The sequence below is a fragment of the Methylobacterium sp. AC315 genome, assembly GCF_979253755.1.
The window spans coordinates 1-114,035 of the sequence record NZ_CEEDEA010000013.1 but is presented as its reverse complement, the minus strand read 5'-3'; the positions used below and the strand labels follow the sequence as shown (position 1 = coordinate 114,035).

Sequence of the window (114,035 nt, the reverse complement as noted above, 5' to 3'; positions counted from 1 at the left end):
CCAAACGGACATCAGTCCCGTCGGCTTCGACTGCTGCGAAATCGATGCGTGGTGCAGTGGCGGTGCGGCCACCCTCGAATGTGTGCTTGCCCGGGAAGGCAATTTCAACATCAAGTACGCTCGAGTTTCGTACTGCGATCTCGTGGCAGCCCCGCTTTTCTTCGCCTGCGAACAGACCGGCGGCGGTTTTAAGTTTAGAGAGGGTGGCGGGGCCTTCATAGCGGCTGACTAAGGCATGCTGCAGCAGGGCGGCAGTGTCGAAGGTCCCATCGGCCGTCAAAGGTACCTGTCCAGCTAGTGCGGGATCAAGCAGGTACTTCTCATGCGTTGTGACGCGCAGCTCGCCGTGCGGGCATGTTACGGTGAACAGGGCCTGTCCCCGCCAGTAGACATTGAGCGAACGACCTCTGGGCGCGATCACGAGGGATGCGTCGTTCATGACATCGCGCCACCAAGAGTTTCGCTCTGCCTCACGGCGGAGCGCATCTACGAAGGCTTTCTGCAACGCATGATCGAAAGTGGTCATGATGGCTCTCGCTGTGGTGGTGCCTATCCTTATTCCCGTGAGAGCCTGAAAAATTTACACCTGCCGCGCAGAAAGTGGGGGTGATGCATCGGCGCAACATTTTGTTTGGGTGCAGTCCACTGCCCATGTAGGAGAGTTATCAGCGTAGATGGCGATTGCCTTTGATGTCGGACACAATCGGCGTCCTGCTCATGGCCCAGACCTGCCGCAAGCCGCCCGGGGTCGTTCATCGCGTCGGTCTGGCCACCATACTCTCACGGCTCGCCCTGGTTGGCGCATCGCTACGATAAAGCGCATAGCGCCACTTCCCTCGCGCAATTCCATGCCCTAGGCCACGATACGGGGGCTGCGATGGCGCGCGAACTCAAGACCGGCAAAGCGCAGAGCGTCACGCCCGAGGACTTCAACGCGAGGGTAAAGCGCCTGCTCGTGGACAAGCCGGAGCCGCGCAAGGCCGAGCCACAAGACAGAAGTTTCAGGCTGGGCAGTTCATCTGCGAACAACTGACGGCTGATTTCAGGCACGATTGAACCAGCTGGATGGCCATATCATCACCGCTGGCCCAGCCCCGTGCAAACACGACCTTATATCTGTGTTCGAGCGAAAGAGCGCCCCATGATGGTTTTCGGTCCGAGACAGACAGCTCCCAGCGAGCCGTGGCAGGCGAGCGTCAAAGGCATCGCCCGCACCTTCCCGACCTTCGAGGAGGCTGAGGCCTGGATCGCAGCTTGCCGGGAGGCCGGGCATGTCGTCGAGGGCCTCGGCGCTCCGATTGCGCGGACAGTGGCTTCTACCTCGCGATGATCACTGGGCCGTCGCACCCGGTCGCTCGTTTTGGAGGACCACCATGGATGTTGTCGTGACGCCGACTGCGACCAGCGGCACCTCGTGGAGCCTGAAAGACCGGCTCGGCCGGTCACTCGGCGCGATCAAGCAGGATATCGGAGGTATCTTCCAGATAGCGCCTGATCCCGACAGCGCCCTGAAGAGCGTCCCGCGCACGCACCCTACGCTCGACGCCGCGATGACGGCGATCGCCAGCCGCATGCAGGGCGGGTGCGCACTCGATAGCCAGCACTGGGACTGAATAGATGTCGGGGCTCCCAGCGGTTATCGAGCCTGTCGAGGTCCTGCTACCTGCGCAGGCCGAAGACGACGCACAGATGGTGCGGCTGTGGCTGGCTCGGTCGTCGAGCCCGAACACCCGCCGAAACTACGAACGCGAGGCGCGGCGCTTCCTTGTGCATGTCGGCAAGCCGCTCGGTTCGGTGCGGATGGGCGAGCTACAGGACTACTTCGCCAGCCTGCCCGGGTCGTCCGCCACGGTGGCGCTCGCGGCCTCGGCGCCGAAGTCGCTGTTCACGTTCGCCTATGAGGTCGGGTTCCTACGGTTCAACATCGGCGCCGCCGTGAAGGTGCCGCCGATCAAGAACACCCTGGCCGAGCGGATCATGTCGGAAGCCGATGCCCTACTGGTGATCCGGCAGGAGCCGGTCCTGCGAAACCGGGTTCTGCTGACCGTGCTCTACGGCGGCCTACGCATCTCCGAGGTCTGCGGCCTGCGCTGGCGCGATCTCATGGTCCGGGATGAGGCCGGGCAGGCGACGGTGTTCGGCAAGGGCGGCAAGACCCGGGTGGTGGTGCTATCAGCGGCGACGTGGAAGGTGCTTGCGGCTCTACGCGGCGAGGCGCCGGCGGACGCGCCAGTATTCCTGTCGCGGAAGGGCGGGGCGCTCGACCCAATTGCAGTCCACCGAGTGGTGAAGGCCGCCGCAGCGCGCGCTGGCCTGCAGGCCGAGGTCTCGGCCCACTGGCTCAGGCACGCCCGCGCCTGGCACAGCCTCGATCGCGGAGCGCCGATCCACCTCGTGCAGGCCACTCTTGGACATGCCTCGGTGGCAACCACGGGGCGCTATCTGCATGCGCGGCCATCAGAAAGTTCGGCGCGGTTTCTGGGGGTGTAGGTTGTGAAGCGATCCTGCTTAGGCTTTAGCATCGCCGTCGCTCTCTCCCTTTGCAGCGGAGCGTCGGCGGCAGAGCCTGCACTGACGATCGAGCACCTTCTAGCCGATGGATGGGAGATCGCGGGGTACGTCGGAAACTACGACGTCCGGACGTCGCTGATCTTGTTTCGGCGGAAAGATGTGAACCACCTCGTTCAGTGCTCGACGCTGTTTGACGTCACCCGCAGCCAGCGGGTCGTCGTGAACTGCTACGAACTTCGCTGATCGACCGAACGGGGGCCGATCTCGCCTGGATCATGGGCCAGCCAACTGCCCCAGTTTAAGCGGTATACAAATAATATTTTTACTATCTAACTCATTGATTTTGCGAAGATATAATGACTTTTCTTGTCGCGGACGGAATGTAGCAAAATCTATTGCGCCGATGAAGCGTTGTCATACCAGAGACGATACATAATCCCGATTGGTAGGATACGATGAAGCGGATAATTCTGACGACAGCTGCCGTACTCGGCGCACTGGCGATACTTCCTGCAACGGCCGATGCGCGCGGTGGCTTCGGTGGTGGCGGTTTTCGCGGTGGCGGCTTCGGTGGAGGTGGCGGCTTCCGCGGCGCTGGGATTGGCGGCGGCGGCTTTCGAGGCGGTCTAGCCGGTCGCGGCATGGGAGGCGGCTTCGGCCTAGGGGGCAACCGCTTCGGCGGGGGCGGCCTTGCAGGCCGTGGCTTTGGTGGGCGCGGCGGCTTCGGCGGCGGCGAGTTTCGCGGCGCAGGCTTCGCCGGCAACCGTGGGTTCGGTGGCCGGGGATATGGCAGGGGCTACGGTTACGGCCGAGGCTACGGCTATGGTGGTTTGGGCTTAGGCGTTGGTCTCGGTCTGGCCGGAGCAGGGCTCGGCTATGGCTACGGCGGGTATGGTGACGGGTACTACGGCACCGACTATGGACCCGCCGGATACGGTGGCGGTTATGCACCTGCTGGCTATGGCCAGGGATACGGCGCAGTGGAGACCGAGGTGGAACCTGCAGGCAACTCGGTCAGCTACTGTGTTCAGCGCTTTAGGTCTTACGATCGTCGGAGCGGTACCTACCTGGGCAACGATGGCCAGCGTCATTCCTGCCCGTAACGATCCCCACGGTTTATGACGCTAGCCGTACAACGACGGCCCCTCGGCTATGAAGCTGAGGGGCTTTTTGCTGTCTTACGCCTCAGCAGCTTCTTTGGCCTTCCGCGGCCGACCGACAGCGCGCTTCGGCTTGTCGGAGACGGTCTCAGCAAGCTCAGCAGCTTTCAGAGCCGCCTTCTTCCGTTGGTTGCCTAGGCCAAGAGCCAGGGCGAGCTTGGAGCGCTGCTCGGAGTAGCTGACCGCGGTCATCGGGTAGTCGCGCGGTAGGCCCCACTTCTCGCGGTAATCCTCAGGGGTTAGCCCTCTGATCGTCAGGTGGCGGCGCAGGGTTTTGTACGGCTTGCCGTCCTCGAAGCTGATCAAGGCGTCGGGGGTGATCGACTTCCGGATCTGCGCAGGAGTGGTCTTGTCAGCCACGGGAGCGGCAGGAGTGCTACCTTGGCTTAACCCTGAGAGCGCAGCGTGCGTCGCCGCGATCAGCGTCGCAAGCTCCGCGCTTTGCACATGATTGTTCGACACATAGGCAGAGACAATGCCGGTCGTCAGATCGATAAGATCGACGCTTTCAACCTCAGATGCTTCAGTCATATCGCTCATGCTTCACCTATTCGAAGAGGTTCGATCACCCGTTTCGAATGCGGCCGAATTTAGCTGACTGCATCAAGATTATGCACGGGTTTGAGATTTTTTACGGCGGCAGTCTAAGATGTCGATACAATTTATCGCACGACCCGAGATGGATAGCCGATACTGAAGAATTTGTTAACCAAGATCTTAGCAGCCTGTTGTTTAGTAGGTGACAGGTGCCGCCGTGAACCGAGCTTTCCCCGTCAGTCCCGAGGACCCCGCCGGCGATTGCCCGGTCCCGATCGATACGCTCAGTCGGCTCTACCGCGCAGAACCAGAGGCATTGTCGGATCAGCTTAGGGGCATCCCGGAAGCCACGCGAGCTCGGCTGGCAGTCTACCTCTACGGCCGCAGTCACACACGCCAACTCGGTGTGCAGATCGCCGCCACCTGCGAGGGTGCCAGCCTTCGGCGCGTCGCTGGTTTTGTTGGGAACGCGCTACACGATCTCTGGCGACAAAACCCAAGCACATGGGTGGATGCCATCCCTTCGACCGGCGGTAAGCGAGTGGTCAGTCTTGCAGGGCCGCGAGTTGCAGCGTCGCGCTAACGCAAGAGTTGGGCACCCGAGGCTCGCCTGGTACTCAGCCACCTGCCGCAATTGCCAACCAGTATCGAGATACTGGTTGCGTCAACCCCGATCATGATGGGAGCAGTAGACGCTCCTTTCACCCGAACCCTGCCATGCCGATCCGACGTGAGCATCGCTTCTTCTATCCTATCGACTGGCGCCAGCTGTCAATCATCATTCGCTTCGGTCGCGCGCAAGGGCGTTGTGAGGGCTGCGGTCGGCCGCATAAGCGCTTGGTCTACCACCTCGGGGACGGGCGCTGGTGGGACGCCGAGATAGCATCGTGGCGTGATGGCCGTGGTCGGCGGATCCGGATTAAGGTCGGCGCGGTGGATATGATCCGAGACGTGCGCACCACCCGAGTTGTGCTCGCGACCGCTCTCCGAAATCACGACACAGCTAATAACGCCGGCACCAATCTCGCCGCGTTCTGCCAGCGCTGCCACATGATCCACGATCGACCTGAGCATCAGCGCCGACGGTGGATGACGCTGTTTCAGAGGAAAGCTCTAGGCGACCTATTTCGAGGACCATACACGTGAAATCGTCGTAGACTGAGCACCTTCACAGTATCGCCTTGATCAAGGCGCCTCCTCGTTGCAATGGCGGTGGCGGATCGCTGAATTCACTTCGTCCTGGAGTGCGTTGCGTTGCTCAACACGATCTTGGCCCTTCTCGCTGTGGTCGCCGTTATGGCTGCCCACGCCGCGTATAAATTGGTGCGGCTGCCCTTCCGGCTCGTACTCGGCCTATTTCGACACAGATCTAAGCCGGTCCAGCTGACAGCGCGCTAACCCTCATCTGGCATCCTGCTGCTGGGTCACGTTGCGTATCGACCCACCGCTGGTGAGATCGGATGCTCCCCCGCCCCGTGAACAGATCGGGGTGGGGCCGAGCGCCTGGCGCACAGTGAGGAGATGCGCCATGCTTATCGATCCAATGCTCGTGCTGCCTGGCGATGCACTGGACCAGCTTGCTCGCAGGCTGCTCGCCGAAGTTCGATTGCAGAACCCTAAGACGCTACTGGGCAAACCTATTGACGGCTCTGGCGACGATGTTGGGACCAACGTTCTCGCTTGGCTGTTCGACGCCTATGATGACGCTCTTGGCAATGATGATGGTCACTGAGCCAGCGTCACCCGATCGCCTGCGGATGCCGTGATCGTGTGCCAGAGAACGCGGCAGGCGTCAGCGGGCAGCCCGGGTAGTTGCGCCGGTGCTGCAGCTTGTACCCCCGCCGGGGGTGTAGTTTCCAGCGATGTTTACCTGGCCATGGCAGGCCGGGCACCGCTTGGACATCGTCCCGTATGCGGTACGCGCTTCCACCAAGCTGACGGCGCTCCACACGCCATCAACCTCCACCTCGCACGTCTGCTGGTCGGCCACCGGCATGGTGCCTAAAGGCGTCAGACCCGGATTTCTTCCGCATGCAGGCCACCGGCCCGCAGGTGATCCGGGATGTCGGCGTGATCATAGTACCCGGCCTCGTGGGCCATGGCGTCCAGCGCGGCGATCGGGTCGGCAGCCGATCCGGACCAGAGGATCGTGCCGGTCGCGCCCTGACGGATCTGGAACACCTTCATCACCACACCCTCCCACGTTCGTTGGGCGGTCAAGCATAGCGGCGACGGTGACGTTCCGGCGCTACCTCAATCGGTCAGCATGCCGCATGAACGGTGCGACCTTGATGGAGATGCAGCCTGGGGGTTCAGGCGAAGTGCATCGGCAGAGCGAGGCTGATGAGGGCGACGTACGCGCCTACCAGGAAAGCACCAGCCGGGACAACGACACCGCTGAGCAGAACAAGGCGGGATGAGAGGGGCATGACGATCTCCATCAGGTGGGCGGCGGTTGCCGTCGTTGAAGAAGATCTATGCTCAAGCTCTGCGGATTGACGTGCTGTGGAACACCCGCTTGGTGCCTTTGAGAGCGGCTACATAATCACAGCATGCGGGCAGCTTCTCAGCCAAACGGCGGCTTCCGACCGAGGATGTGTGAAAACGACAAAGGGGTAGAAGGATCTTCCCGAGAACAACCTGGGCAGCGCCGAAATTTAGGCCTAAATCGCGTCAGAACCGCCCTGCAGCGGGGCCGCTTGTCTGCAGCGTAGAGGATTGTTCTACAATTTCGGCAAGCGCTTTCGTTTTCACACAGGCTCGACCCGTTGCAGACCCTCACGATGTCGGCTTCGCGGCCTTCCGGCTTGCTGGTCTGATATGGATGATTTCATTGATAAAGTCCGTTTTGGATGGTCTCAGCCGATACCCAAAACGGACCGATAGTTATGGTTCGCATAGGCAATACCCATAGCGAACCGGAGGTGCCGGTCTTGGTACAGATGCCCAAAATGCACTGATGCGGCGCATAGAACGGCGAGCCGCGTCGCCAGTCAGCCTTGATAGCTGTCACGATCGAAAACGGGCCTTCCTGGTATTGCAAGCCGTAAGCTTGGTCGCTAACTTATGGTTGTAATGTGCGTTGGGCAATCAGTCGCTGAGAGTTATTATGAGTAATCCAGGTTATGTTTATGCCTTAATCAATGTCTCAATGCCTGGGCTAATTAAAGTTGGCATGACATCAAGAAGCCCCGAAGAAAGAGCCTTGGAATTATCATCTGTTACAGGTGTGGCTACTCCATTCTTATTAGTATACAAGGAGTATTTTTCGGATTGTTCGGAGGCAGAGAAATATGTCCATACCATGCTAGAGAGACAGGGTGTTAGACTGTCAAGCAACAGAGAGTTTTTTCAGGGAGAAATTTCTGATGTCATTAAATCCATAGCTTCCACTCCCGGAAAGTGCGCTCCAGGAGCGAGCGCGCCAGCCGACGATGATGACGATCTATTAGTACCCTCACGCGGCGACGAGCTAGACGAATTCGTATTGGATAATTATAAGCCGAAGACCCCGGCTCAGCAAGTCTACGAGGAAGCATCAGAGTATTACTATGGATTTGGTGATACTATAGAAGATTACGACGAAGCACTTAAGCTATTTAAGCAAGCGGCAAGGCTCGGTTCTGCTGATGCATACCACATGATCGGTCAAATGTACCATCAGGGTGAAGGCGTAAAAGAGGATTATGGGAAAGCGATCGAATATTTTAAGGAAGCTGCTAGACGGGGAATATATTGTGGCTACGCCAGAATGGCTATGATATTCAGGGAAACTTCGCATACCGATAATGAAAATAAGTCTTGGAAAAAATACTTCGAGGAATTTAGTAAAAATCCGCAAGATAAGATCGAAAGCGATTACAATAGCATACTTATATGTAATTTTCTGATGCTTAAAACCACAAATCCAACATTTTTTAGTCAATCAAAAGTAAAATTAAACTCACTAGAAGAAACGTATATTATTGCTATGAAAAAGATCAAGGAACAATTATGCGAGAATGCTGAGCACTCTTATGGAAGATCTGTGGAAGAATTCGGAGAAAATTATCTGTTAACTAAGCAACGGAAAGCCGTCCTGTCCTGGCTACAGGCTCTATGACATCGTCCTAAGGCTTTTCCCTATAAAATAGTGCCGGGCCATTTTGAGCATACCCAAAACGTACTAACTGAGCCGGCTGCTATGGGTGGAAACTTGCAGCTCCACGTCTCGGAGGCCCGTGGCTTCCGGACCTACGACTATGAGCCAGAGCTGATCTAGCTCTAGTACTAGGATAGGTAATGCGCCTAGAAGTTGAGGCTTGGCCTTAGATAGTTCATGCGGAGACCTTATGCGCGTTGCCTTCCTCGCCCTGCTGATGATCGCCACCCCAGCCATTGCCTGAGACGGCCTGCCTAAGATCAAGGGCATGCCCTGGCCACAGGCCAAGCAGGCTCTAATCCGCGCTGGATGGTCAGCCGGTCCAACCCCGGTCGACCTGAAGCACTGCGACGCGGGCTGGGAGGCGTATTGCCGACAGACTGAGACCCTGCAGTGCAACGGCACGACCTGCACGTTCATCTTCTCGCGCAGCCGCGACGTCATCGCCCGGATCGACACCATGGGTGACGCGATGACCGGCCAACGCGTCGAGGGCGCCACCGTGATGACCGACGTCGAACTCAGAAAGCTAGGCATTTAGTGGTCGAAATCTTATGTACCACCCGCCAGGTCCGCTATGGGTCCGTGAGCGCTGGTCTACTAAAGGCGCACCCATAGCGAACCGGTGGCAGCGGTCCTCATCCGGATACCCAAAAAAAGACCCCATAGAAGTTCATTTTATACACCTGTTACTCGTAACAGGTGTTGCTTTCTGCTGCGACATGTGTCATATGATACACGTGTTCACAAGGAGCTACCTAATGACCGACTGGGACCTGCCCGATCTCTCTAGCCTCGCTTATGATCCGCAGAATTTCCGCGATCTGTCCGATACCGACCTCGGCCAGGCGATCTGGCTGTTTATGGTTCGGCCCGACAATGTGGTGCGCATGCTCACCGCCACCTATCTCGACCGTGCTGCCGTTGAGCCACTCGCCCCGGGACTACTACGGGAATTCGGACCCGACATCGCGCAGGACCGGCTCAAGCAGCTTGTTGGGCATATGGGCCGCCAAATCATGGAAGCGGCAGGCCTTCAGCTGGATAAGCAAGGCATGCGGATCACCCGCGAAAGCATCTTCACAACGGCTACGCGGTACACAGATCCAAACGCGCCTCGCGAGCGATCCATGTCGATCACGGCTGAGCAGCGCCAAGCATGGATGGAAAAAACGGCTGCTAGCCCGTTCAACGCATGGCTTAACGACAAAGTGAGAAACGCGGATGGAAGCCTGAACCTCGACCGCCTTTATGAAGTCGCTCGAGATTACGGGATCGAAACCGAGTACCGCCATCTCAACCCTGGCCAGCAGCGGATGAGCATCGGAATTCAGCTTCGCAAGAAGGTGCCAGCTTCCGAGTATGAAGCTGCATAGGCGTCCAGCCCGTAATACGCGGGCATACGAAAATAAACCTGCATCGGATGCATACTTCGGCTTAAACGAAAAAGGCCAGCCCAAAGGCTGGCCTTAGCTGTCCGATCGGATCGGAGACTTACTCGGCTGCGGTCATCTCGGCGGTGTAGTGGCCGCACCAGTCACCGTTCCCGACCACCGGCCACAGGCCCTTCGAGTTCGCCTCGGGCTGGCTCACCGGCGGATTGAAGCGGCACAGACCAGCGTCGTTCTGCGCGACGGCGCCATTGCCCTTGTGTTCATCGAAGAAGCGGCAGGTCTCGCACTTGGCGTTCATGGTCGGCTCCGGGGCTTGCGATCAGCGATCGCTCTCTCTTGCAAATTAGAACAAATCCAATGTGATGGCAACAAGCGGAGCTACGGACGGTTTGACTTATTCGGGTGACACCACGGCCAAGGATGCGCTCGAAGGGTCCCTCGGCGGCGTCCTGTGTAACGAGAGCCGGGGTCGGAAGCGGACATTCTGCCTACGACCCAGCCCGGTCGCCCCAACCGCCGTCGGCGCTTCTCCAAAGCGGCCGCTCGTCAGTCCTCCGGCAACTTAGGCTCGGGTCGAGAGGGGGCTTTAGCGCTGCACCCAAGACCGGACATCCACACCGACAGCGTTTGGTCTGTTTTGGGTGCGCCTTTAGCAGACCGCCATTTGAGGCTGCTCTCGACCCTTCTCGGACGACAAGTCAGACGCATTCTAAGGTCTGCAATCTGTTGGGAGCAGACATTCGCAGGATCTCAGTACCGTCACACTGAGTTCCCGAATGGGTATAAACTGTCTCGATCAGCTGCCCCGGAACCTGGATGCTGGCCCTCATGAGGCGTAGAACCGTCTCGTGGCGGGTTCTTGGCAGGGCATACCCTTCTAAAATGAATACCGAACTTCCGAGATGGGTTAGGACCGATGCCTGCAACTGCAGATGGCATCACGCGATCCGCATCTACGTTCTTTTCCCGGTTGCATGTATTGATTTTACGCAACCATAAATAGCAACGGCTGGCGCTCTTGCTCCTGCCTTGCCCGACCATGGGTCCAGCGGTCCAGATGTCGATCGGCCCTGGTTTTTCCCGCTGATCTCGATCGTACGGCACGGTCGGAGGGAGCCCTATGCTATGCTGAGATCACCCATCACGACGCTCGACGGCTACCATGGTCTCCTGCCACGCGCCTGGACGCGGGATGAGACCTGCGACGAAGCCTACGTCGACGCGCAGAACGACTTCCAGGCGACCAAGGCCCGGGCCTTCGTCCTACCGATCGTGCGAGAGGCTCCGGTCCGGACCATCCTAGACGTTGGCTGCGGCATGGGCGGCATGGCGGTTGCCCTGGAAAAGGAGGGCTACGAGAGCTACGGCATCGACCTGCCCGGGCTGACGCGCCGCTGGTCGTCGGCCGGTCGGAGTGCCGATCGGTTCTATCTGGTCGATCCGGACGCGTTCGAGCTCCCCTTCCTCGACGGCAGCATCGACTTCGCTTTCACCTTCGGCGCCATCGAGCACGTCGGCACAACCAACGGCCACGCTGACCGCCGTCCCGACTGGCACGCGGTTCGCCAGCAGTGGCTGCGGGAGATCTTCCGCGTCCTTTCCCCAGGCGGGCGGATGCTGATCGGCGGCCCCAACCGCGCCTTTCCGATCGACGTGGCCCACGGCCCCGACAACCAGGCGGCGTCCTGGGAGCGCTGGCTCGCGCGCCGGCTCGGCGCCACCGTCCACCGGACCTGGGGCGACAACTTTCTGTGGGCCTACCCGGACGTGCACCGCTACCTTGAAGGGCTGCCCTACACGATGGAGGCCCGCAGCATCGGCGGGTTTCTCGACTTCTCGCGCGTTCCGGCCTTCGCGCGCACAGCAGCGCGCGCCTACGTCAATCGCATGCCCCGCGCGCTGCTGGACACGGGGTTCAACCCATGGGTGATGGCGCTGGTCACGCGCTCTGCTGACAGCTGAGCAGGCCCCGGGCATGCGCCGGCGGCCCTTAGAGGGACGCTCGACCGACCTTGGAGATTGCACGTGACGGCGGCTTGCGAAGCGGACGGCGGGCAGGGGGCCGCCTGGCGGCGCCCCCGGTTCTCGGAAGTGCGCGGGGCCCTGCGGGCGGACCACGAGCATTGGCGGCGGCACGGGCACGGCTCCGTGCGCCTGCGGGCCGGCTACCAAGCGTCCTGCCTGTACCGGCTCTCCCGCTACGCCTTTGAGCGCGAATGGCGGGCAGCGGCCTGGTTCCTGTGGATCGCTAATATCTGGTGGACCGGCGCTGACATCACGCCGTCGAGCCAGATCGGGGGCGGCCTGTACATGCCACAGCCCAATGGGGTCGTGATCGCGGGAGCGGTCGGCCGCTGTGCGGCCTTGGGCAGGCAAGTCGTGATTGGAGGCCTAACTAGGGCCCCCACAGCGGACATCGGGGCCGGCCCTGGTCTGCCAGTCCTGGGCGACAGCGTCACCGTGGAGAGCCGAGCGTCGGTACTTGGCCCCATCCGCATCGGCGACGGTGCGCGGATCGGGCCGGGCTGCGTTGTTCGGACGAGCGTTTATCCTGGGGAGGGGGTCGACCTGATTGCCTGACGCCATGGCCACCTCTCAGCAGACGGTCTGCTATGAGGCGCTTGCTGACGTTCGCGAGCTTAGGTGCCAGTGTCGGCTCCCCACCCAAAGCAGCCGGCCGAGCCGGTGCGGTTTGGGTATGGCCATCGGAGCGACCGGCGGCAGTTCGCTATGGGTGCACCTTTAGCAGACCGCCATTCGCGACTGCTCTTGACCCATGCCAGCTGTAGAGACAGCCATCGACGCTTCACGAAAGCGGCCGTTCGCCGGATGTCTGACAACTTGAGCTCAGGGTAGATCGCGGACATTCGTTGGGTGTGATGCGAGCGTCGGTTTCGCATCCTCAGCAGAATTTGGCTGCGCGCTCGGCAGCGGACGTTCCACTATCAAAGCGATGCGGCGATGCACGAGGTCGAGGATCACGATGACGACGAACACGACGAGCCCATGCCGCGCGAACCAGAGGAGATCGAGACGCGGGAACTCGACGAAGCCCTACGCGGACTGACGCTACTCGGCGATGATCCTTACCTTGGCATGCAGGCCACGAACGTCGCGCTCGTAGACGGCTTCCTTATGCCGTTGGAAAGCGAAGCCCGCGCCTACCGCTCCGCTGATGAGGGCATCGACATCGGCCACGCGATGCTACTGAACGCGCTTAGCCAGCAATGGCTTTTCGCCGTATACGAGCTCCTGCGGACGTGGCGCGAGCGCGCTAAGAACGTCTTGAAGTGGAAGGCCAATGGCGGCCTCGAACTTAAGGCGGCCGCGCTGGAGAAGGGTAAGCCAAGCGACCTGAACCTCGGACGCGACGCCTTCGCCCGCGCGCTCCGGCGCATCATCGGGGACCCGGGGATCACGAAGGAAATCGAGAACGACCTAGCGCGCACACACGTGCTCTTCCGACAGCTTGAATTGCTGCGCGTGGCGCTCGCCAAGCATGAAGTCTCGGGCCGCCCGAAGCTGTTCGCCCGGGCGCCCGGCTACGCACGTATCGACATGTGGACGGGCTCCATGTCCTACGAACTCTCGAACGACTTCGCGATCTTGGACGAGGTCACCCGCCGATCGTTTGGCGACGGCATCCGGGCACTCGCGACGGATCGGACCGTTCCGACTGAGGAGAGCCTAGCTAGCTACGACGCGTTTATGGCCATGAAGCCGGGTGACGTGCCGGACTTCACGGCCCCGCCATGTCCACCAGTTCCAGACGAATGACGCTGTTGTCCTAAAGTGGCGCGTCGAGAACACCCTATCGGATGCCGTCGACGGGCGCGGCAGCGACGTCCGCTCTTTCGCGTTCCCACCCGAAGCGGACGGTACCAAATGTCAGTCCTTGCTCATCCGCTTGGAGACCATTGGCTCAACCGCCCTGCAGGCTCTCAGCGAAATCCTCCGGCACCTCGCCCCACTGCCCGAGGATCGCGACACCTTCCAACTCGCCGGTCTCGTCGTCAGCCACCACCTTCAACGCCGCGGCACCCAGCATGCGTGCGGCAAAGGCTTCGGCCTTCTTTAGCGCTCCGCTTTCGGTCTGCGCGGCCTCCTGGCGCGCCGGGCGCAGGCGCTTTCGGTGGAGCTCGAAGGGCTGCACCAAGTAGCTGGTCTTCATCACCATCGTGCCCTTCCTGCGCGTCAAGCTACCTTCACCGAGGTGAACGCACGCATCAGGACAGACCGGCCTGCGGCATCACGCACGTCAACGGACCACATCGTCCAGTCCTGGCAGCTGGTGCCGGTCATTAGGTCCAGCGCCACCCGATCTGCTTGCTGCCGGACCTCGCTTATGCTCGACAGCCAGCGCCCATGCAGATCGAACACGGCGTCACCGCAGCCCAGGCAATGGAAGCGGTAAAGCCTCCGGAGCATTGACGTTTTTCCAACTCTTCCACACTCGCCCACCGCGATCTCGGCGGGATCCGACACAGCCATTGAACTACGCTCCCGCGTCGTGTTTGTTCCTGATGCGTTCTATTCGAAGTGAGGTTGCGATGTATGCCCAGCGGCACGAACCGGCTGTGGAAGACGGGTCCTGGTGACCGCCGTGCTGACCCAGCGCGTCGATGAGATGCTGGTGGGCAGCGCCGACGCGGTGCGTGTGCCGCTGATCGGACAAGCCCTGTGCGCGGGCTTCCCATCGCCCGCGGACGACTTCATGGAGGGCGCGCTGGAGTTGCCTCGGTGGCTGGTGCCGAACCCGCCGGCGACCTTCTTGTGGCGCATAGCCGGTTCGTCGATGGAAGCAGCCGGGATCTACGACCGCGACTTGGCGTGTGTGGACCGTAGCCTCAAGGCCAGCCACGGTAGCGTCGTAGTGGCGGCAATCGACGGCCAGATGTCGTGCAAGCGCCTGGTGATCGAAGGCAACGTGGCCCGGCTGGCCTTCTGCAACCCGGAGCTGCCAGCCTTCGCCGTCGAGGAGATGGGCGAGGGCGTGATCTGGGGCGTGGTGCGCTTCTCGATCCGCTGGCACATCGCCCGGGGGCGGCTGTCGTGAGCGACCGGGCGGTGGCGCTGATCGACGGCAATAGCTTCTACTGTAGCTGCGAGCGGGTGTTCGACCCGAAGCTCAACGCGATCCCAGTGATCGTGCTGTCGAACAACGATGGCTGCGCGATCGCCCGCACCGCCGAGGCCAAGGCGCTCGGCATCAAAATGGGCGACCCGTACTTCAAGATCCGCGACATGTGCCGGGTCCAGGGCGTGCGGGTGTTCTCCTCGAACTACACGCTCTACGGCGACATATCGGGGCGCACCAACGCTGTGTACCGGCAGTTCAGTCCGCAGGTGGAGATCTACTCCATCGACGAGAGCTTCCTCAACCTGTCGGACATAGCGCCCGGCCTACGGGTGGAACTCGCACGGGATCTCCGCGCCACAGTGCGAGCCTGGACGGGCATCCCGACCTGTGTCGGGATCGGTCCTACCAAAACGCTGGCGAAACTGGCCAACCACGTCGCCAAGACCGTGCACGAGCTACAGGGCGTATGCGATCTGACCGACCCAGCCGCCTACGCGCATTGGCTTTGTCGGATCGACGTAGCTGAGGTCTGGGGCATCGGCCGGGCCTCGTTAGCGAAGTTGGAGGCCATGGGCGTGGAGAGCGTGGCGGACCTGCGCGACCTTGATCCACGGCCGGTGCGTAAGGGGCTCACTGTCGTAGGCGAGCGCATCATCCACGAGCTGCGCGGCCTGGCCTGCCTGCCGCTGGAGATGGTTCCGGCCCGGCGGAAGGGCTGCGCGGTCACCCGCTCGTTCTCCGGACGGATCGAGGACCAGGCCACGCTGGAGGAGGCGGTCTCGGCGCACGCTACGCGCCTGGGCGAGAAGCTTCGGCGGGAAGGCTTGGCCACCAATCACGTCACGATCTTCTACCATACCAGCGAGCACGATCGGGACGCGCCGATGCGCTCGGTCTCGACTACCGTCACCTTGCCTGAGCACACCTCGGACACCCTGGCCCTGATCAAGGCGGCACGCCACGGGGTGGCCAAGACTTGGCGTGAGCCCGGGCAGCGCCCGTGGCGCTACTCGAAGGCCGGCATCGTTACCAACGATTTGGTCCCGCTGTCGCACAGCCCGAGGGCGCTGATCGGTGCGATGGACCGCGAGCGGTCAGAGCCGCTGATGGCAGCCATGGACGCCTGCAACGCACGCTGGGGCCGTGGCTCAGTCGTGCCGGCCCGTGCGGGGCTAGTGGCCAAGCGGGAGTGGAACACGAAATTCGAAATGCGCACCCCGCGCTACACCACCCAGGTAAGCGAGCTGCCGGTGGCCCACGCCTAAGGGCAGCGGGCAACCGAGCTATGGTGTGGAAGCGCACTCGCAAGGAAAAACCGTGCCATCTATGCGCGGACCACAACCCATAGGTGGTTGTTCGCAGCATCGCGGGCGCATAGGTCGGTGTTGTGGGAAAGCGATGGCGTCGCGGTCCTGCAGCCCTCCCAAGGGCGTTTCCTCCCAAGACTTTGGGCCACTCCTTCGGGAATGGCCTTTTTTTGTGGCTGCTTTGGCAGTCATGATAGCCAGCGCAACCAGCTAAGCATTGCGCGGGCGACAGCTGCGACCACACCCGACAAAGCCACGCTTGCGCTTGCCCGATACGTTCTGCCAGCCCTCAATCTTAGTGATGAGTATTATCACCCGTCGATCTCAAAGCAGGCGAAGCGCGAAGTTGACATGGTCGGCACGAGTAGGCTGCGATCGAGAAATAGGTTGCGGCCCTCGCAGCTCGTCTCAGCAATAAGCAGGCAGCCATGACAGGCGGCCCCATGGGTTGCCCGGTCGCCAGTCTGATGCTCGGGGTCGTGATCGCAGCAAACGGGGTCGTTTGAGCAAATCGCGATCCGCTCGAGCGCCGCCCTTAAGATCTGAGCGAAGCGCGGCGCTGTGCCTACGAGCCCGCCGAGCGTTCCCTGCGCGCCCGCACTCGCGGTGTATATCAAGATGCCGCAGCGCTCCGCCCCGTTCGGCCCGAGAGCGTAGATGCGCTCCTTCAACGAGCTTGCCGGGTAGCCGCAGTCCAGCGCAATTTCGGTCATCAGCGCGTGGGCGAGGCTGTGCAGCAACACGTAAGGCGTAGTCGGGTATTTAGGGGCAGCGGACCCGAAGCGGACCTTCCACCGATTGTAGCCGCCGACTAGCTGCTGGTGGCGAGCACCCACCTGTTTGAGCCAAGTCGCCATCGCGTCGCTATCGACGTGAATGAACAAACCTTCGCCGAATTGCTCGCAAGCCGGCAACCAGTCGGTTGCCCTTGCAATCGGGGCGCCATGGACAGCGAGGCTGATATCCTCGATGTCGCCATCAGCCTCCGTTGGAGCTGCTTCAAAGCGTGTGAAGCCATATAAACATGACACCTCGCGCAGACGGTGCACAACCACCAGTGCGCGAACAAAGCTCAGACTGGCCCAGCTTCCATCGTTCCAGTCGCCGCGCTCTAAAGTCTGTGCATAGAGCTTGGCAGCGGCGTGGTTAGTCCCGATCTCGGGCCGCCCGCTTGCGAACAGATCGAACTCAGCGACCTTAGGCGAGCGTGTTGCGTCAGCCGTTGCACCCTCGCGCAAGCGTACAAGGCGTTCGAAGATGTCGGGATCGGAGTAGGCCCCAAGTGCAGCACGGACCTGCTGATTAAATTTTTTCGCTGACTTGATATCCTCTACGACTTCGACCTCGGTCAGCTCACCCACAAGCTCCTCAACGAGCTTTGTCAGCGCATCCTCTTCGCTAGGCAGCGAGATCACAGTCAGCACTTGCGGAAAGTAAGTGTTAGTCGCGGTGCGCGTCAGCAGCTTGAGTGGAGTGGTTCCGTCACCGCACCCGTCAGGATCGCGGTCGAGCAGCCAGGGTCGCTCGCCCCTGCAAAATCCGAGGCGACGGGGCTGGAAGGCCTCCTGCAGCGAAAGCCGCTTGCCACAGCCGCAGACTACCGAGGTGTCAGCCGGGTCGGCGCTCGTCCCACGGTCTTCGATCCACATCGGTTCATGGCAGGGAGTGGCGCCGTGGACGACCCAGCGCCACTCGATGTCCTGCAAATGACCCTTGTCGCAAGCGCACACGAAGCGGATCGGAGTTACCTCCGTCCGCTTGCCGCCCTCTGGCGTGAAGCGGCGACGGCCTTTGGGGTCAAGGTCGCGCCACTGCACCAGCCGCCGCCGGCGTGTCGGTGCGCCCTCAGCGTTTGCCTCGACCTGGTCGCAAACGAACCAGTTCGGGAAGATGGGCGCAGCTACGCCTTTCGGCTCGCCGTTGCCGTCGCTCACGGGCGGGGTGCGCAAGGTAAGGCGCTGCCCGGGGTCCAGTTGACCACGTTCGTGGAGCAGTACCTCAAGGCGCTGGGCCAGGCGCGGCTCGCTTACCGGCTGAAACGTTCCGGGGCGCATATCCCATTGTTCCAAGCCGCCGACGACAACCGAGCGCGTCGGCAGGTCGACCATGCTACCAGGTCCGAAAGTCGAGACCAGTTGCGAGAGGCGTTGGGCGTTCTTGCTCATCTTTAAACGTCATCCGCATTCGCGATCGTATTACCATGGCGGTCGCGCACTTTCAGGAGCACGGCCGGCTCGACATCACGCATTGAGCGGCCTGCGAGGAAGCGTCTGTGGGGCGGATCAAGATTAGAAAGGCCCACCTCTAACGGCATGTGCAGAAGGCGTCCTGGGCTTTTATTTTTCGCGTAGGCAAAGGGCACGCCGCTCGCCGTCTGTGCATCTGCGGTGACAATCCAGGCTTCAATCAAGCTTTCGACTTGCGCCCGCAGCGCCGCTCGGCCACCGGGGATTGCAGCTTCCGGCGCTCTGGCGACGATAGTTTCGCACACTGCGGCCCTGGTTGCGGCCTGATCCTTTAGCATCACGACCGCCTCATTGGGCGAAAGCGTCGGATCTAGGTGCCGGGCGACCGCCACGACCACGGCCGCGAGCGCTCGGTCCAGTGCCCGAGCAGCCCACGGGGTTACGCTGGTGGCCTCTACCGCCCGGTAAAAGGTGCGGTGGAAGTGGCCGAACTGCTCGAAGTGCATTCGATCGCGCGGCTTATGCAGGTTGAGGATCGCCACTACGAGCCCAGGCCGGTCGTGGTCGCGCCCAACTCGGCTCGTGGCTTGAATGTATTCGGCCGCCGTTTTGGGCTGCCCCTGCACCAGCATAAGCCCGAGCCGAGTAATGTCGAGGCCGACCGAGATCATGTTGGTGGCGAGCGCCACGTCAACGGTCGCTTCCTCACCCCCGAACGCCGCCTCAAGTCGCTGCTTGGCCGCTGCAACCTCGTCGGTTGAAACGCGCGAGGTCAGCTCCATCGGTTCGCGCAGCGCTCGGTCTGCGAACGGCTGGACCGGCGGATCCTTTCGGCGGCGGTCTCGTCCGTAGACGGTCGCGTATTTGCGCACTTCATCTTCGACAATGCGCCGTGCTCCGCCAAGCTCGCGAAGCGCGTTGAAATAGCATAGTGCCGTCATGTACGGGTCGGCTGGGTTAGGCTTACCCTCCGGCACGCCCGACGCGGCTGCCTCGTAAGAAGCCTGTGCAGCTGCGAGGAGAGTGTTCAGAGCGCGGCGGTACACAAGCTTCGGACCTCGACCCTGTGCGGCCAGACCGAGGTATAGGCGTGCTGGGTTGACGTCCGATGGGACGGTACGAGCAAAGAAGCTGTCTGTGCGGCTCACCCCTGGTGGGGGGAAGATTTGCGTCTCATCCCGGTCGAAAAGCGCTTTGATTTGCGCGCCCGCCCGACGGACAGTCGCGGTCGAGGCGACGATCTTGGGGCGCACGCGGATCTCGCCCTTCACGCGCGTCGCAAGCGTGTCGATCGCCGTCTCGTAGAGGCCGGCGACAGTTCCAAGCGGACCGCTGATCAGGTGAAGCTCGTCCTGAATTATCAGATCCGGAGGATCGAGCGACCAGCTGTTGTCGAGGCGCTTGCCGACCCGCGGCTCAGCCGCGCCGTAGAAGCCATTTGGGTCGAAGCGATCGACGTGGCCAAAGAATGCGCCGGTGCGCCCCTCCCAAGGCAAGCTCGCGAACTTGTCGACGGTGGCGATGAGGAAAGCTGGCAAACGCCTGTAGATCGCCTCATCGACGGTGAGTACCGGAAGCGCCCGCGAACCATTGAAATCGCAGGCGAGGTTGTCGCAGCGGAGCTCGAGGTTCGTCGGTGCGGTGTCATTGGGTACGCATTTGAAGGAATTCTTTGTAAATGACGTTCCGCACCACGGGCAGGCCTTCAGCGGAGCCGGTGCCTTACCCTTACCTTTGACGAAGTCTGCTACGCGCCCAACCGCGGTGTCGTCGCCCTTGTCACCTTTTCCGCCAAGGCGATTGGGTGAGGCATCAGAGCCTACCCATAACCCGATCTCGATCGGCCAGTCGCCGAGCAGCGGGCTGCCCTTTTCGTCGAGGTGCTGGCCATCTGTTCGCATCAGCTCCAGAGCGCAGACGACGCCGGCCGCACGGGCGAGCTGATCGAGGGTCAGAAGGCGCAGAGTATAGCGCATGATGACCGCCACGCCCGCTCCGAGCAGACCAGACCCAGTTACACGGCGGTGGGCAATCATATAGGCGGCGAGACCCAGATAAGCCTCTGTTTTGCCACCGCCCGTCGGGAAAAACAGCAGGTCTGCGACTGCGCGGTCGGGGTGGTCCTTCTCGGTGAGCCCTGAGAGGTTGAGTAAGATGAAAGCGAGCTGGAACGGCCTCCAAGCCGGCTTCGAGTAAGCTGGATTGCGCCGGCGCGCGGCCTCCGCAACTGCTGCGTTCATCAGCTGGAATGCCGAGCGGGCGTGCCGGTTCTCCGGCCTATCGCCAGTCAGCAGCTCGATGCCATTTGCGATACGGTTTCGAGCGCGCTCTTGTTCGGCAACAAGTGTTTCGGCAGTCGTCCGCCGCCGGTTAGGAAGATTGGGTAGTTCGGTGCGCTGTGTTGCTGCGATCCAAGCATCATAGAGCCCCGGCAGCGCGCCGAGTGCCTGAGCCAAGGTCGGACCCCCAGCTTGCGTAGCGGCAGCGAGGTCGTCCATGCCGAAGGCGACAGCCTGCTTCAGCGCATCGTCCTCGTTCGGGGCAACGCGCTCGACCTCCGCACAAGGTAATGGGTCGGTCTCGGCCCAGGTGACTAAGCCCGCGGCGGGATCTTCCCAGCGTGCGGCAGTGTTGCGACCGACTGCCCACTCGCAAACATCACGGTAGTGTAGATCAGCAAGCCGCAGATCTGGATCAGCGGCTTTAAGGCCAGAGAGGTCGCGCCGCGGGCGCAAACCCTGCGGACAAACTAGACGCAAGCGCGCCTGGAAGGCGAAGGCCACGTCGGCGTAGACGCGCCCGGCGGGGCGGCGGCGATTGACCAGAACGACGGTAAGGGCGCGGACCTCTTCGCGGCTCCCATCCGGGGTCTCGTAGGAGAACAGACGAGCGTGTGCATCGAGCTCGAGGCCACCGACTGCCGCCTGCTCCGCCGAACTTTCGGGAACAATCAGGGCATGTGGTGCGCGGCCAGCCTCAGGTACAGTAAGGTTCAGTCGACGCTCTTTAGGTATGCGAACCCACTCGATGCTGTCTTTATCTTCCGGCCGGCGTCGCTTGGGCTTGCCGTCTTCGTCGATCTCCGGCTCACCAAGCAGAACGCTGTCAGGTAGCGGCGGCATCGTAGCGTAGTCGCCCCACGTGATGACTGCCTCAACCTCCCGCACGTCGGGCGGCAGCAACACGGTGAGCCCAATCGTTGAGGGTAGGAAGCGGCGCCGCGTATTAGCGGGTTCGGGCTCCTGCCGATCGGTCGCCGCACCACCGGCTTCGACCGGGTCAGTCGTTTCACCCTCGTTATCGCCATCTTCGACAAGGCTAGGCTCATTGTCGTCTGCCTCGCCGCCGAGCGTCGCTGTGTCGTCGGATGGCGCCAGAAAGCCGGTAAGGTACCAGCGAGAAGGCAACTCCCCTAGCCGCTCGCGGGCTATGTCGGCGTCCTCCGATGAGGGGCCAACGAGGTCTCGGCGGAAGGTCTCAACGAGATGGCCGCGGACGGCCTTCGCATCGCGGGACACTGGATCAGGAGACGGCATCAAGTCGCTCACCAATTTTTTCTCCGTCGCTTTGTGATGACCACAGCTCGAGGCTCTTCCATCCAACGGGAAAACCACTGGCGCGCACATCGAGCAGGGAAGTAGTCGGGAAGGTCAGCCAATGCCGGTGGAGGCGCTCAGGCCAGGTCGAGGTTGGGTTCACGGCCTGCATGAACCACTGCAGGGCTGCCGCTGTACCGTACAAGCGTCCACGCGCCCGCGGGTCTGTCACAAGGTGATCGAATGCAGCGATTTCGCTCGCGCGCGTCGCCTTGGGTTCATCGACCATCGCACGGTTCCAAAGCCGGGCATGATGCGCGCAGATGTTGCGAGCGTGACCGATCGAGCGGATCCAACTCACCAAGAGATCGGGGCGTGGGAGCCCGAAGCGGGCTGCCATTGCACTCTGATCGATGTGGCGCATCCCGCCGATGAAACGGGAAGTTAGCCCAAAGTCCCAAAGCTCGATAGCGATCCAAATCGGCAACGGTGATGCATAGCGCGCTTCGAAGTGCTTCACGAACTCCTCTGCAGAGCGGCGTGCGGCAATGTCCAGGCGGTCGAGCCAGTCCTTGTGCGGGATAATGCCAACGCGATTGGGCCGCCGTGTAAAGTTGGGATGCAGAAGCTCAGAATTCCGATGCGCAAGTTGATCGTGCGCCCCGAGGTGGAGGGCAACGTCGACCCGCAACGCGACTTCTATGCGCTCGATGGCGTCGAGGAGGAGGAGCCGCAGCTTCTTATCGAAGACATAGAGATCAAGCACGTCCGCGAAGCGGGCTCCAGGCTTGAAGTCGTCGAGCACGACATAGGTCAGGCCGCCACCCGGCTTCTGCCCCTGCACGACCTGTCGCAAAGGGTACCAGTACCCGCTCAGGCGGTAGTACCCAATGCGCCTCAGAGCGTCTTCGGCGCGTGCGACATCGGTTATTTCTAACCCGCGCTTCTGAAGCAGGGCGATTTGGTCAGCGAGTGGGAGGTGCGGCTTGGTATAGGGGATCAGCGCCACCAGCTGCCCCAATCCCCGCGCAAACGAAAACCGGCCCGTACGCCCCGAAGGGCGCAGAGGGACCGGCCGTAATGACAGATACATGGCGCCGCTTTGCCCAGAAGGCAAATCACATTTTTCTTCGAACCGCGAAACGAATGGAGTGTGACGCTCAAGCTGCTTCCTCCTCGTCCTCGGTCGGAACAGCGACAAGCCCCGCGGCGCGTTCGGCCGCTGCACGCTCGGCATTCAGCGCAAGCAAGCGGCCTAACACCTCGTCGCGGAATACGGAGGGCCAGAACAGGCGCCCCTGGTAGGCGTGCTCTGGCTCATTCTCCTCGTCGAGCCAGTCGGGTTCAGCGCGAGCAGCGAGGTCCTCCCAGCCATAGGCTACGAGCACGGCACGATCCATGTTGGCGTGTAGGTCGCGCAGATGCCGGATGTCATCGGACTGCTCCGCGCGATCGTGGAACCGATTGTAAATTTTAGTCATGCCCTCGCCTCGCGCAACCATCAGGGCGGCACGCTGGTCGTGATAGACTTGTCCGGCAGCTTCGAGGGCGGGTAAGGCCTCGAAGCCTCGTGGAAACGGAAAGGTTTCGAAACAATCTGAAGGAGTGTATCGAAGTCGATCCTCCAACGTGGAGGCAAAGAAACGTGTCCAAACTTCGTGAATGCGAGTTTGCACACAAATAAATACAGAATATTTGTCTGAACATAATATATTTGATGAATTACTTATGATAACTTTACTCGAAATCATCATGAAAGCATGGTGCTTAGCTACACGCGGGCGAACAATAACAGATGGTACTTGTTGCATTTTTTGCCACAGCTCAGGCCTCGGCCACAGAAACTGCCACCACGGCATTGCAGCAACCCTCGCTGATTTCTTCAATCTTTCATATTTTACTGTTCTTTCTACGTGACTATAGGCCAGCGGAAATTGTCTCTCGAAATCTTTCTCTGTCATTTTTCCAATATAGACAACCTTACGGCGCGAGGCACCCAATGGATCACTAAGAATATCATCACCCCCGATATAATTGTATATAATATCAGGCGATTGACGCTCTAAATCATTTAATATTACGTCGTCATAACTGAAAATAAAGCCATCGCCGTAAGGACCAAATCCCTCGTAGGCCATACCTTTATTGCAGGATATTTGGATAGGATTTTCATTAAGGCCGCTATCTCTCATATAAACAGACACATACTCCGACTTTATCCCATCAATATACTTTTCCGGAATATCAATATTTTTTGCTAGGTGTAAAATTGACACGACAACTGTTGCGTCTCCTGGCCAAGCGAGCCTCCGCCGCGCTCTATAAATCAGCAAGCCGCGTTTTCTGAGCAGATTAAGTGTTGCCCTACTATCTCCCTGCGCAACTGTATTCGTGGCGATCAGCCCAGCTGTTCCGCCCCTCCTCAAGACGCGGCATGCGAGTGAGAAGAAATACAGCACTAAATCTGTCTTATCGCCCTCAGTAAATTTAAACTCCAGCAGATAGGCCGCATACCGTTCGCCTAATTCGGAGGAAATCCGAGATCCCCCTATAAATGGGGGATTGCCTACGATCGCATCGAAGCCTGGGTTCTCGCGCGAAAAGATCTCTGGGAACTCGACTGGCCAATGAAATGGCCGCAGCGAGTGCGCCCCGTTAACGAGTTCAGCCGAAAATGGAGCCACTGCCTGCTGCCACGTCGGTGAGCCGAGATGGCTCTGCACCGCCTTTTGTAGGGCAACGAGCGCCGCAAGGCGGGTCTTCGGTTTGTCGGCGGATAGATGCGCCGCGATTACACCATCACCGATCAGGCGTGCGACGCTAAGCTTAGCCTCCACACGCCGCAGCAGGGGGCTGAGGTCCGCCTCGCTGGCGGTCTCGGCCCAGGCGCGGATCGCAGCACGCTCCGCCTCCGCCTCCCGCAGTTGATCAGCGACAAGATGGCCAACGAGCGTCGGTGGCTTGCTCTCATCCCAATGAAGAGCGGCGATCTGAGCACGAGTTAGGCCAACCAGGCTGTCGCCCTCGCGAAGGGCGTGGTCGAGGAAGGTGAACTCATGGTCGGAGGCAAGCGTCGCGAGCCAGAGGGACAGTTTGGCGAGGTCGACGGCGCGGGGGTTTTTGTCGACGCCGTATAGGCAATTTTGCGCCACAAGGCGGCGGGCGTGGAGGTCAGCGTCTTCATCCGCCGGCAGCACCGGCGTCGCCCGGTGATGCGCCCAAGCTTGTACAAGGCGGCCACCCAGCTGGCGGCAAGTCTCAACCAAAAATGCGCCCGACCCCATAGCCGGATCGCAGACCTTAAGATCGAGGATTTCGTCCGGTGTCGCCGCTTCGCCAAGGCGATCGAAGGCCGGCGCCAGAGCGTAGCGGACGATAGGTTCAGTGAGGCTGCGGGGGGTGTAGTGTGAGCCGGTGCGGCGGCGCTCGTCGGTTGGCTGGAGTACTGGGGTTCCAGCAGCCTGAATTGTGCGCCCAGGAGAGGCGCGCTCGTCGATGATCCCGTCCAGTGCCGCAGCGAGATCGGCGACAGAGCTTGCCGCCTTCACGGATTTAACCTGTGCCGCAGTGAGGCTGGCGCGGCCTGCCTCCTTAATATTCTTCAGTCGCTCCTCACCCTTCAGCCCCGCAATCTCGGCCAAGTCGAGATAAATCGGCGTACGGTTGTTTTTGCCACCCTTCACCGCGAGTGCCGGGCCGCTCGCAGGCAGCACTGTGAAGCCCATCACCGTCTCGTAGACCGATCCGATCTGCTCGACGTCGAGGGTCCGGTAGGACAGCCGCTCACGGGCACCACCACGACTTTTTAGGGTCATTAACCCTTCGAGCACGCGCAGCACGCAGCCGTCCGATACTGGCAGCACGCGGGCAGGCGCATCTGCGTCCGCGCGCCCCTCAAGGAAGGGGTAGGTAGCGGGGTCGAACAGTTTGCCGCCGCGGCGACGCACGAAGCTCGGGTAGCCACCGTGGACGAGGCGGAACAAGGCTACAAGCTGCCCCCAACCGCTGCGGCGCTCGTCCATCGTGTCGGGGTGCAACCCAGCATCCCCGGCGAGCCGGCCGTAGAGGCCACGGAGCGAATAATTGCGCTCATAGATCTCCCGCGCCCGAGCTTCGCCCGAGGAAGGCAGCAAGCCGCGGTCCTCGGCGTAGAGGATGAAGACGAGCCGCATCAGGACCGCGAGCAACCCCTCGTAGAGATGGCCCTGGCCGGCGGGCTCAGAGGCAAGCTCGCGGACCAACTGCGCGTCGGCCGCGTCCAGCCCTCGTAGCAGCTCGTGCAGCGCGCCGAGCACCTGGCCAGCGAGCTCATTCGAGACGTTCGACTGCTCATCACGCGAGCGACGCAGGATCGCTGGCAGGCGATGCGTGTCGCCGTCCGTGAAGAGGGCAGCGCGACCAAGTACGCGCTTGAGACCGCCAAGCATCGGCCGGCCGGCAACCGTAGCGAGGGCACGCAGAGGGAAGCCGAGCCACCCCGACGTTTCACCCTTCGGCGCGTACACCAGACGCAACGCGCCATCCGTAACAAGCAGACCAGCCGGCACGCCGGTCTCGCGCAACAGGCGCTCCAAGCGCTGCTGTGGCGTAGCTTCCCAGCCATCAAGCGCGCCCCGGGTATCGGGCCCAACGCCCAGGAGCTCTACACGAACAAGGAGCTGCCACGCTTCGGTGTCGCGTACCGCGCGATCGCGCACGGCGAATGTCGGCGCTAGCGTGGTGTCGTGCTCCGGCAAGCGGACGTGCAGTGCCTCGGGGATCGGTGGGCCGTCTGGGCTGCCAGCGACGACACTTGGATCCCAACCCAGGATCCCTCGTAAGAAAGCCCACGGGTCTGGAAGTGCAGGCCCCTCTTCCTCAAGCGGGACGATTACGGCCGCAGCGGTGGCCGTGTCATGCGCGCCCTGCGGCTCCGGTGTGAGGCCAAGATCCACCAGCACGGAGGCTGCTACGACGAGGCCTGAGCTGAACGGCTCGAGATACTTCAACCAATCGGTGGTCGGGTTAACGGGAATGTCGGGCATGCGGGTCCGCGGCGCGATGAGGAACGGTAGCGGGACAGGATGGCCTCGGCCTTAGCCGGTTGCTGGCCAGAGATAGACGAGGCCAACGGGCTCGAGCCGGTGAGCGTTGACCCGATATCCGGCACGCACTCGCTCGGGCTCGGTCTCGACCTGACGCTCCAGTGCGGTGAGCTTTTCGCCCCAATGCCGGCGGTCACGGTCGCGCTCGCGGCGCTCTTCGGCGAGAAACCCAAGCTCGAACTGGGTGGCTTCCCGCTCGGCTGCACCGAGCTCCCGCATAATACGTGTGCGCTGGCTGGATAGCAGGGCGGCGAGACCGTTCGCTTCCTCTTCTGCGCGTTGGGCGAGCAGCGCTTCAGCGCGAGCAAGCCGCTCTGTTGCGATCCGCTCCAGTTCGGGGCGCAACTCGGCGATGTCCTGCGCCACGAGGCGGGTCACGCGGGCGACGGCACCCTCGGGCGCTGGCACAGCTCCGCGCAGGGCATCCTCGAGTTGGCGCAGTGTTGTCGCTCCACCACTCTCACCAAGCGGTCGCAACGGCTTCACGCCTCTGTCGGCCTCGGTCCAGATCGCAGTGACCGGGATAATTTCCTCGTGCAGCCGAGCCGCGGCTGGCCCGTACACACAGAGCCGACCGATCAGCACGACGCGCGGCTGCGCCCCGGGTCCACGGATAACTGAGACACGAGAGAGACCAGCCTGAAAACCTTGGCTGATGAAGCGCGACAGCAGGCGGCGCACGAGGCGGTGCTCGAGATGCACTTGCACGACACCCGTCGCAAGGCGCCCGTCAGCGAGCTCCGCCGTCTCGAAGCTCACCGCCCGGGGAGGTGCAGACCTACGCCACTCGTTGAGCCGTTCGCCGCGGCGACGCGGACGGACCCGTAGATCGTCAAAAGCGTCCGACCAGCCACCCTCAGACGCGAAGGCCGGGTGCTCGCTATCAAAACGGAAGGTCTCGACCCGGTCGACAGGCTCGGAAATCGCCTCGTCGAGCTTGTAATCGACCCGGGCGAGCGCGGCTCGCACAACCCGGCGCAGGTCTTCCGGGTCAACGCCGACACGCTCGCGCGATGTCTCCAGGGCACGGCGCAACACATCCTGCTCCCGCAACAGTCGCTCGTGACGAGCATGCTCGGCATCATCCATCTCGTCGCGTGCACGGGCGAGGAGCACGGCGTCGTCCTCAGCTACGATGGCGCGCGCCAGGTCGGGCTCGCCGCGCGACCGGATACCTTCTTCCGCCAAGCGCTTGGTGATGCGCCCCTCAATCACCTGCCCAACTGAGCCGAGCTGCTCGCGAATTGTCTCGGTCTTTCGCACCAGGGCGTCGAGGACGACGTCGGCGGCACGCTGCTCATAACGGAAGTAGCGACAGCGGATTTCTGGCGCCGGCTGGAGTTTGCGGTCTATCCGCCCATTGCGTTGCTCCAGCCGTGCCGGGTTCCAGGGCAGGTCGAAGTGCAGAAGGTCGGCGCAGTAGCTTTGCAGGTTCAGACCCTCGCGCGCGGCGTCCGTGCACAGCAGGATACGCACGGGTTCCTGGCGAGGATCGGCGTTAAAGGCGCGTTTGACGTCCTCGCGCCGATCGGCTGGGGTCGCGCCGGAGAACACGAGGATACGTGCTTCCGCGTCCTCGGTATCGCCAATCATCTCCATCAGACGCCGTTCCAACCAGCGGCGAGTGTCTTCGTACTCCGTGAAAATGATGAGCCGGCGCTCACGCCAGCGCGGGCCATCGAGTAGCTCGGCACGGATCCAGTCGGCCAACCAGCGCGTTCGCGCGTCACTCCTTCCCTTTTCGGCGTCGGCGAGAGCGAGCATCTCGTCCACAGCCGCAAGCTCGGCCTGTAGGGCGGCGCGCGGGGCCTCAACTACACCGGCTCGGGCCTCGTTCTCGGCCACCGCATCAGCGTCAGCTTGGGCTGCCTGATCTGCCTCGTCTCCGTCGAGCCCAAGATCGAACCGTGCCCCGAGATCGTCGTTCGCTTCGCTGACGGTCACCTCGACCGTCGGGCCGTCCTCGATTGCGGCCAGCAGCGAGCGGCGATGAACCGCGAGCGTCCGTGCGAAAGCGGCGATTGAGGACAGCAGCCGCTGCTGGAGACCGACGAAGGCAAGCTTAGCCATCGCCGCTTTCGCCGATGGCAGCCCGGCGATGCGTTGCAGGCGCAACTCACCATAGGCTGCGAGCTGGTCGGCCAGGACAAGTTCGGGCGCCTCTGCCGGGAGACCGCTAATCGGGATCGCTTCAACCACCCGGTTCGGGAAGCCACCGCTGATCCGACGCAGGTCACTCTTCAACCGCCGGACCATGACCGGCTCAACGTCCTTCGGGCTTACGGGAAAGCCGCGAGTGAACCGCTGGGGATCGAGCATCTCGAGAAGGGCCGAGAAGCTGTTCGAGTGCCCGTTATGGGGTGTGGCCGAGAGAAAAAGGCGATGCTCGAAGCGGTCGCCCAAGTCGCGCACCGCCTTCGTAAACTGGCTAGAGACAGCATAACGTGCGCTGGCGGCCGGTGCCGCGTGATGCGCCTCGTCGAGAATTAAGAGCGCGCGTGCGCGGAAGGTGCCCAGTGCGTCGCGCAGGTCGGCGGCGTAGGCCTCGTCCGTGAGAAGGCGGTGCGAAATGATAAAGCGCGATCCCGTGCGCCAGGGGTTCGACCCGAAGCCTCGCGTGCGGCGCAACTCGTTCAGATGCTCACGGTCGATGATCTGGAACGATAGGCCGAACTTCGCCGCGAGCTCATCCCGCCACTGCTCGGTCATAGCCGGCGGCGCGGCCACCACGACGTAGTCGATCCGCCGCCGCAGGAGCAGCTCACGGACGATTAGGCCGGCCTCGATGGTCTTGCCCAGGCCGACGTCGTCGGCAATCAGGAGGTTTACCCGCGGCAGCCGCAACGCCTTACGAAGCGGCAGGAGCTGGTAGGCGTCAAGTTTGATCCCGGCGCGGAACGGCGCCTGCAGCAAATCTCGCTCGGCAGCTGTCGCCGAGTTCCACTGCATCACCCGCAGGTACGCAGCCAGGACCTCGGCGCTATCGGGCCCTCCTCGGCCAACGCGCGCCCAGTCATCGCGATTGAGCACGCGCGCGTCGATCTCGGCGTCCCAAAGCACCTCAAGCGGTTCACCTTGAGCGTCGTCAGCGATGCAGGAAAGGCGCACTGGCTTTAGGGGCGTCTCGGTATCGACGGCCTCCACGAGCCAAGGACGCCCGCGCAGCTCGACGAAATCGCCCGGCGTTAGATCCATCCCTTGCACCCAGTGCTCACCTCCCCTTTCAGGGGGGGCCGTTTGACGCCGGGTGTATCAACCAGCCCCGAAATGTCGAGACTGGCTGACAGCTTTAAGTTGTTTGATGAGCCGGTGTTGCAGCCCCGCAATAAGCTCGCTCGTCGGCCATCGGCTACGACGTTAGCAAGACACCAAAATTCAAACAGATAACATAATGATCTGAGGTTAGCCAACTTATAGATATATAAATCAATTTTTTTATAAAACAAAAAATTTTGTCAAAATATCAATTTTCATAGACCGTATCTACTCATTTGTACACAAAAAGACAATTGAGTGTTAGTGTTATGGAGTAGTGGGGGTATTTTTCATCACTTAAATCCCATTAGTGAAACACTATCAGCTGTCTGCGCTTCCAAAAAATTTACATTTTACTAAGTTGATAACAGAGAGGCTAGGTAGGCCTGGAGCCCGGCCGGGGTGAACCGGACATCACCAACGACGAGGCCGGCGCAACGTGCGTAGAGGCGGGCCTGCTTCCGCACCTCCTCCGGGTCCGACACGTCGGTGTCGAGGTCACGCAGGAGGCTGAGCCTCCAGGTGGTGGGGGTGTCGAGCTGTTCCCCACGCCGGGCCGCGAGCCATACGAGGACGTGATCGACGCGGTAGTTCAGCGGCGCTCCCGCTGCGCGGCGGAACCAGGCCTCGGGCATCGGGCTCGGTGTGAGGCGGCGGGAGCGCCAAGTCGCCCACAAGCCCCGGTCCAGGTTCAGGGCGGCAGTCAGGGCGGAGGTGGAGACCGGCGACCACGCGAACAGGCCCGGAAACACAGCCTCAGAGGCCGGCGGGAGCCGGTTCAAGGCGGCGGGGGGCTTGATGATAGTAGCACCCTCCGAAATCGCAGATCGCAGATCGCAGTACATTTTAGTATCTCCTGATAATTTACGATGCTCAAACTCGGGCCAGGAAGCCGTCTAGGCTTCCTGGCCCGTCCGCCTGGTGAAGGGCCGCAAACGCCAGAAACTTTTCTGACGGTACTGCGATCTGCGATCTGCGATTGGCTCTAGGCCATCGCCGCCTCCTTCGCGGCCTCCTCCGCCGCCCGCCGGATCGACGCCTCCCGGATGTCCGCGATGTTGTCGCCGGAGAGGATGCGTGGGCGCTGGAACTCGGCCTTCAGCTCCTCACGGGTCGCGGTGCGCCAGCGGGCGGTGTCGCGGATCGCCCACGGCCGGGTCTTCTTGCCGCCGCCGAGCGCCAGCTCCAGGTGGTCGTTACCGTCCATGTTCACCTGACGGGCGCCCACGTCCCGCATCGCCTTCGCGATCTTGCGGGGGCTCAGACGCTCCAGGCTGGAGGCCCACACCGAGCCCGGCGCCGAGAGGGCCTGCTTCACCTCCGCCACGTCCACAACGTCCTTGTGGAACGGGGCCAGGCCCTCCGTGACCAGCTCGGTCAGCACGTCAGCCGTGGGCGTGAGGCTGGCCTTCGTGGCCGCCTCCTTCGCGGCAGTCGTGGGCGCAGCACCCTTGGCGTCGAAGCCCTCCAGGGAGAGGGTCCGCAGGTACTCCGCGAACGCTGCCACGGCGCTGTCGTCCCGGTTCAGGGCGTCGTGGAAGTGCTTGAAGAACGCCCGGTTGGCCTTCTTGTCTTCGTCCGTCGTGGGGGTGTCGCGGGTCGTGAACATGGTCCAACGGCGGTCACCCCTGGGGAGGACCAGCGGGGCCACGTCATTCGAGGCCAGGAATAGGCCGCGCGGGGTCCGGCCCCGGAAGCGGCGCACGTGCTTGTCGTGGGCGTAGTAGAACTCCGCCGTCAGAAGCTCCTTCGTCTTCTCGAACACCTCCAGGCGCTCACCATGGTGGGCCTCCTCGATCATGAGCACCTGCGCGTCCACTAGGCGCGCGGTGTAGTCGCTGGCCAGCTCCACGCCCTCCACCTTGCGCGCATTCTTGTCACCGAAGATCGCGGTGATGATGCGATGAAGCGTGCCCTTGCCGGTGCCGTAGCCGCCCGTGAGGATGATGCCGTGCTCGATCTTGACCGCCGGGTGCTGGACCAGGTGGGCCAGGTATCGGAGGAGGTGATCGCGCTCGCGCGGGTCCAGGATCAGCCAGTCGAAGAAGTCCAAGAGCAGCTTCACGTCGCCGGCCGCCGGGATCACCCCGCCGCGCTGCCAGAGGTTCACCGAGAAAGTGCCGTCCGGCTCGGGCAGGATGAGCTGCGCCACTCCGGCCCGGTAGTCCCGGTGCATCACCTTCGGCATGGTCGGGGACAGCATCAGGGCGCTGTGCGGGGCGTTCCCGATCTTGGACTTCACGCTGTCGCCGAACTCCTCCGGGTCCAGCTTCTCGCCACTGGCGAGGTGCAGGTAGCTACGGCCCTTCACCACGAACACCACGCCCTGCTGGATGGCGACCATGGTGCGGCCCTGGTTGGACAGCGCCAGCGGGGTGCGGATGGCGGCCCGGAAGGGGCAGCTCGCGCAGCCCTCGAATGGGGGCGAGGTGGCGTCGCCATCCGCCACGGTGCTGCACCAAGTCGGCCCGGTCGCGGCCTCCAGTGCCTGGTCGATCTTCGTTTCCGTCTCCTCGAAGGTGTAGTCCGGGTGACGCTTGGACATCTCGTGGACCCAGCGGCGACCGTTCACGGTGCGGGCCACGACACCGACCATCTTGTACCACCAGGGCTCGATCAGCTTCTCCTGCACCGCATCGCAGTGCTGGATGAAGGCACAGCCGGCCAGGACGGGGGCGAACTCGTCGGGCTTGGCCTTGCCAGAGGCCAGGAGCGCCTTCGTCGCCTCCGCACGGATCAACTCCGCGACGGTGCCCTTGCCGGCTCCGGGGACGCCACGTGACGCCATGGCGAGGTCCGGGGCCAGCATCTCGGCCAGCTCGGCTCGGTCGTACCGCTCACCCTGGTGGATGAGGGTCACCGGTTTGGGGTGCTGAGCCGTCTTGTGGTTCAGCGAGCCCGGCGCCTTGCAGACACGGGTCAGATCAGCGGTGCCGTCCAGGACGTAGCCGTTGGCCTTGAACGTGTCGCGCAGGCGCTTCTGGATGGCCTTGGACAGCATCTTCTCCGCCGCCCGTTCCTCCGGGGTGAGGATCATGGCCGGGTTGGCGTAGAGCCAGTGCGGGTGACAACCGCCACCCGTGTGGATCAGGAGCGTCGGCGGGGGCAGCTTGGCATCCGCGATGAGCTTCAGGGCTTCGTTGGCGTCGGTCGGCAGCTCGGCCGCCGGGGTCGAGTGCGGGCCCTCGCGGGTGTCGATGTCGGCGAACAGGCCACCGACGAAGATGATGCCCGTCTCCTTCCCGCGCTCGCCGGCCGCAGGCGCCATCTCTTGGAGGCCCCGGCAGACATAGACATCACCGCGCACGCGCAGCTCGTCGTGCTTCGCGGCAGCGCCCTCCAGGTCGGTCACGGGGAATGTGTAGGTCTCGCTCTCGGTCTTGCTGAGCTTGAGCCACATCGTGATGAAGCCCGCCTCGGCACCCTGGAAAATTTCGTTGATGAAACCCTTCGTATCGTTGCTTTCGAGGGTCGGAATGGTCATATTCATGGCTGCAGTCGTCCTGTAAAATGCTGTTGAAGTGCTATCCGGGGTCAGGTGTTGGTCGCACCTGACCCCTTCGTTTTTTTAAGATTAAGTTCGGTCTCACCACTAAAGCTATGTCTTAGGGTACGGCGCGCTCGCCGGTAATAGCGGCTCATCGCAGGCGATGATGTAGTATTCTCCTGAGAACGGCAGCCTCCCAAGGCAATGCGGCACCCGGAAACCGGCGCCGTCACTATGCGTGTGAAGCTCCCCGCAGTAGGGACACGCAATTACCTGGAGGATTGACTTCCCGTCTCGGGCGAACCGTCGCTGCAGCGCGATCGCGAGCCGGTCGACCACACGTCCTTGAGGCGTGTCGGTCACGTACTCACCGAAGTGGAAGCGATCACGCTGCATCACGACGACCCTCCCCTTCGGTGATCGCGCGGATGTCCGCGAGGCGGATCAGGGCTCGATCGCCCAGCCGCTGGAGGGGGAGGTTCTTGCGCACCGTGGCCGGGCACACGCCGAGGATTTTGGCAGCGTCTCGAACACTGACCATGAGGGGGGTATGGGACGGCTTCAGCACTGCTGGCCTCCGTGAGAGCACGCCGAACGCCGGCACGGCGCTCGACAAAAAGGGCTCATCCTCGAACGGCTGGCTGAAGTTGTCTGTTATCAGACTTCTTCAGCGGGGTTGTGCCTGACGTTACTTGGGAAGCCATGCGGGATCCTGCAAGGCTATTTCGTATCTTGCAGGGACGTCACTACTGACTAGACGCTCTGAAGGACAATCCCGTTGTCTAACCCGCAATTAAATCAGCGCCCGGCCAGCCACATTTCCAAGTCGGATCGACGAACGCCTAAGCGCCGTTCACTGAGCTGGAGGATGCGGGGTCCGCGGCCCGCCTTGATCAGCCGCCTCATTGTGGAGACCGACAGATTTGCTGCCTCGCACGCACTGCGAAAACTGAGGACGACAGAGTACGGTTGTGGGATGCAGGGCGCCCAAGTGGCGCCCTCGGTCATGCTGGGCATGACGGATCTCCAGCTCTTAATGGAGCTGGGTATCGGCCCGCGTATCGCGCCAAGCGCGTCGCAAATGGGCCTCTAATCTGACCTGCACCCAGCCGTGCAAGCCCAAACTGTGATTGTGAACTGAGGCCGAGATAGGCCGGCTTGAGCGGTCAGGCAAGGTCATCAGAGACCGCCGGGCATCAAGAAGCTCTGGCATGGCCCACAGCTCCCTCCCTACCTTCAGACACCTCAGCATACCATCGAAGAAAATTGAAGGTACGAAACGTACAGTACAAACACTTATTGCTGCTGCGATATTGAATACAATAAAAATCAAGTCAAGACTATCAATTTCGATAATAACGATCAACATCATCGCTTCTTTCGGAGTTCGGTGCGATTGAGAATTTGAGCACTCCCATTAAAAGATAATAAATCTATCGATAAATCTTGATTGACAACAACACAACGTAATAACACGAGAAATACAATGAAAACAGACATCACAATCGGTTCACTTATTCAAGGATATTTAGATGAGCGATCTCACCAGCTCAGCACGAGTTACCTCGGCGATTTAAAGAGGTATTTAGAAGTCAGTTTGAAACCGCTTCATCATATACCTCTCGAAGATTTGACGCGCGCTCAAGTTAAAGCATGGCTACTAACACTGCGTGGTGCGACAGCGGCCAATCAGGCACGCGCCGCACTCTCAAAATTTTATAATTGGGCCATCGCCAGTGGTCTTGCCGAAAAAAACCCCGTTGCAGGGACCGATAAGCTCGGGCGTCAAGTGCGCCGAGACCGGGTACTTAAGGGGGACGAACTCAAGGCCATTTGGGACGCTTGCGCGGGGGATGACGATTTCAGCCTGATCGTCCGCTTACTGATCCTTCTGGGCCAAAGACGCGACGAGGTTGCAAGAATGCGATGGGAAGAGATCGATTTTGTCGACGCGACTTGGTCGCTTCCCGGCGAGCGGACCAAGAACGGCCTACCTCACGAAGTTCCGCTTCCACCAATCGCTCTTAAAATTCTGCGGCAGCGTGACGATCGAAGGATCACAGGTCGAACTCACATCTTCGGCATGTGGGATAACAAGGGCTTTTCTGGCTTCTCGAAATCGAAGATCGCACTGGATGAGCGCTGCCCGCTAAGGACCCCGTGGCGGCTGCATGACCTGCGCCGTACTTGCGCCACCCAACTTGCTCGATTGCGGGTTCCACCATACGTGATCGAGGCAGTGCTTAACCACATTTCCGGCACCAAGGCGGGCGTGGCGGGCATTTACAATCGTCACCTCTACGACATCGAGAAGCGGGAAGCCTTAGAGTTGTGGGCGCGGCACATCGAGACTTTCGATACAGAAGCTTAGCTTAGCTTAGCTTAGCTTAGCTTAGCTTAGCCCGGACAGTCCCGTGTAGGACATAAATCAATCGGGACAAGATCGCGCCTGTGCAAACAGCGCCGAGCCTGAAGGCAAGTTGGCGAACGACATCAAGCAACAGCTTGTGCTCGCCCCCCCTCGCGGCAGGCCCGTTCGGAGCGGAGGAGAGCAGCACGGAATGGCAGGGCTCAGACCTGTTCGGTCCGGGTGATAAGGGCGAGGACCACCGAGCTGAAGCAATCCCCTGATTGGCCGAACAGGGCCGCAAACCGGTGGACGCGTGTTCTAGGCATGCTCGGCCATCATAACTCAAGTCAACCCCGCCCTTTCGGCTTCGGCCTAGCCATCTCGCTCACGGTGCTGCGATCCCGTACGCATCGAGGCGCGCTTGCGCCTTAGCGACAACCTCCGGTTTAAACCTGCCCCGATGACGTACGACCACGTATTCGCCCGTGAACTCCGGCATCCCGGTTTCAATAAGAAGCTTGAACCCTGGTGTCTCGGCACTGCTAGATGCCCAATCAACCAGAGACTGCAAGATACCTTTATTTCTTATTTTCTGCCGAGCACGACCCGCAAGCTGATTGCGACCATTTTTCTCTGTTAAAATTTGCTCGTAAGCAGCGAGGGTTGCGTGGAAGTCATGGACAAGAGGGTCATCTCGGTCGTCGTTTTCATGCCCGGAGATAGCGCACATGCGGCGGAAAACGTCCTGGTAAACAGTATCATTCCCCTGCCTTTTCGCTCGTTCCATCACGGTCCGGCATTCTGCAACTGTCTTGAGCAATTTTAGGTCGTACATGTGTCACTATACCCTCTTTTCCGGTCGGATGAGCATAGGAGGTCTACCTTGGTCCGACATCAAGCAGTGTATGCTACGAACATCGAATTCCCGTTTACAGACATGCGTACTCGGACGGCACAGTCGACTTGAAGTACTCTAAGGCCGCCCGACGGATGCCCAACGCTTCGTTTAAGTTTTATCGGCCCGGCGTTCGGCGCGCATAGCAAATATTTAGACGCCAACAGTTGAGAACAGCGTCATTGGCACGGTGTACCACGGAGCTTTTGTAGTCTCGCCGCGTTCGATCAACCCACGCGATCTGCCCACGGTTCTCTCCGTATCAAGCAAAGTCAGCCGCGATGTCGTTTCGCGCAGCACATCAAGCTTCGCGCCCGCGAACGTTGAGATTTAATCAATAAATATCCAGCAATTATCGATTTAGTGGGCGCCAGCGAAGGCACGGCAGATGCACAAAATCGGAGGTTTTCTTTTTGGGCTTTCGTTATTCGCACTCACCGCTTCACAAGCTGGATGCGACGTATATCCACTACCAAGTGACGTCATCGGTATTAGCACAGAAGAAATAGTTATCAGAGTAAGATGCGAAATGAGGGACGCGATTAGACTAGCGACACTCAGAAGAATTTACATTCAAGGCAATGAGAAAGTTTACCAAGGCATCAGCGCTGTTGACCTAGTTCAATCTGTGCAAGCAGGCAGAAGAAAATTTCAGTCGCTGGATGCAAATAAGTTTAATGGCCAACTATACTCAGACTTTAAGCGTTACGGGCACGCGCAGGTGAACTACGATTTCACTCTTCAAGGAACTGAGATGAATACACAGGGCGCGCGTGTCGATCTAGCGCGCAAGTTCCCAGGAGGAAGGCTCGATACTATCGGGTTCTCGGCACAAGCAGACCGAACGCGTGACGTAAAACGAAACTTCCGAGTATTTGATGATTTTACGGAATTATCAAAAAACTATGACAACACTAGATGCGACGATGTCAAACACATCGATTTAGTTTATCCGATCGGTGGCGAGAAGCGGATCTATGACTTGGTTGACAGTTTCTTAGGGGTTAACCAGGGGCAAAATTTGGCGGGTACGGCTGCCGATCCAATAACTCCCGCCATGGCAGATACCGTCACGTTTACCACCAAAATAACTGGAGGGGTGAGCCCGGGAATTGCGTTGGCGCCTGTTGGACCAGGACTTTTGTTAACCGGCGTATCATTCCCAAATACCAATTATAGGCAGGACATTCATACGCTAATTATATCGTTAACGCTACCTACTGACGATCCAAAACTACTTAGTACGCTCAAGTACGGGCTTAGTTTCAACAAATATACCTTAAATCAAAGGCGGCAGATCACCGGCGATCAAGCCCTCGATCAACAGCGGCAACGAAATTTTCAGGATGCGATCATACAATTCACTTCCTCCAATCGCCTTCCTTTTTGATTTATCCGTTTATCAGCCCCAGAGCGCGATAATATAGAAAAATATTTTAACGACTGTTGCTCCAGCAAGATTGAACTATTCAAACTGGTGAATGTGCGCTGCCCAGAGATCAAGAGCTTCCCGCTTCTCACGAGCGTAGGTTGCCCGGTTGTAAATGCCAGCGACGCCCGCCTTTGCTCCCGATACGTGGTTCAGCACAGCTTCCACGACGTGTGGCAACACGCCGATGCTAGCCATGCCGGTAGCTGCCGTTCTTCGAAGATCGTGTAGTCGCCAAGGTTGCATCACAACCCCGGACGCGGCGATCCGCTTATCCAACCGCTCCTTGGAGTTCGACCACCCACTGAAGGCTCCCACACCATGACCGAACAGAAGGCTTCGGCTTTCGGTCCGCGGCTGGGTCGCTAGGATCTCCAGCGCAGGACGGGATAAGGGCACCTCGTGCACGAGGCCATTCTTCGTTCGTCCGGCCGGAATAGTCCAAACAGTCCCGGCCAAGTCCAACTCGGTCTCGCTCATCGAGCCGACCTCATCACGGCGCTGGCCAGTGAGCAGGAGAAGCCGCACGATCCGGCCGTAGGTATCGTCTCGGCAAGCTCCCCAGATGGCGCGCAACTCCGCCTCGTTCAGCACGCGGTCTCGCGCTTTCTCATCGGCCGGCTTGTTGGTACCCACGACTGGGTTGCTCTCTGCCAGCCCCTCACCCATCGCCCATGCGAACATGGCTGACAGTGCGGAACGAGCGCGAGCAGCTTTGACCCGATGGCCGTCGACGGCGATCACATTGAGCTGAGCGGCTATGTTCGCCCGCTTGATCTCGGTCACCGGCACAGTTGCGAGCGGCTGCCAATCTCGCTTGAGATGCCGTTCGACCTGTTCAAAAGATCGTGACTTCAGCCTTCTCTCGGCCTGTTTCAGGTAGGCCTCCGCGACGCTTCCAAGTGTCACCACTGCCTGCATTTTGGCAGCCGCCTTCTCGGCGTGGGGGTCAATGCCGACTTGAAGACCGCTGAGGAGATCGCGAGCGCGCTTCCGCGCTTCATCAAGCGTGAGCGTACCAACCTTGCCGACGACCATGCGGCGAGTGCGCCCTTCCCTATTTCGATATTGGATCAAGAAATTGCGTGATCCACCCGCATTCAGCTTCACGCCAAAACCCTTCAGCGTGTCATCCCACTCGTAGTGCTCGCTTTTGCCGACCGGCAGGGCCAACGCCTCTAACGACGTTTTAGTGAACCGCACGGGACCATCTCCAGGAAGCAGACAGGAAGCAGGCTCGCGACATTCATGACATTTTCTGAACGCCTCTGACTACCTCCGACTTGAGGGTCCCTTAACAATTCAGCGACTTAGACCCGCTCTGGCAATCCCTGAATGCATACGCTCGCAGATTGTGGATCTGGGGGTCCCCCGTTCGAGCCGGGGCGGTGGTACCATCCATTCAGCACGATAGCGCAAGGGGTCGGCGGATCGCCGACCCCTTTTGTGTTGCGGATGCTTCGCGGCGCGCGGGTAGGATCTTCCGGCCGGCGTCGACCTCCACGCTTTTGGCATCCGCTTGTTTCAGCGCCCGCCCTCTGGCTGAATCGCAGGGCCAAGACGGTCGCCGACGCATCGCTGTCGGCGGCGCATCGGCCCTGTGCCCACCTGGGGGACGCCGGCGTGTCCGGAATGGCGTACGGTCCAAGAAACGGAGGACGCGCCATGAAGCAGTACCGCATCGCCGCCATCCCGGGGGATGGGATCGGCCAGGAGGTCATCGCCGCCGGGATCGACGTGCTCGACGCCCTCGCCGAGCGCGACGGCAGCTTCGGATTCGCGTTCGACCAATTCGACTGGGGCTCGGACTACTACAAGGCCCACGGCGCCATGATGCCCGCGGACGGGCTGGCGCAGATCGCGGGCCACGACGCGATCTTCTTCGGTGCGGTCGGCGCGCCGGACGTGCCGGACCACATAACCCTGTGGGGCCTGCGGCTCGCCATCTGCCAGCCGTTCGACCAGTACGCCAACGTCCGGCCGACCCGGATCCTGCCGGGCATCACCAGCCCCCTGCGCCACGTCACCGGGCCGGAACTGGACTGGGTGATCGTGCGCGAGAACTCGGAGGGCGAGTATGCCGGCGTCGGCGGGCGGGTCCATCAGGGCCATGCCAACGAGGTCGCCACCGACGTCTCGATGATGACCCGCTCGGGTGTCGACCGCATCATCCGCTACGCGTTCGAGCTGGCACGCGCACGCCCGCGCAAGCTGCTCACCGTGGTCACGAAGTCGAACGCCCAGCGCCACGCCATGGTAATGTGGGACGAGATCGCCGCCGAGGTCGCGGCCGAATTCCCGGACGTGACCTGGGACAAGATGCTGGTCGACGCCATGACCATGCGGATGACCATGAAGCCCCAGACCCTCGACACGATCGTGGCGACCAACCTGCACGCCGACATCCTGTCGGACCTCGCGGCGGCCCTGGCGGGATCGCTCGGCATCGCGCCCACCGCCAACATCAACCCGGAGCGCCGATTTCCCTCGATGTTCGAGCCGATCCACGGCTCGGCCTTCGACATCGCCGGCAAGGGCATCGCCAACCCGGTCGGGACTTTCTGGACCGCCTGTCAGATGCTCGAGCATCTCGGCGAGACGCAGGCCGCCGCCCGGCTGATGCGCGCGGTCGAGCGCGTCACCGCGGATCCCGGGCTGCACACCCCCGATCTCGGCGGCACCGCCACCACCCGCGCGGTCACGGACGCGGTGATCGCGGCGATCCGCGGAGACAACGGCTGACGGAAAGGCACCCCGCCCGCCGCGATCCGGAGTTCCCCCGGCGGGCTTGGGGCGCTAAGACCGTCCTCCGATCGCGGCGGCGAGCCCGCCCCACAAGAAGAACCAGCCCCCGGGACCCGTCCGATGAGCATCCCCGAGCGGCGTGTCCGCCCCCTGTTCGACGAGGCGGCGATCGCCAAGCGCAACACCGAGCTGGCGCAGGAGATCCTGTCGACCAACCCGGAGGACCTTCTGGTCGTCGCCGTGCTCAAGGGCAGCTTCATGTTCGCCGCCGACCTGCTCCGGGCCCTGCACCGGGTCGGGCTGTCGCCGCAGGTCGAGTTCGTGCACCTGTCGAGCTACCGCACCGGCACGGTCTCCACCGGGCAGGTCGAGATCCTGCGCGACGTGCAGAGCGAGGTGCGCGGGCGGGACGTGCTGCTGGTGGACGACATCCTCGAATCCGGCCGGACCGTCGTGTTCGCCAAGGACCTGCTCATGGCACGGGGCGCCAAGCGGGTGCTCACCGCGGTGCTCCTGGAGAAGCCGGGCAAACGCGCCGTGACGATCGACGCCGATTTCGTCGGCTTCACCTGCCCGGACGTGTTCGTGGTCGGCTACGGAATGGATGCCGCCCACGCCTACCGGCAACTGCCCTTTGTGGGCGTGGTCGATTTCGGCAGCGGCGATCCGGACCTGTTCGACGAGGCGTGACCGGCCCGCTGGACGGCGCGGCATTTTCGTCCCGGCGGACGGGGATGCGATTGTTTTCCCGAGTTGTGCCTTGACAGCGCAACGGTTCCGTTCGTGATCTGTTATCCATGAGCAGGCCTGAAGTCTCATCTTGGCGGGACATCCTCGGAATCAGGCCCGGGATCAGGAACGTTTACGGGACCCCATGGCGCGCATCCTCCTCGTGGATGACGAAGAGACCGTCCGCGGCTTCCTCAAGCGGGGGCTGGAGATCGACGGCCATGCCGTCGTGACCGCCAATGACGGCAGCGACGGGCTGGATCGGCTCAACGAGGCCGATGGCGGCTTCGACCTGATGCTGACCGATATCCGCATGCCGCTCATGGACGGCATCGCGCTGGCCCTGGCGGCCAAGCGCGATTTCCCGGACCTGACCATCCTGCTGATGACCGGCTTCGCCGATCAGCGGGAGCGGGCCCGCGGGCTCGACGCGATCGTCACCGACGTGCTGACGAAGCCGTTCTCTCTGGCGGATTTGCGCGCCACCGTGAGACGGGCGCTGGCCGCCTGACGGTGCGGGTCCTCGTGCCGGGCGTCGATTTCATCCGCCTTTAAACATCCGTTTTAGGTGGCGCTTCACGAAAGCGTGTCAGTTTCGGCGGTGGATACCGATCCGGCCGGGCAAGACAGCGCGATGGACCGTCGAGACAGCCACGCCTCCGAGGCGGATTGGGACGACGACTGGGACGCGCCGCCGCGTCCTCGCAGGAGCGTCTTCGGACGGACGTTCGGGCTTCTCAAGCTCGCAGTCTTCGTCCTGCCGGTGGCGATGCTCCTCTATGGCAGCGTCGCCGATTGCAACACGCGTCCCGCCCCGGGGAGCTGGCTGGGGCTCGTCGGCGCGAGCGCCTGTGCGCGCGGCGAGATGATCGGCAGCGTCCTTTCGATCCAGGACAACTTCGCGCTGCTGAAGCGGCTGATCGATTGAGGCCGGCCGGTGAACGCCTGCCGGATCCGCCCGAGAGCATCGTTCCGAATGGCGGTCGCCGGCCTTCGGGACAACGACGATGGGAATGAAGAAGCGACCGCCGCGTGACGGGCCCGAGATCCTGCCCGCCGCCCTGGAGCGGATACCGGCTCGGCGTCAGCGAGCGCGTCACATCCAGCACTGAGAGGCGAACCCGATTGCATCGCGACCGGGCTCGTCTGTTACACCGATCTTCGCGAGCCCAGCATGTCCAGCCAGCCCCTCCCCCCGTCTTCCGCCGCGAACGGGCACGACGCGCTTGAGGAGGCCCAGTTCCGCGCCCGCATGGCGCGGCTCGGCTCCGACCCAGCGAGTCGGCGCCGCCCGCGGAACCCGCGGGCCGCCGGCCGCGGCGGCTTCCGCCTCGGCTGGAAGGGCTGGCTCGTCGTCGACAGCCTGATCGTGCTGCTGGTCGTGGCGGCGGTGGTCGCCTGGCCGCCGATCCAGGCCTGCCGGCACCAGGACAAGACAACCGGCTTTTACGCTGGCGATTCCGGCGATCGCTGCATCCGCCGGGGCATTGCCGAGCGCATCGACCGGGCGGACCAGCGCCTCAAGGCCCTGGTCCGCGGCTCCGGCCGCTAAAGCACGCGCCGCCGACACGGGGGCCGGCTCGGCCTGAACGCGTCACACCAAGGATCTGGCGCCGTTTCCTGTCACACCGGCATCGGAAATGACGCCCGCCTCGGCACAGGTGATCGGGTCGGACCCCGGATCCTCGCCGGGGCCCGCTTGAGCGGCGGCACCGCGACTGGTAGCAAGCGTGTCGTGGGCCGGTGTAGCACAGCGGTAGTGCAGCGGTTTTGTAAACCGAAGGTCGGGAGTTCGATCCTCTCCACCGGCACCAGATTTTTGTCTAACGATGGCAGTAGGTTAAGCGGATTTCAGGCCTCGGCGACCGCTACTCTCACACAGCGGTGTCACACATTGTCCCTTCGAATCGCCCGCCCATGGAAAGCCCCGAAGTCAGGGGTTTACCACCTTCGCCAGCGCACCCCGGTCGATCTTGTCGCACGGTTGAAAGGCCAGACCGTTTCTCTTCCCATCGGTCAGGCTTGGGCGTCCGTTAGGATCGGTCCCATCGTCCAGGCATCGTTGCGGACTAAAGAGCCACGGGAAGCACGGGTCCGACACTCACTTGCCGATGGTGCCCTGAAACGGTTCTGGCAGGGTGAACGAAGCGGTCCAGTCTCACACAGCCACGAACAGGGGACTACGGATTCGCTATGGTCGGATCGTGGGCTTACCCATGTATCGGCCGGCTTCTCCGTAAAGCCACAGCCTGTCTTCTCCCCTGCCAAGCTCGACGGACCGTCGCTTACTGTAGGCGACCTGTTCGAACGTTGGGCGACGGATCGGGCGGACAAGCGGGCACTGAACACGATCAGGCGTTACCGGGGCAGCATCCGGTCCTTCGAAGCCTTTGCCGCAGGCCGGGATGTTCGGACCCTTACCGGAGATGACGTGTTCGCTTGGGCCGTGCGTCGGCGTAATACGGATGGGATCAGCCCACGTGCGATTAACAAGAACGATCTGGTAGCCGTCAGTTCGGTGTTCCGGTGGGGTGCTGGTAGGGCCTCCGGTCAGATCCTGTCGTCAAACCCGGCTGCCGGCATATCGCTAGATGAGCCTAGGATCGTCCCACAGCGGGAGCGGACGTTTAGGGAAAGCGAGATAGCTGCAATCCTGTCAGCAGCGTCAGCGGTCCGCTTTGACGATGGGAATCCGACTCGGAGTGCGACTCGCCGGTGGTGCCCTTGGCTTGCTGCATACAGCGGGGCACGGATTGCCGAACTGACCAACCTTCACCGTGACGACATCCGAACCGAGGGTGGCATCACGTTCATGCGCCTACGGGTGACGAAAACCGGTGAACCACGGTCTGTCCCGATCCACCCGCATCTCATCGAACAGGGTTACATGACCTTCGTAGAAGCGTCCGGTCCCGGCCCACTGTTCTATGACCCTGCACGACACAGCAAAGGCTCAAAAACTTCTCCGGGCGAGTTGCAGGGCCACAAGCTTGGCAAGTGGGTTCGCGAGACCGTCAATCTGGATCCGGGTGTCGATCCGAACCACGGTTGGAGACACACTTGGAAGACGCAGGCTCTCGGAGCGGGGATAGAGGAACGCTTGAGGGACGCGATCACCGGTCATCGTGTGGCGTCGGTTGGAAGACGATACGAAACACCGACCCTGATGATGCTGGCAGACGCTATTGATCGCTTCCCACGCTACCGTATCGAGCCGGACAATCTGCGGCTTGGGTTTCGCCCATGAGGATACGCGACTAAAACACTTGATCCCGACGGAATGCATCGATCATAGTAAAAGTAAGTTTGAATGCATTTTGTGCTGCAAGTTCCTGACTGTTGTCAGTCTTCCCGAGGGCAAAATCGCATATGCCTTTGATGAGAGAAAATGGTTTGTGGCATACGCCGCACGATTGGGCCAAACCTGCGGCCTCCATTTCGCCGCCTACCGCTTTATCATCCAGACCAATGAGTAGCTTCCGGAACGCTTCATCGTCTACTAATTTATCGCCAGATAGTATAGTTCCAACATGAGCCCTAAAAGATGTGTCATAGAAATCGTACTGTCTCGCAAAGCCAACAACCGCATCGGAGGTTGGAACACGCGGACCACGCCATTGATACGAACTATCCTTATATTTTCCAGCCTCATAACTCAGGACGTTTTCTGAAACCAGCACATCGCCGAGTTTTTGCTTGTCTTCTTTGAGACCGAAGGCAATACCAACTGACAGGACCAATCCCGGGTTCAGTTCAATTATTGCCGCCTCAGAGATTCTAGCACTACCATGCGTTCCGAACGAGCCTGCAGATGTACGAACGTGTTTGACTTCGACACCAGCCGAGTTCTGATATGCTACACTCGTGAAGCTGGAATAGGTTTTCATATCTATGCGATCATATCCTCTGATAGCCAATGATGATTTAAGGACCGCATCCTCAAGATCTGTGGCTGTGAATATGAGAATGCATGGCTTGCGGATGGTTGTTGAACTGAGCATTTCGGTAGCCTCACGAAAGGAATAGACCCGATCAGCCGCAATTTTCATAACCTGTAGCAGGCTATCGTAAAGGGCCAAGGCCTTAACGGGTCCGCTTCCTGCACGGCTTGGGAAGTCGATATCACCCAAAACTCGGTTGAGTTTATAGAGATGGTTGTGGTCATCGCCGATGTAAAAACCAGATGCCAAGACAAGCGCCCGAATGAAAGTCAATCGAAGCTTTGTGAATTCTACAAATGACTTGTCAGAAATCAAATTCATGTACGGCGCGTGGAATTGTTGATCTTCAAGCATCTCTTTCAAACCGAGACGATGGAAGATCAACGTATTCAATTCATAATCAAAAAGAGGGAAATGATCAAAGTCCTCAAGAGCAACATCCCGAAAATAACCTGTCGGTGTTATAAGATCGTGCGCCAATGTGTAATGCTTAACAAATAAACGCGACGACATATTCCCAAGGAAAAATGTCTCGTCCGGCTTAGGAGCGATTGCAGCCGTTTCATAGACGGTAAAAGTTGCAGCGAATGGGTTTGCTTGAAACTCGTTGCGGATGAAATCTGCATTCTTACCGAGTCGAGTCACTTCTTCCTGTGTAAATGCATTCGAACCGCGACGATTGTTGACCGCATTTAATAATTCATCTTTTATGTATTCTGTTGTACGCAGGACCGGCGAAGATCGAAAATCGTGCCTCATCGCCGATCTTGCAAAGTACATACCATATCTATGGCGGTGTCCACTGTAAAGCTCGCGACGGCTCTCGATAAACGTGTGCGAATCCGTCGACCCATTACACAAATGCAGCTTGCCAGCCTCACACAACTGACTGACAAATTCATTCATATTTTTAGACTTGTGATATAACTCTAAAACTTGTGCATACGGCGCCACAAGAGGAGCCGCGGTCATAAGCCCGCAGACCTTCATGGTCAGAATATGATCCGACTCGGAATACGTACGTCGCCGAAGTGCGAGTAGCTCGCGATTGACAAAATGTAAGAATAACGAACTACATGCTAATCCCCCGCCCGATACAATTTCTGGATATGTCGAATTAGGTACTGTGACCATATCTCAAAATGGTTGAATGAGTTGGGCGTCTCTCGTATTGGTAGCCATCTAATATTTCGAAATCCAAGAACTCCCGACTCAAGTTCTATTTTTCGATCCAGTTTAACCAAGGCCGCAAGACCTAGATGACGCTTCCCGTTGTCAGTTGACGAGTCAACTAAGAAGCCCACAAACCTAATTTCGGAGATGCCCTCGCGGAAGTGATCTCGAAAGAAATACAATTCTTCGTACAGCTCCCGAACAACATTGGATTTAAACCCAACTGGACTGTCATCAAACAAAGAGAGGTCATAATAATTTATGTGGCCGCCGAAGCCAACACTTTGTTTGCCGATAAACTCCCCGTTATCGGACGTATACCGCCCCTTCTCGAATGACAGCATTTGATCTTCGTAACATATACAAGAATAGGAGACCAACTGCTTCAAATCATTGCGCGTTTCGGCATGCTTGCGGTCGACATATCGAATATCAAGTAGATTGAGGAGCTGAATGGGATGGGAGTCGGTTTCATAAAAACCGCTAAAGTTCATGAACTCTAAATCTGAAACCTTGACAGTAGCAACAGGCTCGTTGGAAACCTCTTTCCGTCGACGATTTCCAACAAAAACCCGTTTGTAATTATGGTCGTGATCGGTTTCAGTTAGCCGCTCTGTCAGCCCATAAGTCGCAGGAGCGTAACGATAGAAGCGAGATTTATCCTTGAGCAGCAATATCTCAATCGCGATACGCGCATTCAATGTCTTCTGTGGTGTTCGTCCCTGTATACACGACTTGTAGGTTGGATCGTCTTTCGCCAATTGGATGATTTCTTTGGCGGTAGCCGGTCGTTTGAGCTGCCGCAATATCTCTACCGCAATGTCGGTTATATGGTTTACGGGCCGTCTCATGGGCGGCTTCCCTTTAGCAGTATGCTCCTGATGGAAAGCCGCTCGGATGGTCATCGGCCTTCCTTACGCTAGACATCTTAACCATTGGCAGACCGCCTGGATAGGCAAGAGTCACTGAGGCAGTCAGATGCGCCTCTCATTGACGCAACTCCCGCGGGCAAATCTTCTTACTGAGGTAAACTCATACGAGACACCGGCGCGAGACACGAAAAGCCCGACTTGATCGTCTTATTAGGGTCGACATCCGCATTCCAAGACGGTATGGTGATGGGGTCTGGATCCTATCGAGACACAGGAGGCATTCATAGCGACCTACGGTTATGCGAGGGTGAGCGCATCATCTCAGAGTCTGGTTATTCAGCAAGAGGCCCTGATGGCCTCAGGTTGCGATGTGATTCGATCTGAGAAGGCCACGGGGACGAAGCTTGAAGGCCGCTCGGAACTGGAAACAATCATACAATTTGCGAGGGCCGGCGATTCCATAACTGTTACAAGAATCGACCGTCTCGCCCGATCCGTTGCGGATTTGGCCCGGATCGTTCAGCGGTTAGAAGCGAAAGGCGTGTCCCTGACCGTGATTGAACAGCCGGTGGATACCTCGACGGCTGCGGGGCGGTGCTTCCTACAGATGCTTGGGGTGTTCGCGGAATTTGAAACGGCGATTCGACGTGAACGTCAAATGGAAGGTGTTGCGAAAGCCAAGGCCGAAGGTGTCTACAAGGGTCGCAAACCGACCATCGATGCTGAAAAGGTTAAAGCCCTCGCGTCACAGGGGTTGGGAGCAACAGCCATCGCTAGGGAGCTGAAAGTAGCGCGAGCATCGGTCTACCGTTTGATGGCCGGTGGGGCCGCTGAAATTCAGAAACAGTCGGATCTGTCATAACACTTCTAGACAGATATTCCCGACCGGCCTCCAACGTGTTATAATTGTGACGTTGGAGGAACGATGGCGAACGATGATACTTGGCACGTGGGTCAGGCTGTATTCGGATCACACAGCTTGCCTAAATCGCAACGACCTGCCCGAACATCCTTCACTGATCCTCTACAGATAGCAACGATAACTGTAGGGGAAAACGGTGGCGCCATCGGAATTACGCTCTGTCCAGGCAAGAAGGGGCCATCGGTCTTTGGTGCGCGATGGGATCGTGATCTGACGATGGACGTGGAGGCGATTCGAGATTGGGGAGCGTCATCCGTCCTCACGCTCATCGAACCCCACGAGTTTGACCTCCTGTCCGTGAAAGGCTTGCCTCAGGCTGTGCGGGAGGCTGGAATGATATGGCTTCACGCTCCAATCCCCGACGTATCGATCCCAGGGTCTGCCTTCAAAACAGTATGGAGCACGATGGGGCCTCGCCTCGTCGCACAGCTACGCGAGGGTCGCTCCGTCGTGGTCCATTGCAGGGGTGGCTTAGGTCGGGCCGGTATGGTGGCTGGCATGCTTCTCGTAATGATGGGCGAGGAACCAGCAAGAGCGATCGAACGGGTGAGAGTGGTCAGACCCGGAGCCATCGAGACGCGCGAGCAGGAAAGTTGGTGTATCAAAATGCGGTCGCTCATGTAAACTATGATGACATCGGAGGCTCTATTATGGAAAGTGAAGTAGAAAACAACATATATGCTATTGCTTCAGCAGTTCATCTCGTAAACAGGCATATGCATGAAGATGACCCAGGAACAAGCTCAAACAATCTTATACTAAAAAACATCGTACTTCCGTATGCATCCATCGGAAAAGTATACATATCGCATTTGAAAGATGATTACCTGAGCAAGGATAAAGAGACGGATTTCGCACGTGGGATTGCAGACTGTTATACGCATGGTTTGTGCGGGGATCTATCAGAAATCATAAGCTATGAGGACTTAAAAAACAGATCGCGCTCGGCTGGGCATGATCAAGAAATAGCAAATTTTAATACAAGATTTTACAATGCTACTGTCCACTATGCAGCATCAGAGACGCAATTCGAGATCCTATTTGCCGAAAATGTGGAAGTTATAGAACTTAGCGAAGATTACATGCGTCGTTGGCTAAGAGGCTTTGATGCAAACTTGAAGCTGTGGAAACCAGCCGGCGCGCAGCTTAATCGATCCCACGTCGATACTGAGATACTTATCCATTATATGAAGCTTACAAAAATGGAAGCTTTTAAGGAGTGGATGAAATACCGGCGCGATCACCTTTCATTCGAACTAGAGAGTTTGAGACTGCGACTGGGTAGAGCTGGCCTTAGAGGAGTTCCTATTCACTACAGTGATAGTATTTTCAATGATTTGCAGGACAGAACTAAAGTAATACAAATTGCATTTCCGGATATATGCGTTCCATACTTCGATAACATATCTACGACTATAGAGTTTGTAAAAGAAAAGGAGTTCATTAAACCTATTAGGAATTTACGTAGTTATGTTGAAAGCATAGTCAATGGCAAAGAATCATACGATCACATTTCCCAAAGCATCAGAGAGAACCTGTATGAATTGGAGAGGAACATCGCTAAAGAAACGAAGTTGAGTACTGTAGCTTTGCTAAAGGTTGTGGTTGGCGGAACTGCAGAAGCAGCCGAAGACCTCCTGCAGCTTAAAGTAAGCAAAACAATAAAATTACCATTTGAAATCGCCGAGAAATTCATCGAGAGACAGTACAGTTCGCCAAATTATACGGGAGATCCATTGTATTTCGCCTGGAAGCTAAACAATAAATTGGAAGGTTGAAGCGGGTTGGCGGCCGATCACAAAGGAATAGCGCGGTTCTAATAGGCGGAATGCAACTAACTGATGCGCTCATACGTGCCATTCTGCCCTGCCGTTCAGCGGGTCATAGTTGGATCGGATCGAGGTAAGGCACGATCCGAGATCCGATCCTCAGGCTACGTGATCTATACCCTCGAAGCTGCCCTTTGGTGCGTGTCCGAGACAACGACCTTCCGAGATGCGGTGCTCCTGGCCGCGAACCTTGGTGACGATGCCGATACGGTAGGAGCGGTCACAGGCCAAATCGCGGGAGCAGCGTACGGAGTATCCGCTATTCCTGAGGAATGGCCCAACAGCCTCGCCTGGAAAAAACGATTGAATGATATTTCTGCGCAGCTGTATATTAATTTACGTTAAGCTCAATATCTAGTTGCGACCAAACTCATAATCGAATGCTGCAAAGCTCATGTCCACTATGGCAGTATGTTAGAAGATCTATTGCCACCACTTACTGCCTGACCAATTTGCAAAGCCAAGTTGGCGAAATCAGTCTGCGCATTCCGTGGGCCAATAGTTATAATCAGATCGTGAGTGCGAGTGCGCCCCATCCCAAACAGCGGATTGTTCCCGGTATTTGCTGCCACGCGAACGAGCCTCCAAGAAGGATTGACGCTACCGCTTGTTATAATTACAAATTTTATTTCTATAGATATTACATCTTGAGAAGAATTATCTTTATTCGTTACTGATTTGCCCTTACTAGTGCTTAGAACAGAAGGGTCATACGACGGTATAGTCCCGTTCACTACCAAAGCATCAATAAGCCAAGGAGTAATCCCAAGTTCATCGACTAATGGGGAACTCTTGGCTGGACGGAAACCTTCGCGAACAAATGGGTCTAAACCCTCGTTTTCACAAATTCCCCTGATTGCAATCTTTCTGTCTCTCAAGTATTCAACTGTCCAGAACGAGTTGAATTTGTCAGTGCGCGAAGCGGTAGACGATAAGGTTCCGCCAAGTGCGACTGCGCTACTCTGTGCCGTCGCTACTGACGGCCTACCTGCAAACGGAGTTACAGCGGTAGGCAGCACATCACTAAAGATGACGCTTGGGTTTAACGCGGAGCTCTCGTCTACCTGAAATGAGATAGCACTTTGTACACCCCACTCGTCTGGAAGGAACTTCCGTTTACTGACTCGCCCGCTATTGCTCACAGTAGTAAAGTAATTGTCTGCTTCAGCGACCGCTTGTCTAAGTTGACAATAGATATTTTTCTTAACTTCGAGCTCGATCTGGCCGGATGCGGATACTGGCGCTCTTGGTTTTGGCTTGTGATTGGGATCAGCCGGTATGTCCGCATCCCATATTTCGCCGATGCGGGGCGTGATAGTGCCGCATCCAGACATCAGAGTGGAAAAAACTATCATAAACGCCGGAAGCGAGTTTTTCGGCATCAGAAGCTATCCAATTCTGTGTATCAATCACCTTTTGATTGGTTTTACTTCTACTTTATCGTTTGGCAGCAGATCGAATGATTTGTTTGGTATTAGAACTTTGACATTTAATCTATCGCTAAATTTTGGAACGATGCACGAATGCCAGCCGCCATTATCGATCTCGGTAGGATAAGGCGAGCAATCCTTCTTGGATAACACGCTAGTGTTCTCATCAACGGCGAGTACCGGTGATTGACTCATTATCAAAACAGATAAAGAGGCGAGTCCGATTCGAGACCACATATTCCCCTCCCGCGTGCTTACCGATATTGCACATCAATCGCGCATGCAGGAAAAGTACTTTCGATGACGAGGGCACTAAATTTAGGGATGTGTGGCCCCTGGGCAACATATTGAATATTCGGGATGTCAATCTCTCAGCTATAGCTGCCATAGGGCTCCGACAGCTACGATCCCAACACCGATCTTTGCAACGCTTCTGAGTGGTGAGGCCGAACGACAGAGTGGATGGTAGGGGCCAGCATGTCGCTACGGTTCCCGATCATCACCCAGGATCGATCAGGAGCAGCTTGAGCGGTTCAGGTCAGGTCCCGCGCCCAGAACTGTTCGTAGCCTTCAACGAGGTTCCTACGCGGTCCTGCCACCATCCTGCACGATGAGAAATGCATCGCATGTGGGCGAGCGGGCCGATACATAACTGTAATCAGATGCGCACCTCGATCGCCTCGGAAACGGATGCGCGATCTCTGAACGTTTACAACGGCGATAGAACACCTGCGACTTTCCTCCCGATGCCGATCTTCACAACTGTCCTGACGGCCGGAACGGGGTTGTCGTGCCAACGGTAGGAGCCGGTGTTCGCTGCGGTCTATCCATTGCCGCGAGGAATGATTGGGACAGCCTTGGGCGGTTTAGGGCGCTTGGATCGGTCGGAACTGTTCTCAGCCGCGGGTGACGATCCTGTGCGATCTCGCCACCATCCTGCATGATCGGCGCCGGATCGCGACCGTAGGAGCAGGGCAGACCGCATTATTATAATGAGGCGTAAGCCAGGAATGGCCGTGCGGAAAGAGGCATCGGATTAGGGAGGCTGGATCCGATGCCTCTTTCTCACATAAAAATGCCGTGGCGGTCGAGGTGATGATCCCAAGACTTATGATGCCTGCGATCGGAGGGAAAGCCTTTATCCGATCATACAAAAATTGGGGTGGTGTTATGGAGAAGATGACCAACCCACAGCAGCATGGCAATGGCACCGTTGCCGCAAACGCTAGACGTTATGACCGTGCCATTGGGGCATTCATCGGCCTCGCGGTCGGCGACGCTATCGGAACCACGCTTGAGTTTGAAACCAGGGATGCCAAGCCACCCGTGACCGATCTGGCCGGTGGTGGCCCCTTCAAACTTAAAGCGGGTCAGTGGACGGACGATACCTCTATGGCCCTCTGCCTCGCCGACTCGCTCATAGCTTGTGACGGTCTGGACGAGCGGGATTTGATGGAACGCTTCTGCCGGTGGTTCGAAGCCGGCGAGAACTCCTGCACGGGCGCCTGTTTCGATATCGGGATCACGACAAGGAACGCACTGGATACGTTTCGACGGACAGGTGATCCGATAGCGGGACCGACCGACGCCAGGACCGGAGGAAACGGATCGGTCATGAGACTCGCCCCGGTGGCTTTGCGCTACTGGAATGATCCGGAACGCCTACGGGTTGTCAGCCGACGCCAGAGCTATGTCACTCATGGCGCTACCGAGGCCGTGGATGCGTGTGAAGCCTTAGCGACAGTCCTGGCCTCACTGATTGACGGCAAGCCGCTGAGGGACGTTCTCTCAGCCTCTTACGGTCCCTTCTGTTCTGGCGTTCAAGCAATCATGAATGGATCGTACCAAGGCAAGGCACGGTCCGAGATCCGTTCGTCAGGCTACGTGATCCACACCCTCGAAGCGTCACTCTGGTGCGTATCGGAAACGACGACCTTCCGTGACGCTGTCCTCCTGGCGGTGAACCTCGGGGACGATGCGGATACGGTTGGGGCGGTCACAGGGCAACTCGCCGGTGCAGCCTACGGATTGACAGGGATCCCTCAGGCATGGGTCAACCGACTTAATTGGAATGAACGTTTGGTCGCGATTTCAGAAAAGTTATATGCCGGCAGTCTTAGACAGTAAGAATTTCGAATTCGATACCTGCGTTATCATAACCGGCATCATACTCGCTACCATTTTCGAACCTCCAACCAAGGTTCGTAGCCCAATCCATCCAATCGGTTTGTTCCTGCCAAGCATAGAACTGTTCCGTATCAACGAACCGTCTGTCGAAATTCAATTCGAAAAGCGCATAGGCTGAAACGATAGGAACAGGCCCATTTTCGAAGCTGCACGATGACAGTTCTATCGATTCAGTTCGGATGGTGCCACGTGTGTTCAGAAGTCCGTTTTCGTAATGAACGTCTTCTGGATCAATAGTAGCATAGAGAAGCGGTTCGACTAACGCCCTAACAAACGCCCATTGATCTTTTGGCCAAGACCTGCGCCTGCCCCGATCTTTCCATAACTGTTCGCACTGAAAGAGGACCGGGGGAATCTGGACGTCTGGATCATCAGATAGATCCGGGCATCCTTTTTTGATGCGAACTGAGATGGTATGGCGGTACATCTCAGAACTGTAACATGAAACGGCTTCGTGAGCGATGGATCAAACTAGGCGAAGGCGCTACCGAACAGTAACGACCCCTTTGATAGCGTCGTAATCGGAACGTTTCAGAACACGACGTGAGATAAGGTCCTCAGTCGATGAGTAGGGCCGGAATTCGATAATCCTTTTACCGATCATGCCAGCTCCTAGACCGTTCAGTTGCTCAACGGTAGCAGTATTCAGATCAACGATGCCATTGGATGTTGAGGATTGTCCCTCAGTACCTTCGGGGGTTGTCCTTGTTTCCTCAGGCCTGATGGATGCAGTGTCAGACTGCTGCTCAGGAACGCCCGGATTGTTGGAGGCTTTGGGTGTCACGGACTGATCGGGGGATATGGCAACGGACGGGGATGATCCTGATGGAGCCGTACCCACCATCCCTGAACTTGAAGTCGATCCAGGCGTGATGGTTCGGATGGCCTGCCCCTTCGCATCCAGTCCGGTTCGCTCCTGTTTTGATAGGGGAACGACGGTTGATGCCCGCTTGTCCTGAGCCACCTGCGGGCGAGGGCCATACCCAATCCATAGCGAGGTTAGGACAACCGATGCTACCGCGAGAGCGGCACTAAGAAACAGCGTGGATCGGATCAATCTTAACCCCCTCATTGGCCGACAGCCTTGTGCTGCATGGTCGTGGCACATTCGGGGCAGGTGGCGTCGATGATGACCTTCCGTCGAAGGGGCGATCCTCATACCTGTTCCGCCGTTGGGTGCAGAAACGCTCCAAGAACGGTAAGCTCTGGCGTTACCCCATGCCGCACAATCATCGCTTAAGGTGGTGCAGAAGCGACCAAGCCAGCAAGAAGATGGGGTGGGGGGCTTGGAACTGTTCTGAGCCGTCACCGACCACCTTAACTGCTCATACCGCTAGCGCCCTCATCCCTCCCAGCAGCCGCTCCAGCATCTTGAACCAGACGTTTGCCTCGACCCGATTAGTATAGTCTCGGATTTCGAGCTGATGGGGCGGACAAGTTCCTGGCTCCCAATCATCCTCTGACGGCAGCAGCCTCAGAACGACCTGATATTTCCCGTCGTCCAACTCAAACATCTCTGCGGAGTTAGTGAGTGGCGGATCTCCAACTTCGATCCGTTTTATGGATTTTGCGGTCATCGTGGCCCTACCGTTCATTGAACCTATATACATGAGGCTGCACGGCGAAGGTTCTATGTATATCGTAAGCAGCATATCGAACGAACGCTATAGCCACGCATTGGCAGACTATTACGAATTCCAACCGGCACATAAAAACCGCCTAAGACTGATTGACGTAGATTTGATCAGTCGCCCGGCAAAATGGCTCGCTTGCGTGGTTTGGCGCAGTGCATTTCAGGTTAGGTTGTGCAAAATCGATCGCGTCGGCGTCCAGCCGATAGCGCCCACGCCAGTGTCAACTCAGCCCCTCGGTCCGCTGGCGTGGGTGCTCTCTTTGGGGGCGGAGCAACCTTCGAACCCCCGCCTCGATAAACGGACGCACACGTGACAGGATCGCCAACCAGTATCGACGAACCACTACCGGGACCGCGAACGTATTGTGTGTTCCGCATCGGCCATGACGGCACCGTGGGGAAAGCCGACATCCTGGATGCTGATACCGACGATGAGGCGAAGGCCATGGCGGCCATGCTGCCCAACGGTCATGGCATCGACCTGTGGGAGCGAGCCCGTTACCTCGCCAGCTACCCGCCCCAGAGCGCGCTGTATCCCGGCAGAGAGTGATTCCGGCTCGGTACTCGTGACAGCCTGGATAGTTGGTTGGGTTTAGTTTCGCCTAATCGTCCGTTGCACGATATCTCGAAGCGTCGCGATATGGTCGGCATCCAACTCAAATTTGTCGATGAGCATTTGAATCGCGGCCTCCATCTGCCCCGCGTGATAGATGATTTCGAAGATCGGGTGTGAGGGAGGCGCCTGCCCCAGGTCGTCGAACAGACGTAACACCGGGTCTCGCTCTTCATCTTTGAATGATATTTTCCACGTCAGATGGACGAGTTTGATCCAACTCACGCGTTCTCTACGGGCTTCCGTCTCGTTTGGTTCGTCTTGCTTGCCGGGCATTTTCCCTCATCGGCGCGATTGAGATAGATTGCGCACAATCAAACTCCTTCAGCCGATGCGACGCCGTGTGCTAGCACACAGACCTATCCAAACCCGAGCTGATTCCCGAACGAAGAGAATTCGTATTACTTCCGAGTCGTTTCGGCAGATGCGATCCGTCAGCCAAGCTCCAGATGCAGAAACTGGTTGAAGTCGCTGGCCGTGTACGACCCGAACACCTCGCCATTCACGAAGCCTAGCCGCCGATACAGCCTGAGTGCCGGTTCGAACGCAGCCCCGCTCCCAGTCTCCAGGCTCAATCGGCGTACGCCAAGGGCCGCTGCATTCTCGATGATGGTGTCAAGGATGGCTGAACCGGCGCCCATTTCGAGAAACTCGGGATGGGTCCGCATGGATTTCACTTCCGCGGCGCCATCCTCCGAGACCTTGAGCGCTCCGACACTCGCGATCCGATCTCCGCGCCATGCCGTCCACACGGTCACGCCCGGTTGTTTCAGACCCGAGAGATCGAGCGCGAACACGCTACCGGGCGGTGAAGACGCATGCATGCCCGCTAGATGGAACGCCAGGAGCGCCCGTGTCGGTGCGCCTGACAGGTCATCCTCTCTGATCTCGTACATGCTGCTGACCGCCCGTAACGTCGAATCGAGCGTGCAGGATGGCTCTCAAAGACACCACCGACAAGCCTGCTACCGGAACACAAGTGCCGTCTGAAAGCGCCTGAAGCCGTGAATCACTGCGCCGCCCGAATCGGTTCACCCGTCAGTAATCATCAGCTTCGCGACTGATTAATATATCGACCTCGCGACCGTCGACGGTAAAACCTCCATACAATAATGGAGACCGCCAATGACCTCGATGATTGATGAACAGGACGGCAAGCGCATCACAACCTACCGAGCTTGGAACACGATGAAGGCATGCTGCAACTACCGATCCCAAAACGGCTACCTGCGTGGCATCACCTACAACCCGGAGTGGGAGGACTTCGAACAGTTCCTCGCCGACATGGGCGACAAGCCGTCGTCCCGTCACTCCCTCAGGCGCATCGATACGACCAAGCGCTACGAGAAGACGAACTGCCAGTGGCTGGAGATGCCGCATAAGGCCAGTGTCACCATCACCCTGGGTGACGATACTCGGACGCTGATTGAATGGTCGGAGGCCACGGGGATTCCGTACATGCGGCTGTATCAGCGCGCCAACGCTGGCTGGCCTTCCGATCGCATCCTGACGGAGAAGCCCCAGCATCAGGGTCGCTGGGTGTGATCGGCCCAAGGGTGCGAGGTGATCCAAATCTGACGTTCGGGTACCCAATCGCCCGGTCCGCAACGGGTGGATTTGCGACGGTCCGCTTTGGGGCGGGAGTTGGCAGAAGCAGACACTGCCGCCGCGGCCGCTGACGACCCCTAGCAGAAGGTCAGAAGGTCAGAAGGTCCGCTTACAGGCACGCACTCACCAAGATGAGCAACCGTCAGCGGATCAGCCACAGCCCTACAAGCGACAGAGTGGCTGAGTAGACAGGCCTGTGGTCCTCATCAGTCGCCAGCACTGTGTAGGTGAGGCGGTCGTGACCTTCGAACGCCTGATCGCGCGCCATCTCAGGAAGAACCCTCAGAGCCTGCGCGCGCACCTCTTCCAAGGTGGCGCATTCGGTGCCCTCGTGGTCGAATTGCGAGGTTCCATCGTGAATATCGAAGTAATAACGTGCCATGCATGTATTCCGAGCAAATTAAGGCGGGAGCACTCGCTACTCTCAGTCACTGACGGCCGGGATCGAGGTCAACGATATCCTCTTGTGCGCCAATTTTCGCTTGGCCACCAGTGCCCTGCATTGCAGCCGACTACGACCGAAATGTTGTAGATTTACGTCTCTATTTCCTCGCCTTCGCAAACTTCGGTGCAGCTTGATTGCCCGCGACTAAATCGCTCACACGCGTTGACCGTGACTACCTTAAGGCGCATGGAAGGCTATCGGTTCGACTTAAGGTTAGGTCATGCGTGAGAGTGCTGCGCTCGCAGACGATATGTTGAGCCGCCTCGTCGTTCTCAATGCAAGAGCAACTGCTGTCAGCAATAAGGCGCAGATGGCGCTTCGCCGCGCCGAAATATTTCGGAACGATCTTCATAATCTGAAGGCGCATATAGACCGGATACTAGCCTCGCCTGTTATTGAGCGTGTGTCGTCACCGTCTATAGATCTTCAAAACACTACTCCCATCCGCTCATCATCATCACCTCTGATAGCCGCACTGAACGCGATCGGATTGGACGCAGCCAGTTTGCCCGATCTGACGGAGGATCTTTGTGCGGCCTATCAAAGAGCCCAAGAGGATGGGGACGAGGATCAGATGCAAATCTTTGGTGCCGCTCTCCGGCACATCGGCCAGCACTACGCGGCGAAGATTGGGCCGCGGGCTGCGGGCGTCACTGTCAACTGAAGCGTTCTGGAGCGACGGGCCGATGAGTGACTGCGATGAAGCGATCAACCAACTTGAGCAGATCGCGTCCACGCTGAGAGTGCCGGTTTCCGTCCTCTACCAGTCCGGTGTGTTGAGCCCGTTCGGTAGCTCCATACCTGAGATCCAACGCATGATGGTGGATCTCCTGCGGGCGTTGGAAGCCATGTCAGACCCAAAGGCTCGCAGACGTTGCACTGATGCGATTAGCCAGGCGATCCTACATCTTGAGCAGGCCGGGGTCGGAAGCTCGAAAACCAAAGGCAACTGACACCTGAATGTCCGCCGCTAGGCGAAGGGCAGCTTCCCACCCCGAGCCGAAGCTGCCGGGGGGCTGACGAGCGGCCGCTTTCGGGAAACGCCTATGGCGGTCCGGGCGGCTGGGTTGGGTCGAAAGCGGCTCTCGGCCGCAGGTACCAAGCGACAGATTCAGACAGCCAGGATTGCTGAGGCTCAGCCTTGCCGCTCGTAGCCCACGCCCCGCGGAGCGCTGTTCTCCAGCATGCCGCGATAGACCTCCATCGCCTTCTCGCGGCTCTCGAACTGGAGCAGCGTGGGGCGGTGATTCAGGAGCGCCTCCACGTCGGAGATCATGTCCCAGGCCGCATGCATGGCGCCGACCTTCTGCGCCTCAGCCCGTACCTGGGGCAGCAGGCGCCGGACCACCTGTTCGTCTTCGTCTATCTGCTTCATGTGGGCTTACGGGGCGGGACTGGTGTGGTGGAAATTAGGCCGATGATCGTTCAGAGCACAGCGGATTCCCGTTGGCCGAAGAACGCCTCGAACCGTTCGACCTCATCCTGAGACAGGTCGGCCGAGTACGCGACCCGATCGGACAGCCGAAAGTCGAGGAACGCGATTCCGTTAGCCTCGAACCAAGCCTTGACGGAATCGTGTGGGAGAACGGAGTCGACCAGATCACTGAGACGATCCGGTCGAAGAGAAGGGCATGGCGCGCGTACGTTACCCACCGGAAATTGGTCGTCATGAATACATTCATCTTCAGCGTGCCCAAAGCTTGAGCATTTGGCAGTGTGCCGTTTTGCCCCGAGGTGTGTGGCTGCGCTCGCCCTAAATTGGGAGCAAGCTTAGGGCAATTTAGGTTTCGATGATGCGCTATCTATTCGCAAGCACGATGCTGGTACTACTGGCAACACCAGCCATGGCGCTGGAGTCGACAGACACAATGCAAGCTTGGAACGCAGCAACACCGAGCGATAAGAAAGCTTTATTCGACCGTATGTCGAAGAGCGAAAGCGCTCGGGCTTCAAAGGACGGCGTCGTAACCTGTATCGATGACGCTGCGAAAATGAGTGCGCATTCCAACCTTGCGATCTCAGAGGTCTACAAGGCTTGCTCGGAGCAGTCCGTCAAAGACAACATCTGAAGGACACATCTCGATGCGTGAGCAACCCGCCATTGCTCCCGCATCAACGATCGTAAACCTATCCTGAATCACACGATTCAAATCATCCGGAGCATCATCACGAATCGCCAGGGAGACTCTTCAGCTATCCGTTAGGTTGTGTGCGCTACGGTCAAGCTACCAAGCAAGGACCGAAGACTGATGCGCCGTATTGCACTCGCCCTGATCGCGACCCTGGTTCCGTTGGCTGCACAAGCCGCCTCGAAAGATGGGCACCTCGGCATCGCCCAGTTCATGTTCAAAGGCGATAAAGCGTTCGGGTGCGTGAATCCGAACGGTGATCCGATCGACTGCAAGATCACGGAAGACACCACCTTCAAGATCTTCCGCTCACCCGACAACAAACACGCCCTGGTGTTCGTCACCTACCTCCCCGACGCCACGGGCAACGCTGTCCAGAGCGCAGCTATTCTGACGGAGGAAGTCGAGACCGGCTGGGGCGTGAAGCGGCAGCTCGTCAGCGTCGGCGACGATCCATCGAACATCAAATTCTCAGTGAAGAACGTCACCTTCGTCTCAAAGGTCGCAAGACCCAGTGATTCACGGATCAACCCGTCCGGCCGCAAAACCTTCTCGCTGGCGTACTGAACCGGAATCAGACCGATGAGCGATCAAGAATTCCAGTTCCGTATCAAGCGGCAGCCGCAACTCCCGGTGTTTCTCGCCTTCCCGCTCTTGCTCGTGATTGTGGGCGTCGTCGTCAGCGCCTTCAACGCCGTCTCAAAGATACCGGATGAGCTAATCGCTTGTATCTCCGTCCCAGTCGCAATCTGGTTCGTCTACGGCCGACGAAAACACCTGGAGGGACGATCGTTACACGGCATGAGCGTCACGCTCGTGGCTGCGTTCCTCTCAATCACGGTCTACAATTTCGACGCTTGGTACCAGAGACGCGTACAGGCAGAAGCCGCTGCCGTCGAAAAGAACCGCTACGAGGCCCAGATTGCGCAGGACAAGATAACGTACGGGAAAATATGCCGGGAAGGAACCGCAACACTAATGCTGGGAAAAGAGGTCGCGTCGCACGGTTTAGATGCATGCACGACGCACCTGACCCAGGAGCAAATCTTGGATATCTGTCGCCCCCTGGTCCAGAAACGCGCTCTCCCCAAATATGGCTGGAGAACCTGCGAAAAGCTTCCAGAGCTGTATCAGCCGAACCGCATGCGGTGAGCGAAGGCTTGATCGTCGTCCTGGATTCCGATCAGCGGACCCAGTCTGGTGAAGCCGGAGCAGTGCTCTCGGAGCCATGCATTGGTTCCCTAGAACTCTGCCTCACATCGCTCCAGGAAGTCCTGATAGCAGTTACGTGATTAGGGCGTCTCTGCAAAGGGTTCACAGGTTTGGTGACCGCCCCTAGGTGAGCGGGATGCGAAGCTTTGAACTGACCGATGCGCAGTGGGAGCAGATCGCCCCGCTGCTGCCTCCGCAGAAGCCGCGCACGGGCCGACCAGCGGAGGATCATCGCCAAGTCCTGAACTGGCCTGCCGCCTGAAAAGTGGTCCTCCCTGAGGTATGGCTTCGAGCCATGTGGAGGATGTTGTCATGGGACGGAAGAATCATACGGCTGAAGAGTTTGTTGCCAAGCTGCGCCAAGTTGATGTCCTGATCTCGCAGGCCCGCAAGATCGCTGAAGCAATCCGGTCCATCGACTCGACGACCTGCTGCCGTGGAACTGGTCCCCGCCGTCGACCAGGGCAATCGCAGCCTGACGATGCACATCAACAAGGTCCATGCCGTCAGGACCTTGGCGCTCGTCGCAAGGGAGCTCGGCGAAGATGCGGACTGGCTCGCCGATATCGCTACCGATCTGGAGCCCGAAGACGGGCTGATCTGGGTCTACGATCCGCAGTACCCTGACGGAACCATGGCCTTCTCAGACTTTGGTATCGAAAGTCTCCGTAACCTCATCGACGTCCACCGCAGCGCGCCGAAATAGGACCCCCGCGGCCCACGCCGGATGAATACGCTTCAACGCGAATCTGCGGGATGAACTCCTCAACGGCGAGGTGTTTTACACCCTCAAGGAGGCCAGCGTCGTGATCGAGCATTGGCGGAAGCACTACAACGGCATCCGGCCGCACTCGTCGCTCAGCTACCAGCCGCCTGCGCCAGAGGTCGTCATCTGGCCAACCGAACCGAGCGGATCAGTGCCGTCCGCTCGCTCTGCCATCGTCACACGACCGACGATGCACTAACTTCGAACCCGGGCCACCGAACGGGGGCAGGCCAGTTGGCAAAGCAGTAAAGTCGGCCTGCTATGTCAAAATTCGTGATTTGAGTCGATGAGATACCGGGAAACGTGGAGTGATAGCCTCGTTTCCCGGTTCGACATTGTGACAAGCCGCTATGAGTTGTGCACTTCCTCTTCATTGAGGATATCATACACCTTAAACGGGATGAGCATCAATATCAGGAAGTCCAGAAATGGTAAAAACCGAGGAGAATGGGAGTTCAATGTAAAACGAAATCGAACATCATTCCCGGTATATTTGCATATTACATCGCGTACGTCGAGTTCACGCCATGCTGATGCATTGAAAGGAAAGCTTGAGATCCCCGGTTCTGTAGCGTCAACTTTAAACCGCAAGAGCTTCTTACTTTTTTTCGGCTCCTGTCGAATGATGGTAACTGTATCAACCAAAGAACCGAAAAGCATCTTTAGATCTTCGATTTGATCAGGGTCCGGCTCGAGTCGCATCCTGATCCGCCTGGGATTGAATCTCTGATCGTCTGCCATACCGCTCTCATTTATCAAAACATGTTGGATGTACGCCCGGCCGGCGGTAACGCACACTTAGCCATGGCGCGCGCTGAGCGCAAGTACATCAGCAAATATTATTGCCGCCGGGGTGCAATCTATTCAATCTTTACTTCGACTTCTGCATTTAATCACTCGTTCAGATCATTGATTTGAGATCTATAATTAATACCACCAAACAATCTTCAGATAAAGTCTGTTGGAATGAAGGCTAAAGAGGTGGTATCAGAAGATATACTAAAGAACAGTCACTAACGCTGTCAAAAATAGCTAATTATCAAGAATTCCTTTTTTGGAAAATTCTTCAAAGTACATCGGGTTTATGTTCGGATCTTTTCAAATTCAATTTTTAGCATCAAAATTTCGGTCTTCAACATCCCGGGCAACAAAGAGGAGATTGTTTTTTTCAATCTCCCCCCTCAATCAATGAGCTTTTTGTCTTAAATTTTGGATCAGCCCCCGAACCTGAGTTTTTCTGTCCGAGGGTGATGTTGCTTGAGAGGCTGCCTGAAGAAGACGCCGTTCCATCTCGAAAATGCTCAGCTTCGCTCGTCTAAATGACTGATAGAGAATGAAAATTCCCGCGTCTCCATTCCCGCTCAACCGACCAGCCGTTTCCCATTGTGACGTCGCTTCTGATATTATAGTAATCTGCTCAGGGCTCAGTTCTAGGCTATCATTCCTTTCCTGTGGGGTTGAATAATCATTTAACTCGTCACCCCTTCCAAAGCATAGTTTTTGTTCAAGCCAAACTTCGACGTTGAGTGGCCCTTTCCCACCTGTCTTATCCAGGAAGAAGCTTGCCTTCTTGTCTTCTGATTGGCACGGAAGTATTGAAAGCTGTGATGGATTAGGGCGATGATCAATCCCATCAAAGCGATCATTAAAGCTTGCGCTTCGCTTCGCGGTCTCCCTCTTTCCCGCTGTCCATCCTCTTGTCTTGAGAACAAATCTTATCTCGTCATAAATTTCGATACTTTCTCGATGATGCATTGGTCTGTTAGTAGGAATGTAGATCCTGAAACGAGGCTTTTGCTTTGTGTGCTTGAATGTAGAGTAGGCGATGAACTGGATCTGTGGAAATTCTTGTTCAAATAATTGCGGAGTTAGGTCACCACCCTCAACATCGATCCATATTCCACGACTGAAGGCTATGTTGATCTGATTTCTGACATTGCCGCTGGATTTACTGGCGTCAAACATCGCACCGGCAATACAAGGCATGTCGTCTTTTTGTAAGTAAGTAAGGTGATAATGATCTTTCAGGAAACCGATGAACTTTTTTTCACTCATAGTTATGCATATGGGATTTGTATCTCTATAGGTAGTGAAGTATGATCCCCTGAAGTTTCGGACGAAATCACCTATAGTCTTATAAGTAGTTTCGTCCTGTTCATTCAAGAAAACGACATTCTCTAATAGTTCCGGTGCGAGATCAGCGGCGAAGCCGGCGCAACGCGCTAATTCTTCCTTCCTCTTACGTTCATGCTCCCGCTTTCGTTCGTTATCGTTCGCGTACTTCCGAGGCCGTCCAGTTTTCCTGTTCTCTAGCGGTGCGAGATCCAAAGGCTTCACCACGCAACCGGGGAACCGCTCCGACAACAGTTTCGCTTCTTCGAGACAGGAGACCACCCACTTGGCTTCGTCCTCTATGTCATCCTTCCTCAGAGCGGTCCGCATGAAAGCTTGGTAGAGGTTGCCTACCATTGCCCGCGCTTGCTTCTCGCCGTCGAACCCGATCACCTGTTTGAGGATTTCGGATTGACCGCGATCATAGTTGGTTGCCATCAGGACAGCGGCGTTCCGATAGTCGCTGTAGGCATTCAGGCCAGCGGAGACGGGTGGTAGAGGCACACCATTCCCGCACGCTCTCAGAACGCTGGTCTTGGCCCTATCGTTGTTCTCCACCCACAGGAACGGCTCATCTGCCATCAAGCGTATGATAGCGTCCCGTAGGTCAGTGTTTCCTTCTTTCTCCAATCGATTACGGAGGCACTTAGAGTTTCGCCCCTCATATCCGTAGAAGATGGTCAGTCGCGGGTTCTCAGGATGCATCAGCCTTAGAATGGACCGTTTGACCTCATCATCCTCCCGCCAGTTCACACCAAGATTCTTCCAATGGTGGTATGTCAGCGAATCTTCGAACCAAGCCGAGGCTATAGTGACTCCATCAAACCCTAAAAACTTATCAGGCTTCCGAAGTGCATAGACGGTAAGTTGCCCTTTTGATTTTAGGTCGGATTTTAGGTCGTTCAGTTGCTTGGCATTGACGTAGCATTCGCAATCATCTTGCAAAATTAGTGCGCACATTGGGCGTAGATTGGACCAAACATCATCATTATTTTTGTTATCAACGATTCGCTTAAGCTTCGATCTGTCAGTAATCTGCACACGGGCGTAGTTCGGACCCGCCTCGCCCAACTCAATATAGTTCGTTACGAGATTGTGGTTGTCAGGTAGGTTGAGCGTTTCACAAATAAAGACTGGAACATCTTCGTCTACCAGTAGTCGCCATTTTGATTTATAATGGAAGTATGGCAGACTAACAAAACATTGTTGGGTTATAAGTAAAACATCACCTGGGGCGGCGTGATGTTTCAGGTATGCCAGAACCCTTTTAGTTACCGGCGCATCACCGCCATCGTCGCTATAGAACTTCACGACCCGGCCAATTGGATTCAGCGACCGGATTACACTCTCAGTCTCGGATAAAAGTTTTACCGTTGGCGAAATGATGATTGTGTTCAACTTAACTTGCGATCTTTTAACAGCAATCGAAGCATAGGCGTGAGTTTTACCAGCACCCGCCCGCAGGCCAGCACAGTTCATAAAAGTCATAATATCTTACTCTTTGTCTTAGCCGTTCTTTAAAAACGCATATTCGCCAAAATGGGACTTCGCTAGTTAAGACAGGCAATATGGAAATAGACTCAGACGAACGCCTTGAGTCACGAATTTACCTGAAATCATTCGTCAGGCATCAGAAAACATACTCGATTATTCATACAATGTCAACATATTTGAGTTTGCATTTTGATCAGCTGTAAGTTTTTGCTCATAACCGCATTTATTTTTTCGGTCACCAAAAAGTCGGACCCACATTCATGCAATATTTTTCCGCATTAAATGATCGACTGCTCTGATGCTGAAAACCCTCCAATTTGTTCCGACACCCTGCATCTACTAACCCCTTGAAACGATCAGCCGATGATAGCCATAGGTTGCCCTTGACGATGACACCAAACTCTCACACAAACGGCTACACGGTTGTCAATCTTGATGTCTGCCAACACTGTAACCCGCGGTAAAACGACGGTCGATATACCGTAAATCGGGAGTTCGATCCTCTCCACCGGCACCAGATTTTTGTCTAACGATGGCAGTAGGTTAAGCGGATTTCAGGCCTCGGCGACCGCATCGCTCGTACAGCGGCATGTCGCATCGACTCTTCGAACCGCCAAGCCGTGGAAGGACCCGAGAATAGCGGTCCACCATTCGGCCAGCCTTCATCGTGCCATTCTGTGAGGCGCTTCGGACTCGCACAATGCGCTGCGATCGTATGACCTGGCCGTACCACGATCGGCGCCCGTGCTGCCGCCGACCGGACCGTAAGTCCTATCGGTCGGGCAAAGCGTTCGCCGTCTCTGTTTCAGACGCTCGCTTCGACGCAGACCGACAGCCTACCGGCCGGTCTTCTGACGGCCGCGCGGCCCGCTGGACACCTTGGCGTTGTCGAGGTTCTCGGTGAGCAGCTTGCGCCATCGGGTCAGCCTATCGGAATCCAGCTGGCCGTTGGCGACGGCGGCCCGCACTGCGCAACCGGGTTCGTGGGCATGCGTGCAGTCGCGGAACCGGCACGAAGGCGCCAGTTCGGTGATCTCGGCGAACAAGGTCGCGATGCCGTCGGCGGCGTCGCTGACCTGAAGCGTTCGCATCCCGGGCGTGTCGATGACCCAGCCGCCGCCCGCGATGGCGTGCAGCGAGCGCGACGTCGTGGTGTGGCGCCCCTTCGCGTCGTGCTCGCGGATGCTGCCCGTCTCCTGGGAGACCTCCGCGTTCACGCCGGTCAGGGTGTTCACCAGGGTCGACTTGCCGACACCGGAGGAGCCGACCAGTGCAACGGTCTGTCCGACGCCGCACCACGGCGATAAGGCGCCTGCAGCCTCCGGGAGACGGGAATCGACGATCACGACCGCCAGACCGCGCTGCAACGCGGCGGCTTGGTCCCGGTAGGTCTGCGCATCGGCCACCGTGTCCGCCTTGGTCAGAAGGATCACCGGATTTGCACCGCCCTGATTGGCGAGAGCCAGATAGCGCTCCAGCCGAGCAGGATTGAAATCCGCGTTGCAGGATGTGACGATGAACAGCGTATCGACGTTGGCCGCGGCCACCTGCGGAATCCTGCCGCCTTCGGTGCGTCGCTCCAGGACCGACCTGCGGTCCAGGCGGCGGTGCAGGGTCTGGGTCCGCGGATCGACCAGCACCCAATCGCCCACCGCGAAGGCGCCGGTGTTCGTATGAACCGGAAGCGTCAGCTTGACCGGTCCGGCGAGAGCCAGGGCGGTCATGCGGGAGCGGTGGACCGTGGCGATCCGCATGGGGACGAAATCGGCCTCGTCGTCCCCCCGCTGGTCCTCGAAGAAGCTGGACCAACCCAGGCTGGCAGGCTGCGCGGGAGGGGGGCAGACGGGATGATCAATCACCGGCTTGGCCATGCCACGGCCTCCCGCCCATGGCCAGCATCGAAATTGTAACGCTGCGCCGGACCCGGCGTGCTTCCAGCGATGCATCCGTCCGCGTCATCGACCCGGATGCACTTCGCGCCGCGTCCTTGGGAGTGACATCGTCGGCTTCCATTGGGTACGCGCAGTGGCAGGCGGAGCAGAAAGACCGATCGCCTCCGGTGGGTTTCAATGAGATGCCACGGAACAACCAGCCGCTTGAGCTTGCCGTTCTCGTCCTCCAAGTGCTTGCGCCAGCGGATCGCCAGCACGCCTATGCCGACGAACTGATTCGTCCCGCGATAAAGCGTCGGATCGGGCACGCCCATCTCCCGGCAGACCTCGTCCACTGATCCGCCGTTCTCCGCCTGCCGCCGGCCAAAGGACTCAGATCGCGCGCATCCAGCCCAGAAAGCCCGCGATGGCCAAGATGGGGAGCGGATTGAGATTGGTGCGCCAGAACAGCAGGGTGAAGATCGCTGCGGCGCTGTACCCGCGAGACGAGAAGCCGGCCCCCTCCGCGACCGTCCACCCGCTTGCCAGGATCAGCCCGACCGCGATCGGCCCGAGCGCCGCCTCCAGGGCGATATGCCAAGCGGCCCCCGAGGACGCCTGCCAGATCCGCGCCACGACGATCATCAGCACCGCGGCCGGAAGCATCATGGCGGCCTGGGCGACGACCGCCCCGGCGAGGCCCGCGACCTTGTAGCCGATCATCGCGACGATCAGGTTACTCGGCCCGGGCGCGGCCTGCGAAATCGCGAAGAGGTCGGAGAACGCGCCGCCGGTGAGCCAGTGCGCCTCCCCGACCGCATGACGCGCCATCTCCGGCACGACGCTGTTGCTGCCGCCGATCGACAGGATCGACATCGTGCTGAAGAAGGTCGCGAGCGCGACGAGAGCGCCGGGTCTCACCGCTCGGTCTCCGCGTCTCCGCGCCGGCGCGGATGCCGCCACGCCACCAGGAAGGCCGGGGGTGCCAGGATCGCTAGGACGGCGAGGAGCGGGAGGTGCAGAACGATCGAGCCCACGAAGGCCAGGGCGATGATGGCGAGCGCCGCGGGCCGCCGCGCGAAGCCCTCGCCGGCCTTCAGGCCTGCCGACAGGGCGAGCCCGACTGCGGCGGCGGTGACCCCGCGCAGGATATCCTGAACCGCCGGGACCGCGCCGCTCCGGAAGTAGGCCCAGGCGAGGCCCAGGACGATGCAGAACGGCACGAGCGTCAGGCCGAGCAGGGCGGCCGCCGCTCCAGGCACGCCGCGGAAGCGGTGGCCGACATAGATCGCGAAGTTCGCCTGGTTGGCCCCGGGCAGCACCCGGGCCAGCGCGTAGGCGCTGAGGAACTCGGCGTCGTCGAGCCAGCGCTTGTCCTCGACGATCAGCTTGCGCGCCCAGGCCGTGAGACCGCCGCCGAAGCTGACCAGCGTCAGCCGGTTGAACAGCCAGAACAGCTCCGGAAGTCCGGGCGCCACGGCGGTTCGGACCGGGACGGGCTCAGCTGTGTCGAAGGTCGGCATCCGGCTCGAACTCCGCATTCTCCTCCGCGTCGGCCGCGGCGATCGGATAGGGGGGCTCGTACCGCCGCGAGCCACGCCAATCCGCCTCGAAGATCGCCGCGATCGCGCCGACGGTCGCGGCGTCTCGGACAACGACGCCGAGCTCGCGCCGCAGGTCGAAGGCGGCCTGATCGAGGTTCTGGGTGCCGAGATAGACCCGCGCCCCGTCGATGATCGCGATCTTGCCGTGGCTGCGCAGCCCCCGCTGCTTGTGAAGCCGGCCGCCGGCCGCGCGGTACAGGCGCCACAGGGCGAAAGAGTACATCAGGTCGGGCTGGTGCAGCCCGTGCTTGCCGCCACACAACAGGCGGACACGCACCCCGCGCTTCAGGGCGGCGTGGATCCGCTCGAAGATCACCGGCTCGGCGAATTTCGGGTGGGCGAGATCGATGCTGCGCTCGGCGCCGTCGAGCAGGTCGCACAGGATCGCCCTGGCGCCCCCGGGGCTCCAGGACAGGTCGGAGCCGCCGTCGGGCGCGAACGCCTCGCCGCTCCAATCGCCCTCGAAGCAGGCCCGGATGCCGGCGACCTGACCGGGATCGGACAGGACGACCGCGTAATCCCGGGTCTTGGTGAAGTACTTCTCCATGAAGTTGAACGTCGCCACCATGGCGCGCGCGCCGTCCACGACCAGGGACTTCTCGTGCGTGACAAGGAAGCGCGGCGACGTCCAACGCACGGGGATGCCGGCCTCCTCCAGGCGCGCGAAGGTCCCGTCGTTGATGCGTTCGCCGGTGCCCTTGGCCGGGTTGAGGAGGACGCGCACCGCGACGCCCTCGGCGTGGCAAGCCAGAACCGCGTCGATCAGCAGGGGATGGTCGAAGGTGAATTGCTTGAGCAGGATTTCCCGCTCGGCGCTCCGCATCAGCGCGATGACCGGCTCTACGCCGTGGTCCGGTTGAACGATGAGCTGCGGCGCTTGCATGTCGTCGCTACGACCTCCTGACGTCAGACCCGTGCGATGGCCGCGATCGAGCCGGGGCGGTCGAACCGGTTATCGACGCTGCCGCGACGCAGCGGTCTGCCGTGGCGACTCATGTAGATGTACATGGCGGGCGCCGTATAGAGTGTGGAACTCTGCGCAGCGATCAATCTTCGCACCATCGTCACCTATGCCGGCTGGCGCAATTTTGCGCCGGCACCGGTCGCGAACAATATCGGCCAGAAATCCGCGCTGCGGCGGCTGCGCTCTCGACCGCCGTGGCGCCCGGGACCGGAGCATCGCCCTCCACCGCCCGAGCCGTCGATCGGAGCTGCGAGGGCCAGGGCGATGCGGTCCGTGAGGATTCGGCTGCGGCGGCGCCGGGGGCCAGCATCCGCACAGGTGCCCGTCCAACCCCGCGCGTGGGACGAAGCGAGCAAACCTGCGTTCGGAAACTTGATGATGCCGTGCCGATACAAGTCCATAGCGGCAACATGCAATCCACGGTCGAATTGCGCCACTATACAGGCGTATCGGAGACGGGCTGGTGCGATCTCCCTAAGCTGGTGGACCCGGTTGGATGAGTGGCATGCGGCAGGTCTTCTCGCGCTGGCCGAGCCTGGCGCAGACGTCCCACCACCAGGTCACGGGCAATGACGACCTGCCGGCCTGGATGCGGGCACAGCCATTCCGCCCCGCGCACATCGGCGCGGGAGACCTCGCCGCGGCGGGGCTGTCGGTCGGCATCCCGGTCGCCCTGGCCTTCCTGGCGGGCTCGACGGACGCGTCGTCGAGCGGCGTCCTGCCGATCCTGTGCGGGATCCTGGCGCTTCTCGCCGCGGCCGCCACCGCGGCCCATCTGATGGCGCTGCGGCGAGGCCGGCGGAGCGCCGACCGTGCCTTCGAGGCCATCTACGAGCGCTCGGGCATCTCGATCTGGCGCGAGGATTGGACTGCCGTGGCCGACGCCGTCGCGGCCCTGCGCCGGGACGGAATCGTCGACATCGAGTGCCATTTCGCCAGTCACCCCGATGAGCTCCGTGCCCTGCGGGCGAAGGTCATCATCACGGATGTGAACGCCTTCACCCTCGAGGAGACCGGCGCGGCGGCCAAGGACGCCTATCTCGGCTCCCTGGATCGCCTGCTGCCCGACACCGACCAGACCTTCGTGCAGTGGCTCGTCGCATTCGGCCGGGGCGACCGCTTCTTTCGCTCGGAAGCCCACATCCTGGGCGCCGATGGGCGCGAACGCGACGTGCTGTTCACGGCGACGCTGCCGCAGGAGCGCGCGGCGTTCGCCGACGTGATCGTCACGTCGCTGGACGTCACGGCGTTCAAGCGCGCCCAGGCCCATCTCGCGGCGGCCGACACGGAACTCGCCAGGACCTCGCGGATCACCACGGTCGGGGCGCTCAGCGCCTCCATCGCCCACGAGGTCAACTCGCCCCTGGCAGCCATCGTCGCCAACGCCCAGGCGGCCCTGCGCTGGCTGCGCCGCTCCGAGCCCGACGTGGTCGAGGCCTCCCTCGCCCTCGACGACGTGGTGGCCGAGGCGACGCGCGCCCGCGATGTCGTGGCGCGGACGCGCTCGTATCTCAGCAACGCGCCGCGGATCGTCGCCCCGATCGACCTGGTCCAGGCCGCGCGGGACGCGAACCTCCTGGTCGAGCGCGAGATCCGCAGCCACGGCGCCACGATCCATCTCGCCGCCGAGGAGGCGATCCCACCCGTCCCGGCGGATCTGATCCAGATCCAGCAGATCTTCGTCAACCTGCTGGTCAACGCGGCCCAGGCCATGGCGGACGCCCCGGGCCGGAAGGACATCACCATCGCGATCCGCCGGGTTGCCGCCTCCGTGGTGGTCGAGGTGGTCGATACGGGTCCCGGCATCGAGCCCGAACGGCGTGCGCGGATCTTCGAACCGTTCCACTCCACCAAGGTTGGTGGCATGGGGATGGGTCTGGCCATCTGCCGGAACCTGATCGACGCGCATGGGGGCGACATCTGGGTCGATGCCGCCCCAACGGGGGGCGCCGCCTTCCACTTCATGCTGCCGCTCGCCCATGGCTGAACGTTCCGTGCGCAGTCCCGTCGTCGCCATCGTGGACGACGATCCCTCGATCCGCTCCGCCCTCGATCGTCTGACGCGCGCGCTGGGATACGAGGCCCTCGTGTTCGACGGCGTGGAGCCGCTGCTCGCCACCCTCGACGAGGCCAACATCGCGTTCGTGGTGACGGATGTGCAGATGCCGGGCTTGAGCGGCCTCGATCTCCTCCGGATCCTGGCGGGCCAGCGGCCGCATCTTCCCGTCATGGTGATGACGGCCTATCCGAGCGAGGCGACCCGCGAGCGGGCGCTCGCGCTCGGAGCCTTCGCGTATTACGCCAAGCCTTTCGAGGCGGACCAGTTCGAGCGCTGCCTGACCACCGTGCTCGGGTCCCGCCCGCTGTCACGTTAGGGGCGCGCCGCCGGGCTTGCCCGAGGCCGATCGGCTCGGCATCGCTGCCGTCCGGGACAACGCTCGGCACGAACCCGCGCGGCCCGTCGGGACGCGGGTCTGTTCGGCGCCGTGACGGCACAAGCGCGATGCTTTCGTACAAGCGGGCGTGGGCGCGGCGCCCTAGGAACCGTGCTCGGCCGTCCGGCGGAACGGCCGGAACGGAATTGGATCAGGTACGGGGAACACCATGGCCACGGTTACGACCCGGGACGGCACCGAAATCGCCTACAAGGATTGGGGTCCGAAGGATGCCCAGCCGATCATGTTCCATCACGGCTGGCCGCTCTCGTCGGACGATTGGGACGCGCAGATGCTGTTCTTCGTGGGGAACGGCTATCGCGTCGTGGCCCATGACCGCCGCGGTCACGGCCGCTCGGCGCAAGTCTCGGACGGCCATGACATGGACCACTACGCGGCCGATGCCGCCGCCGTGGTGGAGCATCTCGATCTCCGGAACGCCATCCATATCGGCCATTCCACGGGCGGCGGCGAGGTCGTCCGCTATGTCGCCAGGTTCGGCCAGCCGCAGGAGCGGGTCGCCAAGGCGGTCCTGGTGAGCGCCGTCCCACCACTGATGCTCAGGACCGAGGCCAATCCGGAGGGGTTGCCCCGCGACGTGTTCGACGGATTCCGCAAGGCGCTCGCCGAAAACCGCGCCCAATTCTTCCTCGATGTCCCGGCCGGTCCGTTTTACGGCTTCAACCGCGACGGGGCGAAAATCCTTCCGGGTGTCATCCAGAACTGGTGGCGGCAGGGGATGATGGGCAGCGCCAAAGCCCATTATGAGGGTATCAAGGCCTTCTCGGAGACCGATCAGACCGAAGATCTCAGGGCGATCACCGTACCGACCTTGGTGCTCCATGGCGAGGACGACCAGATCGTGCCGATCGCCGACGCGGCGCTGAAGTCGATCACGCTCCTGAAGAACGGAACACTGAAGACATATCCCGGATACCCGCACGGCATGCTGACGGTGCATGCGGATATCATCAATGCCGACATTCTCGCCTTTGTCAGACGCTGATCGTCGATAGCTCGGTGGCCTTGCCGACGCGGGCATCGCTTCGGGGCGCCCGAAGATGGCCCACGTCCAGCGTGGGCCCTCCTCTCGACGTGAGCCCTCCTCTCAACGTGGGGCCGACGACGGGAGAGGCGTTGTCTCGACGCGGCCGAGGAAGTCGCGGGTGAGCCGGGCGATCTCGTCCGTCGCCTCGTCCAGCGCGAAGTGCCCGGCATCGAGGATGTGCAGTTCCGCCTTCGGCACGTCGCGCAGGTAGGCCTCGGCGCCCGGCACGATGAAGGATGGGTCGTAGCGGCCCCACAGCACGAGCATCGGCAGCCGATGCTCCCGCATCCAGGCCTGCCAGGCCGGGTAGGACGCGACGTTCGTGCGGTAGTTGGCGAGCAGCGCCGCCTGGATCTCCCGCTCGCCCGGCCTCGCCAGGATGGCGTACTCGTCGGCCCAGGTGTCCGGGTTGTAGCGCTCGGGGTTGGGACTGGTGCCGAGGTGGCGCTGCTTGGCCCCTTCGAGCGACGTGAACGCGTCGACCTGCTCGGGATGAGCGGCGGGATCAGCCCAGTACTGGGCGATACCCTGCCACTTGGCACCGAGGCCCTCCGCATAGGCGTTGGCGTTCTGAACGATGAGCGCGTCGACCCGTTCGGGATGAGCCAGCGCCATGCGGAAGCCGACCGGCCCGCCGTAATCCTGCAGGAACAGCGTGTACCGCTCTATGCCGAGCCGGGCGACCAAGCCTTCCATGGTCTTGGCGAGAGTGTCGAAGGTGTAGGTGTACCGGGCCGGCGACGGCGCGTCGCTCTGTCCGAAGCCCGGGTAGTCCGGGGCGATCAGATGGTAGCGGTCGGCGAGGAGCGGCAGCAGCGGGTCCCACTGCCGGGACGACGACGGATAGCCGTGCAGCAACAGGACCGTGGGCGCGTCGCGTGGCCCGGCCTCACGGTAGAAGATGCCGACGCCGTCGATCTCGACCCGATGGTAGGTCGTCGTGGCCGAGACTGAGGGAATCGGTTGCGCCGTGCCCTGCCCGAGGGCCAGGGCGGTCGTGGCGGCCAGGATGGTTTGCGTCGGCATGGTCCGAACTCCTTCGTCGGCGGAGGGCGTTACGGTCGAGCGCATCGACGGCGGCATGCGGGTGCGGGAGGATCCAGCCCTACAAGGAGGTTAGGACGCAAGGAGGTTAGGACGTCGGAGCCGCGGAGAGGAAGCCTGCGGTCCGTCTCCTCCGTCGCCCTGCCGGCTCGCCGCCGAGGCGGCGGCGTTCAGGATCTCGGCGGCGGACCGGACCGAACCCGCGCGCACGGCGGCGAGGACGTAGCGAAGGGCTCGGCGGTCTTGATGGGCGACACCGTGCCTGCGGCGCCCCCGCCGTCAAGCCGGCGACGGCGTCGTTCCGGCGACCGGGCCACGGCGGTCGATGGCGACCACCCCCTTCGCCAAAACCAGAACCGGTTCCTGGCGCTCGACGATGATCTGCGGCGCGCAGGCGGCGTCGAACGCGACGAGGTCGGCCCGCACGCCGGAGGCCACCGTCCCCGGGCCAAGCCCGGCCACCCGCGCCGGCACGGCGGTGACCGGATCGAGCAGAGCCGTGAGGTCCGCGTCGCTCCTGAGATCGAACCGGTACGCGGCGAGCAGGACGCGGTCGATCATGCCGGTGACCGTGGACGGGTTCCAGCAGTCGCGTACGTTGTCGGTGCCGAAGCAGACCGCGACGCCGAGGTCCCGCAGGCGCGGGATCGGCGGGCACCTGCGTGTGCCGGGCACGCTGCTCACCAGGGTGATGCCGGCTTCGCGCAGCGCCTCCGCGATCCTGCCGAGCCGCAGGTCGTCGGCATCCGCCAGGGCGAAGGCGTGGCTGATGGTGACCTGGCCGCCGAGCCCGGAGGCCTTCGTGCGCGCGACGATCGCGTCGATCTCGTCGAGGCCGGCCTCGCCGCCGTCGTGGAGATGGATGTCGATGCCGCGGCCGTGACGCTCGGCCAGTCCGAAGACGGTGTCGAGCGGCCCGTCCCGGTCCCCGTCGATGCCGACGGGATCGAGGCCGCCGACGAGGTCGGCCCCCATCCGCAGGGCTTCGTCCAGGTAGCCGGCGACCGGGGCGCAGCGGAGGATCCCGCTCTGCGGAAACGCGACGATCTGGATCTGCATGCGATCGGACCAGCGCGCGCGCAGGTCGAGGATCTGCGCGAGGTGGTCCAGCCGGGTCACGTCGTCGATGTCGACATGGGTCCGCAAGCTGGTGGTGCCGCCGCGGAGCATGCGTTCGAGGAGCGCCTCGGCGCCCTGACTCGCCAGCGGGATCCGGCGGGCCCGGCGGACGGCCTTCTCGTCCTCGATGATCGCGCGGACGGATCCCTGGGCCCGGTGCGGCCGCCAGTCCAGGCCGAGCATGCACTTGTCGAGATGCACATGGCTGTCCGACAAGCCGGGCAGCACCAGAGCGCCGCCAAGATCGATCTCCCGGCCTGCGGGCGGCAGGGGTCGGTCTGGGGCGTGGAGCGCGGCCACACGCTCACCCTGGATGTCGATGGTGACCTGGCCGCCTGCGATCGTCGTGGCGTGCAGCAGGCGCAGGTCGCAGGACGCACCTCCCGGCAGATCGGACCTCGCCGTCATCGTGAACCTTCCTCTCGGCGAGCCCGGTCGCAGCTACGCCGGCTCGGGACCTGTGGCGTCAGGAGGCGCGCGCCCGGGTGCCCGCCTCGATCGAGCGCTTGGCCTGACGGATGACCTCCTCCGGCGTCGGCGGGTTGGCCGGATGGTAGGACAGGCAGAGGGGTGTCCGCAGCTTGGCCGGCCGTCCAGAGCCCTCGGTGGCGAAGTAGAACTCCCCGGCCCCCAGCTTGCCGATGTCGGCGGCCGCGCCTCCGTTCGCCGCCAGGATCTCCTGGGCGGCCGCGATCGTCGCGGGCGCGCTCTGTCGCCCGAAGAACTGCGTGGTGCAGTTGGAGACGACCTGGTTGTGGATGCCGCGCGGCACCTGCGTCGCCACGATCATCCCGAGCCCATACTTGCGGCCCTGGGCCACGAGCTTGATGCCGCTTCCGAGACTCGGCGACGCCCTCTGGGCCGGCAGGAACGTCTGCGCCTCGTCGACGACGTAGAGCATGCCGCGCGGGGACGGGTTCTTCTTGATCCAGCCGAACAGCGTCATCTGGAGCCGGTTCACGAAATCCTCGCGGGCCGCGTCCGATGCGAGACCCGACAGGTTGATCACCGAGATGCGGGTGCGCGCCGGGTCGCGCCCGAAGAACAGGTGCCGCGGGTCGAGCACCGTGCCCTCCACCTTCAGGAGCGGGTTCGTCGCCACGGCGGCGTGGAGCTGGTCCGCCATGCCGAGCCCGAGCTTGGCGGCGTTGCCGATCTGGCTGATGCCGTCGGGTAAATCCGCGAGCAGGGCCATGAAGGCCGCGAGGTTGCCGCCGCCGCGCTCCGCGAAGCGGCGCAGCGAATCCGCCAGCACGCCGCGCTGGAGATTGGTCTTGGCCCCGGCCAGTGGCCCCAGAGTCTCGGCCGCCATCTCGATCGCCTGTTGGCGCTCATCCCGATCCTCGCCCAGGTCCGCGAAGTCGGGCAGGACGGAGAGGAACAGCGGGTTGCCGGCATGCACGCCCGGCGTCCACACCACCACCTCGACCCGCTCGGCGTAGAGCGCCGCCTTGCGATCGTCGTCCGGCGAGAACCCATGCGGCCGCTCGGGCCAGCGATCGCCAAGGCGCGAGAGATCGTTGTTGGGGTCGATGACGATGGCCGGAAGCCCCGCGAGCGCGGCCTCCTCCACGAGGCGGCGCAGGAGCACGGTCTTGCCGGAGCCGGAGCCCGCGATGATCGCGGTATGCCGGGGCAGAAGGCGCAGCGGCAGGCTCACGCCGGGCGCATCGGGCGTGAGCCGGTGCCCGACCGGTATCGCATCCGCTTCGGCACCCGGCGCCGACGGTCCGGGATTGGGCCGATCCGGCCGAACTCCCCGTCCCGCCGGGGCGTGAGCCGCCGGGGGCGCAGCGGGTGCGTTCGCGACAGCGGCGCCCTCGTCGGCGGCTTGAGCTTGTCCCGGAGCTGAAGCGGCCTTCGCCGCATGGGCGAGGCCCGCATCCCGGAAGAACGCGGTGTTCACGAGCGGCTGCTCGGCGCGGATCCAGCGCTCGAACCGATCGGACGCGCCCGCCTCCAGCGCCCGCGCGTGGAGGTCGCGCAGGGCGACGAAGACGCGCAGATCCGCGTCCGAGGGGTCGATCGACATGCCCTCGGCTGCCGTGAACGCGTCGACGAGCTGCTTCGTCTTGGCCCCGCCGGGCATGGGCCCGCGGCGGATCAGCAGCAATTCCCGGTCGGGGATTCGCGCCGAGATGCCGGAGGCCGTGAGCGCCGCCCGCAGACGGGCCTGGAACGCGATCGCGTTCTGGTGCTGGAGGGCCCGATAACAGACGTGCCGCTCCCGGTCGTTCTCATCCCGATGGATGTAGATCAGCCGTCCGTGCAGGGGCGGGATCCGCTGGTCGGGCTCGCCTTTGCTGGCGACGTCGAGGGTGTCGTCCGGATCGTCTTCCAGGGCGTAGGGGTCGAAGGTGTCGCGCAGCAGCTGGCCGAGCCAGGTATCCTCATCGCTGCGGATGCCCGCAATGTCGGCCTCCCGGCACGCGGCGGCGAGATCGAATCCGGCCTCCTCGGATGGGGCTTCCGGAGGTGGACCGGCCGTTCCGAGACTGTCGCAGACCGAGACGGCGCCCTCCGCGAGGCAGCGGCGTCGGAAGGCGTCGCAGCGCATCAGCAGCGTGCGGGGCATCATGCCGGCCGCCGCCGCGGCGGCGAGGGCGCGCTCGCTGAACGGCCAGGCCGGGAACGGGGGCACGTAGCCGGCCTCCGCGTAGGCCGGCTCGAGACGACCGGCCACGAGAGCGGCGGCGGCAGCCCGCTCGTTCATGCCCACGAGCCCCGTCGCCTCCGCGAAACGCTCCCGCATGGGCTTCAGGCCGCGTACCTCCAGCCGCTCCCAGGATTCCTGGAGGCAGGTCATCACCGTCATGCTGCGGTCGCAGACGATGTGGACCTCCAGGAGCCCCGCGGCGAGCACCTCGGCCAACCCCCCTCCGCGTCGATCCCATCCTCGGCCGCGAGACGGCCGGTCTCGATCACCCCGTCGATCTGGTCGACGGCGATGAGCGTCGGCCCACTCAGCGCCATGATCCAGCACATGCCGCGCACGAGCTCGACGGGAGCCGGCGGCGGCGTCTTGAAGCCCAGGGCCGCCCGCTCCGCCGGGTCGGCATCGTAGCCCTGCAGCCAGGCATGCGCGAGGCCGACGACGGCGAGATCCTGCGACCGCAGGAGACACAAGGCGCGGAAGACATCGAGGTGCTTGAGCGCCCGACCGGGATCGACGCTCATCAGCGCCCGGACCAGTACGTCGACGATCCGGCGGGCATCCATGTTCGGCGTGTTGAATGCGGCCTCGACCTGCGCCTCTACACGGAAGCGGCGTGCCACGCCGGCGAGCACGGCATCCGACTGCCGCCGCCCGTCCGGCATCGTCTGCAGCAGGGCGGTCACGAAGCTCAGGGCCGCGCTGCGCCAGAAATCCGTCAGCCCGAGGACGTCGAGGGGCACGAACCACGCGCCCGTGCGCCAGGCCTCGCGCCGGACCTGCCCGATGAGGTGGGTCTTACCGATTCCGGATTGGCCGACGAGCACCCGGCCCAGCGCCCGGTCGGCCGGCTGGCGCGCCTTGCCGTGCAGGTCGGCGACGATCTCCGGGACGAGCCGCTCGTTCGGGCCGCCGGTCGGCGCCGTATCGATCCAGATGCTGTCGAGCGTCCGCACCCAGTCGAAATCGATCGCGCGCAGGGCGTCGAGGGCATCGATCATGATTGAATCCAGAGGATGTGGAACGGCTCGCCGGCCGGGCTGAACGCCGCCTCGCGCTCGGCGGCATCCAGCGATTTGGGGTCGCTGAACTGGCTCAGCCGCGCCGTGCGATCGTTGCGCAGGATGGCCGCGAGGCCCGCATCGACGGTCGCGCGGTCGAGGTCCTCGAGATGGGCGCGCAGGGCACTCAGGCGCACGGCCTTGGCCCGCGCCCCGCCCGTCAGCGCGAGGTAGGCGGCGTCGATGCGCGCCCGGAGCTGCTTGGGTCCGAGCTGCTTGGGTCCGAGCTTCTTAGGTCCGCGTTTCTGCGGCCCCTCGGCCGTCGATCTACTCGCACGTGGGGCAGGCGCCGCCGGTGCCGGCTCGTCGGGGGCGCTCCCGACGAGGTCGGCGAGGGACCGACCCGTTCTGGCGAGATCGACATGAATGCGCTCCAGCCAGTCCTGCAGCACCCGGAAGGTTGGCGGCAGGGGCTCGCGCATGTGCTCGCCCGCCCAGTTCCAGCCCTTGTCCGTGACGGTCAGGCGCAGGGAGCGCCCCTGCCGCTCTGCCTCGAGGTAGCGCCCCGCGATCAGGGCCTCCCGGTCCGCTTTGTCGATGCGCGGCGCGAGTGTGCTCTGCAGCGCGCTTCCACAGCGGCCGAGGAGGCACCACAGGATCAGCGCCTGCTTCGGCGTCGGCATCTCACGCATCGGTTCGCCCTTCCTGCGCACCGCGTCGCAGGCGGACGACGGCTCGAATCTTCTCGATCGCGAGGGGAAGGTCGGTCGCGACCTGATCGTTGGTCAAGCGCAGCACGAGGTAGCCCGCCGTGAGGAGCTCGTAGTCCCGGTGACGATCGTTGCCGAACTTGGGCTCGGCCCGGTGCTCGGGGCCGTCGAGTTCGACGACGATGCGGTATGCGCGGCAGAGCAGGTCGACGCGGTGTCGTGCGCCCCAGGCCCCCACGGGAACGGGGGCATTGCAGACGAACAGGCCCCCGAGGTCGGCGTCCTGCGCCAGCGTCTCCGCGACGTGCCGCTCGATGGCGCTCCCGTGGTGTGCTCCGGCCGGCGCTATGAAGCGCTCGGCCGCCGCACGTTCCCTCCGTGCGAGTTGATGGGCGCCGTAGAGGATCCGGTCGTAGGGCGCGGCGTCGGATGGCTCCGCGGCGAGCACCGGCACCACCGTGGCCCCGTGCCGCACGCACCATTCCAGCGCCTCGATGGCCGGACGCGCCCACGTCGCCGCCACCGGATCGACCTCCCAGACCAAAATGACGCCGGCGGGGTCGATCAACCGGGACAGGCGGCGGAGTTCGAAGTCGCGCCCCATCTTGCGGAAGCGCGGCGTCAGGCCGAGCCTGGCGCGCTTTGCGGCCGCCTTCAGCCACGGATCGGCGACGACCGGGGTGGGCGACGCATCACGGCCGTACCAATGCGGCCAGCTCTCCAGCGCCAGCTCGGCGAGATCGTCGAGAAGCCGGTCGATGAGCGCCGCGGCCGTGCGTCGGCCTCCGCTTGCGACCAGCAGCGCGCTGCGGTCGGTGCCATCTGAGATCAGCGTCCCCATGGCGGCGCTGTCGACGCCCATGACGACCAGACGCTCGCCCTGCCCCAGGCCGGCAAGCCTCTGCGCCAGGTCGTCTGGCGAGAGCTGCGGCCTCACCGCAGCGACGGGATGGAGAGGCGATAGCAAACTGCGACCGTGCTGCCCGCTTGCTGCCGGCGCCGAGGCGTCCTGCAGCCGTTCGTCGGACCTATTCAGCACAGCTACCCGGCCCTGGCTACAGACCCCGCATCTTCAGGTTGTCGCATCCTGCGGGACGCGCCTGGCTTGCGCACACCGAACGTCAGCGCGGTCGCGCACCCTCGACGCTTTCGCCCACGAGGTCCCGAACGTCGCCAGGATGCTCAGCCGCCGTTCAGCCTCAGTGGACGACCTTGGCTTATGGCCAAGCTATAACTAGTATTTCTGAATTGTAACTGGAATATTTGCTAATCAATCACCGTCTAGCTCATAAATTCCGACATTAAGATTTGATGAATACGAAGTTCAGAACCGATTAAATCCGCCGCGCCTACCAGCGCCGTCGGAAGGCGATGGAGCGCGTCTTCGCCGGATCCGGTCGAAAGACCGGGGCGGCGGGGGTGCCGGCCCCCCGGGGCCGCATCGCCGAGGATCGGGGCGTGATCATGATCCAGGGCAAGGACGAGCGGGTGGTGACGCGCCTCGCCGGGGAGGCGGAGGGCGCCGGGCTGACGCCCGCGAACGATGCTGCGCCCCCGCCCGACGGCGCGGCCGCACGCCCCATGCCCGGACGACGGCCGATGAGCGAGGCGGATCGCGACCGGATCGGACGCGGCCTGCGCCTGCACTACGCCGACGTCCTGGCCCTGCCGATCCCGGAGCGGCTCCGGACGCTGATCGACGACCTCGCCGCATGCTCCGACACGGAGGCCCTGCAATGATGATGATGACCCAAGCCGCTCCCGCCGGCAGCAATTCCGGGCCGCCATCCCAGGGGGTCGATCCCGAGATGCGCGGCCTCCTGCTGGGGGCGATCCCGGCCCTGCGGGCCTTCGCGTTCTCGCTGACCTACGACATCGACCGGTCCGACGACCTCGTGCAGGACACGCTGGTGCGCGCTTGGGTCAATGCCGGAAGCTTCCGGCGGGGGACCAACCTCACGGCCTGGCTGTTCACGATCCTGCGCAACCTGTTCTACTCGGAGCAGCGCAAGCGCAAGCGCGAGGTCGAGGATGCCGACGGCGTGCTGGCGGGGAAGCTGACCTCCCTGCCCGAGCAGGAGATCCGGGTGGAGATGGCCCAGTTCCAGAGCGCCCTGAACCGCCTGCCCTACGCCCAGCGCGAGGCCCTGGTCCTGGTGGGCGCCCAGAGCTTCACCTACGAGGAGGCGGCCGCGATCTGCGGCGTCGCCGTGGGGACGATCAAGAGCCGGGTCAGCCGCGCCCGCATGCGGCTGATCGAGGTGCTGGGCCTCGAGGGCCTGGACGATATCGGTACCGATGCCCGCACCCGTGCGGCTCTGGACGGCGGCTGAGCCCGCTCACTTGATCAGCTTGATGGCCTCGCGGAAGCGCGGGTGCCGGGCGGTGCCGAGCCATTCGAACACCACCATCTCGGTGGTGACGATCTCGGCTCCGTGGGCCGCCATCCGGGCGAGGCCGGCCGCACGGTTCTCGGGCCGGCGCGAGCCGACCGCGTCGGCGACCACGCAGACGCGCCGACCGGCCTCCAGGAGGCCGAGGACCGTCTGCAGCACGCAGATATGCGCCTCGCAGCCGGTCACGACGAGGTCGCGGTCCCCGATCCGGTCAAGGAAGCCCGGCGCCTGCGCGGCGCCGAAGCTCATCTTGGCGAAGGCCGCCCCGGGTTCCGGGGCGAAATCCGGCACGGTCGGCCCGAGGCCGCCGGCATTCTGCTCGGTGAACAGGGACGGCACGTCGAGCATCCCGGCCGCAGCCAGGAGGCGGCCCGTGTTGGCGATCACCCCGGCGCCGTCCGCGATGGCCGGCATCAGCCGGACCTGGATGTCGATGACCAGGAGGCGCGACCGGGCGGGATCGATCAGGGGCATCGGTTCTCAATAGGTCGCGAAGAGGCGCGCGACCGCGTCGGGCTCGGATGTCGCGGTCAGCGCCAGGGCGAGCAGGATCCGGGCCTTCTGCGGCGTCAGGTTGTCGGCGCTGAGGATGCCGCGGGTGCGCAGCCGCGTGGTCAGTGGCACCACCCCGCTGCCGGCCCGGGTCGACATCACCACCGGGATGCCCGCTGCGGCGGCCTCCTCCAGGGCGTCGGCCTCGGCCGGCGGCATCATCCCCGGGGCGAGCCCGGCCGCGACCAGGCCGCGCGCCCCTGCTTGCCGGAACGCCCGCACCGCGGTGCCGTCGGCGTCGGCGTAGCCGTAGCACACGTCGACCCGCGGCAGCGCGGCCAGCGCCCGGATGTCGAAGGGCGTGCCCGGCGCGTGCGCCCGCTCGGAGCGGCGGTAGTAGCGGACATGATCGCCGTCGACCTGGCCGAGCACGCCGAAATCCGGGGTGCGGAAGGTCTGCAGCCGAGCCACCGAGGTCTTGGTGACCTCGCGAGCCGCCTGGATCTCGTCGTTCAGCACCACCAGTACGCCGCGCCCCCGGGAGGCGGGGCTGGCGGCGGTGCGGACCGCCGCCACGAGGTTGAGCTTGGCATCGGTGGACAGCGCGCTCATCGGCCGCTGCGAGCCGACCAGCACCACCGGCAGGTCGATCGTGAGCGTGAGGCTCAGCGCGTAGGCGGTCTCCTCCAGGGTGGCGGTGCCGTGCCCGATGACGATGCCGGCGAGGTCCGGATGCTCCCCGGCGGTCCGCTCGCACAGCAGGACGAGGTCGCGCCACTCGGCGAACCCGATCGCCGGGCTCGGAACCGCCCGGAACGGCACCGGGACCACCGTGGCGACCGTGGCCAGTTCCGGGACCGCATCCAGGATCGCGCCGGCTTCCAGGCGCCGGTCGGTGGCGGTGTAGTCGAGGATGTCGAGGGCGTCGCGTCCCAGCGACGAGATCGTCCCGCCCGTGCCGATGAACGCGACCTTGGGCAATCCCGCCCCGTGTCCTGCCGCCATTCCTGCCGCCATGCCGTGTCTCCTGGCCGCCGGGCCGTCCGCCGGTCCCGGGCTGCTGCGCAGGCCCTTGATGCCGCCTCGCTACGCCGGGGTCGACCCCGTCCGGGCGCAGGCGGGCGATGCGCCCGGCGGCGGGGCGCCCGTCAGGACGCCGGCACCGGGCATGGCACCGGGGCCGGCCGCGACGATCCCGACGCGCAGAACGGGGCCCGGACTGGCCGCCGGGCCGTCAGACGCCGGCGGCCACGCGTAGGGGCGGTACCATCTCGGGGGTGCGGCCCACCGGTTCGGAATGGCCGTAGAGGCCGCGCTGCTTCGGGTTGGGACTGAGCCGGTCGGTCAGGCCGATCACGGTCTCGGCCGCCCCGAGCAACAGGGCGCCCCCCGGTGCAAGCTGGGCCGCGAGCCGGGCCAGGACATCCGACTTGGTCGGTGCATCGAAGTAGATCAGCACGTTGCGGCAGTAGATCACGTCGAACTGGCCGAGCGACGCGAAGCTGTGCAGCAGGTTGAGCTGGCGGTAATCCACCATGGAGCGCAGGCTCTGGGCGATCTGCCACTGCTCGCCGATCTGGGTGAAGTACCTGATCAGCCACTGCACCGGCAGGCCACGCTGAACCTCGAAGTGGCTGTAGAGGCCGAGCCTGGCCTTCTCGATCACCTCGGTGGACAGGTCGGTGGCGACGATCTCCACCTGCCATCCGGCGAGCCGGGGCGCTGCCTCCTGCAGCAGCATGGCCAGGGAATAGGGCTCCTGGCCGGTCGAGGCCGCGGCGCACCAGATCCGCAGCCGGCGCCGGCTGGCGTTGCGCGCCAAGGCCTCGGGCAGGATCGTGTCGCGGAACAGGTCGAACGGGATGCGGTCGCGGAAGAAGAAGGTCTCGTTCGTGGTCATCGCCTCGACCACGGCGCGCTCGGTCGCCCCATCCTGCCCGAGCTTCAGCGCGCCGATGAGATCGCCGAGGGTCGCGAGCCCGAAGCGCCGGCAGACCGGGGTCAGGCGGCTCTCGACCAGGTAGCGCTTCTCCGCGGTCAGCGCGAGGCCGGAGCGCTGTTTGAGGAAGCTGCGCAGGTATTCGAACTCGAGTTCGGTCATGACAGCTGCCCCGTGATCAGGGCGCGCAGCGCCGTCGCGAGTTCAGGGAGCGGCAGCACGGCCTCGGCGAGGCCGGCCCGGGCGACGCTGCCGGGCATGCCCCAGACGGTGCTGGTCGCCTCGTCCTGGGCCAGGACCGGGCCGCCCGCCTCGGTGAGTGCGCGCGCGCCGTTGGTACCGTCCGAGCCCATCCCGGTGAGGATCACCGTCGCGGTGGCGGCGCCGAACACCACGGCCGCATCCTTGAACAGCACGTCCACCGCCGGACGGCAGAAATTCACCGACGGCCCGTCGGTGAGCCGGATCGTGGGACCGCCGGGTCCCGCCACGAGCCCCATGTGGCGCCCGCCCGGTGCCACGTAGATCCGGCCCGCCTCCAAGCGCTCGTCGGCCTTGCCCTCGGCCGCGCGCAGCCCCGTGCGGGTGGAGAGGTGCTCGGCGAAGACGGCCGTGAAGATCGGGGGCATGTGCTGCACGATCAGCACCGGCACGCGCCGCAGGGCGGCGGCGCCGATCCCCTCCAGCATCTCGCCAACCGCCCGCGGTCCGCCGGTGGAGGAGCCGATCAGCAGGGCGCGGGGCTGGGTGCGGTTGCGGACCTTCGGCCGGAGGGTGAACGGGGTGGCCGGGCGCGGCACCGGGGCGGCGGCGGGCGCCAGCGCGGGCGCGGCCTGGGCGGGGGTCGGAGCGGCACCCGGGGCGCCCATGGGACGCCGGGCCCTGGCCCGAGCAGCGCCGAACACCCGCACGCGCTCGATCAGCTCCACCCGGAACGTCTCCGAGGTGGTGACGCCGCGGTTGCTCTCGGGCTTGGCGATGTAGTCGACGGCGCCGAGGGCGAGGCATTTCAGCGAGATGTCGGCGTTGCGCGTGGTCAGCGTCGACATCATCACGACTTGGAGGTTCGGGCTCATCGCCAGCATGCGCGGCAGCGCCGTCGTGCCGTCGAGCTCCGGCATCTCGATATCGAGCAGCACGACGTCCGGGTCGTGCTTGGCCATCATCTCCAGGGCGATGCGGCCGTTCGAGGCGGTCCCGGCGAGTTCGAACCCGGCTTCGGCGATCCAGCGGGCGACGAGCCCGCGCACGACGGCCGAATCGTCGGCGATCAGCACCCGGATCGGAGCCGCCGTGGATGTCGTGGATTGCGCAGGCGGACTGCGAAGCGGGACGACCGCGGGGCTCAGGGCCATGATGTTTGCCTCGGGTACTGGGTCGCGGTTGGGGGCGGCGCCGATTCAGGCCGCGTCTGCGACGAGACCGACCTGTTCGAGCTTGGCCGCCAGGATGTCGCGGTCGAAGGGCTTCATGATGTACTCGTCCGCCCCGGCGCGGAGTGCCCGGGCGATCGCCCCGACGTCGTTCTCGGTGGTGCAGAACAGGACCTTCGGGACCGTCCCCCCCTCGCTCTGGCGCAGGGCCTGGAGGAAGGTGTAGCCGTCCATGTTCGGCATGTTCCAATCGAGCAGGATCGCGTCCGGCATGCTGGCCGCGCAGACTTCGAGTGCGGCGCTGCCGTCCTCGGCCTCGCTCACATTGATGCCGAGGGCCTCGATGATCCGCCGCGCGACCTTCCGGATCACCGCGGAATCGTCGACCACCAGGCAGGTCGTCTCGTGTGGCGCTTTCATAGCCCCTCCTTCACGCCGCCTTCGCGCCGGCAGCGCTGAAGCCGAGGAGCGCGTCCACGTCGAGGATCACCAGGAGGCGGCCGTCGAGGCGGTGGACGCAGGTGGCGAGGTTGCGCCAGCGCGGATCCAGGTTGATCGGCACCGCCTCGCGGCTGTCGCTGCCGAGCTTCAGCACCTCGCCGACGCCGTCGACCACGAGCGCGAAGGTCTCGCCGCCCTGCTCCAGGCCGATCGCCATCTTGGGATTGGCCTTTTCGTCCTGCACCACGGCATCGGGCAGGCCCAGGCGCCGGCGCAGGCACACGGCCGTGACCACGCGGCCGCGCAGGTTCAGCAGGCCGACGATCTCGGACGGCGCCAGCGGCACCGGCGTCACGCCGGAGGGGACGAACACGTCGTGGACGCGCTCGATCGCCAGGCCGAACAGGGTGTCGCCCACGAAGACGGTGACATAGTCGTCGGTGGGGCCGGTCTCGGCGCCGTTGGCATTGGCAGCCTGCATCAGAACTCTCCGGGTTCGATCGTCGTATGGCGGGCGGTGCCGGGATCAGGCGGCTTGAGAGACATCCGTGGCGCTGATCTCGGCCAGGGCCGCGATCAATCCGCTGCGGTCGAACTTGGCCACCAGGTCGCTGATCGCCAGCGCCCGGGCCCGCTCCACCGCCTCGGCGCCCACCGACCCGGTGAGGCCGATCACCGGCAAGCCGGCGAGGCGCGGCTCGGAAGCCCGCATGGCGGCGACGAGGTCGAAGCCGCTGCGGCCCGGCATCTCGAGGTCGGTGACCACGATCTCGATCCGCGGCTCCGACTGCAGGAGTGCCAACGCGGCCTCGGCGCTCGCCGCGGTGATGACCTGATAGCCCGCGGCCTTCAGCACCGGGCTCAGCATGTCGCGGAAGAAGGCCGAGTCGTCGACCAGCAGGAGCGTCGAGACCTGCTCCGACTTCTTCGGGCCGCGCGCCCAGTCGTCGTAGGCGAGCGGCAGGAAGTGGGCGATGTTGATGATGTCGGTGGCGCGGCCACGCAGCACCGCCGAGCCGATCAGGTCCGAGCGGTCGGCCGCGATCTCGATGTCGAGGCGCTCCTCGACGATGTCGACGATCTCGTCGACCACGAGGCCCATGGCGCGCTCCCCGTCGGAGAACACCACCAGCGCCTGGGTGCCTTCGGAGCGGATCGTGATCGCCGAGTCGGCCGGGACCAGCGGCATCAGCCGGCCGCGGTACTGGATCAGCGGACGGCCGCCCAGCCACTCGACCTTGTCGCACTCGATCTCTTCGAGGCGGGTCACCAGGGAGAGCGGCACCGCCTTGAAACTGCCCTGGCCGCCCTTGAACACCAGGAGCGTGGTCTTGGAGTCGATGCCGTCGGACATCTCCACCTCGGCGTCGGGATCGGCATGGCTGTTGCTGCCCTGGACGCCCTGGGCGACCTGCCGGGCCACGCCGTTGGGATCGACGATCAGCACCACGGCGCCGTCGCCGAGGATCGTGTTGCCGGCAAACATCGGAATGTGCCGCAGCTTGGCCGACATCGGCTTCACGACGATCTCCTCCGTGTGGAAGACCTCGTCGACCAGAATGCCGAAGCGCTCGCGCCCGACCTGGGCCACCACCACGAAGCCCGCCTGCGTCGCCTCCTCGCCCGTGTCGGCCGATTGTCCGAGCAGGCCGGTGAGCGACACGATCGGCAGCAGCCGCTCGCGCAGGCGCAGCACCGGCGAACCGTTGATGCGCTCGACCCGCTGCGCCCCGGCATCGACCCGCACCAGTTCGAGCACGGCCACCTGCGGCAGCGCGAAGCGATGCTCGCCGGCGCGCACGATCAGGGCGGCCACGATGGCCAGGGTCAGCGGGATCTTGATGGTGAAGGTGGTGCCGCGGCCCGCCGTGGTGGCGATGTCGATGATGCCGCCGATGGTCTCGATGTTGGTCTTGACCACGTCCATCCCGACGCCGCGGCCCGACACCGAGGTGACCGCCGCCGCGGTCGAGAACCCGGCGTCGAAGATGAACTTGGCGACCTGCGCGTCGGTCATCCGCTCGACATCGGCCTGGGCCGCCAGTCCGCGCTCCACCGCCTTCCTGCGGATCGCCGCGAGGTCGAGGCCCTTGCCGTCGTCGGCGATCTCGATCGTGATCGTGCCGCCCTCGTGGTAGGCGGCGAGGCGGATCGTGCCGCGCGCCGGCTTGCCCGCCGCGATGCGCCCGGCGGTGGACTCGAGGCCGTGATCGGCCGAGTTGCGGACCATGTGGGTCAGCGGGTCCTTGATCACCTCGAGGACCTGCCGGTCCAGCTCGGTCTCCGCGCCGACCATCACGAGGTCGATCTGCTTGCCCAGTTCGGCCGAGAGGTCACGCACGACCCGCGGCAGCTTCTGCCAGGCACTGCCGATCGGCTGCATGCGCGTCTTCATGACGCCTTCCTGCAGCTCGGCGGTGACGTGGGACAGGCGCTGGAGCGGAACCTTGTAGCTCGAATCCTCGTGCCGGCGGGCGATCTCGAGGAGCTGGTTGCGGGTCAGCACCAGCTCCGAGACCATGGTCATCAGGTGCTCGAGCGTGTCCACATTCACGCGGATCGTCTGGATCTTCCCGGCCGCCGTCGTCTCGGTGGCCACCACGGCCTCGGCGTCACCCGCCGGCTCTGCCCTGCCCGACTCGGGCTCGGACGACTCGTGCTTGGCCGCGGCGGGCTTGGGCGCAGTGGCCTTGGCGACCGCGGGCTTGGGGGCCTCGACCTTCGGCGCCTCGACGGGAGCCGGGGCCGGCGCGGCGAAGTCGGCCTCGCTCGGGCCCGGGGCTGCCAGGAAGGCCGCCTCCAACTCGTCCAGGGTCACCTCGCCCGGCTTCGGCTCGCGGGAGACCGGATCCGGCAGCACCGGCTCGGGCGCGGGGGCCGGTGCCGCCTGGGGCTCGGGCTCGGCCGAGGCCAGGCGCTCCAGCTCGGAGATCAGGTCGTCGTCGGAGCCCGCCGGCTCGGTGCCGGTGGCTTCCAGGTCGGCCAGGATCGCCTTCAGCCGGTCCAGGGTCGAGAGAATCACCGTGACCGATTCGGAGGTGGCGGGCAGGCCGTCCCGGAAGCGGCCCATCAAGGTCTCGGCGGCGTGCGCCAAGGCCTCGAGGCGCGGAAGGCCGAGGAACCCGCAGGTTCCTTTGATCGTGTGAACGAGTCGGAAGATATTCCGAAGTATCGTCTGGTTATTCGGATCCTGCTCGAATCGAACCAATTCAGCATCGACCGTGTCGAGGTGCTCCCCGCTCTCGGTCAGGAACTCACGAAGCAGGTCGTCCATCGGCGATACTCGTTACACGAAGAGGCTCTCGCGTAACGTACTTACTCGCGCGGGGTTAGGGAAGCGTTTCAATCCCCTCCCCACCCCGTGGTTTTCCAGTTTTTTAGGCGAGCGCGGTGCCGGAATCTTCGTCACCGGCCTCCGCGGGCGCAGCGATCACTGTCGGCGAGGCCGTGATCGTCACTTCATCACCTTCGATGGCGAATCGCACATCCATGGCGGCGGCCTGCGCCACGAGGCCGGCGTAGAACGGCAGGATGGCGTGGGCGTCGACGGTGCCGCTCTCCGGGCTGCCGGCCATCAGCTCCTCGACATGGGGCGGGATGCGGGCATGCGAGCCCTTGGCGGTGAGCACGAGGGTCGGCGCCTCGCCGTCGCCGGAGACGGTGACGTCGATCAGGCCGCCCCGCGGGATCGCCGAGGTGGCGATCATCACGAGGTTCAGGAGCAGCTTGACCTTGTTCTTGGGGAACAGGGCCTGCGGCGCGCTCCAGGCCAGCTTGGTCTTCTCGTCGCTGAACATGCCCTTGGCCACGCTCTCGGCGTCGGCGAGGTCGATCGAGGCGCCGGCGGAGCCGGCCGCCCCGAAGGCGATCCGGGCGAATTTCAGCCGGGCCGAGGCCTGCCGTGCGCTCTTGCCGATCAGTTCGAGGGCGAAGACCCGCATCGATTCGTCATCGTCGTCCTCCAGCACTTCCAGCCCGTTCACGATCGCGCCGACGGGGCTGATCACGTCGTGGCAGACGCGGGAGCAGAGCAGGGCGGCGAGGTCGAGGCCGTCGAGAGTCAGGCGGGGTGCGTTCGGGGAGGACATGCTGCGCTCCGGGCGGGCGGATCTGGGGGCGAATCATCTGCGGGCCGGCCCGTCGCGTCGGAGCCGCCGATCCTTGGCCGCCCGGTTGGCGGTCGAGTCCCCGCGAAACACGCCGCGCGGCCCGGCGGCCGGGCCGGGGGCGATGGACCGGTCCGCACGGATAAACGCCACGGTCGCCTTTGAAAAGCGTTACCGGGCGGTTCGGCAGGCAGCTCCATGGGTAGCTTGGCGGGCAGCTTGGAAAGCCCCGTGCCGGCCGCGCCCGGATCGGTTAGGATGCCGACCATCGTGCCGAGGGCGACGCGGATCGTGCGCCGTCCCGGAAGCCAGACGCGATCGGGTGCAGCGCGCGACTGGTGCAACGCGCTCGCTGACGCCGAACCGGTCTCCGCTTCGGCGGCCAGCGCTTTAGGGAGGATCGGCGTGAGACGCGAGACCACCGGTCGAAGCGGAAGCTCCATCGCCCAGGCGCGCGCCGGCATTCCCACAGAGCCGATCCGGGTGGACGCGCCCGGACGGCCGCGCTGACGACGGCCCGGCCGATGCAGCCCGAACCGACCCTGCGCGACAGCCTGCGCCCCAGCCTTCGGCCCGCCGATCCCGAGACCGCCCGCGCGCGGCTCGCCGAGATCGAGCCGGCCCTCCCGGAGGGTTTCCTCACCCCGACCTGCCGCACCCTGCTGCTCGGGCTCGCCGACCATTCGCCGTTCCTGTGGCAGGCCGTCACCCGCGCGCCGGAGCGGCTCGTCGCCCTGATGGCGCAGCCGCCGGGCGCCGCCAGCCGGGCGATCATCGAGCGGCAGCGCGCGGTCGGCGGGGCCTGCGGGGCCAACCCCGACCTCGCGGAGGTGGCCCGCCAGCTCCGCAGGAACCGCGAGGCGCACGCCCTCCTGGTGGCGCTGGCCGATCTCGGGGGCTGCTGGGACCTCGACACGGTCGTCCGGGCCCTGTCCGACTTCGCCGACGCGTCGGTGAGCGCGGCCACCGACGCGCTGCTCCGGCAGGGGATGGCGGCCGCCCGGTTCCGGCCGCAGGACCCGGGGGCGCCGCAGGTCGGCTCCGGGCTGGTGATCCTGGCGCTCGGCAAGCATGGCGGGGCCGAGCTGAACTATTCCAGCGACATCGACCTCGTCGTCTTCTACGAGGCCGAGCCCGCCGCGGCCGCCACCGGCGGCGACCCCAAGGCGTTCTTCGTCAAGCTGGCGCAGGGCCTGGTGAAGCTCCTGTCCGAGCGCACCGCCGACGGATACGTCCACCGGATCGACTACCGGCTGCGCCCGGACCCGGGCTCGACGGCGGTGGCGCTCTCCACCGGCTTCGCCTTCGACTACTACCAGACGCTGGGCCAGAACTGGGAGCGCGCCGCCTTCATCAAGGCCCGGCCGATCGCCGGAGACATCCCGGCCGGCGCGGCGTTCCTGGCCGACCTCGCGCCGTTCATCTGGCGCCGGCACTTCGACTTCGCGGCCATCGCCGAGATCCACGCGATGAAGCGGCAGATCCACCTGGTCCGCGGGCACGACACGATCACGGTGGCGGGCCACGACATCAAGATCGGCCGCGGCGGCATCCGGGAGATCGAGTTCTTCGTCCAGACCCAGCAGCTCGTGTTCGGCGGCCGCAAGCCCGCCCTGCGGGGGCGCCGGACCGTCGAGATGCTGTCCCGCCTCGTCGAGGAGGGCTGGATCGACGCGCGAGCCCGGGACGAGCTCACGGAGGCCTACGGGTTCCTGCGCACCCTCGAGCACCGGATCCAGATGATCCGCGACGAGCAGACCCAGCGCCTGCCGACCGGGGATGCGGCGCTCGACGCCCTGGCCCTGTTCGCGGGATTCGACACGCGGGCGGCGTTCGAGGCGGCGCTGCTGCACCAGGCCGGCCGCGTCCAGGCCCATTACGCCCTGCTGTTCGAGGCGGCGCCCGGGGATGGGGCGCCGGAGGACGCCCTGGTCTTCGGCGAGAGCGAGGCCGACCCCTCCACCCTGGAGGCCCTGGCGGCGTTCGGGTTCCGCGATCCGCGGCCGGCCTGGGAGACCGTGCAGGGCTGGCATGTCGGCCGCCGTCCGGCACTGCAGACAGGCCGGGCGCGGGAGATCCTGACGGAGTTGCTGCCGAGCCTGTTGCGGGCGCTCGGCGGCACGAACGATCCGGACGCGGCCCTGCTCACCCTCGACCGGGCCTTCGCCCGGATGCCGGCGGTGGCGGAGCTGCTCGCCATCCTGCGCTCGCACGCGCGTCTGCGCCTGCTGTTCGCCGACATCCTGGGGACCTCGCCCCACCTCGCCGACACGGTCAGCCTCAGCCCCCACGTCCTCGACACCGTGCTCGATCCCGACTTCGTGGCGCCGGTGCCGGGTCCCGAGCAGGTCAGCGACCAGTACCGGGCGCTGGTCGGGCAGCCGGCGAGTCACGAGGAGCTTCTGGACCGGTGCCGGGACGCCACCCGGCAGATGGCCTTCGTCACGGGCGCGCGGCTCCTGTCCGGCCTGATCACGCCGCGCCAGGCCGGGGAGGCCTATTCGGCCATCGCGGAGGCGACGGTCACGCTGAACCTGGAGGCGGAGGAGCGCCGGTTCGCCCAGGACCACGGCGCCGTGCCGAAGGGCCGGTGCTGCGTGCTGGCGCTCGGCCGGCTCGGATCCCGGCAGCTCAGCGCGGTCTCCGACCTCGACCTCGTGTTCCTGTACGATTTCGATCCGGAGAACCGGATGAGCGACGGCCCGCGCCCGCTGGACGCGGTTGTGGCCTATAACCGCCTGGCCCAGCGGCTCTACGCGGCGCTGACCACCGCCACACGCCGCGGTCGGCTCTACGCGGTCGACCTGCGCCTGCGGCCCTACGGCAGCCACAGCCCGCCCGCCGTGCAGCTGAACGGCTTCGTGACCTATCAGCGCGAGGCGGCCGAGCCTTGGGAGCACATGGCGCTGACCCGGGCCCGGGTGGTGGCGGGCGATCCCGAACTCGGCGCGGCCGTGATGGCGACCATCGCCGAGACGATCGCGCAGCCGCGCGATCCCGCCCAGGTCTGCGCCGCGGCCGGAGAGATGCGCCGGCTCGTCGCCGAGGAGCGCGGCCATGCCGGGCCCTACGACCTCAAGCTCGCCCCCGGCGGGTTGTTCGACCTCGATTTCCTCGCCCAGTCCATCGTGCTGAGCCACCCGCCGGTCCAGTCCGACGGCCTTGGCCTCTCCGGGGAGACTGTGCTCCGGAAGGCCGGCGCGCGCGGGATCCTGCCCGCCGCCCTGACCGAGCCCCTGGCCGAGACCTACGGCTTCCTCGACGCGGTCTACCAATGGCAGCGGCTCGTGATGGCCGATCCCGGCTCCGACCCGTCCGACGGGGCCGCCCGGCAGATCGCGAAGGCGGTGGGCCTGCCGGATGCCCGCAGCCTCGCGGCGGAGCTGCATCGCCACCGGCGCCGGACCTGCGCGCTGCTCGCCCGGATCAAGCGGACGGCGATCGGCCCATCCCCGCGATAAGGCTTCGCCCGGCGCCGACGCGCTCAGGCGGCCCGGACGTTCCTGAGGAACTGATCGATCTCCGCGTGCAGCGCGCGGGACTGGACGGCCAGATCGTCGGCCGAGGTCGCCACGGCCTTCGCGGCGTGACCGGCCGCGCTCGCCGAGCGGGCGACCTCGGAGATGTCGGCGGTCACCTTGTCGGTCCCGCCCGAGGCTTCGGACATGCTGCGCACGATGTCCTGCGTGGTGACGCCCTGATCGTCGATTGCGCCGGCGATGCGCGTCGTCACGCCGCCCATCGCGTGGATCTGAGCGGTGATGTCCTGAATCGCCTCGGCGGCACTGTTGGTCGCGCACTGGATGGCGTCGATCTGACGGCCGATCTCGTCGGTGGCCTTCGCGGTCTGCCCGGCCAGCTCCTTCACTTCGGCCGCCACGATGGCGAAGCCCCGTCCGGCTTCTCCGGCGCGGGCCGCCTCGATCGTAGCGTTGAGCGCCAGGAGATTGGTCTGGCCCGCGATGGTGGAGACCAGGCCGACCACGTCGCCGATCCGGGTTGCGGCGGCGGAGAGCGCCGCCATGATCGTGTCGGTGCGGGAGGCGGCCTGCACGGCAGTGGACGACAGCCCGGCCGCATGCGCGACCTGCTGGCCGATTTCCTGCACGGTCGAGCCCAGCGCATCGGCGGCGGCTGCCACGGCGGTGACGTTCCCGCCGGTCCGTTGCGCGGCGTCCGCGGCGCTGGTGGAGCGCAGCGCCGTCCCCTCCACGGCCGCCTGCATCGTGCCGGACGAGGCCTGCAGGCCGGCCACGGCTTCGGCCACGTGGGCGACGATACCCCCGACCGAGCGCTCGAACCGGTCGGCGAGGTCGTGCAGCATGGCGCGCCGCGCCTGCTCCTCGCGCAGGCGCGCGGCTTCGGTGGCCTCGAGCTGCTGTGCCGCCTCGTCCCGGGAGGTGTCGCGGATCGCCACGACGGCGCGGGCGATGGCGCCGATCTCGTCCCGGCGCTGCGCGGCCGCCAGGGCGACGCTGGTGTCACCCACCGCCAGGCGGGTCGTCTCGCTGGTCAGGCGCACCAGCGGCCGCGCCAGAGTCCCGGCGAGCCACCACGCCGTGAGCGATCCGAGAAGGACGGCGCCGCCGCTGAGCCCGAGCATCGCCCAGATCTTCCACGCCGTGGCCTCGCGGGTCGCCTGCATCTGAGCCCGGGTATCCGCGGCGGCGAGCGCCACGGCTTCGTCGAACCGGGTCCGCAGCCGTCGGCTCTGCTGGACCATGCGCTCGTGAACCGGGATCTCCCGGGCCTGCCGGATGCCGAGCAGAAGCTCGGCATCGTCACGCCACTGGCGGGCATCCGCCTCCGCGTTCCGGGCCAGGACCTGCATCGGTCCGGACAGGGCGATCTCGTTCAGGCGCCCGAGCAGGGTCGCCACCTGAGCGCTCGCCCCGGCGAACTCCGTCTGGATCGGCGCCATGTCGAGGAAATCGGTCATCGCGCTCACCCGCGCGACCAGGCTTTCGGCCCGCAGGAACTGATCCCGGGCGGCGCGACTGGTCTCGGCCGCCTCGGTGGTGCGTTCCGAGAGCCGCGAGAGGTCGCCGACCGCTCCGAGGCCGACGAAACCGGTGATTCCGGCCAGGAGTCCGGCGAGGAGCATGAAGGCGAGCAGCGGGAGCAGGATCTTGTAGCGGATGGACATGGTGACTTTCCGGTTTCCCGCTCAGAACAACATCGCGCAGTGTGACGTCCGATTTTTGAATCGCGACGATGGAGAGCGAAGATCTGGATCGATGGTCGAAACGCGATTCCAGGACGACGCATCGAGGCGGCGCTCTGGCGCAGAGTCCAACCGCAAGCGGGCGGGCTCGCCTCAAGCCTGTTTGATGCGACGCGCCCGCTGGCGCCGGACCGATATCCGCTGCGGCGGCAGCGGGCGCCCTAGTTGGGCAGGTTCGGCAGTGCGGTCCGGGTCTGCTCTGCGGTCAGGGAGCGCAGGAAGGCGATCACGTCCGCACGCTCTTCCTGGCTCAGCTTGAGCGGCTTCATCAGGGGCGACTTCGAAGGCCGGTCGAGACCACCGGTCACGTAGAACGCCACGATCTCCTCAAGGTTGGCGAACTGGCCCGCATGCCCGAAGGGTGCCCGGTAGGTCAGGTTGCGAAGCCCCGGGGTCTTGAACGCGTGCTGCGCCAGCGGGTTGTCGGGCTCGACGGCCGCCCGGCCGATATCGGTCGTCGGGATGCCGAGATCGTGGAACTTGTTGTCGGTGAAGTTCCAGCCGGTATGGCAGGCGGAGCAACCGGTCTTCCCGGTGAACAGGGCGAAGCCACGCTGCGCCGCCGGCGAGATCGCGGCGTCATCGCCCTCGATCCAGCGGTCGAACGGAGCCCACTCCGCCACGACAGTCCGTTCGTAGGTGGCGATCGCCCTCAGGAGATTGTCCTGGGTGATGCCGTCTCGCGGGAACAGCGTGACGAACCAAGCCCGGTACTCCGGGATCCGCTCGAGTGTCGCGATGATTTCGGGGAACTTGCCGTCCATCTCGGCTTCGGCCGTGATCGGTCCCATCGCCTGCATCTCCAGGCTCGGAGCACGCCCATCCCAGAACAGCGTCGGGATCCAGGCCGCGTTCAGCAGGGTCGGCGCCTTGCGGGCAAGCGGCGTGTTGGCCGACCCGATCGCCCCGGGGACAGGAACCTCGAAGCCGAATGACGGATTGTGGCAGCTTGCACAGCTGAGATTCTGCTTCCCGCTCAACCGCGGGTCGAAGAACAGCATCTTGCCGAGGGTCGCGACCTGCGGCGAGAACAGCGCATCCTCCGGGAACGAAATTGCCGTCGGCCTCTTATATTGACCCTTGGTTACATCCAGCTCTGCTGCATTCAAACCCGTAAATCCGATAATTTTTAGCAAAACCATCGAAATACCGAATATAATAATCGATCTCATATCGCATCCAGACCAAATCCCGTCGCCTTCCGTAACAACACCTCTGTCGGAGGCGCAAGTTTGGGGGCTGATTCTACGTGACTCTATCAGATCTCAGTTTGAATTTTTCTTAAGAAGGCACGATACGGCTGCCTTTCTTCTGCGCGCCATCGCGAGACGCAGGGCGTCCCGATCGCGCCGGGAAAGACCCGCGCTCGAATCGCCGGCATCCGCGAAGGGCTGGGTGGGGCCGGGTCGGGCCGGGCTGGCCGTCGGCCGTCCCCCGATCAAGACGACGCAACGGAACCGTTTGCCGGCCCGAACCGTCGACAATCTCAACCCGCTCGGGCATGCAGGCGGGGGCGGGAGGCGACATGACGGGCGCGGCGATGTTTTCGGGGCCTGAGCGGGAGCGGATCGCCGCGGTGCTCGCCGAGATCGCCTGCGCCGCCGGTGAGGTGCTGCGGCGCTATCATCGCGGTCCCTGCCCCCACGCCCTCAAGCCCGACGGATCGCCGTCGAGCGCCGCCGACGTCGAGGCCGAGGCCTTGATCGTCGCGGCTCTGGCCGCCCGCTTCCCCGGGATAACCGTCGTCGCCGAGGAGAGCACCCCGGCATCCGAACTCGCGGTGCGGCCGTCCCAGAACTTCTTCCTGGTCGATCCTCTGGACGGCACCCGCGACTTCCTGGCCGGGACGCCGGATTACTCCGTCAACATCGCCCTGGTCGCCGGCGAGCGCCCGGTGGCGGCCGCCCTCGTCGCCCCCGGCCTCGGGCGGGCCTGGTGGGCCGGCGCGGCCACCGTCGAAGGCCCCGTGATCGACGGACGCCCCGGCGCGGGCAGTCCGGTGCAGGCCCGTCCGGCGCCGCGCAGCGGACTAGTCGCCCTGGGGAGCCGGCGGCACGGCGATCCCGAGACCGCGACGTGTCTCGCCGCCCTGCCCGTGTCGGAGACCCGCCAGACCGGATCCGCGCTCAAGTTCGGGTTGATCGCGGCCGGCGAGGCGGATGTCTACGTCCGCTGCGGGCCGACCATGGAATGGGACACGGCCGCCGGCGACCACATCCTGGCGGCGGCCGGCGGCTGCGTGGTGGTCCCCGGTGGCGGCCCGATCCGGTACGGCTGCTACCGCGAAGGCTACCGCAACGGGCCGTTCGCGGCCCTGGGCGACCCGGACCTCGCCGCCGGCCTCGCGCTGCCGGCCCCCGGGCCCGCCCGGCCGGTGCGGACGCGCCTCACCGCGGCGCATCCTTGAGCGGTTCATCCTTGAGAGGCGGGGCCTTGAGCGGCGGGTCCCGAGTCGGCATGTCCAGCTGGTCCTGCAGGCCGGGCCAAGCCGCCTCCGCCTTGCGGACCAGTTCGGGCGCAGCCAGGAACCGGTCGCGTCGGGCCGCATTCCGGAACAGGTAGAGGCGCTCGCCGATGACGGCGAAGACGAGCGGGTCGGCATCGACAAGGCGCCCATCCAGGATCCCGGCGGCGTCGAAGCCGCCGAGCCGCGGGGCGTAGACCTCCGGGTTGTCCCGGAAGGCCGTCCTGTCGGCACCGTTGGCGAAGCGCCAGACCTGGCCGCCCCACGACAGCTCGAACCGTGCGGCGCCGGCCCGCGGCCCGTCCTTGAGGAAATAGCTGACCGGGTCAAACCCTTGGAGCGCCAGCAACTCGATCGCCGCCGTGTCTCCCGGCTCTGCCGCCGTCGGCGCGCCGCCCATCAGGGCGGCGGCGAGCGCCAGGACCGGCACCAAGCCGGAGCGTGCCGCGTGGAGGCGCCGGCGCCCGGGACGCGGCGCGTGGAGCGAGGCCGGAGCGGGAGCGGCGTCAGGGCACGTTAACCACATCTTGCGGTTTTCCTCAGAAGCTGGTCCGACGTATCGATCCGCGCCGCCCCGGATCGCGGGCCCGTCCTCGAGCGGATCCCGGTCGCGGGTGCGGCCGAGACCGGCTCATGTCCGCGGCGGCCAGGATCCGCCGCGGAACCGTTAAAGCATCGCCCGAACGATGGTCACCGGCTTTCGGACGATGCGGAGTCTCAAGACCGGCGGCATCGGCCTGGATCCGATGCTGCCGTCGAACCGGGCGAGGAGGCAACGATGACGGCACGAGACGAGCGCGGCACCCACCGCCGCCACCTGCTCCGCGCGGGCCTCGGCCTGGCGCTGGGCGCGCCGCTGGCGGGTTTTTCCGGAGTCGGCGCGGCGCTGGCCCGCGGCGAGGACCTGGACACCCCCGAGACGTTCCGCCCCGGCGAGATCGTGGAATCGGGCCATCGCTTCTTCGGGTCGGTCTCCCGCGGCCTCGCACTCACCGTCGAGGAGGCGGGGCGGCGCTGGGGCGAGCCGAACGGCTACATCCTCGGGCAGGAGGGCGGAGGTGCAGTGGTCGCCGGCGTCCGCTACGGCGAGGGCACGCTCTACACCCGCAACGCCGGCCAGCGCCGCGTCTACTGGCAGGGGCCCTCGGTGGGCTTCGACGTCGGCGGCGACGGCGCCCGCACCATGATGCTGGTCTACAACCTGCCGAACGTGCGCGAGCTGTTCCGGCGCTTCGGCGGCGTCGACGGCTCGGCCTATCTGGTGGGCGGCTTCGGCATGACGGCGGTCGTGAGCGACCGTATCATCGTGGTGCCGATCCGCAGTGGCGTCGGCGCGCGGCTGGGGATCAATGTCGGCTATCTGAAGTTCACCCGGGAGGCGACCTGGAACCCGTTCTGATTGATGGGTGGAGCTTGATTTCGCCCCGGCGACCGACCTGGGTTAGACTGATCCTGGGCCGGGTCTTCCGGCCGTCTGCGCGGGCCGTCCCCTCGTGATCGAAACCGTGATGATCTTCGCGCTGGGATTCCTGGCAGCGAGCCTGTGCGGCCTCCTGCTGCTCCCGGCACTCAACGCGCGCGCCGCGCGCCTGGCGCGGCGGCGGGCGGAGGCGCGGCTGCCGCTGTCGCCGGCCGAGATCGCCGCGGAGCGGGATTTCCTGCGCGCGCAGTTCGCCGTGCAGCAGCGGCGCCTGGAGCGCCGGGTCGAGACCGTGCAGGCCAAGCGCCATGCGGATCTCGCGGCGATCGGTGCCGGCGCCATGCGGGCGGCCGCCCTCGCCCGGGACGTGGCGGCTCGCGACGGCGAGATCGCCCAGGCGCTGGCCAAGACCCGGGAGCTCGAGACCGAGCTCACCAGCGCCCGCGAGGACGGCACCGCGAGCGTCGCCACGCTCCGCGTCCTCGAGGAGGCGCACGCGGACCTGCTCGACAGCCTCCTGGCGGTCCGAAAGGGCCGGCACGCCGACCAGGCGCCGCCCGGCAATGCCGACGCGAATCCCGTCGCCCTGGCGGCGGAGCGCGACGACCTGCGGGCCAGCCTGAAGGCCGCCGAGGAAGCCCTCGCCCAGACGCTCACGGATCGCCAGGGCGGCGTCGAGCGGGAGAACGCCGACCTGCGCAGGCGGATCTCGGAGGTCGCCGACGCCCTCACCGGCCAGGACCGGATGCCCAGGGCGGCCTTTCCCGCCCCCCAGCCCGAGCGCGTCTGATCGGAGCGCAAAGCCCGATCGCCGCTCAGAAACGTTCGCTGATTGCCTTGTTTCGACCATGCAAAGGCATCATCGCAACCGGGACTTTTCCCGACAGTCCTGCCTCCGAGAGATGGTACGTATCCCCATGCGCCTGAAGCCAATCCTTCTCGCCGTCGCGGCGGCTACCGCCCTGACGCTGCCGGCCGCGGCGCAGCAGTCGAAGCGCGGCAACGAGACCCTGAAGAAATACTGCACCGGCGATTATCTGACCTATTGCGGCAACCTCGCCCCTGACGACCCGGCCACCGACGCCTGCTTCCAGAAGAACTGGAAGAAGCTCAGCGAGAATTGCCGCCGGGCGATCGACGCGTACGAGGCCCAGCAGCAGCAGGACGCCCCGGCCAAGGGCAAGCAGGGCGCCCGCGGCACCAAGGAGCAGCGGGGCTGAGGCGAAGCCGCTTGCTGTGGCGGGTCCGCGCTCGCGCCGGCGCCCGCCAACCGCTAAGGTAAGGCTTCCGCCGGCCCTCGAGCGCCGGCGCCGAGCCCGCCGGATCCTCGCGCGATGTTGTCGTCTCCCGCCCTGAAGCTCCTCGCCGCTTCCGGCCTCATCGCCCTGGCGCTCGCCGCCTGCGGCCGACGCGGCTCCCTGGAGCCGCCGCAGACCGCGGCCCCGTCCCCGACCGCGCCGGCGGGCTCCGATGCGGTCGCCGGCCGCCGGACCCTGCCGGTCTCGGTCGGTCTCGGCGGCGGCGCGGAAGAGCCGACGGCCGCGGCCGTGCGGGCCGGGGACGAACTATCCATCGCGGCGGTTCCGCCGGGCGGCACCGGGGCCCCGATCGAGACCGGCCGCGGCGCGAAGCGCGGCTACCGGATCCCCAAGGAGCCTTTCATTCTCGATCCGCTGCTGTAGACGGCTTTTTGCCGGAGCCCGCCTCCGCGCCTGCGCCGTGTCGGGCCCCTCGTCGATGGGCGCCCCGCCGGCAGGCGGCCGGGATGTTTCACGGGAAACACCCCGCGCTCCGGCACGCAGGAGAGACACGGCCGAGATGCACCACTTCCACTATCGCGACGGTCGCCTGCAGGCCGAGGACGTCGATCTGACGGGCCTTGCCGCGGAGGTCGGCACCCCCTTCTACTGTTACAGCAGCGCCACCCTGGAGCGGCACTACCGCGTCTTCGCGGAGGCCTTCGCGGGCGACGACGCGCTGGTCTGCTTCGCCATGAAGTCGAATTCGAATCAGGCCGTGCTGCGGACGCTCGCCGCCCAGGGCGCGGGCATGGATATCGTCTCGGGCGGCGAGCTGCATCGGGCGCTCGCGGCCGGGGTCGATCCGGCCAAGATCGTGTTTTCCGGCGTCGGCAAGACCCGGGACGAGATGGTGGCGGCGCTCCGGGCGGGGATCTTCTGCTTCAACGTCGAGAGCGAGCCCGAACTCGCCCAGCTGTCGGAGACGGCGGTCGGCCTAGGCCTGACCGCCCCCATCTCCGTGCGGGTCAACCCGGATGTCGATGCCGGCACCCACGCCAAAATCTCCACCGGCAAGTACGAGAACAAGTTCGGCATCCCGATCACCCGGGCCCCGGAGGTCTATGCCGCGGCCGCCGCCCTGCCGGGGATCGCGATCCACGGCGTCGACATGCACATCGGCAGCCAGATCACCGACCTGGCGCCGTTCGCCAGCGCGGCACGGCTGCTCGCCGACCTCGCCCGGCAACTCCTGGCGGCCGGCCATCCCCTGCGCCACATCGATTTCGGCGGCGGCCTCGGCATCCCGTACCGGGACGACAACGCCCCGCCACCCGACCCCGCCGCCCTGGCCGCGACCCTGCGTCCGCATTTCGCGCCGCTCGGCCTGCGCCCGGTCTTCGAGATCGGCCGGATGATTTCCGGCAATGCCGGGATCCTGGTGACCCGGGTCCTGTACGTGAAGCACGCCGAGGGGCGCACCTTCGTGATCGTCGACGCGGCAATGAACGACCTGATCCGGCCGACCCTGTACGAGGCCTATCACGGCCTGCGGCCCGTCGCAGAGCCGGGCCCGGACGCGCCGCGCATCGTCGCCGACGTGGTCGGCCCGGTCTGCGAGACCGGCGACTATCTCGCCCTCAACCGCGAGATGCCCGCGGTGCAGGCGGGCGAGCTGATCGCCGTGATGAGCGCGGGCGCCTACGGGGCGGTCCAGGCCTGCACCTACAACACCCGCGCCCTCGTGCCGGAGGTGCTGGTGCGCGGCGACCGGGCCGCCGTGGTGCGCCCGCGCGTGAGCGTCGAAGCCCTCGTCGCCCTCGACCGGGTTCCGGACTGGCTGGCGTGACCGGCGCGCCGGCGGGCTCGCGGGCGGCCGGGGCGGGACCGCTGCCCCTGTCGATCTTCCTGATCGCCCGGAACGAGGCGGACCGGATCGGCGCCACCATCCGGGCGGTGCGCGACCTGACCGACGACCTCGTGGTGGTCGATTCGGGCTCCACGGACGGCACCCAAGCCCTGGCGGCCACGCTGGGCGCCCGGGTGATCCACAATCCCTGGCCCGGCTACGGCCCGCAGAAGCGGTTCGCCGAGGAGCAGTGCCGGCACGTCTGGCTGCTGAACCTCGACGCCGACGAGGTCGTTCCCGCCGAGCTGGCGGCCGAGATCCGCACCCTGTTCGCCTCCGGCGAGCCCAGCCGGGCGGCCTGGCGGATCGGCATCGCGGAGGTCTTTCCGGGCGAGGGCCGGCCCCACCCGTGGGCCTACCGGCTCACCCCGGTGCGCCTCTACCGCAAGGACCGGGGGCGCTACGCGGCCTCCCCGGTGCACGACCGGGTCGCCCTGGAGCCCGGGGTGAAGCCCGGCCGCCTCCGCGGGGTGATCCACCATTTCTCGGTGCGCTCGCTCGGCGATCAGCTGGACAAGCTCAACCGCTATTCCGACCAGCAGGCGGACGACCTCGAGGCCCGGGGCGTGGTGATTCCCACCTGGCGCGTGTTCGTCGAGTTGCCGGGCAATTTCCTCAAGGCCTATCTCGGCCGACGCCACGTCGTGCGCGGCACCTACGGCTTCCTGACGGCCATGAACTACGCCATCTCGCGGCATCTGCGCATCGCCAAGCACTACGAACGCCGCCGCCGCACCGCCACCGGCCCGGATCGGGTTGACCCGCCCGATCCGACCTTCTAGAGCCAGAGCGCCGGAGACGTGGCCGAGCGGCTGAAGGCACTCGTTTGCTAAATGAGCATACCCCGAAAGGGGTATCGAGGGTTCGAATCCCTCCGTCTCCGCCACCACACTCAATTGTGGTGATCCTGCCGTAGCTTGCTGTCCGACAATGGCTTTTTGGACACCCGGTGGTACACACGGGTGGTACACATGGCCCTCGCGATGGCAACTCCCTGGCTGCATCCGCGCACCCGCGTTTTTTATCTCCGCCGGCGCGTCCCGGACGACCTGAAGGCTGCCCTCGGGCGCGGCGAGGTCCGCCGCAGCCTGGGCACCCGCGACCCGAAAGAGGCCAAGCGCCTGTTCGCCGGGGCGCTCGCCGAACTCGAGGCGCAGTGGGCGAACCTCCGGGGCGGGGCGCGGGCGCTTACCGAGCGCGAGGCGCACGGGCTCGCCGCGCGGGTCGCCGAGGCGTTCGTGGCCGAGCACCTCGACTACCCGAGCCGCCAGAGCCTGTGGCGGGTTGAGGCCGGCGAGACGCTGTTCGAGGAGGGCCCGCTCGCGCTCGAGGGACGCTCGGCGGTTCAAGTGATGTCCGACGGGCTCGACCGGGACATGGTCCAGCGTCAGGCGATGCGCGCATGGTGCGAAAGCGCCGCCGACGCACACCTCGAGCGCGAGGGCCTGCGCGTCGATCCCGACAGCCGGCGGGAACTCGTGCGCGCCATCGCCCGGGCGATGCAGGCCGGCGCGCTCCGGCTGCGCGAGATGGCCCGCGGCGGCTGGGCCCCGGCACCTGCATTGGCCGGCCAGATCTCGGCGCCGCCGCTGCAAGCTCCGCCGGCGCGTGGACCCGAGACGCCGGGCCTGCCCGCGGACGCGATCACCCTCGAGGCGCTGATCGCCGGCTGGCTGCGCGAGCGCCAGCCGGCGGCGAAGACGGCCTACGTCTTCCCCCGGGTGGTGCAAGACTTCGCGGCCTTCGTCGGGCATGGTGAGGCCGGGCGGATCACCGAGGACGACGTCGTCCGCTGGAAGGACAAGCTTCTGGAGCGGGGCCTTCGCGGTACCACGATCCGCAACGGCAAGATCGGGCCGGTGCGCACGATCCTGCAGTGGGGCGTCGACAACAAGAAGCTCAAGCTTAACGTCGCCCGCGGCATCAAGGTCACGACGAAGGCCCGGGCGGTGGATCGCAAGCGTGACCCGACGGAGGACGAGGTCGCCGTGATCCTCTCGGCCGCGGCAGCCGCGCGCGATCCCGTGCGGCGGTGGGTGCCGTGGCTGTGCGCCTACACCGGCGCCCGGGTGGCCGAGATCTGCCAGCTGCGCAAGGAGGACGTCTATACGGACGCCGGCATCCCCGTGCTCGCCATCCGCCCGGAGGCCGGCTCGCTCAAGAACGAGAACTCGGAGCGCACCATCCCGGTTCACCCGACGCTGATCGCGGGAGGGTTTCTCAAGTTCGCCGGGAAGGCCAAGCCCGGGCCGCTGTTCCCCGACCTGCCGCCCGACCGGTTCGGCAGCCGGGGCGGCAACGGCAGCAAGGTGCTCGGCCGTTGGATCCGCTCGCTGGGGCTGACCGACCCCCGCATGCAGCCCAACCACGGCTGGCGTCACCGCTTCTCGTCGCTGTCCCGTGACAAGGGTCTGCGCGAGGATGTCACGATCTACATGCTCGGCCGGCAGAAGTCGGTGAGCGGGGCCTACGGCGGCTACGGGCTGCCGATGCTGCTCGAGCAGATGTCGCGCATCCCCTAAGGCTGTGGGCAGCTCCGAACGCGTGGCAGTGTTCGCGATCGTCGCTCAAGTCGATCGGCCCACAGAACGGCATCGTGACAAGATCGAGCAGGGCTGGCTACGAGGGCCCATCGGCGGTGATCGCTGCCGTGCACGATCGGCTCCCTCCAGGCCTCCGAGCCCAAACGCTAGGGGGTCTGTTCGATTTAGTCGCGCGAAGGCCGCAAGCCCTGTTGCGCTCCCGCCGAATCGTGCTCACTCCCAGAGACCTCGCCACGATTTGTGGACACCGACGCTCCTGCGCGGTGCTTGTGTTGGAGGTCTTCTATTATGCCGTCTTCATCCCCGCCGCCCAGGCACGCTCCGCGGTTTCAAACGCCAGCTATCGCAGCGCCGCAATCAGCGCGGCCGGGGCAGCGCGTCCTGCCGCTTCACCGGCTCGATCCGGTGATGCAAGACTTCTTCCGTGAGCAGATCGAGCGCGGCGAGGTGCCGTACTGGATCGTCGCCGACGTGTTGTGCATCGGCTATACCTCGCTCACGCCTTATACCGCCACCGGCACCGACGAGCCGGATTGGGCACACGCCTTCCTCGTGCTGTAGGCGATCACCGGAGAAGTCGTCGCAGGCGGTAATTCGGCCAGGGACAGGACGTCGATCGTGCATCGGGGAGCTTCCCAGTTGAAGCGGCTGCGATGCACGGCCCGCGCTTAACCGGCTTCAGACGACGCGCGCGGTGTTTTCGATCCTGTCTTGCCCTCTCTGAGCGCACCCTCTCGCGCAGCGGGTTCGTTTCACAGCCACGAGATCCCGCGCTGCACCTCGAAGCGGGGGGCACGAAACGACCCGATCCTCGTTATTCTACTGCCGGCGATCCGTGCGGTTGAGGTTGGCCCGGTAACGCAGCCGGTCCGCCGCCCCAGCCGCCTGCTTTTGACCCGCGCGGAACAGGAACACCGCGTCGTCGAACCCTCCGAGATCGTAGACGATCGCCTCTTCCGCCCGCAGCGGCACCGCGGTATCGATCTCGACCACCTCCCGGCCCATCAGCCCAAGCCGCACCCGCACCGGCGCCAACGCGCGCTCGCCCACGTGTACCAGGATCACCCCCTCCGGCCCGTCCGCCGCTTGATCCGGCAGCCGCCGCACGCAGCTACGGGGTACCGCCAGCACCTCGCGCGCGCCGTCGGGGTCCGCCAGCACTGCGCCGTGCACCTTTATCGTTCCCTCGACACGCACCGCCCCGGCCGGCAGCGCCAAGCCGAGGCGCACGCGCCGCTCCCCGTCGATCTCGCAACGCGCCGCCACCACCGGACCGCGCTCCCGGTACCGCTCGCCCATCGCCGGGGTGAACGCCAGCTCGAGCCAGCCCCCCGACATCACCGTCTCGGCCACCCCGGAAGGCAGCAGGCAGGAGGCGAACAGCACGGGTGGTGACGACGCATCACCCTCGCCACCCGGCTGCGCCGCAGCCATCGCCTCAACCACCCGCCTAGCCGCGGACGCCGCGAAGTCTGCGTCCAGCTTCAAGGCCACCGCGTCGTGGCCGATCCGCACGTCGACGATTATCTCCGGCGTCACCGTCATCGTGCGCCGCTTCGTCGTGCGGATGCCGGCCGCCTTCCACTCCGCCTCTCTCAGCTCCAACCGCGACAGGCCGGTGTCGCCGAGCCGGCTCTTCGCCGCCGGCTTCATCAACGCCAGCGGCGGTGCGGTCCGCCGTCGCTCCGCCTCCTCGGCCGCTTGCAGCGCCCGCTCGCGCTTGTACTCGGGTCGCGCGAAGAGCCCGCCGCCCCGCCCGCGCTGGCGCATCCTGGCGCGCTCCTCGGCCGTCAGCCCCCAGCGGTCGCGATAGCCTGGGTCGTCCTGGGCCACGACCTGCTCGGCCGGCGGAGGGTAATCTTGAGCCAGACGCGGCGCGAGGATCTCAATGCGGCACCGTTCCTCGTCCGGGAAGGTCGGGCGGCGCGCGAGCTTCAGCGTCACCCACATCTGCCGGTCGTCGCCGAGTTCACCTCGACCCGTCACGATCGCCCGCAACGGCTCGCCGCCCCAGCGCGTCGGGGACACCCGGGCCAACATGCCCAGATCCACTGCCTCTGCCGCGGCGCGCGGCAGACGTATCCGGAAAGCGCGATCCTCCCAACGCGTGAAGCTGTAGAGGCGGTCGCCCGGCCCGAACTCGGTGCCCCCCGGCAGCACATGGTCCACCGCGATGTCGTAGAGCCAGACGAGCCTCAGGAACCGCGACGGCTTGCAGGAGCGCTCGAGATACTTGATCTGCCCGTCAGACATGCCGAGCCGCTCCAGCGGCGCCTTGGCCGCGTCCCGCGCGCTACCGACCGCCGCATGGATCGCGTTGAGGTAGGTCCACTGCCGCGCCTCGATTTCGTCGCCCACGATCGTCATCACCGGGGTATAGGCTCGCACCTTCGAGCGCAGGGCCGCGCCGCCACAGTCGGCGTCCCGCTCGAGGTCGACCTTCACGCTGCCCCGGCAGCCGGCTCGGATCGGCAGGAATGCGTCCGGGTCGGGCAGCAGGTACGCGTGATCCGTGATGACGCCCAACGTCAGGCTCCTCCGTCCTCGCCTCAACCGTTTTCGGCCCTAGAAATCCCACCGCGGGACTTGAACGGGGCCCACAGATGAACCATGACATCCCTGTCCGGCCGATGCATCGATCGGACTTGCCCGTCGTGGTCGGCGTGATACGGCAGCGCGGCGGGGACATGGGATACTGTGGGGATGTGGTCGTTATATCCCGCGGGCACCGCAACGCTCGAAGCCCGAAGGACCACCGGCGGCCTGCATGACGCCGTGAAGTCGCGAGCATTCTCCCCAGCCAGCAGGGCAATGGGGGGCCGTAGCGAGGCGCCTCGACTTGCGAGGTGACCAAGCGCGCGTGCGGCGTCCCAGGCTCCGGCCGGGGATGGTCCCGCTTGACCGTAGCTCCTCATCTCCGGGGTAACGAGCGGCAAGTGGAAACCTCCCCCACTCCCCAACCCCGAGAGATCAAACCCGAGAGCAAAGGTTACGGGATTAAGCCGGGTGTGCCGGCATCCTTCCCCGAGTGCCGTGTCAGCGCTCATTCCCGTTCCACGCGTGCCGTATCGCTCGCGCCGCTCCGCCGCCGTCGGTCCACCATCTCCAACCGTGGGCTCATCGAGATCAGCGCCTCGCCCTTTCCGCGCTCCAGCCAGAACACTTGGTAGTCCGGCAGCGCGTTGGCCTGGACGATCCGGCGCAGCTCGTGCCGGAAGCGCGGCAGTGGGCTGCCCTGGCCCGATTTCCCCCACAGCGTCGGCACGCTCATCTGGAAATAGGGTTGGTAGCCAACGTGCTTGCGCACCACGCGGTAGAGCCAGCGCTCGTAGTTGCCGGCGATGCCGAGATAGTCCGCGCTCAGCTCAAGCAGGTGCCGTTCCGCCACCGCTGTGCGGAACCACTCGCCCAAGCCGACCGCGAGGTGCCCGCGGCGTTCTCCTTCCGTCACCATGGTGATCAGCGTGAAGGTCCGCTCCGGGCCGGGCTTGCCGTCGGGTCCGATGTTCGTCGTGTACCGGGTCCCCCGCAGCCGCGCGAAGGCGGCTCGCAAGAGCGCATATTCCCGCCCGCTCGCGCTCAACCCGCGCGCCTGAAGCAATTGGCGCGGGTTGAGGTCGACGACCTCCGGCACCGCCGCACCCCTCGGCTGGTCGTGCACGAGGCGGCTGGCGATCAGGATCAGCAGCTCCGCGTCGCGGATGTTCGCCACGCCGAGCCTCTCCGCCGGGACCGCGAGCAGCCAGCATCGGCCCCTGGGGTCGGCGTATTCGATCGGCGTGGGCCGCCCCCGGCTTGCCAGGCTGAAGAAGGGCCGCTCCATCAGCGCGCGCACATCATAGAGCGGCCAGGGCGCCCGGTGCGGCGATGGGACCGGCGGCGCGATGATGGTGGGCTCGGCGGGGCATTCCCGTTCAAGCAGCTCCCGATCCGCGTCCGACATCAGCGGGCGCGCTGCGTCCTCCGGGTCGTCTTCAAAGCCGAAGATGTCGGGATCCAAAGCACCGTGTCCGGCGGCGCATTCCCGGTCGAGTAGCGCCTGGTCATCGGCCGACATCCAAGGGCGGACCTCGTCTTCCGGCTCGTCCTCGATGCCGAAGAGGTCGCAGTCCAGTTCATCCGAGCCTGAGACCGCAAACGTTCCGTCGCTCATGGGGTGTGCCTCCTGAATCTGTCTGCGAGGATGGGCGGGGGGATCAGGCCGTCGCCGCATCGTCGAACTCGATCGCGGCGATCGGCTCGTCTGGCCCCGGCGCTTCCATCGCCCGCAGCGCCTCGACCAGCGCCGCCGGGTCGACACCTTCGATCAGGCGCGCCAGAGTCCGGCGCTCGTCGCCCAGGCGCGCCAGGATGAAACCGGCGGCCCGGCGCGCGAGGGTCGCCTTGCGCTGGGCCACCACGGCCGGGAGGGGTCGGGTTAGATCGCGCACGGCCCGCATCTCAGCCCGCTGGGCGCGCTCGGCGTTCCGCGCGCGCGCCACCTCGGCCTGGATCTCGGACGCGTCCGGCGGTGCGCCCGCCTCCACCTGTTCCAAGACCGCAGTGCGGACCGCGACGGGCGTCGACTCGGCCGACAGTGCGTAGACCGCCCTGGGGGCGAGATCCGACACCGTGTCGGGTTTTTCGCCGAACACCCGGGCGGCCTGCATGTAGCGCTGCGCCGTGCGCTCGCTCCAGCCGAACTCAGCCCGCAGCCAGCGTCCGAACTGGCCGTGCCGCAGGTGCGTCTTGGCCGCCTTCAAATCCTGGCCGATCCCCAGGACGCGCCGCGTCTCCCCTCGGTAAGCCGTGCGGATGCGCTCGGCGCAGGCGTTCACGAGCGCCAGCGCCTCAGCCTGCAGGCCGTACGTCGCCCCACCGCCCTGTGCGGGGCTACGTCCATCATCTGTCCATCACCATCGTCCCGTCTCCGCGCTGCGCCTCTTGCAGAGATCGGATCCGGTGTGGTTCCGATGATCGTGCCCGCGAGGCGATGACCCAGGACTAGCCGGTCGAAGGCGGTCGCTGCGGAAACGTCGGAATTGTCCGGGCCGGACGGGTGTCGGGGCGTGGGGCGGAGGGAGCGGCGTGGGACGGGCGTTCGTCGGGTTCTACTGGTCACTGCCGGTGCCGCGCCGGCCAGTGCGGACGTGGCCCTCCGACGTCGAGGTCGCCGCCCGGCTCAGCCGCACGATCTGCTACCAGCTCACGCTGGTGCGCCGCTACGTGACTGAGCAGCGGGGGCGACTTCTCGACGAGGCGGCCTTCCTAGAGCTAGCGGTCGACCGCGGGACGGACGCCGTGGCCGAGGCGCTGGCTCGTCCCCTCGCGCTGTGCACGGCCGAGGCGGCGACACTCGTGTACGTCGACTTCTCCCTCGTCCACCACTGGCGCCCGCACAGCTTCATGCGAGAGATCCTCGACGACGCGGTCGCGAACCGCGGCATCCAGGTGCAGGACCTGCGCCCCGATCCTGCACCGATCGAAGGGATAGGTGGCGACTTCGACCCCGTGAAACACTTCCGGCGCTGGCAGCGTCGGCAATCGTCGGAGGCGCAGGCGACGCGAGATCAGGCCAAGCGAGAAGTCACCGATGTCCTGTCACGGTTGCCCGAGGGGCCCGGTCGCTGGAGCGACGCGGCGGACGAGTTGAACGGGCGCGGGATCGCGACGGCGACTGGCCGCCGCTGGACGGCGGAGGGTGTGCGCAAAACCTACGCGCGTCTGACCGCGGCGGACGCCGACGCCTGAACGCTCGCTCGTCCCCACCAACGGTCCCGGGGCGTCGCTAGCCCGCCCGCCAATTCATCCCGATGCTCGCTCGGATGGGCGGCGGTTCAGCCAGCCCTGTCCAGATCTGGTCCCGGCGATCGCGCCAATCCCAATCCCTCGGGGGACAGGGCTACGAGCGGAGGCCGCACGGCGACGAGCAGCTACTCGGGACCGGGCACGCGCCGCCATATGGCGGTGCCCCCTCGACGGGCACCCCGCAACGCCAACGGCCACGACCGATCCATGCGTGAAACCCGCCTCAGCCCCTTCCGGCCCGACGACCACCCCCGCGTGACCGAGGCCCTGCGCTACCTCGCTCGCAACAGCCCGACCTACTTCGAGCGCCCCGGGCCCGCCCACATCAAGGTCGGCCCCTACAACTTCTATCCCACCACCGGCCGCATCAACCGCGACGGCGGTAAGTGCCTCGCCGAGCGCGGGCTCGCCGCCTTCGCCCAGGTTCTCAAGCTGCCCGCGCCCGGTTCGCCCGAGGACGGCGAGCGCGACCGCCAGCGCAAGGCGCGCCGAGCCGCGCAAGACGCGACGCAGCTCACCGATCAATAGGAGCCCGTCGCCCCGCCCCATCCGCACCCGTCTTGATCGGCGTGGCGACGCCTCCCGCGTTGCCGCGGCCGCACCCGTTCATGCGTACGAGGGTCTTCATGCGGGTGTCCGTCTTTTTTACAGTAAAACGCTACACCCCGAGGGTGTCGAGGCCGTATCGTCAACCTTGACAGTGTGATACAACAATAAAACCCCACCGGACGAGACGCGCGACACACACCGCGAAACCGGCACCAGCAGACCCCCCCGGACACGCAGCCACCCACAGCCAAGAGACAACCCGAGCCGACACACCCACCGAGCCACCCCAACACACACCCGGCGACACCATCCGAACCACCCAGAGCCCCCCAGACGCCGTCGCCGGACAGCCCCGGCGCAGACACCAACCAGGACTACCGCCGCGCCTTCATCGCGCCGCCCGCGCAAGTTCCAGCACGCAGCCGTGAAGCCATCCCGGACCGCACCGCCCGCGGTCGCCAGCCGGGAGCCTCTTCGTGGCCGACCTCACCCTGCCAACCGCCGACCCCTTCCTCGCCCGCCTGCCGCACGCCCCGGCCCTGCCCAACGCCCTGCGCAAGGCACACGGGGCCTTCATCAGCACCGATTCCCGCTTCGCCGCCGCGGCCAGGGTTCTGGCGAGCCTCTGGCGCGCCGATCACAACTTGCCCGCCGGGGTCCACATCACCCGCACCGCCGACGGCAAGACGCGCCGGGTCCGGGCCGGCTACCGCCTGCGCACCGACGCGGCTCGCGCCGGTGCCGCCTTCCTTGAACCCGCCACCCGCGCCTTCCTTCATCGCGCCTTCGTCCTGCGGGAGCCGGGCTCAGCCTGGGACGTCCCCAAGATCCAGGGTCATCTCCTCTCGTCGCAAGGTCTGCTGATCAATCTGCTCGCGCCTCTCGCCCGCGATCAGGATCTGGCCACCACGGTGTTCCGCGCTCTGCTGCCCGATACCGTGCATGCCATCACCGGCATCACGGTAGAGTCTTCGATCGGGCGCGACGACCCCGCCCTGCTTGGGGACGGCACCGCCTGGGATGCCCGGATCGACTTCGTCAGCCCGGACGGCGAGCCCGGCCTCATCGGCCTGGAGTGCAAGTACGTCGAGAATCTCCAAGGCCCGGCCGCCTCCCACCGCGACCGCTACTACGAGGTCGCCCGCGCCAGCGGCCTGTTCGTCGACCCCGACGCCCCCGCCCTCTACCGCCCCGGGCTCGAGCAGCTCCGCCGGGAGCACTCCCTCCTGCACCTCGCCCTTGCCCGCGGGCTGGCTAGCCGTGCCCACTTCATCCTGCTCGGGCCCGCCCTGAATCACCGCGTTGCGGCCGCCGCCGAAGCCTACCGCGCCCACCTCGTCGACCCCACGGGCGCCCGGGGCGGCGTCGGCTTCACCCACCTTACCCTCGAGGCCGTCCTCACCGCCCTGGCGGCGACTGGCGCGGCTGATACCGCCCGCGCCTTCCACGCACGCTACCTCGACCTCGATCGGGTCGCCGCGCTCGCTCTCGAGATGGACACCCCCGCCACCCC

General features: G+C 63.5%; 105 protein-coding genes, 2 tRNA genes and 3 pseudogenes (1 of these 110 running past the window's edge). 58 read left to right on the top strand and 52 right to left on the bottom strand.

Features of this window, described 5'->3' with window-relative positions:
• Positions 1–526, bottom strand: the 5' portion of a protein-coding gene (locus AC0IY0_RS20340) for a hypothetical protein (protein WP_471765222.1). Its footprint begins 386 nt before the window's first position; 526 of the gene's 912 nt are visible here — the first part of the coding sequence; it begins with the start codon at positions 524–526; the stop codon falls past the left edge of the window.
• Between the two features lie 351 nt (positions 527–877).
• Here AC0IY0_RS20340 and AC0IY0_RS20335 point away from each other — a divergent pair, with 351 nt between their 5' ends.
• The 4 genes from AC0IY0_RS20335 to AC0IY0_RS20320 all read left to right on the top strand — a co-directional run bounded on the left by AC0IY0_RS20335 (position 878) and on the right by AC0IY0_RS20320 (position 3,614).
• Positions 878–1,033 (top strand): hypothetical protein, encoded by a 156-nt coding sequence (locus AC0IY0_RS20335; protein ID WP_471765221.1) that lies wholly within the window; start codon positions 878–880, stop codon positions 1,031–1,033.
• A gap of 340 nt (positions 1,034–1,373) precedes the next feature.
• Positions 1,374–1,613 (top strand): hypothetical protein, encoded by a 240-nt coding sequence (locus tag AC0IY0_RS20330; protein ID WP_471765220.1) that lies wholly within the window; start codon positions 1,374–1,376, stop codon positions 1,611–1,613.
• 4 nt (positions 1,614–1,617) lie between these two features.
• Complete coding sequence (locus AC0IY0_RS20325) at positions 1,618–2,490, top strand: tyrosine-type recombinase/integrase (RefSeq protein ID WP_471765219.1); 873 nt, start codon at positions 1,618–1,620, stop codon at positions 2,488–2,490.
• A 476-nt stretch (positions 2,491–2,966) separates the two neighbouring features.
• Positions 2,967–3,614, top strand: coding sequence for a BA14K family protein (locus AC0IY0_RS20320; RefSeq protein WP_471765218.1), 648 nt, complete (start codon positions 2,967–2,969; stop codon positions 3,612–3,614).
• Positions 3,615–3,689: 75 nt separating this feature from the next.
• Here AC0IY0_RS20320 and AC0IY0_RS20315 read toward each other — a convergent pair whose 3' ends face one another.
• The gene (locus tag AC0IY0_RS20315) at positions 3,690–4,211 is read right to left on the bottom strand and encodes a Ros/MucR family transcriptional regulator (protein WP_471765216.1); all 522 of its coding nucleotides are present in this window, start codon (positions 4,209–4,211) and stop codon (positions 3,690–3,692) included.
• A 714-nt stretch (positions 4,212–4,925) separates the two neighbouring features.
• Here AC0IY0_RS20315 and AC0IY0_RS20310 point away from each other — a divergent pair.
• Both AC0IY0_RS20310 and AC0IY0_RS20305 read left to right on the top strand, forming a co-directional pair.
• Positions 4,926–5,354: a hypothetical protein gene (locus AC0IY0_RS20310; RefSeq protein WP_471765215.1), complete on the top strand. Its 429-nt coding sequence runs from the start codon at positions 4,926–4,928 to the stop codon at positions 5,352–5,354.
• Between the two features lie 382 nt (positions 5,355–5,736).
• On the top strand, positions 5,737–5,940 hold the full coding sequence (locus AC0IY0_RS20305; RefSeq protein WP_471765213.1) for a hypothetical protein: 204 nt from the start codon (positions 5,737–5,739) through the stop codon (positions 5,938–5,940).
• 278 nt (positions 5,941–6,218) lie between these two features.
• Here AC0IY0_RS20305 and AC0IY0_RS20300 read toward each other — a convergent pair whose 3' ends face one another.
• Positions 6,219–6,398, bottom strand: a complete 180-nt coding sequence (locus AC0IY0_RS20300) for a hypothetical protein (protein WP_471765273.1) — start codon at positions 6,396–6,398, stop codon at positions 6,219–6,221.
• 919 nt (positions 6,399–7,317) lie between these two features.
• Between AC0IY0_RS20300 and AC0IY0_RS20295 the strand changes: the two genes are divergently transcribed.
• The 3 genes from AC0IY0_RS20295 (at position 7,318) to AC0IY0_RS20285 (ending at position 9,725) form a co-directional block, all read left to right on the top strand.
• Complete coding sequence (locus AC0IY0_RS20295; RefSeq protein ID WP_471765212.1) at positions 7,318–8,310, top strand: GIY-YIG nuclease family protein; 993 nt, start codon at positions 7,318–7,320, stop codon at positions 8,308–8,310.
• A gap of 307 nt (positions 8,311–8,617) precedes the next feature.
• Positions 8,618–8,890 (top strand): hypothetical protein, encoded by a 273-nt coding sequence (locus AC0IY0_RS20290; protein WP_471765211.1) that lies wholly within the window; start codon positions 8,618–8,620, stop codon positions 8,888–8,890.
• Between the two features lie 220 nt (positions 8,891–9,110).
• Positions 9,111–9,725: a hypothetical protein gene (locus AC0IY0_RS20285; protein WP_471765210.1), complete on the top strand. Its 615-nt coding sequence runs from the start codon at positions 9,111–9,113 to the stop codon at positions 9,723–9,725.
• 118 nt (positions 9,726–9,843) lie between these two features.
• Here AC0IY0_RS20285 and AC0IY0_RS20280 read toward each other — a convergent pair whose 3' ends face one another.
• Positions 9,844–10,041 (bottom strand): hypothetical protein, encoded by a 198-nt coding sequence (locus AC0IY0_RS20280; protein ID WP_471765208.1) that lies wholly within the window; start codon positions 10,039–10,041, stop codon positions 9,844–9,846.
• 827 nt (positions 10,042–10,868) lie between these two features.
• Between AC0IY0_RS20280 and AC0IY0_RS20275 the strand changes: the two genes are divergently transcribed.
• The 3 genes from AC0IY0_RS20275 (at position 10,869) to AC0IY0_RS20265 (ending at position 13,520) form a co-directional block, all read left to right on the top strand.
• Positions 10,869–11,705 carry a class I SAM-dependent methyltransferase gene (locus AC0IY0_RS20275; RefSeq protein ID WP_471765206.1) on the top strand — a complete coding sequence of 279 codons (837 nt, stop codon included), beginning with the start codon at positions 10,869–10,871 and terminating at the stop codon, positions 11,703–11,705.
• Positions 11,706–12,053: 348 nt separating this feature from the next.
• Positions 12,054–12,323, top strand: a complete 270-nt coding sequence (locus tag AC0IY0_RS20270; protein WP_471765272.1) for a hypothetical protein — start codon at positions 12,054–12,056, stop codon at positions 12,321–12,323.
• Positions 12,324–12,704: 381 nt separating this feature from the next.
• Positions 12,705–13,520 (top strand): hypothetical protein, encoded by an 816-nt coding sequence (locus AC0IY0_RS20265; RefSeq protein WP_471765204.1) that lies wholly within the window; start codon positions 12,705–12,707, stop codon positions 13,518–13,520.
• A gap of 145 nt (positions 13,521–13,665) precedes the next feature.
• On the opposite strand, the gene AC0IY0_RS20260 is transcribed toward AC0IY0_RS20265, so the two are convergent.
• Positions 13,666–13,920: a hypothetical protein gene (locus tag AC0IY0_RS20260; RefSeq protein WP_471765203.1), complete on the bottom strand. Its 255-nt coding sequence runs from the start codon at positions 13,918–13,920 to the stop codon at positions 13,666–13,668.
• Between the two features lie 17 nt (positions 13,921–13,937).
• Positions 13,938–14,234: a DUF6894 family protein gene (locus AC0IY0_RS20255; RefSeq protein ID WP_471765201.1), complete on the bottom strand. Its 297-nt coding sequence runs from the start codon at positions 14,232–14,234 to the stop codon at positions 13,938–13,940.
• Between the two features lie 136 nt (positions 14,235–14,370).
• Between AC0IY0_RS20255 and AC0IY0_RS20250 the strand changes: the two genes are divergently transcribed.
• Both AC0IY0_RS20250 and AC0IY0_RS20245 read left to right on the top strand, forming a co-directional pair.
• Positions 14,371–14,799 (top strand): LexA family protein, encoded by a 429-nt coding sequence (locus tag AC0IY0_RS20250; RefSeq protein WP_471765271.1) that lies wholly within the window; start codon positions 14,371–14,373, stop codon positions 14,797–14,799.
• On the top strand, positions 14,796–16,088 hold the full coding sequence (locus AC0IY0_RS20245) for a Y-family DNA polymerase (protein ID WP_471765198.1): 1,293 nt from the start codon (positions 14,796–14,798) through the stop codon (positions 16,086–16,088). Before AC0IY0_RS20250 ends, AC0IY0_RS20245 begins: the two co-directional genes overlap by 4 nt.
• 353 nt (positions 16,089–16,441) lie before the next feature.
• Here the strand turns inward: AC0IY0_RS20245 and drmB are convergent, their stop codons facing one another.
• The 9 genes from drmB to AC0IY0_RS20200 all read right to left on the bottom strand — a co-directional run bounded on the left by drmB (position 16,442) and on the right by AC0IY0_RS20200 (position 34,686).
• Positions 16,442–18,295 carry a DrmB family protein gene (gene drmB, locus AC0IY0_RS20240; protein ID WP_471765197.1) on the bottom strand — a complete coding sequence of 618 codons (1,854 nt, stop codon included), beginning with the start codon at positions 18,293–18,295 and terminating at the stop codon, positions 16,442–16,444.
• 2 nt (positions 18,296–18,297) lie between these two features.
• On the bottom strand, positions 18,298–21,864 hold the full coding sequence (gene drmA, locus AC0IY0_RS20235) for a DISARM system helicase DrmA (RefSeq protein ID WP_471765195.1): 3,567 nt from the start codon (positions 21,862–21,864) through the stop codon (positions 18,298–18,300).
• Complete coding sequence (locus AC0IY0_RS20230) at positions 21,839–22,861, bottom strand: Abi family protein (RefSeq protein ID WP_471765193.1); 1,023 nt, start codon at positions 22,859–22,861, stop codon at positions 21,839–21,841. The genes drmA and AC0IY0_RS20230 overlap by 26 nt, the downstream gene beginning before the upstream one ends.
• A 151-nt stretch (positions 22,862–23,012) precedes the next feature.
• On the bottom strand, positions 23,013–26,876 hold the full coding sequence (locus AC0IY0_RS20225; protein WP_471765192.1) for an Eco57I restriction-modification methylase domain-containing protein: 3,864 nt from the start codon (positions 26,874–26,876) through the stop codon (positions 23,013–23,015).
• Positions 26,877–26,927: 51 nt separating this feature from the next.
• On the bottom strand, positions 26,928–30,131 hold the full coding sequence (gene drmD, locus AC0IY0_RS20220) for a DISARM system SNF2-like helicase DrmD (protein ID WP_471765190.1): 3,204 nt from the start codon (positions 30,129–30,131) through the stop codon (positions 26,928–26,930).
• A gap of 416 nt (positions 30,132–30,547) precedes the next feature.
• Positions 30,548–30,973: a hypothetical protein gene (locus AC0IY0_RS20215; protein WP_471765188.1), complete on the bottom strand. Its 426-nt coding sequence runs from the start codon at positions 30,971–30,973 to the stop codon at positions 30,548–30,550.
• 203 nt (positions 30,974–31,176) lie between these two features.
• A complete protein-coding gene (locus AC0IY0_RS20210) occupies positions 31,177–33,681 on the bottom strand; it encodes a DUF5906 domain-containing protein (protein WP_471765186.1) in 2,505 nt (834 codons plus the stop codon).
• A 382-nt stretch (positions 33,682–34,063) separates the two neighbouring features.
• Positions 34,064–34,246, bottom strand: a complete 183-nt coding sequence (locus tag AC0IY0_RS20205; protein WP_350378845.1) for a hypothetical protein — start codon at positions 34,244–34,246, stop codon at positions 34,064–34,066.
• A gap of 230 nt (positions 34,247–34,476) precedes the next feature.
• A complete protein-coding gene (locus tag AC0IY0_RS20200) occupies positions 34,477–34,686 on the bottom strand; it encodes a helix-turn-helix transcriptional regulator (protein ID WP_471765270.1) in 210 nt (69 codons plus the stop codon).
• Positions 34,687–35,164: 478 nt separating this feature from the next.
• Here AC0IY0_RS20200 and AC0IY0_RS20195 point away from each other — a divergent pair, with 478 nt between their 5' ends.
• Positions 35,165–36,049, top strand: a complete 885-nt coding sequence (locus AC0IY0_RS20195) for a tyrosine-type recombinase/integrase (RefSeq protein WP_471765185.1) — start codon at positions 35,165–35,167, stop codon at positions 36,047–36,049.
• A 364-nt stretch (positions 36,050–36,413) separates the two neighbouring features.
• On the opposite strand, the gene AC0IY0_RS20190 is transcribed toward AC0IY0_RS20195, so the two are convergent.
• The gene (locus AC0IY0_RS20190) at positions 36,414–36,863 is read right to left on the bottom strand and encodes a hypothetical protein (RefSeq protein ID WP_471765183.1); all 450 of its coding nucleotides are present in this window, start codon (positions 36,861–36,863) and stop codon (positions 36,414–36,416) included.
• Between the two features lie 589 nt (positions 36,864–37,452).
• Here AC0IY0_RS20190 and AC0IY0_RS20185 point away from each other — a divergent pair.
• Positions 37,453–38,313: a hypothetical protein gene (locus AC0IY0_RS20185; RefSeq protein WP_471765181.1), complete on the top strand. Its 861-nt coding sequence runs from the start codon at positions 37,453–37,455 to the stop codon at positions 38,311–38,313.
• A 75-nt stretch (positions 38,314–38,388) separates the two neighbouring features.
• On the opposite strand, the gene AC0IY0_RS20180 is transcribed toward AC0IY0_RS20185, so the two are convergent.
• On the bottom strand, positions 38,389–39,555 hold the full coding sequence (locus AC0IY0_RS20180) for a tyrosine-type recombinase/integrase (RefSeq protein WP_471765179.1): 1,167 nt from the start codon (positions 39,553–39,555) through the stop codon (positions 38,389–38,391).
• Between the two features lie 462 nt (positions 39,556–40,017).
• Between AC0IY0_RS20180 and AC0IY0_RS20175 the strand changes: the two genes are divergently transcribed.
• The 7 genes from AC0IY0_RS20175 (at position 40,018) to AC0IY0_RS20145 (ending at position 45,073) form a co-directional block, all read left to right on the top strand.
• Positions 40,018–41,094, top strand: a complete 1,077-nt coding sequence (locus AC0IY0_RS20175; RefSeq protein ID WP_147940767.1) for a tartrate dehydrogenase — start codon at positions 40,018–40,020, stop codon at positions 41,092–41,094.
• A 123-nt stretch (positions 41,095–41,217) separates the two neighbouring features.
• Positions 41,218–41,787 (top strand): hypoxanthine phosphoribosyltransferase, encoded by a 570-nt coding sequence (hpt, locus tag AC0IY0_RS20170; protein ID WP_147909684.1) that lies wholly within the window; start codon positions 41,218–41,220, stop codon positions 41,785–41,787.
• A gap of 184 nt (positions 41,788–41,971) precedes the next feature.
• The gene (locus tag AC0IY0_RS20165) at positions 41,972–42,337 is read left to right on the top strand and encodes a response regulator (protein WP_007567202.1); all 366 of its coding nucleotides are present in this window, start codon (positions 41,972–41,974) and stop codon (positions 42,335–42,337) included.
• Between the two features lie 123 nt (positions 42,338–42,460).
• Positions 42,461–42,754 carry a hypothetical protein gene (locus tag AC0IY0_RS20160; protein ID WP_471765178.1) on the top strand — a complete coding sequence of 98 codons (294 nt, stop codon included), beginning with the start codon at positions 42,461–42,463 and terminating at the stop codon, positions 42,752–42,754.
• A gap of 246 nt (positions 42,755–43,000) precedes the next feature.
• Entirely contained in the window at positions 43,001–43,378 is a 378-nt protein-coding gene (locus AC0IY0_RS20155) for a hypothetical protein (RefSeq protein WP_471765176.1), read from the top strand.
• 187 nt (positions 43,379–43,565) lie between these two features.
• Positions 43,566–43,640, top strand: a tRNA-Thr gene (locus AC0IY0_RS20150).
• A gap of 1,073 nt (positions 43,641–44,713) precedes the next feature.
• On the top strand, positions 44,714–45,073 hold the full coding sequence (locus tag AC0IY0_RS20145; RefSeq protein ID WP_471765174.1) for a site-specific integrase: 360 nt from the start codon (positions 44,714–44,716) through the stop codon (positions 45,071–45,073).
• A gap of 10 nt (positions 45,074–45,083) precedes the next feature.
• Here AC0IY0_RS20145 and AC0IY0_RS20140 read toward each other — a convergent pair whose 3' ends face one another.
• Together AC0IY0_RS20140 and AC0IY0_RS20135 are read right to left on the bottom strand one after the other, a co-directional pair.
• Positions 45,084–46,757 (bottom strand): 5'-methylthioadenosine/S-adenosylhomocysteine nucleosidase family protein, encoded by a 1,674-nt coding sequence (locus tag AC0IY0_RS20140; protein ID WP_471765172.1) that lies wholly within the window; start codon positions 46,755–46,757, stop codon positions 45,084–45,086.
• An 89-nt stretch (positions 46,758–46,846) separates the two neighbouring features.
• Positions 46,847–47,845, bottom strand: coding sequence for an HTH domain-containing protein (locus AC0IY0_RS20135; protein ID WP_471765171.1), 999 nt, complete (start codon positions 47,843–47,845; stop codon positions 46,847–46,849).
• Between the two features lie 250 nt (positions 47,846–48,095).
• Between AC0IY0_RS20135 and AC0IY0_RS20130 the strand changes: the two genes are divergently transcribed.
• From AC0IY0_RS20130 to AC0IY0_RS20115, 4 genes are all read left to right on the top strand, one after another.
• The gene (locus AC0IY0_RS20130; protein WP_471765269.1) at positions 48,096–48,674 is read left to right on the top strand and encodes a recombinase family protein; all 579 of its coding nucleotides are present in this window, start codon (positions 48,096–48,098) and stop codon (positions 48,672–48,674) included.
• Positions 48,675–48,737: 63 nt separating this feature from the next.
• On the top strand, positions 48,738–49,358 hold the full coding sequence (locus tag AC0IY0_RS20125) for a cyclin-dependent kinase inhibitor 3 family protein (protein WP_471765169.1): 621 nt from the start codon (positions 48,738–48,740) through the stop codon (positions 49,356–49,358).
• A 26-nt stretch (positions 49,359–49,384) separates the two neighbouring features.
• Positions 49,385–50,512 (top strand): hypothetical protein, encoded by a 1,128-nt coding sequence (locus AC0IY0_RS20120; RefSeq protein ID WP_471765167.1) that lies wholly within the window; start codon positions 49,385–49,387, stop codon positions 50,510–50,512.
• A gap of 63 nt (positions 50,513–50,575) precedes the next feature.
• Positions 50,576–50,908 carry an ADP-ribosylglycohydrolase family protein gene (locus AC0IY0_RS20115; protein ID WP_471765166.1) on the top strand — a complete coding sequence of 111 codons (333 nt, stop codon included), beginning with the start codon at positions 50,576–50,578 and terminating at the stop codon, positions 50,906–50,908.
• Positions 50,909–50,964: 56 nt separating this feature from the next.
• Here the strand turns inward: AC0IY0_RS20115 and AC0IY0_RS20110 are convergent, their stop codons facing one another.
• On the bottom strand, positions 50,965–51,945 hold the full coding sequence (locus AC0IY0_RS20110) for a hypothetical protein (RefSeq protein ID WP_471765164.1): 981 nt from the start codon (positions 51,943–51,945) through the stop codon (positions 50,965–50,967).
• Between the two features lie 1,128 nt (positions 51,946–53,073).
• On the opposite strand from AC0IY0_RS20110, the gene AC0IY0_RS20105 reads away from it, so the two are divergent.
• Positions 53,074–54,120 carry an ADP-ribosylglycohydrolase family protein gene (locus tag AC0IY0_RS20105; protein ID WP_471765163.1) on the top strand — a complete coding sequence of 349 codons (1,047 nt, stop codon included), beginning with the start codon at positions 53,074–53,076 and terminating at the stop codon, positions 54,118–54,120.
• On the opposite strand, the gene AC0IY0_RS20100 is transcribed toward AC0IY0_RS20105, so the two are convergent.
• Positions 54,110–54,607 carry a hypothetical protein gene (locus AC0IY0_RS20100; RefSeq protein ID WP_471765162.1) on the bottom strand — a complete coding sequence of 166 codons (498 nt, stop codon included), beginning with the start codon at positions 54,605–54,607 and terminating at the stop codon, positions 54,110–54,112. The two genes, AC0IY0_RS20105 and AC0IY0_RS20100, sit on opposite strands and share 11 nt — an antisense overlap.
• Before the next feature lie 1,573 nt (positions 54,608–56,180).
• Between AC0IY0_RS20100 and AC0IY0_RS20095 the strand changes: the two genes are divergently transcribed.
• Positions 56,181–56,363, top strand: a complete 183-nt coding sequence (locus tag AC0IY0_RS20095) for a hypothetical protein (RefSeq protein WP_447674264.1) — start codon at positions 56,181–56,183, stop codon at positions 56,361–56,363.
• Positions 56,364–56,405: 42 nt separating this feature from the next.
• Here the strand turns inward: AC0IY0_RS20095 and AC0IY0_RS20090 are convergent, their stop codons facing one another.
• Positions 56,406–56,702, bottom strand: coding sequence for a hypothetical protein (locus AC0IY0_RS20090; RefSeq protein WP_447674263.1), 297 nt, complete (start codon positions 56,700–56,702; stop codon positions 56,406–56,408).
• A 158-nt stretch (positions 56,703–56,860) separates the two neighbouring features.
• Positions 56,861–57,322, bottom strand: a complete 462-nt coding sequence (locus AC0IY0_RS20085; RefSeq protein ID WP_471765161.1) for a GNAT family N-acetyltransferase — start codon at positions 57,320–57,322, stop codon at positions 56,861–56,863.
• 229 nt (positions 57,323–57,551) lie between these two features.
• On the opposite strand from AC0IY0_RS20085, the gene AC0IY0_RS20080 reads away from it, so the two are divergent.
• Positions 57,552–57,971, top strand: coding sequence for a hypothetical protein (locus AC0IY0_RS20080; RefSeq protein WP_471765160.1), 420 nt, complete (start codon positions 57,552–57,554; stop codon positions 57,969–57,971).
• A 205-nt stretch (positions 57,972–58,176) separates the two neighbouring features.
• Here AC0IY0_RS20080 and AC0IY0_RS20075 read toward each other — a convergent pair whose 3' ends face one another.
• Positions 58,177–58,416: a DUF6894 family protein gene (locus AC0IY0_RS20075; RefSeq protein ID WP_471765159.1), complete on the bottom strand. Its 240-nt coding sequence runs from the start codon at positions 58,414–58,416 to the stop codon at positions 58,177–58,179.
• A 283-nt stretch (positions 58,417–58,699) separates the two neighbouring features.
• Here AC0IY0_RS20075 and AC0IY0_RS20070 point away from each other — a divergent pair, with 283 nt between their 5' ends.
• The gene (locus tag AC0IY0_RS20070; protein ID WP_471765157.1) at positions 58,700–59,143 is read left to right on the top strand and encodes a hypothetical protein; all 444 of its coding nucleotides are present in this window, start codon (positions 58,700–58,702) and stop codon (positions 59,141–59,143) included.
• A 22-nt stretch (positions 59,144–59,165) separates the two neighbouring features.
• The gene (locus tag AC0IY0_RS20065; RefSeq protein WP_471765156.1) at positions 59,166–59,432 is read left to right on the top strand and encodes a hypothetical protein; all 267 of its coding nucleotides are present in this window, start codon (positions 59,166–59,168) and stop codon (positions 59,430–59,432) included.
• 182 nt (positions 59,433–59,614) lie between these two features.
• Here the strand turns inward: AC0IY0_RS20065 and AC0IY0_RS20060 are convergent, their stop codons facing one another.
• Positions 59,615–59,854 (bottom strand): hypothetical protein, encoded by a 240-nt coding sequence (locus AC0IY0_RS20060; protein ID WP_471765155.1) that lies wholly within the window; start codon positions 59,852–59,854, stop codon positions 59,615–59,617.
• A 71-nt stretch (positions 59,855–59,925) separates the two neighbouring features.
• Between AC0IY0_RS20060 and AC0IY0_RS20055 the strand changes: the two genes are divergently transcribed.
• The 7 genes and pseudogenes from AC0IY0_RS20055 to AC0IY0_RS20025 all read left to right on the top strand — a co-directional run.
• Entirely contained in the window at positions 59,926–60,183 is a 258-nt protein-coding gene (locus tag AC0IY0_RS20055) for a hypothetical protein (protein ID WP_471765154.1), read from the top strand.
• A gap of 86 nt (positions 60,184–60,269) precedes the next feature.
• On the top strand, positions 60,270–60,548 hold the full coding sequence (locus AC0IY0_RS20050; RefSeq protein WP_471765153.1) for a hypothetical protein: 279 nt from the start codon (positions 60,270–60,272) through the stop codon (positions 60,546–60,548).
• A gap of 180 nt (positions 60,549–60,728) precedes the next feature.
• Positions 60,729–61,175: a hypothetical protein gene (locus tag AC0IY0_RS20045; RefSeq protein WP_471765151.1), complete on the top strand. Its 447-nt coding sequence runs from the start codon at positions 60,729–60,731 to the stop codon at positions 61,173–61,175.
• A 15-nt stretch (positions 61,176–61,190) separates the two neighbouring features.
• Positions 61,191–61,760: a hypothetical protein gene (locus AC0IY0_RS20040; RefSeq protein WP_471765150.1), complete on the top strand. Its 570-nt coding sequence runs from the start codon at positions 61,191–61,193 to the stop codon at positions 61,758–61,760.
• Between the two features lie 196 nt (positions 61,761–61,956).
• Positions 61,957–62,067: pseudogene (locus tag AC0IY0_RS20035) on the top strand (transposase); the annotation flags it as partial.
• A 189-nt stretch (positions 62,068–62,256) separates the two neighbouring features.
• On the top strand, positions 62,257–62,526 hold the full coding sequence (locus AC0IY0_RS20030) for a hypothetical protein (RefSeq protein WP_471765149.1): 270 nt from the start codon (positions 62,257–62,259) through the stop codon (positions 62,524–62,526).
• A gap of 31 nt (positions 62,527–62,557) precedes the next feature.
• Positions 62,558–62,785 (top strand): annotated as a pseudogene (locus tag AC0IY0_RS20025) (integrase core domain-containing protein); the annotation flags it as partial.
• Between the two features lie 149 nt (positions 62,786–62,934).
• Here the strand turns inward: AC0IY0_RS20025 and AC0IY0_RS20020 are convergent.
• The 7 genes and pseudogenes from AC0IY0_RS20020 to AC0IY0_RS19990 form a co-directional block, all read right to left on the bottom strand.
• Complete coding sequence (locus AC0IY0_RS20020) at positions 62,935–63,327, bottom strand: hypothetical protein (protein WP_471765147.1); 393 nt, start codon at positions 63,325–63,327, stop codon at positions 62,935–62,937.
• 444 nt (positions 63,328–63,771) lie between these two features.
• The gene (locus AC0IY0_RS20015; protein ID WP_471765146.1) at positions 63,772–66,186 is read right to left on the bottom strand and encodes a DEAD/DEAH box helicase family protein; all 2,415 of its coding nucleotides are present in this window, start codon (positions 66,184–66,186) and stop codon (positions 63,772–63,774) included.
• An 842-nt stretch (positions 66,187–67,028) separates the two neighbouring features.
• Complete coding sequence (gene rsgA / locus AC0IY0_RS20010) at positions 67,029–68,063, bottom strand: ribosome small subunit-dependent GTPase A (RefSeq protein ID WP_471765268.1); 1,035 nt, start codon at positions 68,061–68,063, stop codon at positions 67,029–67,031.
• A gap of 215 nt (positions 68,064–68,278) precedes the next feature.
• Positions 68,279–68,512 (bottom strand): annotated as a pseudogene (locus AC0IY0_RS20005) (transposase); the annotation flags it as partial.
• Positions 68,457–68,984, bottom strand: coding sequence for a chromate transporter (locus AC0IY0_RS20000; protein ID WP_210249209.1), 528 nt, complete (start codon positions 68,982–68,984; stop codon positions 68,457–68,459). The gene AC0IY0_RS20000 and the pseudogene AC0IY0_RS20005, both read right to left, overlap by 56 nt.
• Positions 68,981–69,586, bottom strand: coding sequence for a chromate transporter (locus AC0IY0_RS19995; protein ID WP_471765144.1), 606 nt, complete (start codon positions 69,584–69,586; stop codon positions 68,981–68,983). Before AC0IY0_RS19995 ends, AC0IY0_RS20000 begins: the two co-directional genes overlap by 4 nt.
• Positions 69,564–70,550, bottom strand: a complete 987-nt coding sequence (locus AC0IY0_RS19990) for a phospholipase D-like domain-containing protein (protein ID WP_471765143.1) — start codon at positions 70,548–70,550, stop codon at positions 69,564–69,566. Before AC0IY0_RS19990 ends, AC0IY0_RS19995 begins: the two co-directional genes overlap by 23 nt.
• A 586-nt stretch (positions 70,551–71,136) precedes the next feature.
• Here AC0IY0_RS19990 and AC0IY0_RS19985 point away from each other — a divergent pair.
• The 3 genes from AC0IY0_RS19985 (at position 71,137) to AC0IY0_RS19975 (ending at position 74,072) form a co-directional block, all read left to right on the top strand.
• The gene (locus tag AC0IY0_RS19985; protein WP_471765142.1) at positions 71,137–72,618 is read left to right on the top strand and encodes a sensor histidine kinase; all 1,482 of its coding nucleotides are present in this window, start codon (positions 71,137–71,139) and stop codon (positions 72,616–72,618) included.
• Between the two features lie 7 nt (positions 72,619–72,625).
• Positions 72,626–73,006 carry a response regulator gene (locus AC0IY0_RS19980; protein WP_187193514.1) on the top strand — a complete coding sequence of 127 codons (381 nt, stop codon included), beginning with the start codon at positions 72,626–72,628 and terminating at the stop codon, positions 73,004–73,006.
• Between the two features lie 229 nt (positions 73,007–73,235).
• Entirely contained in the window at positions 73,236–74,072 is an 837-nt protein-coding gene (locus AC0IY0_RS19975) for an alpha/beta fold hydrolase (RefSeq protein WP_147909692.1), read from the top strand.
• 102 nt (positions 74,073–74,174) lie between these two features.
• Here AC0IY0_RS19975 and AC0IY0_RS19970 read toward each other — a convergent pair whose 3' ends face one another.
• The 6 genes from AC0IY0_RS19970 to AC0IY0_RS19945 all read right to left on the bottom strand — a co-directional run bounded on the left by AC0IY0_RS19970 (position 74,175) and on the right by AC0IY0_RS19945 (position 81,482).
• On the bottom strand, positions 74,175–75,140 hold the full coding sequence (locus tag AC0IY0_RS19970) for an alpha/beta fold hydrolase (RefSeq protein ID WP_147909693.1): 966 nt from the start codon (positions 75,138–75,140) through the stop codon (positions 74,175–74,177).
• A 297-nt stretch (positions 75,141–75,437) separates the two neighbouring features.
• Complete coding sequence (locus AC0IY0_RS19965; protein ID WP_471765140.1) at positions 75,438–76,685, bottom strand: amidohydrolase family protein; 1,248 nt, start codon at positions 76,683–76,685, stop codon at positions 75,438–75,440.
• 58 nt (positions 76,686–76,743) lie between these two features.
• Entirely contained in the window at positions 76,744–79,140 is a 2,397-nt protein-coding gene (locus tag AC0IY0_RS19960) for an ATP-binding protein (protein ID WP_471765267.1), read from the bottom strand.
• On the bottom strand, positions 79,089–79,931 hold the full coding sequence (locus AC0IY0_RS19955; protein ID WP_471765138.1) for a P-loop NTPase family protein: 843 nt from the start codon (positions 79,929–79,931) through the stop codon (positions 79,089–79,091). Before AC0IY0_RS19955 ends, AC0IY0_RS19960 begins: the two co-directional genes overlap by 52 nt.
• Positions 79,928–80,623, bottom strand: a complete 696-nt coding sequence (locus AC0IY0_RS19950) for a hypothetical protein (protein WP_471765136.1) — start codon at positions 80,621–80,623, stop codon at positions 79,928–79,930. Before AC0IY0_RS19950 ends, AC0IY0_RS19955 begins: the two co-directional genes overlap by 4 nt.
• Complete coding sequence (locus tag AC0IY0_RS19945; protein ID WP_471765134.1) at positions 80,616–81,482, bottom strand: endonuclease domain-containing protein; 867 nt, start codon at positions 81,480–81,482, stop codon at positions 80,616–80,618. Before AC0IY0_RS19945 ends, AC0IY0_RS19950 begins: the two co-directional genes overlap by 8 nt.
• Positions 81,483–82,012: 530 nt before the next feature.
• On the opposite strand from AC0IY0_RS19945, the gene AC0IY0_RS19940 reads away from it, so the two are divergent.
• Together AC0IY0_RS19940 and AC0IY0_RS19935 are read left to right on the top strand one after the other, a co-directional pair.
• Positions 82,013–82,381: a NepR family anti-sigma factor gene (locus AC0IY0_RS19940; protein WP_471765132.1), complete on the top strand. Its 369-nt coding sequence runs from the start codon at positions 82,013–82,015 to the stop codon at positions 82,379–82,381.
• Positions 82,378–82,974, top strand: coding sequence for a sigma-70 family RNA polymerase sigma factor (locus AC0IY0_RS19935; protein ID WP_147909697.1), 597 nt, complete (start codon positions 82,378–82,380; stop codon positions 82,972–82,974). The genes AC0IY0_RS19940 and AC0IY0_RS19935 overlap by 4 nt, the downstream gene beginning before the upstream one ends.
• Positions 82,975–82,980: 6 nt before the next feature.
• Here the strand turns inward: AC0IY0_RS19935 and AC0IY0_RS19930 are convergent, their stop codons facing one another.
• From AC0IY0_RS19930 to chpT, 8 genes are all read right to left on the bottom strand, one after another.
• Positions 82,981–83,511: an isochorismatase family protein gene (locus tag AC0IY0_RS19930; RefSeq protein WP_471765131.1), complete on the bottom strand. Its 531-nt coding sequence runs from the start codon at positions 83,509–83,511 to the stop codon at positions 82,981–82,983.
• A 6-nt stretch (positions 83,512–83,517) separates the two neighbouring features.
• A complete protein-coding gene (locus tag AC0IY0_RS19925) occupies positions 83,518–84,534 on the bottom strand; it encodes an asparaginase (RefSeq protein WP_147909705.1) in 1,017 nt (338 codons plus the stop codon).
• A gap of 229 nt (positions 84,535–84,763) precedes the next feature.
• Positions 84,764–85,630, bottom strand: coding sequence for a CheR family methyltransferase (locus AC0IY0_RS19920; protein WP_471765129.1), 867 nt, complete (start codon positions 85,628–85,630; stop codon positions 84,764–84,766).
• On the bottom strand, positions 85,627–86,823 hold the full coding sequence (gene cheB / locus AC0IY0_RS19915; protein ID WP_471765127.1) for a chemotaxis-specific protein-glutamate methyltransferase CheB: 1,197 nt from the start codon (positions 86,821–86,823) through the stop codon (positions 85,627–85,629). The genes AC0IY0_RS19920 and cheB overlap by 4 nt, the downstream gene beginning before the upstream one ends.
• A 45-nt stretch (positions 86,824–86,868) precedes the next feature.
• A complete protein-coding gene (locus AC0IY0_RS19910; protein ID WP_147909951.1) occupies positions 86,869–87,261 on the bottom strand; it encodes a response regulator in 393 nt (130 codons plus the stop codon).
• Between the two features lie 10 nt (positions 87,262–87,271).
• The gene (locus tag AC0IY0_RS19905) at positions 87,272–87,763 is read right to left on the bottom strand and encodes a chemotaxis protein CheW (protein ID WP_147909950.1); all 492 of its coding nucleotides are present in this window, start codon (positions 87,761–87,763) and stop codon (positions 87,272–87,274) included.
• 45 nt (positions 87,764–87,808) lie between these two features.
• On the bottom strand, positions 87,809–90,556 hold the full coding sequence (locus AC0IY0_RS19900) for a hybrid sensor histidine kinase/response regulator (RefSeq protein WP_471765125.1): 2,748 nt from the start codon (positions 90,554–90,556) through the stop codon (positions 87,809–87,811).
• Between the two features lie 103 nt (positions 90,557–90,659).
• Positions 90,660–91,370, bottom strand: coding sequence for a histidine phosphotransferase ChpT (gene chpT, locus AC0IY0_RS19895; RefSeq protein ID WP_147909948.1), 711 nt, complete (start codon positions 91,368–91,370; stop codon positions 90,660–90,662).
• Between the two features lie 542 nt (positions 91,371–91,912).
• On the opposite strand from chpT, the gene AC0IY0_RS19890 reads away from it, so the two are divergent.
• Complete coding sequence (locus AC0IY0_RS19890) at positions 91,913–94,849, top strand: bifunctional [glutamine synthetase] adenylyltransferase/[glutamine synthetase]-adenylyl-L-tyrosine phosphorylase (RefSeq protein ID WP_471765124.1); 2,937 nt, start codon at positions 91,913–91,915, stop codon at positions 94,847–94,849.
• Positions 94,850–94,872: 23 nt separating this feature from the next.
• Here the strand turns inward: AC0IY0_RS19890 and AC0IY0_RS19885 are convergent, their stop codons facing one another.
• Positions 94,873–96,534 (bottom strand): methyl-accepting chemotaxis protein, encoded by a 1,662-nt coding sequence (locus AC0IY0_RS19885; protein WP_471765122.1) that lies wholly within the window; start codon positions 96,532–96,534, stop codon positions 94,873–94,875.
• Between the two features lie 239 nt (positions 96,535–96,773).
• Complete coding sequence (locus AC0IY0_RS19880; RefSeq protein ID WP_471765121.1) at positions 96,774–97,721, bottom strand: cytochrome-c peroxidase; 948 nt, start codon at positions 97,719–97,721, stop codon at positions 96,774–96,776.
• A 416-nt stretch (positions 97,722–98,137) separates the two neighbouring features.
• Between AC0IY0_RS19880 and AC0IY0_RS19875 the strand changes: the two genes are divergently transcribed.
• Entirely contained in the window at positions 98,138–99,019 is an 882-nt protein-coding gene (locus AC0IY0_RS19875; protein WP_147939679.1) for a 3'(2'),5'-bisphosphate nucleotidase CysQ family protein, read from the top strand.
• Here the strand turns inward: AC0IY0_RS19875 and AC0IY0_RS19870 are convergent.
• A complete protein-coding gene (locus AC0IY0_RS19870; protein ID WP_471765120.1) occupies positions 99,000–99,602 on the bottom strand; it encodes a YHS domain-containing (seleno)protein in 603 nt (200 codons plus the stop codon). The genes AC0IY0_RS19875 and AC0IY0_RS19870 overlap by 20 nt on opposite strands.
• Before the next feature lie 252 nt (positions 99,603–99,854).
• On the opposite strand from AC0IY0_RS19870, the gene AC0IY0_RS19865 reads away from it, so the two are divergent.
• The 9 genes from AC0IY0_RS19865 to AC0IY0_RS19825 all read left to right on the top strand — a co-directional run bounded on the left by AC0IY0_RS19865 (position 99,855) and on the right by AC0IY0_RS19825 (position 106,747).
• Entirely contained in the window at positions 99,855–100,475 is a 621-nt protein-coding gene (locus AC0IY0_RS19865) for a DUF1134 domain-containing protein (protein ID WP_147939680.1), read from the top strand.
• 109 nt (positions 100,476–100,584) lie between these two features.
• Positions 100,585–101,286 carry a hypothetical protein gene (locus tag AC0IY0_RS19860; protein WP_471765118.1) on the top strand — a complete coding sequence of 234 codons (702 nt, stop codon included), beginning with the start codon at positions 100,585–100,587 and terminating at the stop codon, positions 101,284–101,286.
• A 127-nt stretch (positions 101,287–101,413) separates the two neighbouring features.
• A complete protein-coding gene (locus AC0IY0_RS19855) occupies positions 101,414–101,716 on the top strand; it encodes a 3',5'-cyclic-nucleotide phosphodiesterase (RefSeq protein ID WP_147909941.1) in 303 nt (100 codons plus the stop codon).
• A 114-nt stretch (positions 101,717–101,830) separates the two neighbouring features.
• Positions 101,831–102,178 carry an LPS translocon maturation chaperone LptM gene (gene lptM, locus AC0IY0_RS19850; protein WP_147939681.1) on the top strand — a complete coding sequence of 116 codons (348 nt, stop codon included), beginning with the start codon at positions 101,831–101,833 and terminating at the stop codon, positions 102,176–102,178.
• Positions 102,179–102,314: 136 nt separating this feature from the next.
• The gene (lysA, locus tag AC0IY0_RS19845; RefSeq protein ID WP_471765116.1) at positions 102,315–103,583 is read left to right on the top strand and encodes a diaminopimelate decarboxylase; all 1,269 of its coding nucleotides are present in this window, start codon (positions 102,315–102,317) and stop codon (positions 103,581–103,583) included.
• Complete coding sequence (locus tag AC0IY0_RS19840) at positions 103,580–104,425, top strand: glycosyltransferase family 2 protein (RefSeq protein ID WP_471765115.1); 846 nt, start codon at positions 103,580–103,582, stop codon at positions 104,423–104,425. The genes lysA and AC0IY0_RS19840 overlap by 4 nt, the downstream gene beginning before the upstream one ends.
• 12 nt (positions 104,426–104,437) lie before the next feature.
• A tRNA-Ser gene (locus AC0IY0_RS19835) sits at positions 104,438–104,529 on the top strand.
• An 85-nt stretch (positions 104,530–104,614) separates the two neighbouring features.
• Complete coding sequence (locus AC0IY0_RS19830) at positions 104,615–106,165, top strand: DUF6538 domain-containing protein (RefSeq protein WP_471765114.1); 1,551 nt, start codon at positions 104,615–104,617, stop codon at positions 106,163–106,165.
• A gap of 429 nt (positions 106,166–106,594) precedes the next feature.
• Positions 106,595–106,747: a hypothetical protein gene (locus AC0IY0_RS19825; protein ID WP_471765113.1), complete on the top strand. Its 153-nt coding sequence runs from the start codon at positions 106,595–106,597 to the stop codon at positions 106,745–106,747.
• A 258-nt stretch (positions 106,748–107,005) separates the two neighbouring features.
• Here the strand turns inward: AC0IY0_RS19825 and AC0IY0_RS19820 are convergent, their stop codons facing one another.
• The 3 genes from AC0IY0_RS19820 to AC0IY0_RS19810 form a co-directional block, all read right to left on the bottom strand.
• Positions 107,006–108,712, bottom strand: coding sequence for a hypothetical protein (locus AC0IY0_RS19820; RefSeq protein ID WP_471765112.1), 1,707 nt, complete (start codon positions 108,710–108,712; stop codon positions 107,006–107,008).
• A 517-nt stretch (positions 108,713–109,229) separates the two neighbouring features.
• Complete coding sequence (locus AC0IY0_RS19815) at positions 109,230–110,339, bottom strand: replication initiator protein A (RefSeq protein ID WP_471765111.1); 1,110 nt, start codon at positions 110,337–110,339, stop codon at positions 109,230–109,232.
• Positions 110,340–110,382: 43 nt separating this feature from the next.
• Positions 110,383–111,003 (bottom strand): DUF3102 domain-containing protein, encoded by a 621-nt coding sequence (locus tag AC0IY0_RS19810; protein ID WP_471765110.1) that lies wholly within the window; start codon positions 111,001–111,003, stop codon positions 110,383–110,385.
• A gap of 250 nt (positions 111,004–111,253) precedes the next feature.
• Between AC0IY0_RS19810 and AC0IY0_RS19805 the strand changes: the two genes are divergently transcribed.
• The 3 genes from AC0IY0_RS19805 to AC0IY0_RS19795 all read left to right on the top strand — a co-directional run.
• The gene (locus AC0IY0_RS19805) at positions 111,254–111,916 is read left to right on the top strand and encodes a hypothetical protein (protein ID WP_471765109.1); all 663 of its coding nucleotides are present in this window, start codon (positions 111,254–111,256) and stop codon (positions 111,914–111,916) included.
• Between the two features lie 264 nt (positions 111,917–112,180).
• Positions 112,181–112,501, top strand: a complete 321-nt coding sequence (locus AC0IY0_RS19800; protein ID WP_471765107.1) for a hypothetical protein — start codon at positions 112,181–112,183, stop codon at positions 112,499–112,501.
• Positions 112,502–112,998: 497 nt separating this feature from the next.
• A partial coding sequence (locus tag AC0IY0_RS19795) for a PGN_0703 family putative restriction endonuclease (RefSeq protein WP_471765106.1) occupies positions 112,999–114,035 on the top strand: 1,037 nt, incomplete at its 3' end.

Bases quoted from the DNA above. Each gene is read 5' to 3' on its own strand.
- AC0IY0_RS19900 (WP_471765125.1), bottom strand. From the start codon at position 90,556: ATGGACGACCTGCTTCGTGAGTTCCTGACCGAGAGCGGGGAGCACCTC.
- AC0IY0_RS20185 (WP_471765181.1), top strand. From the start codon at position 37,453: ATGAGGGACGCGATTAGACTAGCGACACTCAGAAGAATTTACATTCAA.
- AC0IY0_RS19970 (WP_147909693.1), bottom strand. From the start codon at position 75,140: ATGCCGACGCAAACCATCCTGGCCGCCACGACCGCCCTGGCCCTCGGG.
- AC0IY0_RS20020 (WP_471765147.1), bottom strand. From the start codon at position 63,327: ATGGCAGACGATCAGAGATTCAATCCCAGGCGGATCAGGATGCGACTC.
- AC0IY0_RS19965 (WP_471765140.1), bottom strand. From the start codon at position 76,685: ATGACGGCGAGGTCCGATCTGCCGGGAGGTGCGTCCTGCGACCTGCGC.
- AC0IY0_RS19925 (WP_147909705.1), bottom strand. From the start codon at position 84,534: ATGGCGGCAGGACACGGGGCGGGATTGCCCAAGGTCGCGTTCATCGGC.
- AC0IY0_RS20175 (WP_147940767.1), top strand. From the start codon at position 40,018: ATGAAGCAGTACCGCATCGCCGCCATCCCGGGGGATGGGATCGGCCAG.
- AC0IY0_RS20110 (WP_471765164.1), bottom strand. From the start codon at position 51,945: ATGCCGAAAAACTCGCTTCCGGCGTTTATGATAGTTTTTTCCACTCTG.
- AC0IY0_RS20255 (WP_471765201.1), bottom strand. From the start codon at position 14,234: ATGGCTGTGTCGGATCCCGCCGAGATCGCGGTGGGCGAGTGTGGAAGA.
- lysA (WP_471765116.1), top strand. From the start codon at position 102,315: ATGCACCACTTCCACTATCGCGACGGTCGCCTGCAGGCCGAGGACGTC.
- AC0IY0_RS20280 (WP_471765208.1), bottom strand. From the start codon at position 10,041: ATGAACGCCAAGTGCGAGACCTGCCGCTTCTTCGATGAACACAAGGGC.
- AC0IY0_RS19905 (WP_147909950.1), bottom strand. From the start codon at position 87,763: ATGCAGGCTGCCAATGCCAACGGCGCCGAGACCGGCCCCACCGACGAC.
- AC0IY0_RS20325 (WP_471765219.1), top strand. From the start codon at position 1,618: ATGTCGGGGCTCCCAGCGGTTATCGAGCCTGTCGAGGTCCTGCTACCT.
- AC0IY0_RS20040 (WP_471765150.1), top strand. From the start codon at position 61,191: ATGAGCGATCAAGAATTCCAGTTCCGTATCAAGCGGCAGCCGCAACTC.
- AC0IY0_RS20160 (WP_471765178.1), top strand. From the start codon at position 42,461: ATGGACCGTCGAGACAGCCACGCCTCCGAGGCGGATTGGGACGACGAC.
- AC0IY0_RS20320 (WP_471765218.1), top strand. From the start codon at position 2,967: ATGAAGCGGATAATTCTGACGACAGCTGCCGTACTCGGCGCACTGGCG.
- drmD (WP_471765190.1), bottom strand. From the start codon at position 30,131: ATGGATCTAACGCCGGGCGATTTCGTCGAGCTGCGCGGGCGTCCTTGG.
- AC0IY0_RS20315 (WP_471765216.1), bottom strand. From the start codon at position 4,211: ATGAGCGATATGACTGAAGCATCTGAGGTTGAAAGCGTCGATCTTATC.
- AC0IY0_RS20085 (WP_471765161.1), bottom strand. From the start codon at position 57,322: ATGTACGAGATCAGAGAGGATGACCTGTCAGGCGCACCGACACGGGCG.
- AC0IY0_RS20310 (WP_471765215.1), top strand. From the start codon at position 4,926: ATGCCGATCCGACGTGAGCATCGCTTCTTCTATCCTATCGACTGGCGC.
- AC0IY0_RS20165 (WP_007567202.1), top strand. From the start codon at position 41,972: ATGGCGCGCATCCTCCTCGTGGATGACGAAGAGACCGTCCGCGGCTTC.
- AC0IY0_RS19945 (WP_471765134.1), bottom strand. From the start codon at position 81,482: ATGGGGACGCTGATCTCAGATGGCACCGACCGCAGCGCGCTGCTGGTC.
- AC0IY0_RS20070 (WP_471765157.1), top strand. From the start codon at position 58,700: ATGCGTGAGAGTGCTGCGCTCGCAGACGATATGTTGAGCCGCCTCGTC.
- AC0IY0_RS19950 (WP_471765136.1), bottom strand. From the start codon at position 80,623: ATGCGTGAGATGCCGACGCCGAAGCAGGCGCTGATCCTGTGGTGCCTC.
- AC0IY0_RS20210 (WP_471765186.1), bottom strand. From the start codon at position 33,681: ATGAATATGACCATTCCGACCCTCGAAAGCAACGATACGAAGGGTTTC.
- AC0IY0_RS20290 (WP_471765211.1), top strand. From the start codon at position 8,618: ATGCCCTGGCCACAGGCCAAGCAGGCTCTAATCCGCGCTGGATGGTCA.
- AC0IY0_RS20265 (WP_471765204.1), top strand. From the start codon at position 12,705: ATGCACGAGGTCGAGGATCACGATGACGACGAACACGACGAGCCCATG.
- AC0IY0_RS19830 (WP_471765114.1), top strand. From the start codon at position 104,615: ATGGCCCTCGCGATGGCAACTCCCTGGCTGCATCCGCGCACCCGCGTT.
- AC0IY0_RS19875 (WP_147939679.1), top strand. From the start codon at position 98,138: ATGACGGGCGCGGCGATGTTTTCGGGGCCTGAGCGGGAGCGGATCGCC.
- AC0IY0_RS20155 (WP_471765176.1), top strand. From the start codon at position 43,001: ATGTCCAGCCAGCCCCTCCCCCCGTCTTCCGCCGCGAACGGGCACGAC.
- cheB (WP_471765127.1), bottom strand. From the start codon at position 86,823: ATGGCCCTGAGCCCCGCGGTCGTCCCGCTTCGCAGTCCGCCTGCGCAA.
- AC0IY0_RS19870 (WP_471765120.1), bottom strand. From the start codon at position 99,602: ATGTGGTTAACGTGCCCTGACGCCGCTCCCGCTCCGGCCTCGCTCCAC.
- AC0IY0_RS20080 (WP_471765160.1), top strand. From the start codon at position 57,552: ATGACCTCGATGATTGATGAACAGGACGGCAAGCGCATCACAACCTAC.
- AC0IY0_RS19935 (WP_147909697.1), top strand. From the start codon at position 82,378: ATGATGATGATGACCCAAGCCGCTCCCGCCGGCAGCAATTCCGGGCCG.
- AC0IY0_RS20270 (WP_471765272.1), top strand. From the start codon at position 12,054: ATGCCACAGCCCAATGGGGTCGTGATCGCGGGAGCGGTCGGCCGCTGT.
- AC0IY0_RS19825 (WP_471765113.1), top strand. From the start codon at position 106,595: ATGCAAGACTTCTTCCGTGAGCAGATCGAGCGCGGCGAGGTGCCGTAC.
- AC0IY0_RS20060 (WP_471765155.1), bottom strand. From the start codon at position 59,854: ATGAAGCAGATAGACGAAGACGAACAGGTGGTCCGGCGCCTGCTGCCC.
- AC0IY0_RS19800 (WP_471765107.1), top strand. From the start codon at position 112,181: ATGCGTGAAACCCGCCTCAGCCCCTTCCGGCCCGACGACCACCCCCGC.
- drmB (WP_471765197.1), bottom strand. From the start codon at position 18,295: ATGAGCAAGAACGCCCAACGCCTCTCGCAACTGGTCTCGACTTTCGGA.
- AC0IY0_RS19910 (WP_147909951.1), bottom strand. From the start codon at position 87,261: ATGAAAGCGCCACACGAGACGACCTGCCTGGTGGTCGACGATTCCGCG.
- AC0IY0_RS19995 (WP_471765144.1), bottom strand. From the start codon at position 69,586: ATGCCGACCTTCGACACAGCTGAGCCCGTCCCGGTCCGAACCGCCGTG.
- AC0IY0_RS20200 (WP_471765270.1), bottom strand. From the start codon at position 34,686: ATGACCGAGGGCGCCACTTGGGCGCCCTGCATCCCACAACCGTACTCT.
- AC0IY0_RS19985 (WP_471765142.1), top strand. From the start codon at position 71,137: ATGCGGCAGGTCTTCTCGCGCTGGCCGAGCCTGGCGCAGACGTCCCAC.
- AC0IY0_RS20145 (WP_471765174.1), top strand. From the start codon at position 44,714: ATGACCTTCGTAGAAGCGTCCGGTCCCGGCCCACTGTTCTATGACCCT.
- AC0IY0_RS19885 (WP_471765122.1), bottom strand. From the start codon at position 96,534: ATGTCCATCCGCTACAAGATCCTGCTCCCGCTGCTCGCCTTCATGCTC.
- AC0IY0_RS20075 (WP_471765159.1), bottom strand. From the start codon at position 58,416: ATGGCACGTTATTACTTCGATATTCACGATGGAACCTCGCAATTCGAC.
- AC0IY0_RS20125 (WP_471765169.1), top strand. From the start codon at position 48,738: ATGGCGAACGATGATACTTGGCACGTGGGTCAGGCTGTATTCGGATCA.
- AC0IY0_RS19815 (WP_471765111.1), bottom strand. From the start codon at position 110,339: ATGAGCGACGGAACGTTTGCGGTCTCAGGCTCGGATGAACTGGACTGC.
- AC0IY0_RS19975 (WP_147909692.1), top strand. From the start codon at position 73,236: ATGGCCACGGTTACGACCCGGGACGGCACCGAAATCGCCTACAAGGAT.
- rsgA (WP_471765268.1), bottom strand. From the start codon at position 68,063: ATGGCCAAGCCGGTGATTGATCATCCCGTCTGCCCCCCTCCCGCGCAG.
- AC0IY0_RS20100 (WP_471765162.1), bottom strand. From the start codon at position 54,607: ATGTACCGCCATACCATCTCAGTTCGCATCAAAAAAGGATGCCCGGAT.
- AC0IY0_RS19930 (WP_471765131.1), bottom strand. From the start codon at position 83,511: ATGCCCCTGATCGATCCCGCCCGGTCGCGCCTCCTGGTCATCGACATC.
- AC0IY0_RS20285 (WP_471765210.1), top strand. From the start codon at position 9,111: ATGACCGACTGGGACCTGCCCGATCTCTCTAGCCTCGCTTATGATCCG.
- AC0IY0_RS20120 (WP_471765167.1), top strand. From the start codon at position 49,385: ATGGAAAGTGAAGTAGAAAACAACATATATGCTATTGCTTCAGCAGTT.
- AC0IY0_RS19955 (WP_471765138.1), bottom strand. From the start codon at position 79,931: ATGATCGATGCCCTCGACGCCCTGCGCGCGATCGATTTCGACTGGGTG.
- AC0IY0_RS19860 (WP_471765118.1), top strand. From the start codon at position 100,585: ATGATCTTCGCGCTGGGATTCCTGGCAGCGAGCCTGTGCGGCCTCCTG.
- AC0IY0_RS20330 (WP_471765220.1), top strand. From the start codon at position 1,374: ATGGATGTTGTCGTGACGCCGACTGCGACCAGCGGCACCTCGTGGAGC.
- AC0IY0_RS20295 (WP_471765212.1), top strand. From the start codon at position 7,318: ATGAGTAATCCAGGTTATGTTTATGCCTTAATCAATGTCTCAATGCCT.
- AC0IY0_RS20250 (WP_471765271.1), top strand. From the start codon at position 14,371: ATGCTGGTGGGCAGCGCCGACGCGGTGCGTGTGCCGCTGATCGGACAA.
- AC0IY0_RS20140 (WP_471765172.1), bottom strand. From the start codon at position 46,757: ATGAAGGTCTGCGGGCTTATGACCGCGGCTCCTCTTGTGGCGCCGTAT.
- AC0IY0_RS19940 (WP_471765132.1), top strand. From the start codon at position 82,013: ATGGAGCGCGTCTTCGCCGGATCCGGTCGAAAGACCGGGGCGGCGGGG.
- AC0IY0_RS20260 (WP_471765203.1), bottom strand. From the start codon at position 13,920: ATGGTGATGAAGACCAGCTACTTGGTGCAGCCCTTCGAGCTCCACCGA.
- AC0IY0_RS20045 (WP_471765151.1), top strand. From the start codon at position 60,729: ATGCGCCGTATTGCACTCGCCCTGATCGCGACCCTGGTTCCGTTGGCT.
- AC0IY0_RS19865 (WP_147939680.1), top strand. From the start codon at position 99,855: ATGACGGCACGAGACGAGCGCGGCACCCACCGCCGCCACCTGCTCCGC.
- AC0IY0_RS20115 (WP_471765166.1), top strand. From the start codon at position 50,576: ATGCGCTCATACGTGCCATTCTGCCCTGCCGTTCAGCGGGTCATAGTT.
- AC0IY0_RS19890 (WP_471765124.1), top strand. From the start codon at position 91,913: ATGCAGCCCGAACCGACCCTGCGCGACAGCCTGCGCCCCAGCCTTCGG.
- AC0IY0_RS20050 (WP_471765153.1), top strand. From the start codon at position 60,270: ATGATGCGCTATCTATTCGCAAGCACGATGCTGGTACTACTGGCAACA.
- AC0IY0_RS20195 (WP_471765185.1), top strand. From the start codon at position 35,165: ATGAAAACAGACATCACAATCGGTTCACTTATTCAAGGATATTTAGAT.
- AC0IY0_RS20275 (WP_471765206.1), top strand. From the start codon at position 10,869: ATGCTGAGATCACCCATCACGACGCTCGACGGCTACCATGGTCTCCTG.
- AC0IY0_RS19990 (WP_471765143.1), bottom strand. From the start codon at position 70,550: ATGCAAGCGCCGCAGCTCATCGTTCAACCGGACCACGGCGTAGAGCCG.
- AC0IY0_RS20190 (WP_471765183.1), bottom strand. From the start codon at position 36,863: ATGTACGACCTAAAATTGCTCAAGACAGTTGCAGAATGCCGGACCGTG.
- chpT (WP_147909948.1), bottom strand. From the start codon at position 91,370: ATGTCCTCCCCGAACGCACCCCGCCTGACTCTCGACGGCCTCGACCTC.
- AC0IY0_RS19920 (WP_471765129.1), bottom strand. From the start codon at position 85,630: ATGACCGAACTCGAGTTCGAATACCTGCGCAGCTTCCTCAAACAGCGC.
- AC0IY0_RS20335 (WP_471765221.1), top strand. From the start codon at position 878: ATGGCGCGCGAACTCAAGACCGGCAAAGCGCAGAGCGTCACGCCCGAG.
- AC0IY0_RS19855 (WP_147909941.1), top strand. From the start codon at position 101,414: ATGCGCCTGAAGCCAATCCTTCTCGCCGTCGCGGCGGCTACCGCCCTG.
- AC0IY0_RS20090 (WP_447674263.1), bottom strand. From the start codon at position 56,702: ATGCCCGGCAAGCAAGACGAACCAAACGAGACGGAAGCCCGTAGAGAA.
- hpt (WP_147909684.1), top strand. From the start codon at position 41,218: ATGAGCATCCCCGAGCGGCGTGTCCGCCCCCTGTTCGACGAGGCGGCG.
- lptM (WP_147939681.1), top strand. From the start codon at position 101,831: ATGTTGTCGTCTCCCGCCCTGAAGCTCCTCGCCGCTTCCGGCCTCATC.
- AC0IY0_RS20065 (WP_471765156.1), top strand. From the start codon at position 59,166: ATGAGTGACTGCGATGAAGCGATCAACCAACTTGAGCAGATCGCGTCC.
- AC0IY0_RS20135 (WP_471765171.1), bottom strand. From the start codon at position 47,845: ATGACCATCCGAGCGGCTTTCCATCAGGAGCATACTGCTAAAGGGAAG.
- AC0IY0_RS20015 (WP_471765146.1), bottom strand. From the start codon at position 66,186: ATGACTTTTATGAACTGTGCTGGCCTGCGGGCGGGTGCTGGTAAAACT.
- AC0IY0_RS20225 (WP_471765192.1), bottom strand. From the start codon at position 26,876: ATGCCCGACATTCCCGTTAACCCGACCACCGATTGGTTGAAGTATCTC.
- AC0IY0_RS20305 (WP_471765213.1), top strand. From the start codon at position 5,737: ATGCTTATCGATCCAATGCTCGTGCTGCCTGGCGATGCACTGGACCAG.